The following is a 113,398-nucleotide window of genomic DNA, read 5'->3' as shown; positions in this document are numbered from 1 at the left end:
GGTGAAGCGTCTGGCCATGGCGCGCCCCGATGTGGGCTTCGTGCTGGAACATGACGGACGCCGCGTGCTGGCGGTGCAGCCGGGCGAAACCGCGCCTCAGCGCGTGGCGCGCATTGTGGCGCGCGAACTGGCCGACGATGGCGTGGTGATCGATCTGGAACGCGGCGATGTTCGGTTAACGGGCGTCGCTGGCCTACCCACCTTTAACCGGGGGGTGGCGGATCATCAGTATCTCTTTGTCAATGGCCGCCCGGTGCGCGACAAGCTGCTGGTGGGCGCGGTGCGCGGCGCCTATGCCGATATGCTGGCGCGCGATCGCCATGCGGTGCTGGCGCTGTTCCTCGATGTGCCGCCGCCCGATGTCGATGTGAACGTCCATCCCGCGAAGACCGAGGTGCGCTTCCGCGATCCGGCCTTTGTGCGCGGCTTTATCGTCTCGGGCCTTCGCCATGCGCTGGAGGGCGCCGGGCAAAAATCGGCCCAGACCCCCGCCGCGCCCGCGATGGCCAGTTGGCAAGTGGAGCCGATTGCTCCGGTGCAGCCCCGCTTGGAAAGCCTGTTTGCCCGGCAGTATGCGCCGACGCCCGGTTTCACCCCGCCCGCCAACCGGGTGAGCGAGGCCGGGGCGGCATGGCGCGGCTATGAGGCGCAGGTGATGGCGCCGCCCGCTCAGCCTGCGCTGATGGGCCGTGCCGAAGTCGCCGAGGCGCCGGTTCCCCAAGCTGTGGAGCATCCGCTGGGGGTGGCGCGTGGTCAGGTGGCCGAAACCTATATCATCGCCGAGGCCAGTGACGGCCTGGTGATCGTCGACCAGCATGCCGCGCATGAGCGTATCGTGCTGGAGCGTCTGCGCGCGGGCGGGGCGGGAGACAAGGTCTCGGCGGCGCAGGCCCTGCTGATCCCCGAGGTCGTCGAGTTGGAAGAGGTCGATTGCGACCGTCTTGAGGAAGCCGCCGATGTGCTGGCGGGTTTCGGTCTGGCGCTGGAGCGTTTCGGTCCGACCGCGATGCTGGTGCGTTCCGTGCCTGCGGCTCTGGGCAAGGGCAATGTGCAGGCGCTGGTGCGCGATGTGGCCGACGATCTGGCCGCCAATGGCGCGGCGCTGCTGTTGGAAGAGCGGCTCGATCTGGTGCTCGCGACGATGGCCTGCCATGGCAGCGTGCGCGCGGGCCGCGTGCTCAATGTGGCCGAGATGAACGCCCTGCTGCGCGAGATGGAGGTGACCCCAAGGTCAGGCCAGTGCAACCATGGCCGCCCCACATGGGTGAAGCTGGCCCATGGCGATATCGAGAAGCTGTTCGGGCGGAAATAGAAGCTTCATGGCGGGGTTTGTGGATGGCTGCTTCAAACAACCCTTATGCGCAGTTCGATGAGGCAATCGAGGCCTGCGTTCGTTCCCAAGGCTCTGTCTTGTTTCGGGAATGGGCAAACAAGCCTGCGCGCTTTTTCTACCTGCCCGGAGATCCGCCCTTCGAATGCTTTCAGATCAATATCACTCTGATCCGCGATGGCGGCATTGCCGTGCTGGCGCGGGCAATTGATACGAATGACGATACAGAAGATAAGATGGAGTGGTGTGGGCAGGGGGAATCCGAGGACTTGCCCAGAATGCTGACAGCTGCTGTTGATGTGATTGGACTTTGGAAAAGGCGATTGCGCAAGCAGCCTGATCCGCCATCGCCTTGGTGATGGTCAGGGTTCCCGCACCGCCACCATCCCCGTTGCGATATAGGTCATCACCACCTCGCCATGCTGGTTGCGCACGGCGAAATGCTGGTCGAGCAAGCCCATTTCGGGGCGCGACTTGCTGCGGCGCTTGGCCTTGACCTCGATTTCCATGGTCAGCGTGTCGCCGGGATAGACGGGCTTCACCCAGCGCAACTGGTCAAGCCCCGCGCCACCCATGCTGGCATAGCCGACATCGGCGAAAAACTTCGCCATCATCGCCATCGACATGGCGCCCGTATGCCAGCCACTGGCGGCGAGGCGGCCAAAATGGCTCTTGGCCGCCGCCTCGTCGTCCAGATGGAAAGGCTGGGGGTCGTATTTCGAGGCGAAGTCGATGACCTCCTCGCGGCGCACCTCATAGTGGCCGAAGCGGTCGATCCGGCCGACCTCGATGTCCTCGTAAAAGACCCCCTGTGTCATCAGACGTTGAACTTGAAGTGCAGGACGTCGCCGTCCTTCACCACATAGTCCTTGCCTTCCTGGCGCAGCTTGCCCGCTTCGCGCGCGGCGCTTTCGCCGCCCAGCGCGACGTAATCGTCATAGGCGATGGTTTCGGCACGGATATAGCCGCGCTCGAAATCGGTGTGGATGGCGCCGGCGGCTTGCGGGCCCTTGGCGCCCTTGTGGACAGTCCAGGCGCGGGCTTCCTTGGGGCCGACGGTGAAGAAGGTCAGCAGGCCCAGCAGGTCGTAACCGGCGCGGATGATGCGGGCGAGGCCCGTTTCCTTCAGGCCCAGTTCGCCCAGGAATTCGGTGCGCTCTTCAGCATCCATGCCGACCAGATCGGCCTCGATGGCGGCCGAGACGATGACGGCGGTGGCGCCTTCGGCCTTGGCCTTGGCGAAGACCTTCTCGGAGAAGGCGTTGCCGGTGGCGGCGCTTTCTTCCTCGACGTTGCAGACATAGAGCACCGGCTTGGCGGTGAGCAGCTGGGCCTGGGCGAAGACGCGGGCCTCATCCTCATCCTTGGGCTCGGTGAGGCGGGCGGGCTTGCCCTCGCGCAGCAGTTCCAGCGCCTGACCCAGCACAGAGGCGACGATCTTGGCCTCCTTGTCGCCGCCGGTGGTGGCGCGCTTCTGGGCGGCGGGAACGCGCTTCTCCAGCGATTCCAGATCGGAGAGCATCAGTTCGACCTCGACCGTCTCGGCGTCCGAGATCGGGTCGACGCGGTTGTCGACATGCTGGATGTCGTCATTCTCGAAGCAGCGCAGCACATGGACGATGGCGTCCACCTCGCGGATGTTGCCCAGGAACTGGTTGCCCAGGCCTTCGCCCTTCGACGCGCCGCGCACCAGACCGGCAATGTCCACGAAGGACAGCTGGGTGGGGATGATCTTCTGGCTGCTGGCGATCTCGGCCAGCTTGTCCAGACGCGGATCGGGCACGCCGACCTGGCCGACATTCGGCTCGATGGTGCAGAAGGGATAGTTCGCCGCCTGCGCCGCCTGCGTCTCGGTCAGCGCGTTGAACAGGGTGGATTTGCCGACATTGGGCAGACCCACGATACCGCATTTGAAACCCATTATACGTCCTTCCTGAGCCACCGGGCGTAGACCGCCACAGGCTGCTTTTCCCAGCCGAGATGTTCATACAGCCCGGCGGCTTCATTTCCTTCGCGCACCATCAGCTCCACTTTGGGGCAGCCGAGTTGCGCGAGCCAATCCTGTGCCGTTTCCAGCAATTTTGCCGCGATGCCTTCCCCGCGCCGATCAGGCAAGGTGGCAAGATAATAAATCCAGCCGCGATGCCCTTCAAACCCTGCCATCACCGTGCCGACCAGCGTCTCGCCATCATGGGCGAGCCAAATCGTACTGGTGGCATTGCCCAAAGCCAGCGCGATATCGGCGTGAGGATCGTTCCATGGCCGCGTCAGCTCGCAGGTCTGCCACAGGGCGGCAATCGCCGGGCTGTCCTGCAAAAGGGCTTCGCGCAGATCCATCAGGCCAGCCGCAGCGAAACGTCGTTCATAAAACGAACGTCATCACCCTTGGCCAGCCATTCGGCCTCCGAGGCGATGGCGCCCAGCATATCGGCCAGATCGTCGATCTCCGCCTTGGCGTAATTTCCCAGCACATAGCCATGGACGCGGTCCTTGTGGCCGGGATGGCCGATGCCCAGCCTGATCCGGCGGAACTCGGGCCCCATATGCTGGTCGATCGAGCGCAGGCCATTGTGCCCGGCATGGCCGCCGCCGCGCTTTACCTTCACCTTCATGGGCGGCAGGTCCAGCTCGTCATGGAAGACGGTGAGGGCGGAGGCGTCCAGCTTGAAGAAGCGCATCGCCTCGGCCACGGCGCGGCCGCTCTCATTCATGAAGGTGGCGGGTTTGAGCAGGATCACGCGTTCGGAGCCGATGCGGCCATCCTGCACCCAGCCCTGAAACTTCTTCTGCACCGGGCCGAAACGATGGGTGTCGGCGATCACGTCGCAGGCCATGAAGCCGACATTGTGCCGGTTCATCTTGTATTGGTCGCCGGGGTTACCCAGCCCAACCCACAGTTGCATGGCTAAAATCCGTTGGTCAAAACGCCGGGAGCGAAGCGCCCCAGACAAACGCCGGAAGCGAAGCGTCCCAAACAAACGAAAGGCGGGAAAGACAAGGCGCTATGGCCGTCTTTCCCGCCTTTGTCATGCATCCCTTCGCAGGGATGCCCACGCAGCTTAAGCGCGCAGGAAGTCCGCGTGCAGCGGGCGGTCGCTCACCGGGTGGAAAGCGACGTCCTTCGGGGTCGTCTTGATGGTCTGGCCATCGACAACGATCTCGATCGCCGAATCAAAGAACTTGCCGGTGTTCAGCTGGCGCACCAGTTCCTTGGCTTCGACGTGGACGGCCAGGGGCTCGGCCCCGCCACCATAAACAACCACGGGCACACGACCTTCACGACGCAGGCTGCGGCTGGCTCCCTTGCCAGTCTTCGCACGCGTCTCGGCCGGCAGGGTCAGCGTATCGCTCATAACACTTGCCTTTCGAAAGAATGATAGACTTTAACACTCCCGCCACGCCTCCAGGGATGACCATGACGGGAAGCGGGCGCCCCTAGCGGCAAATGCGGGAAAAGGCAAGCGCCAGAGGGCTTCGACGCGCGCTATTCCACCCGCGTGACGCGATAGCCTTTGGCCGCCAGCAGGGCGGGCAGCCCATCGGGCCCGGCCATATGGGCGGCGCCGACGGCCACGAAGGGCTTTTGCCCACGCGCCATGGCAGAGGTGATGGCGGTTTGCCAGGCATGGTTGCGGCCCAGATACAGCTGGTTGCGCAGCACCGGATCGGCCAGCATGCCGGATGACGTCTGCGCCCCGATCCAGCCCATATCGCCGCGCCGCCATGCTTCTTCCAGCGCCTTGGTGTCTTCCGGTGCTTTGGGCGCGCTCTCGATCACGCTGGCCAGCATGGTGCGTTGGGCGTTCTCGGGCAGGCTGTCGAACAGGCTGAGTTGCTTTTGCGCGCCTTCGAACTCGCTGACAGGCAGGTGGTTGGACGAAAGCAGGGCGCGGTCCACGCCATTGGCGGCATCCTCGGCATCGCCCTGAGCGGCATGGCCCAGCAGCAAAGCGGCGGCCCATGTCTCGGTATCGCTGAAACTGTCAGGTTTCAAACCGGCCTTGCCTAGCAACTGGTTCAGGGCAGGGCGGAGATTGTCAGGCACCCTGCCGTCGATCGGCGGCTGGCCGGGGGAATGGGCGAGGCGGTTGTAGATGGCCCGCGTTGCCCCGTCATTGTTGAGGTCGGCGATCTCCACCATCAGCAGGTTGGCCTGCCCCAGCGCCGCCTCCACGCGCGTTGTGCGCCATGCGACAGGGCGGGGCAGGGCGTGGATCGTACCGAACAGCCATGCCTGCTGTCCGTTGGGGCCCTCCACATGCCACAACGCCGGATTGGCCGGATCGGTGCGCGAGCAAGCCCCCGCCAGCAGCGCCAGCGCCAGACCAACAGCATTCCGCCAGAACGGCTTACTGGACACGCGTCACCTTGATGCCCATCGCGGCGAGCTGATCCTGCACACTGCCCTTGCCCGCCAGATGGCCCGCGCCCACCGCCAGCAGCACCGTGCCCGGCTTGGCCAGCCGCGCCCTGATCCAGCGCGCCCAGGCCTTGTTGCGGTCGATCAGCAGCAGCTTGAGCAGCACCGGATCGCTCTCATCCTCATTCATCAGCCGGGCCAGCTCGTCGGCGTGACCGGCCTTCCACTCGTTGATCATCTTGGCGAGTTCATCGGGGATCTTGTCGGCATCTTTCAGGACTTCATCCAGATAGCGGATCTGGGCATCCTCCGGCAGCTTGTTGAACAGGCCAAGCTGATATTCGGGCGTTTCGAGTGCCTCATGCGGCTTGCCCGCATCCTTGAAACGGCCCGAGAGTGTCACATCCACGCCATTGGTGGGATCATAGCCCGCCTTCATCAGCGGCAGGGTGGAGAGCGCCACCGCCGCATACCAGGGGCGAAAGGCATCGAAGGCGGCGGGCCGCAGGCCATCGGCGGCCAGCACCTTTTCCAGCTTGTCCTTGCTTTTGGGCGAAAGCTTGCCGCGCAGTGTCTGGCCCTGAGGCATCATGGCCGTCTGCATCACCACGCTGCGCATGGCCGCCGGGTCCTTGTCGAGGATCTCGGTCACCAGCGTGTCGGCATGCTCGGTGATGTCGGCCACCTTGCCGTCCATCCAGGGCACATCCTTGGGCAGGGCATGGACCGTGCCGAAGAGATAGATCACGCTCTTGCCGCGCTGCACGCGCCACAGGGCCGGACGCACCAGCGCAGGCACCGCCACCTGCCGCTTGGGCTGAGGCGTGGGCAGGCGCTGGGTCTCGGCCTGAGCGAACGGTGCCACCAGGGCGGTCAGCAGGGCCAGCAGGGCGAAGATCGGGCGCAGGAGCAAGTTCATGACTGCAAGCGTATAATGGCGATTTCGCTTCTGTCGATTGCCCGGCATGGTTGATCTTTGGATAATATCCGCAAGCTTGCGCGTGTCTTGACCGGCGCGGGCGCTTGCGTCAAAGGCCTAGCCCCATGAGCGCGCAACATTCCGGCACACAACCACTCAGTTTTCAGGACATGATCCTGACCCTCCACAATTTCTGGAGCGCACAGGGCTGCCTGATCCTGCAGCCCTATGACATGCGCGTGGGCGCGGGTACGTTTCACCCCGCCACCACCTTGCGCGCTCTGGGCCCGGAGCCGTGGAAGGCTGCCTATGTGCAGCCCAGTCGTCGCCCGACGGATGGCCGCTATGGCGAAAACCCCAACCGGTTGCAGCACTATTACCAGTATCAGGTGATCCTGAAGCCCTCGCCGGAAAACCTGCAGGAGCTGTATCTGCAGTCGCTGGCCGCCATCGGGGTCGATCCGCTGGCGCATGACATCCGCTTTGTGGAAGACGACTGGGAAAGCCCCACGCTGGGCGCCTGGGGTCTGGGCTGGGAAGTGTGGTGCGACGGCATGGAGGTGACGCAGTTTACCTATTTCCAGCAGATGGGCGGCTTCGATTGCAAGCCCGTCGCGGGCGAGCTGACCTATGGTCTGGAGCGTCTGGCGATGTACATTCAGGGCGTGGACCGCGTGTACGACCTGCGCTTCAACAATGATGGCGTCAGCTATGGCGACGTCTTCCTGAAGAATGAGCAGGAGATGTCGAAGTACAACTTCGAGATCGCCGACACGGATTCGCTCTTCAAGGGCTTCGCCGCCGCCGAGGCTGAAGCGAAGCGCTGCATCGAGGCCGATATTCCGCTGGCCGCCTATGATCAGGCGATCGAGGCCTCGCATCTCTTCAATCTGTTGCAGGCGCGCGGCGTGATCTCCGTGCAGGAGCGCGCCAGCTATATGGGCCGGGTGCGCGATCTGGCCAAGGGCGCCTGCCAGGCATGGATCGAGAAGAATGAGGCCGCATGGGCCGAGAAATTTCCGGGGTGGAGCAAGTGAGCACGTTTCTTCTCGAACTGCGCAGCGAGGAAATCCCGGCGCGCATGCAGGCCGGCGCCCGTGCCGAACTGGAAAAGCTGTTCCGTGGCGCCTTGAGCGCTGCCGGTGTGTCGGTGGGTTCGCTGACGGTGTGGTCGACGCCGCGCCGTCTGGCGCTGATCGCGCGCGACCTGCCCGTGGCCACCGAAGCCGTCAGCGAAGAGGTAAAGGGGCCGAAAACCTCCGCGCCTGAACAGGCGTTGGCAGGCTTTCTGCGCAAGACGGGTTTGACCAAGGAGCAACTGACCGAGCGTGACGGCGTGTACTTCGCCATCACCGAAAAGCCGGGCCGCGCCACCGCCGATGTGCTGGCCGAGGCCATTCCCGCCATCGTGCGCGGGTTCTCTTGGCCCAAGTCGCAGCGCTGGGGCGCCGCCTCGCTGTCGCCCGAGAGCCTGCGCTGGGTACGCCCATTGCAGGCGATCATCGCGCTGCTCGATGGCGCCGTGGTGGAGTGCGAAGTCGGCGGCATCGTCGCCGGGTGCGAGACCATGGGGCATCGCTTCCATTCGCATGGCGCCATCGCCATCGAGAGTGCCGAGACCTATGCCGATCAGCTGCGCGCCGCGCATGTGCTGGTCGATCATGAGGAGCGCCAAGGCATCGTGCGCAGCGGCGCGGCCAAGGTTGCCGCCGATGCTGGCCTGACGCTGGTCGAGGACGAAGGGCTGGTCGTGGAGAACGCGGGCCTCACCGAATGGCCGGTGCCGCTGCTGGGCCGCTTCGACGAGGCCTTCCTCGAAGTGCCGCCCGAGACGATCCAGCTCACCGCCCGCGTCAACCAGAAGTACTTCATCTGCCGCGACGCCGATGGCAAGCTGGCTGACGCTTTCGTCTGCACCGCCAACATCGCGGCGAGCGACGGCGGCGAGGGCATCGTGGCGGGCAACCGCAAGGTGCTGGCTGCGCGCCTGTCGGATGCGCGCTTCTTCTGGCAGCAGGACCGCAAGGTGCCGCTGGCGGAGCAGGCTAAAAAGCTGGAGCGCATCACCTTCCACGAAAAGCTGGGCACCGTGGCCGACAAGGTCGCGCGCGTCGCCAAGCTGGCCGAATGGCTGGCGGCGGAAGGGATTGTGCCGGGCGCCGATCCGGTGCTGGCGCGTCAGGCGGCGGCACTGTGCAAGGCGGATCTGGTCACCGAAATGGTGGGCGAGTTCCCCGAGCTTCAGGGCCTGATGGGCGGCTATTACGCCCGCGCCGAAGGTTTGGGCGATGTGGTGGCCGATGCCATCCGCGATCATTACAAGCCTGTCGGGCAGGGCGACGATGTGCCCACCGCACGAGAGGCCGTGTGTATAGCGCTAGCGGACAAGTTCGATACACTGTTTGGCTTTTTCATCATCAATGAAAAGCCTACAGGATCGAAAGATCCTTTTGCGTTGAGGCGTGCTGCGTTGGCCATCGTCCGCCTCATTGCCTCCGCCGACGCGAAGTTTCGTTTGGAAGAAGCATTTTGGTTTTGGCTTCAGGCGGCCATTTCCCGAGCGAAGGCTGTGAAGCAAGGTTCTGGGTGGCAGCCGTGGCTTGAAGAATTGCTTCATAAGCCGTCGCCGATGCCAGTGCAGGACGAAAGCCATATCGTCGATAGTGATGATTACACTCGATTGAAAATCCGAGTGGGTTATGCGTCGCCCCGAGTTTTGGAGCGGCTGCTTGCAACTTTTGAAGACCTCCTCACCTTCTTCGCCGACCGCCTCAAGGTCCAGCAGAAGGAAGCGGGCGTCCGCCACGATCTGATCGACGCCGTCTTCGCCCTTGGCGGAGAGGACGATCTGGTCCGCCTGCTCGCCCGCGTCCATGCGCTGCAGGCCTTTGTCGCCAGCGAGGATGGCATCAACCTGCTCGCCGGTTACAAGCGCGCCGCCAACATCCTCAAGGCCGAGGAGAAGAAGGGCTGGGACAAGGACGCCACCAACCCCGCCCCCGATGCCGATGAAAAGGCGCTGATCGAAGCCCTCTCCGCCGCCGGCCCCAAAGCCGCCAGCGCTGTTGAGGCCGAGGACTTCACCGGCGCCATGGCGGCACTGGCCACCCTGCGCGCGCCCATCGACGCCTTCTTCGACACGGTGACGGTCAACGATGCCGATCCGGCCAAACGGTCGGCACGCCTCGCCTTGCTTGACGCCTTCCGGGGCGCGGTCCACAAGGTCGCCGATTTCTCGCGGATCGAAGGCTGACCCTCGGCGCGAGCCTCTTTCCCATGCCTCCCTTCACCGGGCAAGGCATGGGGCAGGGGATGGCCGGGCAGGGAGGTATGGCCTGAGTGGGTGAGTTCGTCTTCCATTTCGGCGGCGATGCGCAGTCGGTCGATCCGCGCGCGCAAGAGAAGGCCGTGGTCGGCGGCAAGGGCGCCAATCTGGCGCAAATGGCCGCCATCGGCCTGCCGGTGCCGCCGGGCTTCACCATCTCCACCGAAATCTGCGCCCATTACGCCGGGGGCGACCGCCTGATCGATGACGATCTGCGCGCTCAGGTTGCGCAGGGCATTGCCCATCTGGAGGCTGCCACCGGGCGCCGCTTCGGCGATCCCGTCACCCCCTTGCTGGTCTCGGTGCGCTCGGGCGCCTCGGTCTCGATGCCGGGGATGATGGATACGGTTCTCGATCTGGGCCTCAACGATGTGACGGTCGAGGCGCTGGCCAAAGCCTCGGGCGATGCGCGTTTCGCCTGGGATTCCTACCGCCGCTTTATCCAGATTTATGGCGATGTGGCGCTGGGCGTCGACCATTACCTCTTCGAGGACGCGTTGGAAATCGCCAAGGAAGACAATGGCTTCTTCACCGATGTTGAGATGGAAGCGCAACATTGGAAGGCGCTGGTCTCCGAATACAAGAGCATCGTGGAAACCGAAACCGGCGCGCCTTTCCCGCAGGATGTCGATGCACAACTCTGGGGCGCCATCGCCGCCGTCTTCGACAGCTGGGACAGCGAGCGCGCCCGCACCTACCGCCGCTTGAACGGCATCTCCGCCAGCCTCGGCACGGCGGTGACGGTGCAGGCCATGGTCTTCGGCAACCGCGACCAGCAAAGCGCCACCGGCGTCGCCTTCACCCGCGACCCCACAACCGGCGCGCGCCAATGCTTCGGCGAATGGCTGATCAACGCGCAGGGCGAAGATGTGGTCGCAGGCCTGCGCACCCCGCAATATCTCACCCGCGCCGCGCGGGAGGCGGCGGGCGCCAAACCGCTCAGCATGGAAGAGGCCATGCCCGAGGCCTTCGCCCAGCTTACCGGCCTGTTTACCAAGCTGGAAGAGCATTTCCGCGACATGCTCGACATCGAATTCACCGTCGAGCAGGGGCGCCTCTGGGTGCTTCAGGCCCGCAGCGGCAAGCGCACCGCCGCCGCCGCCCTGCGCATGGCCAGCGATATGGTCGGCGAGGGGCTGATCACCCAGCAGGAAGCCCTGCTGCGCATCGAGCCCATGGCGCTGGCGCAATTGCTTCACCCCACGCTCGACCCCGATGCCCCGCGCGATCTGCTCGCGAAGGGCCTGCCTGCCTCTCCGGGCGCGGCCTCAGGCGCCATCGTGCTGGACGCGGAAACGGCGGAAAGGCGCGCCGAACGCGGCGAGGCGGTCATTCTCGTCCGCGTCGAAACCAGCCCCGAGGACATTCATGGCATGCATGCCGCTGTCGGTATCCTGACGGCACGCGGCGGCATGACCAGCCACGCCGCCGTGGTGGCCCGCAGCATGGGCCGCCCCTGCGTGACGGGGACGGCGGCGATCTCGATCGATGCCGCCAAGCGCAGCCTCTCCATCGGCGGGCGGCAGATGCGCGAGGGTGACACCATCACCATCGACGGCACCACCGGCGAGGTGATGGCGGGCAGCGTGCCCCTGACCCGCTCCGAACTGGTGGGTGATTTCGCCGTGCTGATGGGCTGGGCCGATCAGGTGATGGCCGAAACCGGGCGCCATCTTGGCGTGCGGGCCAATGCCGATACGCCTGCCGAATGCCTTGTCGCCCGGCAGTTCGGCGCGCAGGGCGTGGGCCTGTGCCGCACCGAGCCGATGTTCTTCCAGGCCGAACGGATCGACGCGATGCGACGCTTTATCCTCTCTCCGGAGGCCAGGGCGCGGCAAAAGGCACTGGACCATCTGCTCCACCTCCAGCGCGATGATTTCCGGCAGATCTTTCAGGATATGGCGGGGCTGCCTGTCGCGATCCGCCTGCTGGATTTGCCGCTGCACGGCTTTTTGCCCGAAAGTCAGGCAGATATGGCTACTTTGGCCGAGAGCCTTGATATTGGCCTCGACAAGCTGCGCCGTCTGGCTGGCGAAATGCATGAGTTCAACCCTCTGCTGGGCCTGCGCGGCTGCCGTCTCGGCATCGCCTACCCCGAGCTTTACGCCATGCAACTGCGCGCCCTGTTCGAAGCGGCTTGCGAGGCTGCCCAGACCCATGCCCCGGCGCAGTTGGAGGTGATGGTGCCGCTGGTCAGCTCTGCCGCAGAGTTGGCAGCCATCCGTGTGCAGGTGGAGACCATCGCGCAGGATGTCTTCAACGCGCAAGGACTGACCCTGTCATGGCGCCTTGGCGCGATGATCGAGGTGCCCCGCGCTGCGCTGATGGCGGGCACGCTGGCGGGCGAAGCGGAGTTTTTCTCCTTTGGCAGCAATGATCTCACCCAGACCACGCTGGGCATGGGGCGCGATGATGCGGCGCGCTTTATGGGCCGCTATGTCGATCGCGGCATTTATGGCGCCGATCCTTTTATCACGCTGGATGAGGCCGGCGTGGGCGCGCTGATCGCTCTGGCGCGCGAGCAGGGCCGGGCGGCCCGCCCCGACCTCGAACTGGGCCTCTGCGGCGAGCATGGCGCTGACCCGGCCTCGGTCGCCTTCTGTCTGGCGCAGGGGCTCGATTACGTTTCGGCCTCGCCCTATCGCGTGCCGGTGGCGCGTCTGGCGGCGGCTCAGGCGGCGTTACGAGCCGGTTAGGCCCGCGAGCCCGCCCCAAGCGCTAGGCGCGCCAGCCGGCCCCGCGCGCTAAGCGCGCCAACCGGAAAGCGTCAGGATTTCGAAATGCTCGGTCACGCGGCCCTGCGCGTCGGCGGCCTGCGCAAAGGCTGCTTGAGCACGTGCCAGTGCCGCCTTGTTCAAGGCTGGCGCGGCATCGGCCAGCACGGCGCCCAGTCCCTGGGCCCGCAGATCGCTTACCAAAGCGCCCAGCGAGCCAAAGCGCACATCCAGCCCGCGCGCATCGGCCACCGGATTGGCCAGCCCGACGCGCTGGAGCAATTGCGCGCCGCTGCGCACATCGACCGCCGGGTGAAGGCGCGCGGCGGGGCGCTCGCCATCGGCCTCCAGCATGATCGAGCGCAGCACCGGCAGGCTGCCCGCCGCCATCATGCTGATCAGCGCCAGTCCGCCCGGTGCCAGCGCATGACGCAGATGGATCAGCGCTCCCGGCAGATCGTTCACGGTGTCCAGAGTGCCCAGGCTGACGATCAGATCGAAGCCCTTCACGGGATAGGGCGCCTCTTCATCCAGCGCCAGCACACCATCGCGCGCGGACACATCAGCCAGCGTTACCTCAACGCCCTGCGCCGCCAGAGCAGGCGCCAGCAGACCGCCTTCATCGCCGATCACCAGCGCCTTCCCAGGGCTATGGCGCAGGAAGGACAGGCGGTCGAGCACATCTTCCACCCGGTCTTCAGCCAGCCAGCGGGCCGCACCCTCGCTTGTCTGCAGGGCCTGCATGCGGCGGCGCACGGCGGCACGGCGGGCAGGCGAGAAGATACGCGGCGGAGCAGGGGGCGTGGTGGGCGAGGTCATGGGCGCCTCCCTGCCGCGTGGCGGGCCTCAGCGCAAGGCTTGCGCGGCGTGGTGTGTCGGTTAGCATGCGATCGCAGGCCATCGTGGGGAGGTCTTATGCTGACACAGGCGTTGGCGCCGATGATCGACGCGGTCTTTCCGCTGCGTTGTCCGTTATGCGGCGCGGTGCTGGCCGGGCATGACGGGCTGTGCGGCGCCTGTTGGGGGAAGTTGAGCTTTCCCGGCCAACCGGCTTGCGATCTTTGCGCCATGCCTTTGTTTCAACCCGGACAAATGCGTTGTGCCACCTGCGAGGCCGAGCCGCCGCGCCATGGCGGGATTACGGCGGCGACCTGTTATGATGCAGGCTCGCGGCAATTGGTGTTGCGCTTCAAACATGGGCGGCAGATTGCATTGGCTGCGATGATGGCGCGGATGATCTCCACGCGGCTGCCTCGGCCGCGTTCCGGCAATGAGGTGATCGTGCCGGTGCCCCTGCATCGCTGGCGGCTGTGGCGGCGTGGGTACAACCAATCGGCCTTGTTGGCGCGCGAACTGGCCCTTCTGACCGGGGGCAGGCTTATGGTCGATGCGCTGGTCAGGCACCGGCGCACGCCTTCGCTCGGAGGGCTGAGTCGGGCCGAGCGGGCGCAGGCGCTTCAAGGAGCGATCCGCTCTCATCCGGGGCGCGATCTTCGCGGGCTTTCGGTGCTGCTGGTGGACGATGTGCTGACCAGCGGGGCAACCAGCGATGCCTGCATCGAGGCCCTGTTGGCGGCAAGCGCGCGTTCGGTGGAGATCGCCTGCTTTGCGCGGGTGATGGCGATGCCTTCGCATCGCCCCGCCGAAGAAACTCAAGCGACTGGCGAGGATAAAACGAAAGCGCCCGAGGTTGGTCCTCGGGCGCTCACGTGACGAAACATGGAGGCGGCGATCCAGCGTCCCTGCGGCGCTTTCGCAGCTAACGGATGGCCCCTGTTCCATCCGTTACGCCTGTTGTGTCATTCATCGTTTGGCAGCGGATCTGATCGGCTGCCTTGCAGTCTCGATCAGACGCCGCCTCACGACGCTTGGTCATGCGATCGCTTTGCGATCATTTTCCCTGAACCGTGGCGCTTGGCTTCATCCGGGGACCGTTCCCTTGGTGGGTGGTTCCTGCCAGTTGAGGCACCTGTCGGTGTGCGGCCTCCCTCAAGGCCGTGGAGACGTGATCGGCTCAAATCGGGCAAAGATAAAGAGGCGCGTCCTCTTCGTGTGGATTTTGGCCCGCATCTGTGGTTATCGTGCAACAAAGCTCGGCATGCGCTGCCGAAGAGACAAGGAAGAACAATCATGACCGGCGCCGATGCCGAATTGCGCGAGAAGGGCCGCGCTTTCCTGCCCCGTTTTGATGACAAGGGCCTGCTCACCGCGATCGCGGTCGATTCGCTCAGCCGCGAGATCCTGATGGTGGCCTTCATGAATCAGGAGGCGCTCGACCAGACGCGCGAAACGGGACTTGCCCATTTCTACTCCCGTTCGCGCGGGCGTCAGTGGATGAAGGGTGAAACCTCGGGCCATGTGCTGCGGGTGCAGGAAATTCGCGTCGATTGCGACCAGGACGCGCTGGTGATGATCGTCACCCCGGCCGGCCCTGCCTGCCACACCGGTGCCGTGAGCTGCTTCTACCGCAAGCTGGAGGGCGACGAGCTGGTGCCCGTCGCCGAGTAAGTCATTTCGTAAAGATCGAGTCGAACAGATCGGTGGTGGCCGCCCAACTGGCGCGGTCCGCCGCCGCATCGTAGCCCAGCACCGCCGGATTGCCGCGATTGTCGCTTTCGGGGTCGGTGAAGCCGTGCTTGACCTTGCCGTAAGCGTGGAAGTGCCAGTCGGCGCCGGCCTGATCCATTTCTTCCCAGAAGGCGGAGACCTGCTCGCGGGTGGCCAGCGGATCGGCGTCGCCGTGGCAGACCAGGATCTTGGCCTTGATGGCGCCGGCCTCAGCCTTGCGGTTGGTGGTGAGCAGGCCGTGATAACTGACGGCAGCAGCGATCTCGCCGCCCTCGCGTGCCAGTTCCAGCGCGGCCTGTCCGCCCATGCAATAGCCGATGACGGCAGCAGTCAGCCCCTCGGCACCCTCCAGAGCGCGACCGGCGGCCAGAGCGGCACGGATGCGGGCGCGATAGACATCGACATCGGCGCGCAGCGCGTTGCCCATCGGATGCGAGGAGGCGAAGTCCTTGACCGGCTCGCCATAGAAATCGGCGACCAGCACCAGATAGCCGTCACCGGCAAGCTGGCTGGCGCGCGCGGCGACAGCGGCATTCATGTTGGCGATGTTGGGGTAGATGATGATCAGGCCGCGCGGCGTGCCCTCGGGCTTGCCAAGGTGGCCGGTCAAGACGGTGTCGCCATCGTGATAGGTGTGGGGGATGAGGGAGATGCTCATGGAGGTCAACCTTGTTCAAGGTGGGGGGAAAAGGTCCGCGCGCGGCGGATTTGCGGGAAAAACACCGCCCAGAGCACGGTGATTGCCATGGCGCCGATGCCCCCCATCACCACCGCGCCCGTTGCCCCCAACAGCGCGGCGGCGAGGCCCGATTCCATCTCGCCAAGTTCATTCGATGCGGAAATGGCGAGGCCGGAAATGGCGCTCAGCCGTCCGCGCATTTCATCGGGTGTGTGAAGCTGCACCAGCGTGCTGCGCACAAAGACCGAGATCATGTCCGCCGCGCCCAGCATCGAGAGCAGACCGAGCGAAAGCCAGTAATTGGTCGAAAGCCCGAAGGCGACAGTGATCGCCCCGAACACGCCGACCGCCACCAGCATCTTCACGCCCACATTCTGCGAGATCGGGCGCGCCGTCAGCACGATGCCCATCAGCGAGGCCCCCACGGCGGTTGCCGCGCGCATCTGGCCCAGCCCCTCGGGGCCGGCATGAAGGATATCGCGCGCAAAGACCGGCAGCAGCGCGGTTGCTCCGCCGAACAGCACGGCGAAAAGGTCCAGCGTGATGCAGCCCAGCAGAAAGCGGTTGTTCCACACGAAGGTGAAGCCCTCGGCGATCTGGCGGACGGGATGCTGGTCGCGGTTGCCGGGATGCGGCGGCAGGCGGCGCAGGCCCGCCATGCTGAGAAAGCCGATCGCCAGCAGGATGACAGCGCCTATATAGGGTGCTGTGGGATGCACGGCGAAGAGCAGGCCCGCGCCAGCCGGGCCGATGATGGTCGCCAGTTGCATCGCCATGGAGTTCATCGCAACGGCGCGCGGCAGCAAGGCAGGCGGCACCAGCAAAGGCGCCATCGATCCCACCGAAGGCCCGATAAACACGCGGGCCAGCCCATGCAGCGCGCCCAATCCGAACAGCAGCGGCAGGCTGAGGGCATGGAGGCCGGTTGCGGCCCAGAGCGAACCGGCCACCACCAGATCGACCGCGATCGCCATCAGCCCGACATTGCGCTTGTCAAACCGGTCGGCGATCACGCCCGCCACCGGCGAGAGCAGGAACATCGGCACGAACTGGCAAAAGCCCATGATGCCAAGCTGGAACGAGGCCTTGGCGATGGACATGTGATAGTCCTGCCGGGCCACATCATAGAGCTGATAGCCGATGATCACCGCCATGCCGCCACCGGCCAGCCAACTGCAGAAGCGCGTCAGCCAGAAGCGGCGATAATCAGGGATATGGGCGGGCGAGCGGGGCTGATCAGTCACAAGCCAACCGCATGGCAGGCCAAAGCCGCTTTGCCAAGGGCCTCATCCGGCACCTTGGGCTTTGGTCCTGCCTTGAGGGTATGGTCTTTAAGTTCAGCGCAGCGGCGGAGGCGGCAAAGGTGTGCCGCGACGGCTGCGCGGGCTGGGCGAGATGGCGTCGATCATCGCGGTGAAATCGTCGAGGCGGATGATCCGCTCGAACTGGAAGCCTGCGCGATCCTCTGTGGCCCAGATCAGATGGGCCTCGATGCGGCCGACCTTGGGCAGGCGGATGATCACACGTTCACCGCGCGAAAGCGGGACTTCGCCCGACGCCATAAAGCCATGCGCCGAGATGTTGGAAATTTGCAGCGACAGATCCCCAAGGCTGCGATGTTCGCCCATCACCCGATGGCTGACCGGGTGGCGGGCCGAACGCCGCAATTCTGTGACCGATAGCTGCGCTCCGCCAACCATATTCCGTTTTTCCTTATCCTGGAGAGATGTGGGGGCATTATCCCCCACAAGCCCCAAGATTTGGTAAAACCGGCACCGGTTTGCCGCATAAGCGGCACGTTTACGCCGGTTTCAGAATCCCGTGCTTCTTTTTACCCGCGGAAATCCGCACTTCCCCAGAAGACAGGTTAACAAGCTGTGTATCGTCTGAAACCGATTCACCATCGAGTCGCGCGCCGCCACCGGCAATGAGTCGCTTGGCTTCACCACGGCTCGCGGCAAAACCGATGCCGACCAGCGCGTCGGTGATGGTGATGCCCCCGGGAGGCACGGCGAAGGTCGGCAGATCGGCGCCAAGGCCGCCACCGGCAAAGGTGGCTGCGGCAGTGGCCTGCGCGGCTTGCGCGGCTTCGCGGCCACGGGCCATGGCGGTGACCTCATTGGCCAGCACCACCTTGGCATCGTTGATCTGGTTGCCGGGCAGGGCTTCCAGACGGGCGATTTCATCAAGTGGCAGATCGGTGAAGAGGCGCAGGAAGCGGCCCACATCCCGATCGTCGACATTGCGCCAGTACTGCCAGAAATCATAGGCGGGCAGGGCGTCCTCGTTCAGCCACACCGCGCCATTGAGGCTCTTGCCCATCTTCTGGCCGTCGGCGGTGGTCAGCAGCGGGGTGGTGACGCCGAAGACTTCCTTGCCGTCCATGCGGCGGGCCAGTTCGATGCCGTTGACGATGTTGCCCCACTGGTCCGAACCGCCCATCTGCAGGCGGCAGTCGAAACGCTTGGCCAGCTCGCGGAAGTCATAGCCCTGCAGGATCATATAGTTGAATTCGAGGAAGCTGAGCGACTGCTCACGGTCCAGGCGCAGCTTCACCGAGTCGAAGCTGAGCATGCGGTTGACGCTGAAATGCTGGCCCACCTCGCGCAGGAAGGAGATGTAGCCCAGCTTGTCGAGCCATTCCGAATTGTCGACCATGATGGCGTCGGTCGGGCCGTCACCAAAGGTCAGGAAACGCTCGAAGATGCGGCGGATCGAGGCGACATTGCTGGCGATGATCTCGTCGGTCATCAGCTTGCGCGCTTCATCCTTGAAGCTGGGGTCGCCGATCTTGCCGGTGCCGCCACCCATCAGCACGATGGGCTTGTGGCCGGCCTGCTGCATGCGGCGCAGCAGCATGATCTGCACCAGCGACCCCACATGCAGCGATGCCGCCGTGGGATCGAAGCCGATATAGCCCGTCACGATCTGCTTCTCGGCCAGCGCGTCGAGCGCGTGCGCGTCGGTCATCTGGTGGACATAACCCCGCTCGGAGAGCAGGCGCAGCAGGTCGGACTTGTATTCGGTCATGATACCCTCTTGAGTAAGGGGCGTCGCCTAGCATGGAGAAACGCGCTTGGGAACGTATAGCCTGATCTGCCATCCCGATACGCCTGCTCTGGCGGTGAGGGCGGTGCATGTGACGTGGGAAGAGGGCGAAGGGGCCTTGATCCTGCGCTGGCACGTGGAGGGCGCGGCGCGTCTGGTGATCCCGGCGCGCGTGGATCGGCCCGCGCCGACCGATGGCCTCTGGAAGACCAGCTGTTTCGAGCTGTTTCTGGATGACGCCCATGGTTACCGCGAGTTCAATTTTTCGCCCTCGGGTCATTGGGCTGCCTATGGTTTCGACGGTTATCGCAGCGGGATGCGTAACCTGCCTCTGGCCGTGCCGCAGATGGCGGTGACGGTGGCGGAGGATTTCGCGCTGACCGTCACTTTGCCCGGCAATCTTTTGCCGGGGGCCTCGCACGCCAGCCTGACCGCCGTGATCGAGGAAGAGGGCGGCCATAAAAGCTATTGGGCGCTGGCGCATGCCTCGGGTCAGCCTGATTTCCATGCACCCTCTTGCTTCATTCTGCCGCTTGGGGCAGCGCAGCATCCATGACGGATGTTCTCTTCGGTATCGACCGGCTGCTGGCCGACCCTGCCCTGCGCGCGCCCCTGAAGGGCAAGCGTGTGTCTCTGGTGGCCCATCCCGCCTCGGTGACGGCGGATTTGCGCCATTCGCTCGATGCGCTGGCGGCTTGCGAGGACATCACGCTGACCTCCGCCTTCGGCCCGCAGCACGGGCTGAAGGGCGACAAGCAGGACAATATGGTCGAGACGCTGGATGAGGTCGATCCCGCGCTCGGTATCCCGGTGTTCAGCCTCTATGGCGAGGTGCGTCGTCCGACCCCGGCAATGATGGACACAGCCGATGTGTTCCTGTTCGATCTTCAGGATCTGGGCTGCCGCATCTACACCTTTGTGACCACGCTGCTCTATCTGCTGGAGGCCGCATCGCAGACCGGCAAGAGCGTGTGGGTGCTCGATCGCCCCAACCCCGCCGGACGTCCGGTGGAGGGTACCACGCTGATACCGGGGCAGGAGAGCTTTGTCGGCGCCGGGCCGATGCCGATGCGCCACGGGCTGACGCTGGGCGAGATGGGCCACTGGTTTATCCGCCACTATAAGCTGGATGTCGATTACCGCGTGATCGGGATGCAGGGCTGGCAGCCCGAAGGCCCCGGCTTTGGCTGGCCCGAGAGCCGGATCTGGATCAACCCCAGCCCGAATGCCGCCAGCGTCAATATGGGCCGCGCCTATGCCGGCACGGTGATGATCGAGGGCGCGACGCTGTCGGAAGCACGCGGCACGACGCGGCCTCTGGAAGTGCTGTTCGGCGCGCCGGATGTCGATGCCAAGGCCGTGCTGGTCGAGATGCAGGCCTTCGCGCCGGAGTGGCTGGCGGGCTGCGCGATCCGCGAGTGCTGGTTTACGCCCACCTTCCACAAGCATGCGGGGGAGCTGTGCAGTGCGCTGATGGTGCATGCCGAGGGAAGCTTCTACGACCATCGCGCTTTCCGCCCCTGGCGCCTGCAGGCGCTGGCTTTCAAGGCAATCCGCCGACTTTACCCGGATTACCCGATCTGGCGCGACTTCCCCTATGAGTATGAGTTCACCCGCCTCGCCATCGATGTGATCAATGGCGGCCCGGCTCTGCGCGAATGGGTGGACAATCCGCATAGCACGCCTGCCGATCTGGACGCCTTGGCGGCCCACGACGAAACGGCATGGCGTGAAGAGATCGCCGATCTGCTGCTCTATTGATCCTCTCGCTGGTGGAATCCTTCCACCAGCACGGAGGAGATATACATCGGCAGCAGCCGCGGATCGGGCAGCCAGTGATGGGTGAGAAATTGGCGTGGATCGCCACCGCCTGCCAGCGGCTCGCCTTGCATGAGGGGGATGTGGTGAAGCGGAAATCGAAGATCCGCCACACCCGTGCCATATCGCTGCCAACCGCCGCATACATAAAGCCGAAGAGCAGAAATTCGCCAATCCGGCGGTGGGGTATAGGCTCCACCGCCAGCCGGATCTGCGCGATCTGTATAGGGGCGTTTAGTCTTGCGGCGGCATAGCCGGTGCCGGAGGTTGAGCGGCCCATTGCTCCAGAGTGGGATCGATATAGGCCCAATCCGGCGCGCTGTCGGTCCAGATCGCCGCCGAGGGCCTCAAACCATGGCCATCTGCCAGAAAACCCAGACGGAAGGTCTGCAAATGCATGCGCGCCGAGCTGGTGGCATAGACCGGCGTACCGCAGCTCAGGCAGTAATGCTTGGTGAGCGTGTTGCCGCTGGCTGCGGTATGGCCATGGCTGCCCAACTCGCCTTTCAGCACCACGGCCTCGACCGGGAAAATGGCATTATGCGTCGGGCCGCCGCCTGAAATCCGCTGGCAATCGCGGCACCAGCACTGGCGCACGGTAACAGGCTCCGCGGGGATGGTTGCCGTTACCGCCCCGCATGCGCATTGCCCTTGATATGCCATGATAAAACCTGCTGCTCTGAATGATCCGGCAGGCAGTCTGATGGTCTTGGCCCCTCAGGTCAACGCTTCATCGTACTCTGCCGCGCCTCAGCAGGTTGACGCCGCCCAGCAAGATTACCGCGCCGATCAGCGAGACGCTGAAGCTGGAAACCGTCAGCCCGGAATTGTTGATGTTCCCGCGCGAGAAGATCAGCCCGCCGATAAAGGCCCCCGCAATGCCGACGACGAAATTGACCAACAGCCCGCCGTCATCACCCATGATGAGCCCCGCCAGCCAGCCGACGACGATGCCGATCAAAATCCACATCAGAATGCTCATGGAACTCGCAGCCTCCGTCTTGCTTGCACCTGATGGTGAATGCTTGGGTAAGGGGCTTGTTCCTTGGAAGGTTTGAAGGGATGAAAGCAGGGGGCCATCGCCCCCTGCACCCCCGTTAATGTCTTGAGCAGCGCATCATCTTTAAGCGGCGCAGCCGGAATCATTCTGCCTGCGGCGCCGCGACGTTGCGCGAGGCTGAACCCTTAGCGCCAAGGCCGACAAAACATGGGAGCGCGAGGGTGTAACACCCTCGCATTTTCCTCTTTTCTTAAACCCCAAAAATCAGGCGTCGATCAAATCCGGGTCCAGCTCACCCGCCCGGTTCTGAATGAACATAAACCGGTGCTCCGGGTTACGCCCCATCAGCCGGTCCACCAGATCCTTGACCTGAGCCCGCGCCTCATACTCGGGCGGCAGGGTGATGCGCACCAGGCTGCGCTTGGCCGGGTCCATCGTGGTTTCGCGCAACTGCTGGGGGTTCATCTCGCCCAGACCCTTGAAGCGTCCGACCTCGACCTTTTTGCCCTTGAACTTGGTCTTCTCCAGTTCGGCGCGATGGGCGTCATCGCGGGCATAGGCGCTCTCCTTGCCGGCCGTCAGGCGGTAGAGCGGCGGCTGGGCGAGGTAGAGATGGCCCTGGCGCACGACCTCGGGCATTTCCTGGAAGAAGAAGGTCATCAGCAGCGTGGCGATATGCGCGCCGTCGACATCGGCGTCGGTCATGATGACGATGCGGTCATAGCGCAGATTGTCGGGGTTGCAGTCCTTGCGCAGCCCACAGCCCAGCGCCAGCGACAGATCGGCGATTTCCTGATTGGCGCGGATCTTGTCGAGCGTGGCGCTGGCGACGTTCAGGATCTTGCCCCGGATCGGCAGGATCGCCTGCGTCTTGCGGTCGCGGGCCTGCTTGGCGCTGCCGCCTGCCGAGTCGCCCTCGACGATAAAGAGTTCGGTCTCGCCGCTGCCTTCGCCGCTGCAATCGGTCAGCTTGCCGGGCAGGCGCAGCTTGCGGGCGTTGGTGGCGGTCTTGCGCTTGACCTCGCGCTCGGCCTTGCGGCGCAGGCGCTCGTCCATCTTCTCCATCACATAACCGAGCAGCGCCTTGCCGCGCTCCATATTGTCGGTGAGGTAATGGTCGAAGTGATCGCGGATGGCGTTTTCCACCATGCGCGCGGCTTCGGGGCTGGTGAGGCGGTCCTTGGTCTGGCTCTGGAACTGCGGATCGCGGATAAAGACCGAGAGCATCGCCTCGCAGCCCGTGACGATGTCCTCGGGCGCGATATCCTTGGCCTTCTTCACACCCGTCAGTTCACCGAAGGCGCGGATGCCCTTGGTCAGCGCGGCGCGCAGGCCTTGCTCATGGGTGCCGCCATCGGGGGTGGGAATGGTGTTGCAGTAATAGGAATAGGCGCCTTCCGACCACACCGGCCAGGCGATCGCCCATTCCACGCGACCGTTCATTTCGCCAGGAAAGTCTTGCGAACCGGCAAAAGGCTGGGTGGTGACGCATTCGCGCCCCGCCGTCTGTTCGGCCAGATGGTCGGCCAGACCGCCGGGGAACTGGAAGGTAGCCTCGGCGGGCACATCCTCGCTGGCAAGCGCGGGTGCGCATTTCCAACGGATTTCCACACCGGCAAACAGATACGCCTTGGAGCGCACCAGCTTGAACAGCCGCGCGGGCTTGAATTTGGCATCCGCCCCGAAAATTTCCGGGTCCGGCGTGAAAGAGACGCTGGTTCCGCGCCGGTTGGGCGCCGCGCCGATCTTCTGCAACGGCCCCTGCGTGATACCGCGCGAAAATTCCTGAGCGAACAGTTCCTTGTTGCGCGCCACCTCCACGCGGGTCAGTGTGGAAAGCGCGTTCACCACGCTGATGCCCACGCCATGCAGACCGCCGCTGGTGGCATAGGCCTTGCCCGAGAATTTTCCGCCCGAATGCAGCGTGGAGAGGATCACCTCCAGCGCCGATTTGCCGGGAAATTTGGGATGCTCATCTACCGGGATGCCGCGCCCATTATCGATGATGGTCAGGCGGCCGGGCGTGCCCGGCGCCTCCTCAAGCACGAATTCGATGCGGTTGGCATAGCCTGCCACCGCCTCGTCCATGGCGTTGTCCAGCACTTCGGCGGCGAGGTGATGCAGCGCGCGCTCATCCGTGCCGCCGATATACATGCCGGGGCGGCGGCGGACGGGTTCAAGCCCCTCCAGCACCTCGATGGCGCTGCCGTCATAGGTCTCGCCGCTGGGGCCGATGGGAGCTTCGAAGAGATCGTCGGGCGTGCTGTCTGACATGGATGCGAACATAACGCGCACGAAGCCGCGCGCGCAAGTCGCAAACTGCCTTTTTCCTCAGTCGTCGAAACGGGCCGGAGCCGGGCTGACGACCGGCACGGTGTTGCTGGTCGTGCTGCCCGGAACCGCCTTCACCTCGCGTATCTCCAGCGAGCGTTCGATGACATTGGTGCTGTTGAAGCGGAAGATGCCGTCGGTGCCCGCAAAGCCGCCCTTGTCATAGAGACGCTGGGTGGGGAAGGGGCGGCCCGGCTGCCATTCGCGCGCGATGCGCAGCGTCAGCAACACGCTGTCATAGCCCATGGTGGCGATGCGGTAGGGCGCCTCGCCATAGCGGGTGTGATAGCGGTCGGAAAACTGGCGGAAATGCGTGTCCGACAGCGCGGCATAGAGCGAACCGCGCAGCGCGGGCGTGCGGGCCAGCAGGGCCTCGCCGCTCCACAATTCGGTGCCGAGGATGCGCATCGTCGGCTTGCCTGCCTTCAGCAAAGGCGCGGCCTGAGCCGCCGCGCGGGCCGTATCACCCACCAGCACGGCGTCAAAGGCGCCATGGGCCTTCAGCTTGCGCACGGCTGCGGCGATGGAAGCTGGATCGCGGCCATAGGTCTCGATGCCCACCAACTGCCCGCCGCTGTTGCGCACGGCATTGACCATGGCGGTCGAGGCCCGCTCACCATAGAGGCCCAGCGGCACCAGAGCAGCAAAGCGGGTGACGCCCAGCCCCTTGGCATGGCGAACCACGCGGGTGATCGACTGTGCCGGGATGGTGCCCATGATAAAGGTGTCGCCGCCCGCCACGGTGTAGTCGTTCGAGAAGGACACCACCGGCACATGCGAGGCGCGGGTCACCTGCGCCACCGCGCTGGCATCCTCGCCCAGCAGCGGCCCGAGGATCAGGCGGTTGCCATCGGCCAAGGCCTTCGAAGCCGCAGCGGCGGCGCCCGTCGAGGTGTCATAGGTGGTGATGCGCAGGTTGCTGGCATTCATATCCAGCAGCGCCATGGTCGAGGCATTGGCCAGCGCCTGACCCGCCGCAGCATTGGGTCCGCCCTGTGGCACCAGCAGGGCCACGCGATGCCGGTCGGTGTCGTTGGGCAGGTTGGCGGGTGGCGGAGCCTGGGTCGGCGGAGGCGGAGGCGGCGGAGCCTTGGGCCCCTTGGGAATGACGGTACAGGCCGCCAGCGTGGCGGAAAGGCCGATGGCCATCGCGCGGCGGGTCCAGCTTGCGGCGGTGATACGGTTGGAATTCTGCGTCATCTGCGCCCCAATGTTGAACATCGCTTGTCCTTCCCCATGCCCATGGTCCATGGGGGGCGCCATGGATCAGCGCCTTACCCCCGGCCTCTACATTGTGGCCACGCCCATTGGCAATCTCGGCGATATCACCATGCGCGGTGTGGAGATACTGCGTGGCGTGTCAGCGGTGGCCTGTGAGGATACTCGGATAACCGGGCGGTTGATGCAACATCTTGGTTTGAAACAGCGTTTGATCCGTTACGACGATCATGCCGATGAAAATGCCCGCGAAAAACTGCTGGCGCTGATGAGTGCCGAGCCGGTGGCGCTGGTGTCCGACGCGGGTACGCCGCTGGTGTCCGATCCGGGCTATCGCCTAGTGCGTGAGGCGCGCGAGCGGGGGATCGCGGTGACCAGTCTGCCGGGGCCTTGCGCGGCGATCATGGGGGTGACGCTGTCGGGGTTGCCGTCTGACCGGTTTCTGTTTGCCGGGTTCCTGCCATCGAAAGATAAGGCGCGGGGCGATGCTCTGGCCGAGCTGGGCGCCGTGCCCGCCACGCTGATTTTTTACGAAACCTCTCCGCGCCTGATCGATTCGTTGACGGCCATTGCCCAGGTGCTGCCGGGGCGCGAGGTGGCAGTCGCCCGCGAACTGACCAAGATGTTCGAGGAATGCCGCAGCGGCCAACCCGAAGAGCTGATTGCCCATTACAGCGCCCATCCGCCCAAGGGCGAGATCGTGCTGCTGATTGGCCCCCCGGTGGCGAAGCAGGCGACCATGGAGGATGCCGAAACCATGCTGCGCGCCGAGTTGCAGCATGCCAAGGCCAGTCAGGCCGCCGCCGCCGTGGCCAAGGCAACCGGGCTGGACCGCAAGGAACTCTACGCCTTGGCGATGCGTCTGAAATGACCGACTGGCGCGGTCAGGCCAACCGCATCGCCGCCGAGGCGCGTGGGCGCCGGGGCGAGGATGAGGCCGCGCTGTTTCTGGAAGGGCTGGGTTTCGAGATTATCGCCCGCCGGGTGAAGACACCGCGCGGCGAGGTCGATCTGATTGCCCACCGCGAAGGGCTGACCGTCTTTGCCGAAGTCAAATGGCGCGCCAAGGCCGAAGCCCATGTCGACGCTATCGATCAGAAGCGGCTCACCCGCGTTGCCATGGCCGCCGAGCTGCTGGCTCCGCGCTTCGTGCCCGATGGCGCGGATATGCGGATCGACGTCATCCTTCTTGCGCCCGGCCATGATCCATACCACATCCCCAATGCGTGGATGCCGTAAGCGCATCTGTCTGATTTTCAGGAGTACCTCATGAGTTTGCGCGTCGCTGTCCAGATGGACCCGCTCTCCGGCATCAACATCGCGGGCGATTCCACCTTTGCCCTGATGCTTTCGGCGCAGGCGCGCGGGATCGCGATGTGGTACTATGATGTGGGCACGCTGGCTTGGGACTCGCTGGGCGATGGGCCCGCGAAGGTCACGGCATGGGCCGCGCCCGTGACGGTGCAGCGCCCCGCCGAAAAGGGCGAGAGCCACTATACGCTGGGCGCGTTCCAGACTCTGGATCTGGCCGAAGACGTCGATGTGGTGCTGATGCGCCAGGACCCGCCCTTCGATCTGGGCTATATCACCGGCGCGCATATCCTCGAAAAGCTGAAAGGCCGCACGCTGGTCGTCAACGACCCCGAGCAGGTGCGCAACGCGCCCGAAAAGGTCTTCGTTCTCGATTTCGCGCAGTTTATGCCGCCCACGCTGGTCGCCCGCCGCATCGAGGATGTGCGCAGCTTCCAACAGCGCCTCGTCGCCAAGGGCTACTCCGGCGATCTGGTCATCAAGCCCCTCCACGGCAATGGCGGCAAGGCGGTGTTCCGCGTGCCCGCCAGTGGCGACAACCTCGGCGCGCTGGTGGAGGTCTTCAGCCAGATGTGGCCCGAGCCCTATATGGTCCAGCCCTTCCTCCCCGACGTGTCCAAGGGCGACAAGCGCATCGTGCTGGTCGATGGCGTGGTGGCCGGCGCCATCAACCGCCGCCCCGGCGCGGGCGAGTTCCGCAGCAATCTGGCCGTGGGTGGCAGTGCCGAGGCAACCGAACTGACCGAGCGCGAACAGGAAATCTGCCGCGTCCTTGGCCCGGAACTGAAAAAGCGCGGCCTGACTTTCGTGGGCATCGACGTGATCGGCGGTGAGTGGCTCACGGAGATCAACGTGACCTCGCCCACGGGCATCGTGGCGATCGAGCGTTTCGATGGTGTGGATGTCGCCGGGCTGATCTGGGATGCGATCGAGGTTCGCGTGGCAGAGATGAAGAAGTAAGGATGAAAGCAGGGGGCCATCGCCCCCTGCACCCCCGTTAATGCATTGACCTGCGCTTCGTATCGACGCTGCGCTAAAGCGGCGAAGCCGCAATCATTTTATGCCTGCGGCGCTGCAACCTTGCTTTATGGTTGAACCCGAGGCGCAACGTAGACATTCATGGGAGCGCGAGGGTGTAACACCCTCGCATTGTCCTTTGCTTCTTAACCCTGTTCCCTTGGATGCGCCGCCCGATAGGCATCCAGCAAAACCGCCGCATCCACTTTGGTGTAGATCTGGGTGGACGAAAGGCTGGTATGCCCCAGCAATTCCTGCAGAGACCGCAGATCCGCCCCGGCCCCCAGCAGATGCGTCGCAAAGGAATGGCGCAAGGCGTGAGGCGTGGCGGTATCCGGCAACCCCAACGCCCCCCGCGCCCGGCGGACGGCCTTTTGCACCAGCGCCTGGTTCAGCACCCCACCGCGAGCGCCGAAGAACAGCGGGCCATCGCGCGTGATCGGCCAGGGGCAGGCCATGGCGTAATCGGCCACGGCCTGCGCAACGACAGGCAGGATCGGCACAAGGCGTTGCTTGTTGCCTTTGCCCGTGACCAGCAGCGCTTCGCCGATGGGGAGCACACCGCCGGTCAGCGACAACGCTTCAGCAATGCGCAGCCCGCCGCCATAAAGCAGCATCAGCACAGCGCGGTCGCGAGCGCCGATCCATGGAGCGGTGGCGTCTTCCTCGACGGTGTCGGCAAGGTTGATGGCCTCGTCGGGGGTGACGGGGCGGGGCAGGCCTTTCTTCAGGCGTGGCCCGCGCAGGCGGGGCGGGGCGGGGGTCGGGTCACCGGCCTGCTGCCGGGCGAACGTGAGAAAGGCGCGCAGGGCGGAGAGTTCGCGCGCGGCCGAAGCGTTGCCCAGCCCATCGGCGCGACGGTCGGCCAGATGGGCGCGCAGGTTGGAGGCCTCGATTTCGGCCAGCGTGGCCCAGTCCTCGGCGCCGGTGGCGTGGACGAGGCGGGCGGCGGTGGCGGTGTAGGCGCGGACGGTGTGCGGGCTGCGGCGGCGGTTCTGGGCGAGGTGAGCGGTCCATGCGGCCAGCAGGTCGGCGCGGCGGGCGAGAGACTGCTCCGGTTCGTCGCTCACACCACCAGTTCCGTGGGGACGAGTTCGCCGATCAGCGCATTCAGCACTAGCATGCCGGGCTCGGTAACGCCGATGCGGGGGCCTTCGTTCCAGACCAGACCTTGGCGTTCGTACAGTTCAAGGCGGGCCGGGGTGGCCAGTTCTTCGGGTGACAAACCAAAACGCGTGGAAAGCGCTGCCAGATCGACGCCCTCGGCAAGACGCAGGCCCATCAACATGGCCTCGGCAGCCTGTTCGCGGATGGAGAGCTGGCGGGCTTCCTGAATGCCATCGCCTTGGGCCTCGATGGCCGAGAGCCAGTTTTCGGGCTTCTTGTGGCGCGTGGTGGCGGTCGCATGGCGACGACCATGCGCGCCGGGGCCGATCCCGGCGTAATCCTGATAGCGCCAGTAGGCGAGGTTGTGGCGGCTCTGCTGGCCGGGGCGGGCGTGGTTGCTCACCTCATAGGCGGGCAGGCCGTGAGCTGCCGTGATCTGGCGGGTGAGGGTGAAGAGGTCCGCCGCGGGATCGTCTTCCAGCGGGGCGAAGGCGCCATCGCGCACGAGGCGCTCGAAGCGGGTGCCCGGCTCGATGGTCAACTGATACAGCGAGAGGTGATCGGTGCCGAAGGAAAGGGCGCGGGTCAGTTCCGCTTCCCAGTCTGCCATGCTCTGGTTCGGGCGGGCGTAGATCAGATCGAAGCTGGTGCGGGCGAAATGGCGCTGGGCCACATCCAGCGCGGCTAGCGCCTCATCCACACCATGCAGGCGGCCAAGGAATTTCAGCACCTTGTCATCCAGCGCCTGCACGCCCAGCGACACGCGGTTGACCCCGGCGCTGGCCAGTGCCGCAAACTTGGCCGCCTCCACGCTGGAGGGGTTGGCTTCCAGCGTGATCTCTATGCCCGGATCGAAGCCCCAAAGCTGCTCCGCGCGTTCCAGCAGGGCGGCCACCAGGGCGGGCGGCATCAAGGAAGGGGTGCCGCCGCCGAAAAAGATGCTGGTCAGCGTCTCGCCGCCGGCAATCCCGGCCTCGCGTTCCATATCGGCCAGTAGGGAGCGCTGCCACAGCTCATGATCCACCCCATCGCGGACATGGCTGTTGAAGTCGCAATAGGGGCATTTCTTCAGGCAGAAGGGCCAATGGATGTAGAGTGCGCGCGCCATAGGCCTTTAAATATCACCCGAACTGGTCGGCCACCAGCTTGGCGAAAGCGTTGGAGCGGTGGCTGATGCGGTTCTTCTCGGCGGGGTCGAGTTCGGAGAAGGTCTGCTCATAGCCCAGCGGCACGAACACGGGGTCGAAGCCGAAGCCCAGCTTGCCACGCGGCGGCCAGGTCAGCTTGCCATCGGCGCGGCCTTCATAGACGGCATGGACGCCATCGGGCCAGGTGATGGCCAGCACGCAGGCGAAATGGGCGGCGCGGCCGACATCGGGGCCTTGCTCGCACAGCAGGCCCTCGACCTTGCCCATGGCCATAAACCAGTCGCGGCCTTCGGGGCCTTCGTACCAGTGGCGCTCGGCCCAGTCGGCGGTGTAGACGCCGGGGCGACCGCCCAAGGCTTCCACGCAAAGACCCGAATCGTCGGCCAGCGCGGGCAGGCCGGACTTTTCGGTCGCGTAGCGGGCCTTGAGCAGCGCGTTGTCGATAAAGTTGTCGTGGATCTCCTCGGGCTCATCCAGCCCGAGGTCTCCTGCAGAGACGCATTCCACGCCGTAAGGGGCCAGCAGCGCGGCAATCTCGCGCAGCTTGCCCGGATTATGCGTGGCGATCACCAACTGACCGTGCAATCTCGACATGCATCTCTCCCGGAGGTTTTATTCTGTAAGAACGGCGGGATCACGCCCGCCGTTCAGGGCCAATCCGTCAGGCGACCGCTTCGGCCTGAGCGGCGAAGATGCGATCGCAGCCGATGCGGGCCAGACGCAGCAGGCGCAGCAGGCCTTCCTCGTCATAGGTCGCGCCCTCGGCAGTGGCCTGCACCTCGGCGATATGGCCGCCCTCGATCAGCACGAAATTGGCATCGGCGTCCGCGCTGCTGTCCTCGATATAGTCGAGGTCCAGCACCGGCGTGCCCTTGGTGATGCCGCAGGAGACAGCGGCAACCTTGCGGGTCAGCGGGTCTTCGGTGATCAGGCCCTTGGCGATCAGGCCATTGACGGCCAGACGCAGCGCCACCCAGGCGCCGCTGATGGCCGCCGTGCGCGTGCCGCCATCGGCCTGGATCACGTCGCAATCGAGGGTGATCTGGCGCTCGCCCAGCTTCTTCAGATCGGTGACGGCGCGCAGGCTGCGGCCGATCAGGCGCTGGATTTCCTGCGTGCGGCCGCTCTGCTTGCCCTTGGCGGCTTCGCGCTGGCCGCGCGTGTGGGTGGCGCGGGGCAGCATCGAATATTCCGCCGTCACCCAGCCTTCGCCCTTGCCGCGCAGGAAGGGGGGCACGCGCTCTTCCACGCTGGCGGTGACCAGCACCTTGGTGTCGCCGAAGCTGACCAGCACGCTGCCTTCGGCATGCTTGGTGAAGTTGGTCACGATCTCGATGCTGCGCATTTCGTCTGCGGCGCGGCCGGATGGGCGCATAGGGTTTGGATCCTTATGAAGCGATTTGGCGCGGCTCTAATACCCGCGCCCGGAAATGGCCAGCCCCGGCGTTATAAATGACCGTGCATCGCAGATGCCCGGCGTTGCAAATGGGGCCCTGCTGCCCCATGAAAGATGCGATATGCACAGCCTGCCCGTCACCGAACTGACCACCCGCGCCCGCGAGATCTTTCGCCGGGTGGTCGAAGGCTATCTGACGACCGGCCAACCCGTGGGTTCGCGCACGCTGGCGGGCGGGGGCGAGCTGAACCTTTCCCCGGCCTCGATCCGCAGCGTGCTGGCCGATTTGGAAGGGCAGGGGCTGCTCAGCCAGCCACACACCAGCGCGGGACGCATGCCGACCGAAGTGGGTTTGCGTCTGTTTGTCGATGGCATGATGCAGATGTCCCAGCCCACGCGCGAGGAACGCGAGGCCATCGAGCGCAGCCTGACCGAACCGGGCCCGATCGAGGCGGCTCTGGCAGCCACCAGCGCTGCGCTTTCAGATCTTTCCGCCTGTGCGGGCGTGGTGATGGTGCCCGCGCATGAGCCTCTGCTGGCGCAGGTGACGCTGGTGCCGCTTTCTCCGGGCCGCGCCTTGGCGGTGCTGGTGGGGCAGGATGGCGGGATCGAAAACCGGATCGTCGATCTGCCCCCCGGCCTGCCGCCCGGCGCGCTGGAGGAAGCCTCCAACTATATCACCGCCCATCTGGCCGGGCGCACGCTGGGCGAGGCGGCGCGGTTGATGCAGGCACAGATCGCCTCGGGCCAGAGCGCGCTGGATGCCGCCAGCGCCGATCTGGTCAAGCGGGGCCTTGCCGTCTGGAGCCAGGACGCACAGCGCCGCCCGGTGCTGATCGTGCGCGGGCAGGCCAATCTGCTGGACGACACTGCGCTGGGCGATCTGGAGCGTGTGCGATCCCTGATCGACGATCTGGAAAGCAAGCAATCCGTCGCCCAGATGCTGGACCTGGCCCGTGAAGCCGAATCGACCCGCATTTTCATCGGTGCCGAGAACCGGCTTTTCGCGCTGTCCGGCTCATCGGTGATCGCTTCGCCCTATCGTGATCGCGAAGGACGGGTGGTCGGCGTGGTCGGCGTGATCGGCCCGACACGGTTGAATTATGCGCGAGTCGTCCCCATGGTGGATTTCACCGCCCAGAGTCTGGGCCGACTGATCCGATAAATGAAGGCAATGATATGAATGAGGACATCTTCCAGGCCGCCAGCGAATCCTCGAAGGACGCAGGCGTGGAGGGCGCTGCCCCCGGCGTGACCGCCGAGCAGGACAGCCGAATCGCGACGCTGGAAAACGATCTGGAAGCGGCCAAGCAGGAAGTGCTCTACGCCCGCGCCGAAACGCAGAATGTGCGCCGCCGTCTGGAAAAGGACATCGCCGACGCCCGCGCCTATGCCAGCACAAGCTTTGCCCGCGACATTTTGAGCGTGGCCGACAATCTGTCGCGCGCGCTCGATTCGATCTCGCAGGAGCTGCGTGAGGACGAGAAGCTCAAGCCGCTGGTCGCCGGGATCGAGGCCACCACGCGCGAGCTGGACAAGGTGTTCAACCAGAATTCCATCCAGAAGGTGGCGGCTCAGGGCCTGCCGCTCGACCCCAACCAGCATCAGGCGATGATCGAGATCCCTCATGCCGAGGCCGAGCCCGGCACGATCATTCAGGTCCTGCAGCACGGCTACACGATCAAGGACCGCCTGCTGCGCCCGGCCATGGTCGCCGTGGCCAAGAAGCCCGAGTAAGCCCGAAGTTAAGAACCCGGCGCGGGCGGAACATCCCGCGCCGCTGGTCATATCTCCATCATGGAATGGAGGTTGTTATGACCAGGACTTTGATGCTGTCGATGATCGCCGCTGGTGCTCTTGCCGTTGGCGGTTGTGCTCATAACTATGGCGGTGAGGGCGCTCTGGGCGGCGCCGGCGCGGGCGCGGTGATCGCGGGCGTGGCTGGCGGCAATGTCGTCACGGGCGCTGCGATCGGTGCGGCGGCGGGCGCTCTGGTCGGGTCGACCGTGCGCAAGGATGACGGCTACTGCTATCGTCATGACCGCGATGGTTACGAGCATCGGGTGAATTGCTGATTTTTTCAGGCAAAAGGTAGAAGCAGGGGGCGTTACGCCCCCTGCACCCCCGTTACGTCTCCCGACGAGAGGGCGGGTTTAGGGCTACTTCGCGTTTGGAAGGCCCCGCCGCGCAGCGGCCTTAAATGCCTCCGGCGGTGAGGTGGACCACAACGCTGCAAGCCAGCGCTCCATTCGCGTCGGAAGACGTCATGGGAGCGCGAGGGGGTAACCCCTCGCATTTCTTTTTTCCTGATCCTTACATCTTCATCCCGGCCATATCGCCATGATCCATGGCGTGCCCGCCATCGCCGGCAGTCCCTGGGGCCTCCACCTTCAGCGAGCCGACCAGCCTGCGGCCATCTTCCAGCACCAGCTTGAAGCCAATGGAATCGCCTGCCTTCACCGTCTTGCGCAGGTCGAAGACCATCACATGCCGTCCGCCGGGAGCGAAATTGGTGCTGTCGCCGGGAGCCAGCTTCAGGCGAGGCAAGGGCGCCATTTCCGTGCCCTTGGTCTCATGCATTTCGGCGGATTTGGCGGAGGAGATCACCACACCGGTGATCGTCACAGGCGCCGGGCCGGTGTTGCGCCAGTTCACATAGGCCGCTGCGGGGCGCCCAGGGATGATCGGCAGCACCAGACGGCCTGAAGGCGCGGCATTCTCCGCCGGGGCGGCGCTGATGCTGACTTCGGCGCTGTCCGCTGCGGCCGTGGTGGCAGAGGCACTAGCGGCGTCTTCATTCGACTTGCCGCAGGCGGTGAGCGCAACCAGCGCGAAAAGGGGAAGGGTAAGGCGCGCAATAGGCATCTGTGTTCATCTCCTGATGGGCCCTAGCTAGACTGTGACAGGCCCCGCGCCAAGCGCCAGTGGGCAAATAGCTGCCGGCCATCATGCAATTCATCATGCAATAGCTGCCCAAAAAGGCCTTGTCGCCTCGCAAACCGCTCCTATATGCCCCTTCGTCAAGGAGCCGCCAAACCGGTTTGCCGCATCTGCGGGGGCCTTTGGACAGGCGGTGTCACACAGCGACATGAGGACGGAAGAACTATGGGTAAAGTGATCGGTATCGACCTGGGCACCACCAACAGCTGCGTTGCTGTGATGGATGGTGGCAAGCCCAAGGTCATCGAAAATTCGGAAGGGGCACGCACCACCCCCTCGATCGTGGCCTTCACCAAGGATGGTGAGCGCCTGATCGGCCAGCCGGCCAAGCGCCAGGCGGTGACCAATCCCGACAACACCATCTTCGCTGTGAAGCGTCTGATCGGTCGTCGTTACGACGATCCGATGACGCAGAAGGACATGGCGCTGGTTCCCTACAAGATCGCCAAGGGGAAGAATGGCGATGCGTGGGTCGAAGCCGGCGGCACCGACTATTCGCCTTCGCAGGTCAGCGCCTTCACGCTGCAGAAGATGAAGGAAACCGCCGAGAGCTATCTGGGCGAGACCGTCACACAGGCCGTCATCACCGTGCCCGCCTACTTCAACGACGCCCAGCGTCAGGCCACCAAGGACGCCGGCCAGATCGCCGGTCTTGAGGTGCTGCGCATCATCAACGAGCCGACGGCGGCCGCGCTGGCCTATGGTCTGGACAAGAACGATGGCAAGACCATCGCCGTCTATGACCTTGGTGGCGGCACCTTCGACGTGTCGATCCTGGAAATCGGCGATGGCGTCTTCGAGGTGAAGTCGACCAACGGCGACACCTTCCTGGGCGGTGAAGATTTCGACAGCAAGCTGGTCGAATATCTGGCCGACAAGTTCAAGGCCAAGGAAGGTCTGGACCTCAAGACCGACCGTCTGGCCTTGCAGCGCCTGAAGGAAGCCGCTGAAAAGGCCAAGATCGAGCTGTCGTCCGCGCAGACCACCGAGATCAACCTGCCCTTCATCACCGCCCGTATGGAAGGTGGCGCGACCACCCCGCTCCATCTGGTGGAGACGCTGAGCCGCAGCGATCTGGAGCGTCTGGTCGGTGACCTGATCCAGCGCACGCTGGAGCCTTGCCGCAAGGCGATGAAGGATGCCGGCCTCTCGATCAGCCAGATCGACGACGTCGTGCTCGTGGGCGGCATGACCCGCATGCCCAAGGTGCGCGATGCCGTGAAGGAGTTCTTCGGCAAGGAACCCCACACCGGCGTGAACCCCGACGAAGTCGTGGCCATGGGCGCCGCCATTCAGGCGGGCGTGCTTCAGGGCGACGTCAAGGACGTGCTGCTGCTCGACGTGACCCCGCTGTCGCTGGGCATCGAGACGCTGGGCGGCGTGTTCACCCGCATGATCGACCGCAACACCACGATCCCCACCAAGAAGAGCCAGGTGTACTCGACCGCTGACGACAATCAGCAGGCCGTGACCATCCGCGTCTTCCAGGGCGAGCGTGAAATGGCGGCGGACAACAAGATGCTGGGCCAGTTCGACCTGCTCGGCATTCCGCCCGCCCGTCGCGGTGTGCCCCAGATCGAGGTGACCTTCGACATCGACGCCAACGGTCTGGTGAACGTGTCCGCCAAGGACAAGGGCACCGGCAAGGAGCAGCAGATCCGCATCCAGGCGTCGGGCGGTCTGTCGGACTCCGACATCGACCAGATGGTCAAGGATGCCGAGAAGTTCGCCGAAGAGGACAAGAAGCGTCGTGAGGCCGCCGAGGCCAAGAACAACGCGGAAAGCCTCGTCCATGCCACCGAGCAGCAGATCGCTGAAAACGGTGACAAGGTCGATCCGGCTCTGAAGGCCGAGATCGAGGCGGCCATCGCCGAAGCCAAGACGGCCATCGAAGTGGCGAGCCCGCCGAGATGACCGCCAAGACCCAGGCCCTGACCGAAAAGGCCATGAAGCTGGGCCAGGCGATCTATGAGAAGGAGCAGGCCTCTGCTGCTGCCCCGGGCGGCGCTGGTGGTCAGGCCCATGACGATGGCGTGGTCGACGCCGAGTTCTCGGAAGTTGACGAGAACAAGGGCTGATTTGATCGCCTGAATGAATGCGGGCCCGCCACGCCTTTCAAGTGGCGTGGCGGGCCTGTTTTTTACATGGACTTCGCGCTCGGCAACCATGTTGCCGGAGCTCGCGCTGAACTGATCCCGAAGGAACGCCCATGTCGACCCAGGTCGATTATTACGAATTGCTGGAAGTCACCCGCGAAGCCGATGATGCGACGCTCAAGAGTTCGTATCGCAAGCTGGCGATGAAGTTCCACCCGGACCGCAATCCGGGCTGCAAGGACTCCGAGGCGAAGTTCAAGGAGATCAGCGAGGCTTATGACTGCCTGAAAGATCCCCAGAAGCGTGCCGCCTATGACCGCTTCGGCCATGCCGCTTTCCAGAATGGCGGCCCCGGTGGCGGTGGTTTTGGCGGTCAGGGCGCCGAATTCGGCGACATCGGCGATATTTTCGAGACGATCTTCGGCAGCGCCTTTGGCGGCGGCGGCGGGCGTCAGCAGGCGCGTCGCGGCGCCGATCTGCGCTATGATCTGGAAATCGGCCTCGACGAAGCTTTCCATGGCAAGGATGTCGAGATCGAGATCGAGGTCTCGGCCACCTGCGAACCCTGCCACGGCAAGGGCGCTGAGCCCGGCACCGGTGCGCGTCGCTGCAATCTGTGCGGCGGCCACGGCAAGGTGCGCGCCAATCAGGGCTTCTTCATGGTGGAGCGTATCTGCCCCACCTGCAACGGTCGCGGCGAAGTCATCGAAAAGCCTTGCCGCTCCTGCCGCGGCGAGGGCCGGGTGGATCAGAAGCAGAAGCTGGAAGTCTCGATCCCCAAGGGCGTCGACACCGGCACGCGCATCCGCCTGACCGGCAAGGGCGAGGCCGGGCCTTTCGGTTCGCCTCCGGGTGACCTCTACATCTTCCTCCATGTGAAGCGCCACAAGGTGTTCGAGCGTGATGCGACGACCCTGCTGACCCGCGCGCCGATCAGCTTCACCACGGCCGCGCTGGGCGGATCGATCGAGATCCCCGGCCTTGACGGCAAGATGCATGAGATCGAGATTCCGGCGGGCATCCAGTCGGGCAAGCAATTGCGCAAGCGCGGAGCTGGCATGCCGGTGCTGAACGGTCGCGGGATTGGCGATCTGGTGGTGGAAGTGGCGGTGGAAACGCCGACCAGGCTTTCGGCCCGCCAGAAGGAGTTGCTGCGCGAGTTTCAGGCCAGCGAGACCGGTGACGAATGCCCTGAAGTGAAGGGCTTCTTCAACCGCATCAAGGATGTCTGGAACGATATACGCGAGTAAATCGTTACTTGCGTTCCTCATTCGTTCCAACTACGCAGGCCTTATGGCCAAACCCAAACGTCGCTTCGTCTGTTCCTCCTGTGGCAGTGTCACCAACCGTTGGCAGGGGCAATGCGTCGATTGCGGCGAATGGAACACGCTGACCGAGGAGGCACCGGCAACGGTCTTCTCGGCCAAGCATGACCTGTCCAGCGGCGGGCGGGCGATCAGCTTCGAGCCGCTGGATATGCCGGGCAAGGCGCTGGTCAGGCGGTCGACCGGCATCGATGAGTTCGATCGCGCGCTGGGCGGCGGTCTGGTGCCGGGCAGCGCGATCCTGATGGGCGGCGATCCGGGTATCGGCAAATCGACCCTGCTGCTTCAGGCCAGCGCCAAGGTGGCGCAGGCAGGCGGCCTTGCCGTTTATATCAGCGGTGAGGAAGCCACCGGCCAGATCCGCCTGCGCGCTGAAAGGCTGGGTGTGGCCAGCGCGCCGATCAAGCTGGCCGCCAGCACCTCGGTGCGCGATATTCTCACCACGCTGGGCGATATGGATGCGCCCGCGCTGCTGGTGATCGATTCGATCCAGTGCATGCATTCCGACCAGATCGAGGGCGCGCCGGGTACTGTCTCCCAGGTGCGTGGCTGCGCCTTCGAACTGATCCGCTATGCCAAGGAAAACGGGGCGGCGCTGGTGCTGGTCGGCCATGTCACCAAGGATGGCAGCATCGCGGGCCCGCGCGTGCTGGAGCATATGGTCGATGTGGTGATGGCCTTCGAGGGCGAGCGCAGTCATCAATACCGCATCCTGCGCAATCTGAAGAACCGCTTTGGCCCGGTCGATGAGATCGGCGTGTTTGCCATGGAAGGCCATGGCCTGGCCGAAGTGGGCAATCCCTCGCTGCTGTTCCTGTCGGGCCGGGAGAACACCATTGCAGGCAGCGCGGTCTTCCCGGCGATGGAGGGCACGCGCCCGGTTCTGGTGGAAATTCAGGCACTGATCGTGCGGCTGCAATCAGGCGCCACGCCCCGCCGTGCGGTGGTGGGCTGGGACAATGGGCGCCTCGCCATGCTGCTGGCGGTGCTGGAGGCACGCTGCGGGCTCAATTTCTCCAGCGCTGAAGTCTATCTCAATGTGGCGGGCGGCTATCGACTGGCCGATCCTGCCGCCGATCTGGCGGTGGCCGCCGCGCTGGTCTCGGCACTGGCGGAAAAGCCTTTGCCGCGCGAGGCCGTGTGGTTTGGCGAAGTCTCTCTGGCGGGAGAAATACGCCCGGTGGCCCATGCTGGCCTGAGGCTGCGCGAATCGGCCAAGCTGGGCTTTGCCCATGCCTTCGGGCCGGAGGATAAATCGCTCTCCGGCAAGAGTGGTGCGGTCAAGGAAGCGGGGGGGGCGTCATACAAGCGTGCAACTCCTGCCAAATCTCGTTGACCGCATCCTTGGGGGCGAATAGTCCGGTCGGATCATGACCGGCTTTGATGTGACTGTATTCGTGGTGGTGGGCGCCGCTGCCTCGCTCGGCTTTTTGCGCGGTTTCGTGCAGGAGGCGATTTCGCTGTCCGCCTTTATCGTGGCGATGGCAGCCGTGCATCTGCTGCAGGCCCCACTGGCCAAGGCGCTGTTGCCGCATATCGGATCGGAATCCGGGGCCGATGTGGCTGCCTTCCTGTTCCTGCTGCTGGTGCCCTATTTTCTGGTGCGCTTTCTGGCGCGCTATCTTGGGGGCGCCGCGCGCAACTCGATCCTGGGGCCGGTCGACCGGGTGCTGGGTTTCGGCTTTGGCGCGGTGAAGGGCACGCTGATCGTGGTGGCTGGTTTCTCGCTGATCGTGCTGTTCTACGACACGGTCTGGGGCGTCGGCGGGCGTCCCGAATGGATCACCAAGAGCCGCACCTATCCTTTCGTCAACGCCAGCAGCAGCGCTCTGCTCAAGATGGTGTCGGAGCGGCGCAAGGCCGCCGCTGAGGCCGCCGACGCCGACAGCTCGGCCAGCAGCGACGATGAGGCGCCCAAACGCCACGTCGCGCCCCATCGTCGCACGCATCACAAGGCCGATTGAGCCTTGGCCTCCGGCACGGTTCTTTATTCGCCCGAGGTGCTGGCCATGGCGCTGGATTTGGCGCGCTGGCCGATGGCAGGCGATCTGCCGCTGATTGGTGAGGCGCGCTCGGCCTCTTGCGGCAGCAGGATGCGGGTGGGGATCGCACTGGATGAAACCGGTGCGATCGAACGCATCGGTGTTGCCGCTCAGGCTTGCGCGATTGGTCAGGCCGCGGCCAGCGTGATGGCGCGCGCGGCAGCGGGCCGTTCGCACCAGGATATCGCCAGGGCGGAAGCGCAAATCGTGGCATGGCTTGGCGGAGATAATGCCTTGCCGGACTGGCCGGGGTTGGAAGCGCTGACGGCTGTGCGGGATTATCCCGGCCGGCATGGCGCTTTCCTGCTGGGCTGGCGTGCCGTGCTGAAGGCCATGGCGGCGCCAGGGCAGAGGGCATGAGCCCCGACGCTCCCCGCGTGGATTTCGAGGTTTGAGATGACACGATCGTCCCCCGTTGCCCCCTTGCGCCTGACGATTGATGGCGATGTCTTGGCGCATAACTGGCAGGCGCTGAATGCCCTGTCCGGCACGGCGAGCGCTGGGGCGGCGGTCAAGGCGGATGCCTATGGGCTGGGCGCAAGGCGCGTGGTGCCGCTGTTGGCGCGGGCGGGCTGCGCGGATTTCTTCGTCGCCCATTGGGCCGAGGCTGCCGATCTGGTCGATCTGGTCGACCCGCGCCGCATGGCCGTGCTGCATGGACCTCTGACGGATGCCGATGTTGCTTTCGCCAAGGCCAGCGGCGTCAGGCCGGTGCTCAACTCGCTCGATCAGGCGCGGCGCTGGCGTGAGGCGGGCGGCGGCCTTTGCGATGTGATGGTCGATACGGGCATGAACCGGCTTGGCCTTGCGACCTCTGAACTGGTGCAACTGGCGGGGCTGGAGGTGGATGTGCTGCATTCGCATCTGGCCAGTGCGGATGAGGACAGCAGCCTCAATGCGCTGCAACTGGAGCGCTGGCAGGCATCGCTGGGGGCTTTGCCGCATCGGCGCGCGGCTCTGGCAAACAGCGCGGGGATCATGCTGGGCGATGCCTATCACGGCGATCTGACGCGGCCTGGTCTGGCGCTCTATGGTGGTATCGCGCGGCCCGAATTGGCCGATGTGATCCGCCCTGTGGCGCGTCCGCAGGTGGCGCTGCTGCAGGTGAGGCAGGTCGCGGTGGGCGATACGGTGGGTTACAATGCGACCTTCACCGCTTCCGCGCCGATGCGTCTGGGCACGGTGGCGCTGGGCTATGCCGATGGCTATCTGCGCTGCTGGTCGGGGCGCGGCATGCTGCGCACGAGCGAGGGCACCGATCTGCCTGTGGTGGGCCGCGTTTCGATGGATCTGACCATTGTTGACCTGTCTCACGCCCCCCATCTGGTCGAGGGTGACTGGCTCGATGTCGCCTATGATCTGCCGCAGTCCGCCGCGCAGACGGGGCTGTCGCAATATGAGCTGCTGACCGGTCTGGGGCGCCGTTTCGCACGTGCGGGCTAAACTTGCGTTTTGCTGTGCTGCTGCGCAGCAATCTGTTGCGCCCATGGAGTTTTGAGTGCACACTGCCGTTCAGAAATGGGAGTAGGACAGACTGATGGCTGACAATGCGGGCTCCAAAGACAACACCGTCATCATCAAGAAATATGCCAACCGCCGGCTGTATAACACCCAGTCGTCGAGCTACATCACGCTCGACCATCTGGCCAAGATGACGCGTGAGGGGATCGAGTTCCGCGTGCTCGACGCCAAGTCGGGCTCTGACATCACCCATCAGATCCTGACGCAGATCATCATGGAGGAAGAGGCCAGCGGCGAGCAGATGCTGCCGGTCAATTTCCTGCGTCAGCTTATCGGCATGTATGGCAATTCGATGCAGGCGCTGATCCCGCATTACCTCGAAGCCAGCATGGACCAGTTCCGCGCCAATCAGCTCAAGCTGCGCAAGGCGTTTGAGGACAGCATGGAGACCAATCCGCTGGCCCGGCTGACCCAGCAGAACATCGCCATGTTCCAGGCCGCCGCTGCTGCTTTCATGCCCGGCGCCGACGGCGTGGTGCCCAAGGATGAGGCGCCGACGGCCACCCCTGCCGCCGAACCCGAGAAGACCGAGGGCACGCGCGGCGAGCTCGATGCCCTGCGTGAGCAGATGCTGGCCATGCAGAAGAAGCTGGATTCGCTGGGCAAGTAAGCCTGATCAGGCGGGCGGGGGCATAACCTCGCCCGTGTGATGCTTGCCATGGCTTGATATTGGCGATTTTTGCGTTTGATGCGCGTCGAGAGGGTTTGAACTCCCGCTCTTGCCAAGCTAAGGCCGCGCGCATGACACAGAACGCTCCCAACCCCAAGATCCGCCACGCGCTGACCGTCAAGCGCGCCGATGATTTCGCGCAATGGTATCAGCAGGTCGTCTCCGAAGGCGAAATGGCCGAGGAATCGGGCGTGCGCGGCTGCATGGTCATCAAGCCATGGGGCTATGGCATCTGGGAGCGTATCCAGAAGCTGATGGACGCGCGCATCAAGGAAGCGGGCGTCGACAATTGCTATTTCCCGCTGTTCATTCCGCTCAGCTACTTCTCCAAGGAGGCCGACCATGTGGAGGGCTTCGCCAAGGAGATGGCGGTCGTCACCCATCACCGCCTGATCGGCGACGGCAAGGGCGGGCTGATCCCCGACCCCGAGGCCAAGCTGGAGGAGCCGCTGATCGTGCGCCCCACCAGCGAGACCGTGATCGGCGCCGCGATGAGCCGCTGGGTGCAGAGCTGGCGCGATCTGCCGCTGATGGTCAATCAGTGGGCCAATGTGGTGCGCTGGGAAATGCGCACCCGCATGTTCCTGCGCACCAGCGAGTTCCTCTGGCAGGAGGGCCACACCGCCCATGCCGATCGCGATGACGCGATGAGCGAAACCCTGCGCGCTCTGGAAATGTACCGCGAGTTTGCCGAAAACGTGCTGGCCATGCCGGTCGTTGCTGGCGAGAAGCCCGAGAATGAGCGCTTCCCCGGCGCCGTTGCCACCTATTCCATCGAGGCGATGATGCAGGATGGCAAGGCGCTTCAGGCGGGCACCAGCCATTATCTGGGCACCGGTTTCGCCGAGGCTGCGGGCATCCGTTACCAGTCGAAGGAGGGCGCTCAGGAGCTGGCGCATACCACCAGTTGGGGCGTGTCGACCCGCATGATCGGCGGCGTCATCATGACCCATGGCGACGATGATGGCCTGCGCGTGCCGCCCGCCATTGCGCCGCATCAGATCATCATCCTGCCCATGCTGCGCGAGGATGATGGCGATGAGGCCCTGCTGGCCTATTGCGAAGAGATCCGCCGCGAACTGGCCAAGCTTTCCGCGCTGGGCGAGCCTATTCGCGTGCTGCTCGACAAGCGCGCGGGCAAGGCCACGCAGAAGCGCTGGGCCTGGGTCAAGAAGGGCGCGCCGATCATTCTGGAAATCGGCGGTCGCGATGCGGCCGGCGGCATGGTTTCGGCGGTGCGTCGCGATCGGCTGTGGAAGGATGATGGCAAGGTCAATTTCGTCGGCCAGACGCGCGATGATTTCATCGCCGCCGCTGTCGCCGAACTGGAAAGCATCCAGTCCAGCCTGCACGCCGAGGCGACGCAGCGCCGCGACGCCAACATCACGACCGGGATCACCTCGCTTGATGCGCTGGCAAGCTTCTTTGCCGAAGATCAGCGCTATCCGGGCTGGGTCGAGCTGAACTGGTCGCGCCCGACCGGCGCCGCGCTGGAGAAGGTGGTCGAGCAGTTGAAGGCTCTCAAGCTGACGATCCGCAACACCGCGCTGGATGCTGCGCCCGCTGAGGGCGTTTGCCCCTTCACCGGCGAGCAGGCTGTCGAGCGTATTTACGTGGCGCGCGCATACTAAAACAGAAAACCCGGCATGGCGTGAAAGATCGCCGTGCCGGGTTTTTCAGGCCACTGCTTGTTTGCGTGGCTCAGCCTGCCGTAAAGGCGGCAAAGCTTTCCGCCATCCGTGCGCGATCCGGCGCCTGACCGGTGAACAGGGCAAAGGCATCCGCTGCCTGTCCCACGGCCATGCCCTGACCCGTCAGCGTGCGGCAACCCAGAGCACGGGCGGCGGCCAGCAACGGTGTTTCCAGCGGGAAGTAGATGATCTCGGCAACCCAATGGTGAGGCTGCAGGGCGGCCACGTCGATTGGCGTGCCGGGAAACTTGGCCATGCCGATGGGCGTGGCATTGAGAATACCATCCACTTTGCCTGCCGCCTGCGCGGCATCCTCCACGATGGAGATGCGCCCGGCACCATAGCTTTCGGCGAGTTGATCGCGCAGCGCCGTCACCCGTGCCGTATCGGTATCAAACAGGCTCAGATGCTGCACGCCGATGGTCGAGAGCAAGGCATGGGCGGTGGCCGATCCGGCGCCACCGCAGCCCAGTTGCAGCACATGGCCCAGAGCCACGCCCGGCAGGCCATCCAGAAAGCCCTGGGCAAAGCCCGAAACATCGGTGTTATGGCCGATACGCTTGCCGTCGCGGAAGGCGATGGTGTTGACTGCGCCAATAGCCTGCGCGCCCTCGGACAGCTCGTCGAGCAGCGGCATCACCGCCTGCTTGAAAGGAAAGGTGATGTTCAGCCCGGCAAAGCCCGCCATCTGCACCGCATCGAGGAGCTTGGGCAGATCTTCGTCAGCCCAGCCGCGATGGGTGAAATCGAACAGCGAATAGAGCAGGCGCAGCCCCTGCGCATCGCCTTCCTGCTCATGCATCCAGGGCGTGCGGCTTTCCAGAATGCCACGCCCGACCAGACCGACCATAATACGGGGCTTGTGTTGCGGGGCGGGGGAGGACAGGACCATCATGGTACTCGGCTTTCATCAAGGGGGCGTTGGGGGATGGGAAAAGACTGTCGGCCTAGTCGATGGTCACACGCTCCACCGGCCCCAGGATCAGCAGATAGGACAGCGTTCCCAGCACACCCAGGGCGCCGATATAGGCCAGCGCGAAATAGAAGCTGCCCGTTGCTCCCACCACGAAGCCGACCACCAGCGGCGTGACGATGCCCGCCAGATTGGTGAAGAAGTTGAACATGCCTCCGGTCAGGCCCATCATCTGGCGCGGCGCGACATCGGAGAGCAGGGTCCAGCCCAGCCCGGCCAGCCCCTGACCAAAAAAGGCCACCGACATCACCGCGATCACCGCATTGTTGCTGCGCAGGAAATTGGCCGCGACCATGGTCGAGCACAGCAGCAGGCCGGTGATGATCGGCAGCTTGCGCCCGATGGTGGGCGATCCCGTCAGACGGATCAGCCAGTCGGACCACCAGCCGCCCAGCAGCACGCCCAGCGAGGCGCCGATATAGGGCAGGGACACCAGCCAGCCCGATTTGATGAAGGTCATGCCTCGCTCGTCCGCCAGATAGGACGGGAACCAGGTGAGGAAGAACACCAGGGTCGAATTGGAGCAGAACTGCCCGATCGAGGCCCCCGCGATCTGCCGCTTGGTGATGAGCTGCCACACGCGGCCCCAACTGAAATCGAGGCTCTGCGTTTTGCCCGCGAAGCCGCCGCCCGCCTCGATCAGTGCGAGTTCGGCTGCATTGGCGCCGCTGTCGGCGGGCTCGCGATAGATGCGGTGGAAGATCACGGCGAAAGCGATGCCCAGCGCGCCCACAGCAAAGAACAGCGAGCGCCAGCCATAGGTGCTCAGCATCCAGCCCAGCACCGGGATCAGCAGGCCCAGCCCGATATATTCGCCCACCGTATAGACGCCGGTGGCCTTGGCGCGCTCCTGCTGGGGGAACCAGGTGGAGAGCACACGGCTGTTGGCCGGGAAGCAGGGCGCCTCAGCCAGACCCAGCGCGAGGCGGGCCGAGACCAGCCCTGCCACGCCGGTCGTCAGCCCGTGCAGCGCGGTCATCATCGACCATGCGCCCAGCGACAGTGCATAGGTCAGCCGCGTGCCGAGCCGGTCGATCACATAGCCGCCAGGGATCTGCGCGATGGCATAGGTCCAGGAAAAAGCGGAGAAGATCAGCCCCATCACCTCGGGCGAAATGTGGAGTTCGGCCACCAGAGAGGGCTTGGCAACGCCCATCACCGAGCGGTCGAGGTAATTGATCAGCGTGGCCAGCGAGATCAGCGTCAGGATCGTCAGGCGCTTGCGGGAGGGTTTCATGCGACAGTCTCCGCCAGCTTTGTGGCCTGGCTTGCGCTGCGGCGGTAACCACGATTCGGCCCGTGCAAGGCCGCATGTTTGCCGATCATTCGGCCTCTCCCTTAAGCATTCTTGCCGCTTGCGGGGTACATGTGCCCCGGCTGACGGATTTTGTGAACTAACTGGTGTATAAAACAACGAGCCGTTCGAATGCAAGGGCCATTGCGGCCATGAGGGGGGAGGGGCAGCGGGCTGCTCAGGAGGTGGGGGCGTAGGTCCGGGCCAGATAGGCGACGATCACATCATAGTCCTCGTCGCTGACCTGCGCGCCCTTGTTGATCATCTGATCGACCACATCGCTCCACTGTTGCCGGGTCCGGCGCTTGCTGGTGATCATGGCAGGGGGATGGCAGACGGTGCAGGTGTGTTGCACCGCCTCGACCCCCGCACCAGGCGCAAGGGTGCCGGAGGTGGCGACCGGCGGCGCGGTCTGGGCCTTGATCGCGCCGACGCAGAGGACGGCAAAGGACATCAGCAGAGGAGAGGCTTTTGTCATGCGCATATCGTTGCCCGGCCCGCCTGAATGGAGAGGTTCAGGTGGGGCGATGCCCGACCCAGGACAGAACACATTCGATGATCTGTGCGCGGCGCCGCGCCCGAACCTCGGGCTGCGACAGGTCGATCTCGAAATTGTGCTTGAAGGTGAAGCGGTTGGACACGTTGTAGAAGCTCAGGGCGCTGATCGTCATATGCAGGTCGATCGGGTCGATCCCGGCGCGGAACAGGCCCTGCGCCACGCCCTTGTCCAGAATGCTGCGCAGCGCCTCGATCACGGTGCGGTTGCGAGCCTTGATGCCGGCCATATTGGCGATATGCTCACCATTGAGCACGTTCTCATTCATCACCAGCCGGACAAATTCGGGGTGATCGAAGTGATAGTCGAAATTGTGGCCGATGATTGCGCTCAGCGCCTGATCGGGGGGCAGCGCCTCGAAATTCGCGGCCTGTTCCTGCGCGCGGATGCGTTCATAGGCCCGCTCCAGAACGGCTTCATAGAGCCCTTCCTTACCGCCAAAATGGTAATAGATCATGCGCTTTGACGTTGCGGTCTTCTCCGCGATCTCATCGATGCGTGCGCCGGCCAGTCCCTTTTCGGCAAATTCGGCATAGGCGATTTCAAGAATGTTCTCACGCGTTTCCTGCGCGTTGATCTGCCGCTTGGAAAGTTGTTGCGTGTTGTCTGTCACCGCTCGCCATGCTCCTGCCCCTTGATGCACATCCCTGTGGTGCAAAGGCTTTGGGGTCTGCCTATCCTTCGGTTCGGGGCTTGTCAGCAAATATTCTTGCGCGATTGCGGTCGGCGCGACAAGGGCGCGGCCACTCTGTCTTTCGATGGCAGAAGCCGCCAGAGAATCGCATGGCACCGCAAGCCCGGTGCCGTTCGTCCCATGCGCCCGAACGGGCCTGTCGTGAGACGAGCCATAACCCCGACGCAGCAAGATTCGGATAGGCAAGGATTTTTTACCTTCCCGTCAAACCCGGACGATGGTCGGCATGAAGGCGGCAATCGAGTGCACTTGCCTTATAAACGTCACAACTCGTCGGAACATGGGTTCCCCCTCCACGTTTGCAACCCCAGGTTAGCGATACCCCCACCCACGAGGAGATGATTGTGAAACTGTTCAAGGCAACCCTGAGCTCCATCGCGGCCCTGGCTTTCGTGCCTGCCGCTTTCGCGCAGACCGCCCCGGCGACAGCGACTCCCGAAGCGTCTACGCCTCCGGCCGCTGCCGCCCCCGCAGCCCCTGCCGCCGCCGGCGCTTTCAGCGATGACGACGTGCAGAAGTACGCCACGGCCCTGGTGGCCGTGAACAAGGTGCAGACCGATACGACCGTGCCGGATGCCGACAAGCAGGCCAAGATGGCCGCCGCTGTCCAGCAGTCGGGCGTGGACATCCAGAAGTTCAACGCCATCACGCAGAGCATGCAGACTGACAAGGCGCTCCAGCAGCGCATTCAGGTCGCTGCGGCCGGCGTGCCCAAGTAAGGTATCGACAGGCCTTTTCCTGACGACACTCTTCAGGAACGGGGTGACAGCACTCACACCACGCCGACCTGTCTGCTGATGTGAGGTGATGCACCGTCCCGTCGGATGATGCCAAGATGACAGGGCGATGGGCCCGGAAAGCTTTGATGTTTTCCGGGCCCATTTGCTGTCTGCCGCTGGCGGCGTCTCCATAACACGATGGTATGGGTAAGCGATTCAGCATGGCTTACGCCGCCCGCTGACCAGGCGCATAATCGGGGCTCCTTTTACATGGGGGCCAGTTTCATGTCGTCCAATGCCATCGCCACGGTTTCGCTCAAGGGCACCTTGCAGGAAAAGCTGATCGCGGCGGCGGGCGCGGGCTTTGCCGGGGTGGAAATCTTCGAGGCCGATCTGATCGGTTCGGATCTGTCGCCCACGCAGGTGCGCCATATGCTGGCCGATCTGGGCATGAGCTGCGATCTCTATCAGCCCTTCCGCGATTTCGAGGGCATGCCCGGCGCGCTGCGCGCCCGCGCCTTCGACCGCGCCGAACGCAAATTCGAGCTGATGGGAGAGCTGGGCACCAACCGTATTCTGGTCTGCTCGAACTGCCAGCCCCATTCGCTGGGCGAGCGCCAGCGCATCATCGACGATTTTGCGGAACTGGGCGAAAGGGCCGCCAAACACGGCATCCTCGTCGGCTATGAGGCGCTGGCCTGGGGCCGCCATGTCTATGACCATCGCGATGTGTGGGAGATCGTGAAGGCGGTCGATCACCCGAACATCGGCATCATTCTCGACAGTTTCCATTCGCTCTCGCGCCGCATTCCCAGCGCCAGCATCGCCGACATTCCCGGCGACAAGATCACCTATGTCCAGCTTGCCGACGCGCCGCTGCTCGACATGGACCTGCTTTACTGGAGCCGCCATTTCCGCAATCTGCCGGGGCAGGGCGGGCTGGATGTGGCGGGCTTCGTCGCGGAGATTCTGCGCAGTGGTTACACGGGGCCGCTCTCGCTGGAGATCTTCAACGACCGTTTCCGCTCCAGCTCGCCTGCGCTGGTGGCGGCTGACGGTTATCGCTCGCTCGATTATGTGCGCGATGCCGCGCTCACCCGTCTGGGCCGCCCCACCACCATGCCCGCCCCCCAGGCCGTGCTGGGCACCGAATTTGTCGAGTTTACCGCCACGGGCGATGAGGCCGAAAGTCTGAAAACCACCTTCTCCAGCCTCGGCTTCGATTGCGCGGGCACGCATCGCACCAAGAAAGTCACGCGCTGGACGCAGGGGGCCGTCAATCTGGTCATCAACGCCGAGCCCAAGGGCTTTGCCAAGACCTATCGCACCGTCTTCGGCACCTCGATCTGCGCGGTGGGTCTGCGCGTGGCCGATGTCGATGCCGTGCTGGAGCGTGCCACGGCGCTGGGCATCCGCCATTACACGCCGGAGGGACGCCCCGGACGTCTTGCCATGCCCGCGTTGCGCGGGGTGGGCGGCAGTCTGGTCTATCTGATCGCCGACGATGCCACGGAAAGCCTATGGGCCCGCGAATTCGCGCCTGTCGCCTCTGAGGGCGATCTGCCCGACAGCCCTGCCGTGCGGCGCTTCGACCATCTGGCGAGCGTGGTCCATCATGACGAATTCCTGTCGTGGCAGCTTTACTGGCGCGCGCTCTTCGGGTTGGAAGCCCTGACCGAGCAGGATGTCATCGATCCTTCCGGGCTGGTGCACAGTCAGGCGCTGCAATCTGCGGATGGCGCGTTCCGGGTGACGATCAATGCTTCGGATGCACGCGAAACCCTGTCTTCGCGTTTTCTGGCGCGGGGGATGGCGGGCGGCTATCAGCATGTCGCCATGGCCTGCGACGATCTGGCTGCCAGCAGCGCGGCGCTGCGCGAGCGAGGGGCCAAGCTGCTCGATATCCCGGCCAATTACTATGAGGATCTGGGCGCCCGCTTCGGCTTCGATGACGAGGCGCTGGCCGGGCTGGAGCAGAGCCATCTGCTCTATGATGAGGATGCGTCCGGCAACCGCTTCCATCAGCTTTACAGCCGGGCGGTCGACCGGCGGTTCTTCTTCGAATTTGTACAGCGTGATGCGGGCTATACCGGTTATGGTGCGCCCAATGCCGGGGTCAGGCTGGCGGCTCAGGCGCGTTTCCGGCCGGCTGAGCCGGTGGATTGAGCGCGCGTGGCAAGGTCCCAGGCAAAATCGCTTTTTAAATTAGGACTCCTAATATAAAGGGAGGCGGCAACAGCGATTGGAGCCGCCCCCATGTCCACGACGTCCAAGACCGCCACCGTGATCCGCCACATCCATTTCGAGGATCTCGGCATCTTCGCGCAGCCCTTGATCGATCAGGGCTATGCCGTGGCCTATCACGATGTCGGCCTTTCCGATGATGATAGGCTCGATCTGCTGTCGCCTGACCTGCTGGTGGTGCTGGGTGGCCCGATCGGCGTCTATGAGGTTGAGGCCTATCCTTTCATGAGCGGAACCATCGCGCAATTGCGTCAGCGCCTGGCCGAGAACCGCCCGACGCTGGGTATTTGCCTCGGTGCGCAACTGATGGCCGCCGCGCTGGATGCCGAAGTGGGACCGATGGGCCATAAGGAAATCGGCTTTGGCGAACTGACCCTGACCGAGGATGGCGCCAAAGGTCCGCTGCGGCATATCGTTGGTCAGCCGGTGCTCCACTGGCATGGCGATGCTTTCCAGATTCCCGAGGGCGCTGCCAATCTGGCCACGACAGCCTTGTGCGGCACGCAGGCATTCTCGCGCGGGCACAATCTTCTGGCCCTCCAGTTCCACCCCGAAGTCGATATCGCCGCCGGGATCGAGCGCTGGCTGATCGGTCATGCTTCCGAACTGGCTGGCGCAAAGATCGATCCGCGCGCCCTGCGTGCCGAGGCTCAAAAGATTGGCAGCACGACACGTGCCGCAGGGCAGGCGATGCTGACCCAATGGCTGGAAGGCTTGCAGGCATGAGCGATGTGGCCACCGCCCTGAACACCGTCCGGGGGAAGGTCAGGGATGCTGCGCAACGCTCCGGGCGTTCTCAGGATGCCGTGCGCCTTGTTCTGGTCACCAAGACCGTCGCGCCCGAGCGTGTGCGCGAAGCCATCGCCGCCGGGCAACGCGATCTTGGCGAGAACAAGGTGCAGGAAGGGCAGGGCAAAGCCCAGGCGCTGGCGAACCTCGATCCGCCCCCGCGCTGGAGCATGATCGGTCACCTCCAGACCAACAAGGTCAAGGATGTGTTGGGTTTCGCCGATGAGGTCCAGTCGCTCGATCGCCTTTCGCTGGCCACTGCGCTGGATCGGCGGCTGCAGCAACTAGGCCGCTCTCTGGACGTGCTGGTGCAGGTCAACAGCTCGGGCGAGGCCAGCAAATATGGCCTGACCGCTCAGGAGGTGCCCGCTTTCCTCAAGGAGTTGACGGCTTTTTCCGCGCTGCGCCCCAGAGGTTTCATGACGCTGGCCACCTTCACCGCCGATGAGGCCGAGGTGCGCCGCTGTTTCCGCCTGATGCGCGATGTCCGCGAAAAGGCCTGTCAGGAAGCGCCGCAAGGCGAGGCTCTTGCCGATCTGTCGATGGGCATGTCAGGCGATTACGAATGGGCGATTGAGGAAGGCGCGACCATCGTTCGTGTCGGGCAGGCCGTGTTCGGCCCGCGCGCCGTGCCCGACGCCCATTACTGGCCCGGCGAAACAACGTCCCGATGACCTCGGTCTTCGACGCCATCAGTGAACCGGTTGCCCGCAGGGTGACATCGGGTCTGGTCAGGATCGGGCAAGTTCTGCGCAGCCGCGCATGGAAAGGCGCGGCTGCGCAGGGTGTCACCCCGACGCAGGGCCATGCGCTGGACCTGCTGCGAGAGGCACCCGATGGCCTCTCACTGGGCGAGATTGCGCAGCATCTGGGCGTTTCCCCACCGACCGCCAGCGATACGATGAAGGCGCTGGTAACCAAAGGTCTGGTTTCGAAACAGCCCGGCGCGGCCAAACGCTCGATCCGCCTGACGCTGACCCCGCAAGGCGCCGCACTCGCCGAGCGCACCCGTAACTGGCCCGATTTCCTGTCCGATGCCGTCGAGACGCTCGATCCGGCGGAGCAGGCTGCTCTGCTGGGCAGCTTGATCAAGCTGATCCGCGCCATGCAGATGAAGGGCGATATTCCGGTGCAGGCGATGTGCGTGACCTGCAGCTACTTTCGCGCCAACATGCATGATGATCCGCAGGCGCCGCACCATTGCGCTCTGGTGAATGCGCCTTTCACGGATCACCATCTGCGGTTGGCCTGCCCGGAGCACCTACAGGCTGATCCCGTGTTGATGGAGGCCAATTGGCAGAGATTTACAGAATAAGGAGTAGTTGCGAGGGCCATCGCCCTCGCGCTCCCTTTATTGTCTGCGTTGCGTGCAATCTCGGCCATGCGCTTCTTACGCCATGCGATTGCGCCCACGTTCCACAGTGGCGCGATGACCGATCGTCGCGCGGGGCGAGCGGTTCAGGATGCTGTCGCTCATGATCCAGCTGTTGGTCACCCGATCCGCCTGCACAGTGATATCCATATAGCCGCGCCGCGACGTATCGCACCACGCCAGTTCCGGATTGGTCTTCACCAAAGCCGCAGCCACCTTCTCCGGCGCCGCCTTCAGAGCGGACTCAAACCCCGGCGAGGTCACCGAATGTCCGGCGAATTCCACCGCTGCGGCATGGCCATCATGCGCCAGATTATAGGCCCATGCATTGTGGCTGTCGCCCGAGAGGACAACCGTGCTGCCGCCCGAACCCAGCGCGCTTTTCAGGAAGCGCGCCCGAGCGGCAGGATACCCGCCCCAATTGTCATAATTGAACGGCAGCCCCACCGAAGCGGCGGTGATCCCCACCTTGAAGGCTTGAGCCGTGCCCTGGCTCTCGGCGCCAAGCCAGTTCGCAATCTCGCCGGGCATCACCGTGTTGCCCATGATCGTCCCGAAGCCCACGATTTGCCAAGGCCGCCCGCTGTGCGCCGAGCGTCGCATGCCGTCAGCCAGCCATGCTTCCTGCGCCGAGCCCATCATGGTCGCCGCCGGATCCATCCATGCGCCATCGCGGAAGGTCTTGAGCGCAGCCACCGGATCGGCCTCCTTGAACAGCGGGGCGATGTCGGGCTGACGGGTGCGCTCCAGCAGGCGGGTTTCAGTGCGGAAGAAAGTCGCCAGCCCGCCGATGTCATAGGCCGCCCAGGGCTCGTCGGACACCGGCATCCATTCGCGATAGACCTGCATCGCGGCGGCACGGCGAGCATTCCAGTCGCCCTGATCGGCGTGATGGTTTTCGGCGCCGCCTTCCCAACTGTCATTGGCGCTTTCATGGTCGTCCCACTGGGCCAGCATCGGGAAGCGGGCATGCAGCGCGCGTAGGTCCGGGTCCGCGCGATAGCTGGCATAGCGCAGGCGATAGTCGGCGATATGCACTGTATCACCGGCGGGCATCATCGACCGCCCGGCCACGGCTTCGCCCGCCTCGGGATAATGGCCGACCGAATATTCGTAGAAATAGTCGCCCAGATGGATCACGCAGTCCAGATCGTCCCGCGCGGCGGCATGGGCATAGGCGTTGAACCAGCCGAAAGGCAGGTTCGAGCAGGAGAAGATTGCCGCCCGCCATGGGCGCATGCCGTCCTCGGGCAGGGTGCGGGTGCGGCCCACCGGAGAAAAGCTGCCATCGGGCGCCACGAAGCGATAGTAATAGTCGCGATAGGGCTCCAGCCCGGAAAGGGTGATCTTGACCGTATGGTCGCGCCAGGGGCCGGTCTGCATCGCGCCAGCCGTGACGATCCGCGCGAAATCGGCGGTCTCGGAGATCTCGGCGCGGATATCGGCCACATCCCGGCTCGATGGGACATAGCGCGTCCAGAGCAGCATCGAACGCGCCGAGGGTTCGCCGCTCGCCACGCCATGGGTGAAGCCGGTCAGCGTCAGCAGATCAGCGGCACGCACCCAGTCGGGCAGCAGCAGGGCGCCCGCGCCGAACATGGCGGTCTTCATGATCGAACGGCGGTCGAGCAGGGCGGCTGGGGTCATGCAGGGCTGTCCTTGAACGCGATATGCGGTTTGCGAGCAGCTAACGACCCAAGATGACAAATGGACGACGATGGTGGGTCTGCGCGTTTTATTTCAAAGGCTAAGCCTGCCTGTTCCGTGCCTCGATCAGGCGGCGGACCTGCTCCACACCTTCGGGCGTGGCCGGGTTATAGACCAGCATGTTGAGGTCGGGCCGCCCCTCCACGGCGAAGGTCGAAAACTCCAGCTCGATCAGGCCGACGTCGGGATGGCGGATGCGCTTCACCCCGTCGCCATGGCCCGCAATGTCGTTGCTGCGCCACAGGGCGGCGAAGTCGGCGCTGGATTGAGAGAGTTCCTCGACCAACTGGCGAATTTCCTCGCCGGCTCCGGCGCGCGCGGCATCGGCGCGAAAGGAGCCGACCACATAGCGCGCCACATGCAGCCAATCCTCTTGAGCATCACGGATGCGCTCGCTGGAAAACATCAGCCGCAGGATGTTGCGCTGCTTGCGCGGCAACAGGGCATAGTCGGTCAGCAAGGCAGCGGCGGCATTGTTCCACGCCACCACATCCCAGGTCGCGGTGCGGATCAGCGCCGGGCTGAGCGCCATCGTATCGAGCACACGCTGCAGGCGCGGGGTAATTCCGTCGATCTCGCGATAGCGTGGCTCGGGCGGGTGGCCCAGAGCCAGCATGAACATATGCTCGCGCTCGGGCTCGGTCAGCATCATCCCCGCCGCGATGCGGTTGAGCACATCGGCCGAGGGCGCTCCGCCGCGTCCCTGCTCCAGCCAGGTGTACCAGGTGGGGCTGATGTTGGCGCGCTGGGCGACCTCCTCGCGGCGCAGGCCGGGGGGTGCGGCGGCGCCCGATTTGAAAGCCGAAACTGGCCGGATCGAGCCGGGCGCGGCGATCGCGCAGAAAACTGCCCAGCGCGTTGCCCGCTTCCAGCACATCGTCAGCCGTTGATGGTTGCTCATCATGAGGGGGCATGGGGAATCCTGTTGAGGTTTATACCACGATAAACTCACTACTTTAACAGGAAGCATTCTAGGCCGATCTGGGGCGCCGGACAATATGGAGCCAAGCCAATGCGTATCTTTCTGACCGGAGCGACCGGCTTTATCGGATCGCGGATCGTCCCTGAACTTCTGGAAGCCGGGCATGAGGTGCTGGGCCTCACCCGTTCCGACAGCGGTGCTAGAGCGCTGGAGGAGGCCGGGGCGCGTGTGCATCGCGGCACGCTGGAAGACCTTGCCAGCCTGCGGACCGGTGCCGAGCAGGCCGATGCCGTGATCCACACCGCCTTCGATCACGATTTCTCCAATTTTGCGGCCAATTGCGAGAAGGATCGCGCGGCGATCACCGCCATGGGTGAGGTGCTGAAGGGCTCGAAGCGGCCGATGCTGATCACATCGGGCACCGGGCTGGGCAGCCATGCCGATGGTTCGCCCGCCACCGAGGATGTGTTCGACCACGCCCATCCCAACCCGCGCGCGGCCTCGGAGCAGGCCGGGCAGGCCCTGCTGGAGGCGGGTGTCCATGTCGATGCGATGCGCCTGCCTCAGGTGCATGATCCGGTGCGGCAGGGGCTGATCTCGCCGCTGGTCGCCATCTCGCGCGCGAAGGGCCGCGTGGCCTATGTGGGCGAGGGGCTGAACCGCTGGCCCGCAGGGCATGTGCTCGATGTGGCGCATCTCTATCGGCTGGCGATCGACAAGGCGCTGGCTGACGGCACGCCCGGCGCTCGCTGGCACGCTGTGGCCGAGGAAGGCATCACCGCGCGCGCCATTGCCGAGGTGCTGGGCGCCGGGCTTGGCCTGCCGGTGACCTCGCTGACGCCGGAGCAGGCACCCGAGCATTTCGGCTGGATGGCGATGTTCGCCGCGCTCGATATGCCCGCCTCCAGCGCCTGGACCCGCGCTCAATTGGGCTGGAACCCCAAGGGGCCGGGAATGCTGATCGACCTGCAGGCCATGGACTACAGCGCTGAAGCGCTGGCCGGATAAGACCCGGTGTCGGGGCGGCGGTATCTCGCCGCCCCACATTGACTACCGTCTCAACGAGGTCCAAAGGGGCCGCGGCACAGCAAGTGCCAAGTCAGGAAGCGAGAACATGTCCAGCGACAGTTCCAGTATGATCGCACGTCGGGGAGGCGTCCGCTAGTTCGCGCTGGCTGTCGTCCGCCCGGTCGTGCGGACGAAGGTGTAACATGATGAACGACCTCTTTGCCGGTGTGGTCACCGGTTCCCACGCGAATGGTGCGCGCAAGAGCCGCAATGGGCTCTATATCGCCGATATCGTCGAGATGCTGAACGCGTGTCCGCGTCAGGAAGCGGCGGAAAAGCTGGCGCGCATGCCCGATGTGCGCGCCGTGGCCGTGCTCGACCGGCCCGAATTTCGCCGCGCGCCCGATGTGTTGGCGCTGATGCCGGTTGCCCGCGCGATCGCGCTGGTGTCGCAGATGTCGGAAGACCGCGCCGCCGATGTGCTCGCCGCGATGGGGGAGGCGGGCGAGCCGATCATCGCCGCGCTGACCCCTGATTTGCGCAAGTCGCTGACCGCGCTGCTGGCCTGGCCGCATGACAGCGCCGGCGGCATGATGACGACCGAATATGTCGCCATTCCCGAAAGCGCCACGGTGGAACAGGCGCTGGCCCATATCCGCAGTGTGGAGCGCACCCGCGAGACCATCTATTCGATCTTTCTGACCGATGCGGCCGGGCGGCTGGTGGCGGCGATTTCGCTGCGCCGCCTGATCATGGCCGAGCCGGGCTCTGCCGCCATCGATCTGGCGCGCGGGCGCGATCCGGTCTGTGTTGGCCCCGGCACCGACCGTGAGGTTGTGGCCGATCTCATCCGTCGCCATGACCTGCTGGCCCTGCCGGTGGTGAGTGAGGATGGTCGCCCGCTGGGCATCGTGACCGTCGATGACGTGCTCGATGCGCTGGTTGCCGAACACACTGAGGATGCGCAGAAGTTCGGCGGTGTCGAGGCTTTGGACCGGCCTTATCTGGAAACCGGTTTTCTGGCGATGATCCGCAAGCGGGCGGGGTGGCTCTCGGTGCTGTTCCTGTCCGAGATGCTGACCGCCAGCGCCATGCAGCATTTCGAGACCGAGCTGGAAAAGGCTGTGGTGCTCACCCTGTTCATCCCGCTGATCATGAGTTCGGGCGGCAACAGCGGCAGTCAGGCGACGTCGCTGATCATTCGGGCTCTGGCGCTGGGGCAGCTTCGCCTGCGCGACTGGTGGCGTGTGGCCTTGCGCGAACTGCCTGCCGGATTGGTGCTGGGCGGCATTCTGGGGCTGGTGGGGATCATCCGCATCGCCGTGTGGCAGGGCTTTGGTTTCTATGACTATGGCCCGCATTGGGTGCTGGTGGCGGCCACGGTGGGGGCAGGGCTGGTGGGTATCGTCACCTTTGGCTCGCTGGCCGGGTCGATGCTGCCGTTCCTGTTGCAACGCCTGAAGTTCGATCCTGCCAGTGCTTCGGCGCCCTTTGTGGCCACGCTAGTCGATGTGACCGGGCTGGTGATCTATTTCACCATCGCTCTGGCCATCCTCTCGGGCACTCTGCTGTGAGGAAGCGCCCGCCTGTGGGGCGGGCGCTTTCCAATTGTCAGTCAGCCTTGCGCACGAAGGGATAGCGCATCTGGGCCAGGTAGCCGGTGGGCACCGCCTCGGGCACGCCATAGCCCTTGGGCCATTCGCCCTTGGGGAAGTAATGCGTGCCGAACAGGCGGTCGAGCCAGGGAAAGTGGATCGCGAAATTCTTGTCGATCCCTTCCGCCTCCAGCGCATGGTGCCAGTGATGGAAGCGCGGCACCACGATCCAGCGGCCCAGCCGGTCGAAATCGCCGCGGATGTTGGCATGCACCAGTGAGGAATAGACATAGACCATGCCGATATAGGCCTGCATCACCGAGGGCAGGAAGCCGAAGGTGAGCAGCGGCAGCGAGGTGACGCCGCGCAGCAGGATGATCTCGACGAAATGCATGCGGCCGCCAGCCAGCCAGTCCATCGAGCGCGCCGAGTGATGCACCGCATGAAAGCCCCAGAGGAAGGGAATGCGGTGGAAGGTCCGGTGGAACCAGTATTGCGTCAGATCGGTGAGGAACATGGCCAGCAGGAACTGCACTGCCCAGGGCAGGCCGCTGATCGTCGCGCGGATGCTGCCAAGCGCGGTGCCATGTGCATTGAGGTAGCTTGAGGGCGCCAGCGCGAGGAAGGTGATGAGCTGCACCAGCATCGAGCTGACGAGGAAATAGAACAGATCCTCGCTCCATTCCGGGCGGAACAGGCGTTGTTTGGCGCGATGGGGCAGGATGCGTTCCAGCGGGGCGAACATCACGCCAGTGGCGATCAAATTCAGCGCGAAGAAATCGACGCCGAAGAAGATGCCCCAATCATGCGCCTCACGCGGCTGGACAGAGGCTCCGCCAAGGATCGTGGCACCCAGCGCGACGATCAGCGCGGTAAGGCCCAGCGCCTTGCTGGGGCGCAGCATCAGGCTGAGCAGCGCCAGCCCATAGGCGCCCAGCAGCGTGACATGGACCAGAATGCGAAAGCCGGGCGAGGTCAGCACGCGGCCCAGATCGGGCGTGGCGAACCACATCGGCCAGCGCAGCGCGGTCACGAAGCACAGGCCCGCCGCCGCCAACAGCAGCGCGAAAAAGCCTGCAAACCAGCCGGTCCCGAAGCCGCGCGCCTCGATCGGCGCCTCCAGATCGTGAACCAGCTTTTTGAGAAAACCTGCCATTCCTGTTCCCCTGTTTCGTTGAGGGAGGAGGTAATGGATAAATTGAACAATGTCTATTTAATTTTCACAGGAGGGCACGCCTGGTTCGGCGCGCTGGTGGAAGGGGGAGTGGCAGATGGCTGGAGCAGCGATCCATCATGTGATCTGTCGAATTTTTTCAAGAGTTGTCCAGAGTGATCATCTATCGAATTGACGGATCTGATCATCAGAAAATCCATTGCTCAGGTCATAAATTCATCCCGCATTCCATGCTTTACTGAGAGGGTGAAGCCTGTGTGATGCACGATATCCGCAAGGTAAATTGTTGAAGTTGAGGGAGGCGATGCTTCATGTCACGGATTTACGGTGCTCTGCTTCTGGCAGTTATGGCTTGTGTCGTGGTTCCAGCGCCTGCTTCTGCCCAATATGTCGGTACGACCGCTCCACTTTTTCCGACATTGATCGTCCCGCTGTTCTCCAATGCGACGACCATCCCCTTCACCGGCAGCAGCGCGATCCATCAATCTGCCCCGAAAGCAGCGCCCCCCAGCACCCGCATTCCTGCCAGTGTGGCCTCGCAGGTGGATCTCAATGCCGCCGATCTGGCCACGCATTTTCCGTCAGATCTTCGCGGAACAATGAAGGCGAACTATGTGCAGTCTTTCGGTGCCTTCAAACAGTTCGAGCGCAAGCTTTCGCTGCCCGACAATGATGTCGCCACCGCGATCTCGTCCTATATCGCGGGCAATTACATGTTCCTGCACGGCGTCGAACTGCCGGATGCCGCTTTTCTGAAGGTGGTGGCGCAGGTCCGCCACGGGCTGGAGGAGAGCAAGGGCTTCCCGCGCATCGCGCTGCAGACACGGCGCAAGATGTATGAGCAGACCGCGATGGTCGGCATGTTCATGGCGGTCGCGCAGCTTTCGCGCAAAACGGCGACGGAAAATCCTGCGACTGTCAGCAATCTTCAGGATTCCGCGCGCGCCAATCTCGCCATGGTGCTTGGCAAATCCGCCGCCAATCTGCGGATCGATGGCGAGGGCATGCATTTCTGACCGACCTTCTGCCGGTCAAAGGGCGCCAGCGGGTTTCTCCGCTGGCGCCCTTTGCTGATCACACGTTGGCGACCACCACCGCGCGGGTGTTGAGGTAATTGTCGAGCGCCTCGGGCCCACCTTCCGTACCGTACCCGGAATCCTTGAGCCCACCGAAAGGCAGTTCAGCCGAGGGCGTCGCGGGCGTGTTCACCCACAGCATGCCGACTTCGACCCGGCGGGTCAGCAGATCGGCATGGGCCAGCGAGCGGGTGAAGGCATAGCCGGCCAGGCCGAAGGGCAGGCGGTTTGCCTCGGTGATCGCCTCCTCCAGCGGGTCGAAGCCGCGGACCGCCGCGATCGGGCCGAAGGGCTCGTCGTTGAACAGGTCGTGCCTCCAGCGGCACGTCGGTCAGCACGGTGGGCGCGAAGAAGTTGCCCGTCTCGCCGATGCGGCTGCCGCCGGTGAGCAGGGTGGCGCCTTTCTCGACCGCATCCTGCTGGAACTCGGCCATGGCGGCCAGACGGCGCGGATTGGCCAGCGGGCCCATCTGCGCGCCCTGCGCGGGGCCGTCGCCGACCTTGAGGCTGCTTCGGCGTGGCTTGACCAGCGCCTGCGCGAACTCCTCCTTCACGCTGTTGTGAACCAGGAAGCGCGTGGGCGAGATGCAGACCTGGCCGGCATTGCGGAACTTGGCGGCGCCAGCGGCCTTCACCGCCAGGTCGATGTCGGCGTCCTCGGCGACGATCACCGGGGCATGGCCGCCCAGTTCCATCGTGACGCGCTTCATGTGCTGGCCGGCCAGCGCGGCCAGCTGCTTGCCCACCGGGGTCGAGCCCGTGAAGGTGACCTTGCGGATGATCGGATGCTGGCGATCAGGTAGTTCGAGATCTCGGCGGGATCGCCGAAGACCAGGCCCACCACGCCCGCGGGCACGCCCGCGTCGACGAAGGCCTGGAGCAGGGCGGCCGGGCAGGCCGGGGGTTTCCTCCGGCGCCTTCACGAGGAGCGAGCAGCCTGCGGCCAGCCCCGCCGAGATCTTGCGCACCACCTGGTTGACCGGGAAGTTCCAGGGCGTGAAGGCGGCCACCGGGCCGACCGGCTCCTTGATCACCATCTGGCGGATCGCCAGGTTGCGCGAGCGGCACGATGCGGCCGTAGACGCGGCGGCCTTCGTCGGCGAACCATTCGATGATGTCGGCGGCGGCCAGCACCTCGACCTTCGCCTCGACCAGCGGCTTGCCCTGTTCCTGGGTCAGCAGCTGGGCGATGTCCTCGGCGCGCTCGCGCATCAGCGGCGCGGCCTTGCGCATGATCTTGCTGCGCGCGGCGGGGGTGTGGTCGCGCCAGGTCTCGAAACCGCGCTGGGCGGCCTCCAGCGCGCGGTCCAGGTCGGCCTTCCCGGCATGGGCCACCCGGCCGATCTCCTGCCCTGTCGCGGGGTTTTCCACCCCGAGCGTGCGTCCGTCTGCGGCATCCTGCCAGGTGCCGTTGATGAAAAGCTGAGTGTCGGGATAGGTCATGGCGGGGGGACTCCGGTAAGATGGGGCGAGACGCATGGGGAGGGAGAGGCTCTTGCGTTTCGCGGATGCACATATCGGATGCGACTGGCTTTTCGGCAAGGATAGGCGCCGGATCGCCCATTATCCCTGCGGTCACCCGTTGCGCATGTGGGGCCAATGCCCTGCCTTTGCGATGCCCTTGAAGGCTCCCATCGCAGATGCCACATAAGTCTGATGCAAGCTCATCGTCGCGCGCTGGTCGCCGCTTCCGCCTATAGTGTCATCACCGGACAGAAAGTCGCGGGGCTCTATGATTTCGCCGCTGGCGAGCATCTGCGCGTCGCCGCCGAATGCCGGGGCAAGCGGCTGCAGGGGGCGGATGGCGATCGGTCTTCCACTTTCGGGGGCGACCTTCCCGATATTTTCGATGTCGGCGACCAGGCGTTCGTCTCGCTGGAGGTCGATGGAGACAAGGCGAGGGGCTATGACCATGGCTCCGCCGGGCATTATGAGGCGCGTGTCTCCGAACGCCTGATCCAGCTTTACGATCACGCGCAGCAGGCGTGGTTTTCCTTTGAGCCGCAGATCGCCTGACATCCCGACCCCATAAAGGCCGCCGTGTCATGCGGCCCATGGGATTGCTCCTTGCGATAAGATGATATAATGTATCATTGATTCTGTGAGGAGTACCCCATGACCCATCCATCCGCCGCCGACGACGGCCGCCTGCCCGTTACCGTTCTCTCGGGTTTTCTGGGGGCGGGGAAGACCACTCTGCTCAATGCCTTGCTTGCCAACCGGCAGGGTTTGCGCATCGCGGTGATCGTCAACGACATGTCGGAGGTGAACATCGACGCCGATCTGGTGCGCGGCGGCGATGCCTCGCTGGCGCGCAGCGAGGAGACGCTGGTCGAGATGACCAATGGCTGCATCTGCTGCACCCTGCGCGACGATCTGCTGCTGGAGGTGCGCAAGCTGGCCGAGGCTGGGCGTTTCGACTACCTCGTGATCGAAAGCACAGGCATTTCAGAGCCTCTCCCGGTCGCCACCACCTTTTCCTTCCGCGATGAGGCGGGTGTGTCGCTGGGCGATGTGGCGCGGCTCGACACGATGGTGACGGTCGTTGATGCGATCAACTTGCTGAAGGACTATTCCAGCCAGGATTTCCTTGCCGATCGCGGGGAATCGCTAGGCGATGACGATACGCGCAGCCTTGTCGGCCTGCTGGTCGAGCAGATCGAATTTGCCGATGTGGTGGTGGTGAACAAGGCCTCCTCGGTCAGCCCTGAGCAACTGGCGGTCGTGAAGAAGCTGGTCGCCAGCCTGAATGCCGATGCCCGCATCATCGCCGCCGATCACGGGCAGGTCGATCTGCAGGCCATCCTTGGCACCGGCCTGTTCGATGAGGACAAGGCCTCGCAGCACCCGCTCTGGGCCAAGGAGCTATACGGTTATGCCAGCCATCAACCCGAAAGCGAGGAATATGGCATCGAGAGCTTCGTCTATCGCGCGCGCCGCCCCTTCGATCCCGCGCTGTTCCACGCCTTTCTGACCGGCGAGGGGCTCGACCGGGTGGTGCGCGCCAAGGGCCATTTCTGGCTGGCCTCGCGCCCCGATCTGGTGGGCGAGCTGGCGCTGGCGGGCGCCCAGACAACGACCTCGCGCATGGGCCGCTGGTGGGGCAGCATCCCCAAGCATCTGTGGCCCGAAGATGGCCGCTTCGAGCGTTTCGTGGCGCAGCATTGGGATCATATCTGGGGCGACCGGCGGCAGGAACTGGTCTTTATCGGCATCGATATGGATGAGAGCGCAATTCGCGCCGCGCTGGATGCCTGCCTGTTGCCGGTGGATGCCTTCACGCCTCGGGTCTGGGCCGGGCTGCATGATCCTTTCCCCTCATGGGATGCTCCGGTGGTCGAGGCTGCCGAATGAACCTCGTTCAAGTGAAAAGCCCCGTCTCGATCTCCGGCGGGATCGAGGGGCTGGACGACATTCTCTGGCCCGGCGTGGACCTGACCCTGTGGCGAAGGGAAAGGCCCGAAACGCTGAACTGGCTCGACCGGCAGAACTGGGAGCCGGTGTCGGACGTGGATTCCATCGTGATGACGCAGGACGTGCACAGCCAAGTCGCGCGCCTGTTGCAGGCCGCGCACTATCCGCCCGGCGCGCGGACTGCGGCGCTGGCCCATGAGGTTGCCGAGCTTGCGACCTACTTCGCGACACTGATGGGCTGTTCCTCGCTGCGGCTGCGATTGGAGATCGTCGAGACCGACGGCTGCAAGAAGTTTCACGCCGATTATGTCCGCGCCCGCCTGCTCAGCACCTTGTCAGGCCGGGGTACCGAGTGGATCTATGCCGCCTTGGCCGGCGAGGATGCACATATCGAACAGATGGCAGCGGGCGACGTCGGCATCTTCAAGGGCCGTTTGTGGGAGGAGGAACCGGCGATCCTGCACCGCTCCCCGCCCATGGGCGCTTCGGGGGAGCAACGGCTGCTGCTGGCCATCGATCCTGTGGGAGAGGCAGCTTGAGCCTGCTTCTCACCGGCGCCCAATCGCTGATCCCCGTCTCGGTCCTGACCGGCTTTCTGGGCAGCGGCAAGACCAGCCTGCTCAACCGGCTGGTGCAGATGCCGGGCATGAACCGCGTGCTGGTCATCATCAATGAATTCGGGGAGATTGGTCTCGACCATGATCTGATCGCGCGGACCAGTGAGGATCTGGTGGTGGAGATGATGGGCGGTTGCCTGTGCTGCACCATCAGGGGCGATCTGCTGGCCACCCTGCGCGATGCACCATGGCGTTTCGCACGCGATGGCCTGTGCTGGTTCGACCGCGTGCTGATCGAGACCACCGGTCTGGCCGATCCGGCGCCGATCCTTCACACGCTGATGACCGACAGCCATCTCACAAGCCTCTACCGGCTGGATGGGGTGATCACCACGGTCGATGCCGCCACGGGCATGGCGACGCTGGACCGTCAGGATGAGGCGGTGAAGCAGGCCGCGATGGCGGATCGCCTGCTGTTGACCAAAACCGATCTGGTGATGGCGGCGGAGGAAAACGCCCTGCGCGCCCGGCTGGCGGATATCAATCCTGCCGCGCCGGTCATCTCGGTGCTGCATGGCGAGGTCGATCCTACCCATCTCTTCGATGCCGGTGTCTACGATCCCCGAAGCAAAAGCGAGGATGTGCAGAACTGGCTTCAGGCCGAGGCCTATGAGCATGGCCATCACCACCATCACGGCCATGCTCACGATGTGAACCGCCATGGTGACCGCATCCATGCGACCTGCCTGACCTTCGACACGCCGCTCGATGCCGAAAGTTTCGAGCGCTGGCTCGATCTGCTGATGCGGATCAGGGGCGCCGATCTGTTGCGGGTCAAAGGCATCATTCATCTGGCGGGTGAGGAGCGCCCGGCGGTCATCCATGGCGTGCAGCATGTCTTCCATCCGCCGGTGCTGCTCGATGCATGGCCATCGCAGGATCGGCGCAGCAGGATCGTCTTTATCACCCGCGATATCAGTGGCGACGACCTGCGCGCCATGCTGCCGCTGATGGCTGGCCCCACGCCGTCGCAGGATCGGAACGGTCTGCTCGGCAGTTCTCCCCGCGCCGGGCTTTTCACTGCCAGCATGTAAGTTAGACCTTGACCGGGTAGCGGGAAAGCGTGTCTCGGCGGTGCGTGATGTTTGAGGATATATCGATGCTGTTCAATGGGCTGAAATCCTGTGGCCATGCCCTGGCCGCGCTGTCGGTTATCGTCACCCCGGCGACAGCTTTCGCCGGGCAGCAGCTTCCCGGTTTCGAACTGGTGCATAATGCCCCGGTAGAAACCAGCCTCGCCACACCGGATTTGCGCGATGCGGGGTCGGTCTGGGTCGATCTGATCTCCCATGCGCGGCAGAGCGTGGATTTCGAGCAGTTCTATGTCGCGGGTGGTGGTGGCACGGCGCTTGACCGGGTGATCACGGCCATGGAGTCCGCCGGACGACGCGGAGTGCGCATCCGCTTCCTGATGGAACAGAAGGGCGTCTCGATGTCCGACGAGGCGACGCTCAACCGCCTCAAGGCCATTCCCAATCTGACCTTCCGCCTGCTGCCCTTCGCTCAGGTGAGCGGCGATGGCATCATTCACGCCAAATTCTTCACCGTTGATGGGCGCCAGAGCTATATCGGCAGCCAGAATTTCGACTGGCGCTCGCTCGAGCAGATCGATGAAACCGGCGTTCTGGTCAGCGACGCGCATATCGTCGGACAGGTGCAGGCGATCTTCGCGCATGACTGGAATGCTCAACAGGCGCTGGCGCAGGGCCATCGGCTCGAACCGCTGCGGCATGAGGATGACAAGGCGGATGAAGGCCGCCGCGCTTTCCTCGTGGCCAGCCCCAATGCCTTCGATCCCAAGGGCGTCGGTGACTCTCAGGCGGCGCTGATCCGGCTGATCGACGGGGCGAAGCGGTCCGTTCATGTCGAGGTGATGGAATACAGCCCGCTCAGCTTTTCGGGCGCGCCCTATCCGCTGATCGATCAGGCACTGCGCCGTGCCGCCGCGCGCGGGGTGGAGGTCCGTCTGCTGATCGCGGACTGGAGCCTCAGCCCGAAGCGGCAGCCCGGTCTTCTGGCTCTGGGCTCGGTCCCCGGCGTCGAAATCCGTGTGGCGACCATCCCGCAGGCCCCGACCGGCCCCATTCCCTTTGCCCGTGTCGTGCACACCAAGGTGATGGTGGTGGACGACGAGACAGCTTGGGTCGGGACGAGCAACTGGGAAGGGGGCTATCTCGACAATTCCCGCAATCTTGAACTGGTTTTCCGCGACAAGACCATGGCGGCGAGGGTGGATGCGCTGGAAAACAGCCTTTGGACATCAGCCTATGTCCAGCCGCTCAAGCAAGCCATCGAGGAGCGCGCACGCAAGGCCAATCCATCGTAAAGGGCCTGCATTCCAATATATGCAATCATCGATTACATATTGAGAATGGTGTGAGGCCGCGATAAGCCCATAGATGGAGAGAACAGGGGCATAAAGTCCCCGTCTGATGGGATTTTGCATGTTATCCATGCCGCGCCTGACCACCACGCTCGCCCTGTGCCTGGCCGCCCTGACACGCTGCGCAACGCCCGCTGCCGCTGACACGGCTGCGGACAGGTTGTGGGCCACGTTCCAAAATCCCCCGGCGCAGACCCGGCCCATGGTCCGCTGGTGGTGGTTCGGCCCTGCGGTGCAGGATGGCGAGATCGACCGGGAAATCTCGGCGATGCAGGAAGGCGGCTTTGGTGGTTTCGAGGTGCAGCCCACCTATCCGCTGTCGCCAGACGATCCGTCGCGCGGTATCGCCAACATTCCCTATCTGTCCGATCCCTTTATCGCCCGGCTGGCCCATGCGGGTGAGACAGCGCGCCAAAAAGGCATGCGGATCGATGTGACAATCGGCTCGGGCTGGCCTTTTGGTGGACCTTATGTTCCGGTCACGCAGGCGGCCTCCATGGTGCGGATGGCACAGCTCACCCTATCTGCGCGCCAGACTTCCGCCTGCGCTCCAGCACCCGGTGCGGGCGAGCAGCTTCTGGCCGCCTATCTCGATGGGCAAAGGATCGCGCTGACCGACGGTTGCGTCCACCTGCCGTCTGCCACCACACCGCGTCGGATCGATATCGCGATTGCCAGCCGTACCGGCCAGCAGGTCAAGCGCGCCGCCGTGGGCGCGGAAGGTTTTGTGATCGATCATGTCGATGCGGCGGCGGTGCGGCATCATCTTCAGGTCGTGGGCGACCGGCTGCTTCAGGCCTTCCCCAAGGATCAGCCGCCCTATGCCATGTTCTCCGACAGTCTGGAGGCCTATGGCTCAAGCTGGACAGGCGATCTGCCTCAGGAGTTCCGGCGCCGTCGCGGATACGATCTGCTCGACCATCTTTCCGCGCTGTTCCAGACCGGGGCCGACAGCGAGGCTGTGCGTTACGATTGGGCGCGCACCCTCTCCGAACTGGTGGATGAGCGTTACCTTGCGCCGATCACCGGCTGGGCTCAGGCGCACCAGACGCGGTTCCGGGCGCAGGTCTATGGCTTTCCGCCGCCCACACTGTCGTCGAATGCTCTCGTGACGCTGCCGGAGGGCGAGGGGGCTGATTGGCGCTCCTTCACCTCGACGCGCTGGGCGAGTTCGGCGGCGCATCTCTATGGTCGGCCCGTGGTGTCATCGGAGGTCTGGACCTGGCTGCATTCGCCGACATGGGCCGCAACCCCGCTCGATATGAAGATCGAGGCCGACCGGCATTTCCTGCAGGGGATCAATCAGTTGGTGGGCCATGGCTGGCCCTACACCCCGCCGGGCGTCGCTGAACCGGGCTGGGGTTTTTATGCTGCCTCGGCGCTCAATGACCATAATCCGTGGTATCCGGCGATGCCTGCGGTGACGCGCTATCTGGCCCGGATCAGTGCCCTGCTGCGCGAAGGCACCCCTGACAATACGGTGGCAATCTATCTGCCGACCGAGGATGTCTTCGCCAACATGGCGCCCGACTATGCTTCGGCGGACAAGGCGATGAAAAGCCGGGTGTCCTCCGCGATGATCGGTTCGGTGCTGGATGCCGGTTACGGCTTCGACTTCATCGATGCCACCGCCATCCGCAAGGGACGGCTGAGCGCCGGAATGTTGATCCTGCCGCCGATGAAGCGGATCGACCCGGATGCATTTCAGGCCATCCTGAATTGGGTAAAAGGCGGCGGCAAGGTGATCGCGCTGGATCATCTGCCCGATGCGGCGGGCGGGCTGCTGGATCAGGCCAGCGCCACGCAGCGGGTGCATGCCATCGGGCAAGATCTTATGCGGGTTGGCGGGAAGGCTGCGCAGATCGTGCCGACGGCTCAGGTCGATGCTGCCCTGCGTGCGGTGGCCCCGCCTTCCGTTACTCTTGCAAGCCCGCAGCCTGCGCTGGGCGTCCTGTCGCGCCGGATTGAGGGTGGGCATCTTTATTTCATCGCCAACACCGGGCCGCGTTCCATCGACACCACGGCGCGTTTTGCCGGGGATGCGGCAGGCGGATCATGGTGGGACCCGATGAGCGGATCGCGCAAGGGCGTGCCTGCCGGGCCGTTCGCGCTGCATCTGGAGCCTTATGAAACGCGTGTGTTGATGCTGGGCGAGGCCTATGCCGCACCGGTCGGGCCCGAAAAAGCCCTGCATGTGCTGGTCGATCTCTCCACCGACTGGAGCCTAAATCTGTCCGGTCATGAAGAACGCCTCCCGAAGATAGGTCCATGGACTGATCGCACCGACAACAAGGGTTTTTCCGGCGCGGCGCATTATCGGCGCAGCTTTACCCTGCCTGATGCGGCGGCGGGCCATGCCATTGTGCTCGATCTGGGGCCATCCCTGCCTCTGGCGAAGGAAGAGGGAACGCCCGCGCGCCCTCAGGCCAACATCGCCGCCCCGGTGCGTGAAGCCGCGATCGTCAGCATCAATGGCAAGGCGGTTGGCACGCTTTGGGCACCGCCTTACCGGCTCGATATCACGCAGGCGCTGCGCAGTGGCCATAATGACATCGATATTATGGTCATGAATGGCGCGCTCAACGCTCTTGCCACGCGACCTCCAGCCGACCGGCGCGTGCTGACGCTGCGTTATGGCGAGCGCTTTCAGGATCAGGACCAGGATCGTATCATCGCCCAGCCATCGGGCCTCACCGGCCCCATCACGCTGCTGACCGACTGATCACACCACCAGCTTGAGCGTCATGCCCCCGACCACCGCATCGGCATAGAGGTCCGTGCCGCCGACATGGTTGATATATTGCAGATTGGGCCGCACCGTCAGCGGCCCGAACTGCGCGCTGTAATAGATCTCGCCACTGGCCTCATAGGTCTGGACGGTGGTCGCTTTTCCGGCGGCCAGCAGGCCCAATTGCCGGTCGGTGGTGCGCGGGTTGATGCGGGCATAGACCAGACCGATGCCCGCCATATCCTTGGGTCGCGCTGCCCAGAAGCCCTTGGCCACCACGCCCCCGCTCACGAAATAGGGCACGCGCGCGGTGTGCAGATCCGATGCGGTGAAGGTGCCGAACAGACTCAGCACACCGCCGCCGCCCTTGCCGATATGGGCGATACCCTTTTCGCCCATCACCCAGGCGCTCCACCGCTCCTGCCGTGTGACGGGGGCAAGGCCCGAGAGTGAGTAATTGTTGCCATTGGCATCGGCGTAGACATCGGGCTTGTTGGTGGTGTCGATCAGCCCGCCGATGCGGAAGAGCGCGGGCAATTGCCCCGGCTTGATGCCGCCCTTCCATTGCAGCTCGACCGGGATGACGGCGGAATCGAATTTAGGCGCCAGATCCCAGCCATGGAAGCTTTGCGCGCGGGCCGGATTGACCTCGAAGATCGCGGCGGAAAGCGACCAGCCTTTGGCGATGTTCTGCCTCACCCGCAGCCCCCAGCGCGGCACGGGAAAGCCCGAAAAGCCGCTGTTGTAGAACAGCGTGGTCGGGCGCGGGCAGAAGGCGAAGTTCTGGAAATTGCAGCCCGAGGGCAGCGTCGCGAAATCGGCGCCGCTGTTGTACATGCCGATCTTCACGGCGGTCTTGCCGTCGTTGAACTCCTGCTCATAGGTGATGTTGGCGGGGCGCACATCCTGCCCGCCGCCATAGAGTTCCTGCACCTCGAACAGATTGCCCAGTCGGGTGGCGGTGAGGTCGACGCCCTTGCGCTCGACCACGGTGAAGATGAACTTGCCGCCCTTGAAGCCGAAGGCCTTGCCGGTGTCCACCGCGACAGAGGCCAGCAATTGCTGGGTATAGGCGCTGCCGTCGCGCGCGCCGCCGGTAAAGGCGCTGGCGCTTTCGGACTGATAGGCGAAGGTCAGGTCCACGCCCTTGTTGCGCAGACGCTGACGCCAGTGAGGCGTTGCCGAACCTGATGAGGCGGCGGGAATGGTGGCCGAGCCGGTCGTGTCAGGTGGCGTGCGCGCTACGCTGAGGGCGGTGGCGATGGCTGCGGCGTCAGGCGCGGGGGGCGAGGAGGCCGCTGTGCTCGCCACGGGCGGCGCGACCTGGACCGTGGCAGGCGGAGCCGCGTCGATCATGAGCCTGCCTTGGCAAAGGCCCGCAGCATGCGCGCGGCATCGGGCTGGGTGCCGGTGAACAGCGCGAAGGCATGCGCGGCCTGAAGCACCGCCATGCCGCCGCCCGCCAAAGTGGCGCAGCCACGCGCGGCGGCGGCCTCCAGCAGGGGCGTACGTGCCGGGAAATAGATGATGTCCGAGACCCATTGGCGCGGATCGAGCAGGGCAGGATCGAAAGGCAGGCCGGGATGGCTCTGCATGCCCACGGGTGAAGTCTGCACCACGCCGTCAGCCCCGGCCAGGGCGTGGGCGACATCGGGGCTGGCGGTGACGCGCGCTTGCGGGAAAACCGCGCCCAGCCGCGTGGCCAGAGCCTGCGCCCGCTCGGGGGCGGTGTCGACGATCCGCAGATCGCGCGCGCCAAGGTCGAGATGGGCAAAGCCTACAGCCGCTGCCGCGCCGCCTGCGCCGATCATCGCGACAGTCTCACGCGGCTTGTCGCCAAGGCCGGTCAGAAAATGTGCGCGATAGCCCGACCAGTCGGTGTTGTCGCCAAACAGGCCTTCGGGTCGCCAGACCACGGTGTTGACCGCCCCCAGCACCCGCGCCGCATCGGACAGATGATCGAGCAGCGGCACCACCGCCTGCTTGAAGGGATGGGTGACATTCACCCCGGCAAAGCCCATCTGGCCCAGCATGGTCAGGATGCGCGGCAGGCCCGCCTCGCCATAGCCCATCACCGCCCCGTCCAGAATGCGGTAGACCAGCGGCAGGTCGAGCGCGCGGGCCTCGGTTTCGTGCAGTTCGGGGCTGCGCGAACCGGCGATGCCGGCGCCCAGCAGACCGCACAGGAAGCTGTTACCGGGCAGCGCGCCGCCCGATTGCAGGACTTCAGTCATCTCGATGAACCTTTATGGAAAGGGAATGTCTATCAGTCGGCCTTGCCGAAGCGGATCAGGGTGATCAGCAAGCCGCCGACCACGATGGGGGCGGAAAACACCCCGAAGATCACCGGCAGCGAGACCTTGGCGCCCAGCAGCACACCGCCCAGCATCGGGCCGATCACCGCGCCGATGCGGCCCATGCCCATGGCCCAGCCGATCCCCGCGCTGCGCACATGGGGCGGATAGAACTGGGTCGCCAGTGGATAGCAGCCGTTGAAGCCGCCCTGCACGAAGACGCCGATCAGGAAGGCGGTGAGCAGGGTCAGGGCCAGCGGCATCTGCACGGTTCCGAACACCATCAGCGCGGCGGCGGCCAGCATCATATAGACGCAGATCACCCGGCGCAGATCGAAGCGCATCGCCACCAGCCCCACCGTGGAGGTGCCGAAAAAGGCGCCGATGTTGTAGATCGCCCCGGCATAAATGCCGTCCTTGGGTGACAGTCCGGCCTCGATTGACAGCTTGGGGATCCAGCTGATGACGAAATAGAGTGTCATGAAGCACAGGATAATCGCCAGCCACAGCAGGAAGGTGCCGGGAGCACGATCATCGGCCAGCAGCGTGCGCAGACCGGGGCGTTCCTGCGCATCGGCGGGGCGCGGGGGCAGGGCGTCAAGCAGGGGTTCACCCAGCGAGGCGAGCTGGCGGTTGATCTGTTTCAGCGCCCCCTTGGGTTGGCGGGCGAGCAGGAAGGTGATCGATTCAGGCAACAGCAGCCAGGTCAGCGGCAGCACGATGGCGCAGAGGATCGCCGCGCCCAGCAGCATCACCTGCCAGCCATGGCTGGTGAGATGCTGCGCCACCACAAAGCCGGTGATCGTTGCTCCGACCGGATAGCCGGCCTGAAGGAAGCCCACCGCAAAGCTGCGGTATTTGGCCGGGGCATATTCGGCGGTCAGCGCGGCCATGCTGGCCAGCACGCTGCCGATGCCCATGCCGACCACGAAACGCGCCGCCAGCATCTGGTACAGATTGGTGCAGAGCACCGATGCGAACATGGCCGAAGCCATCAACACCAGAGCCGTCAGGATCAGGCGGCGTCGCCCGAAACGGTCGGCCATCGGGGCCAGCCACAGGCCGCCGCAGGCCATGCCCGCCAACCCGGCGCTGAACAGCACGCCCAGCCGGTCAGGGGTGACATGCCAGTCCGTCGAAAGCGCCGGAGCGATATAGGAGAGGATCAGCACATCCATGCCGTCAAGCATGTTGAGCAGGAAGCACAGGGCCACCACCAGAACCTGAAGGCGGCGCCATTGATCCTGACTGCGCACAGGCGTCTGTTGCCCTTCTGCGGTAACGCCCTCTACGGTCACAAAGGGCCGCACGGAAACCGTGCCGCGTGCCGAATAGCTTGCCATGGCGTGATGCTGCCTTTCTCCGCGACGCACCCCGATCCAGCGGGGCACTTTCTTCTGCCTGTCAGCATGCAGGCGGGCAGATCTGAAAACCAGCGCATGAAAACGTTTGATCCATACCGTGATGTTATGGCCTGGACATTTTATTGCTCGATTTGTTTCGCGGCTTGTCTGGGCTTGGGACGGGGCAGGCTTTGCAGCACCAATCGCGCAATCTCTTCAAAGGTTTCTCCCGCGATGGCGCGCGCGATGCTCAGGTTGCGGCTGAGATAGACGGGCAAGGTGCCGGGCTCCTCGAATTCAAGAAAGCGCACGCTGTCGGCATGGGGTTGCATGGCGGTGAAGCTGTCGACCACCGCCACACCCATGCCATGGGCCACGAAGGCGACGGCGGTTTCGGCAAAGCGTACATAGGTGGCGACTTGCAGGTCCTGCCCGGCGTGCTCGAACATCTCGGCGATGGCGGTGCCATGAGGTGTGTCGGGCGGGAAGGAGAGGATGTTCTCCCCGGCGATATCCTCGACGCGGATGTGATCGCGCTCGGCCAACGGGTGACTGGCGGGCACGGCGCAGACCAGCCTTGCCGCCGCGATCCGGTTGGAGAGCACATTGGGGTGATCGAGGGGGAACAGGGTCAGCGCATATTCGCCCTTTTGCTGGGCCAGATAGTTGTGCGCCTGTTCGAGCGAAAGGATATCGAACTGCAGGGTGATGCCGGGAAAATTGGCAGAAAGCCGCGCCAGCATGATCGGCAGTACCGAATGGCCCAGCGAGGGCGAGGCGCCGATGCGGAACAGCCGGTCCTCGCCCTTGGCCAGACGGCGCACGGTGTTATCCAGCCCTGACACGCCCTCATAGATCTGCTGGATCTCGTCGAAGAGCACCTGCGCTTCCTGTGTCGGCAGCAGGCGGCCCCTTGTGCGGTCGAAGAGGCGGAATTGCAGCCGGTCTTCCATATGGGTGAGCATGCGGCTGATGCCCGGCTGAGAGATGTTGAGCATTTTGGCTGCGCCGCTAACCGTTTTGGCGATCATGACGGCGCGAAACATCTCGATCTGGCGCATGGTAAGCATGGGTAAGCCTTTATCACAGTGGGCCTATCGCGCCTATAGCTGCGGGCAGGGGGCTTAGATCGCCTCCTCCTCCTGCCACGCCGAGCCGTTCATCAAAGCCGCGTCGCGCGCCGGCGATCGTCCGAACTGGCGCGCATATTCGCGGCTGAACTGCGATGCGCTTTCATAGCCCACCGCAAAGGCCGTCCTTGCCGCATCGGCGCGCGTCGAGAGCAATTGGCGCGCGGTCTGCAGGCGCAGGCTCTTCTGATATTGCAGCGGGCTCATGCCGGTTGCCGCCTTGAAATGGCGGTGGAACGAGGGCACGCTCATCCCTGCGATCAGCGCCAGCGCTTCGGTGCGCAGGGGCTGGTCGAAGTGCTGTCGGATATGCTCGATGGCGCGGCGGATGCGTGACAGGCGGCTGTCGTCCCGCGCCAATTGCCTCAGCATAGGGCCATGGCCGCTTTGCAGCAGGCGGTAGAGCACTTCGCGCTCGCGGGCAGGGGCCAGAACGGGAATATCCTGGGGCTTGTCGAGCAGCGCCAGAAGCTGATCCCAGGCTTCCAGCAGATCACGCGTCACCGGCGCCAGTCCGAAGCCCGTTGTGGGCATCCGGACCTCATCGAGCGCAGTCTGATCGGGCAGGGCGGCTGGCAGCTCCCCCAGCAATCCGGCCAGCGCCTGATGGTCGAGAGAGAGGCTGGTGACGACATAGGGGCGTTCGGCTGTGGCTTCGCTCACACGCCCGGTGGCAGCCACATCGACCGAAGCGATAAAGCAACTGGCCGCGTCATAACGCAACTGGCTGTTGCCGATCATCACCTCCTTGGCGCCTTGCAGCACCAGGCAGGCCATGGGGCGATAGACGCTGGCCATCGGCCCGCCCGTTTCGTTCAACACGCACAGGCCCACGCGCGGCACGGGGGTTTCCCAAAGCAATCCGCTGGCGTGGCGTTGCACGCGGCGGCACATGGAATCGAGCAAATCCTGCATGGCGTTCAGGATCGTGGCTCGCAGCGGGTTTTGCAAGGCGGTTGATAGGATCAGGCAAGAGGTTGAGACGATCGGGCACCGTGTCCGGCCCCGGCATCGCCATATGGCGGGAACGGGCCGCCTGCCGATCCCCCTTTCATGGCGGCGCGCTCAGGAACAGATGGAGACGATCATGACCAATGCATTCGGAGCGACTTCGACCACCGATGATGTGCTTGCGGGCCTGGATCTGCGTGGCAAGCGGGTTCTGGTGACGGGCGCATCGGCCGGGCTGGGCATCGAGACCTGCCGCGCTCTGGCCGCGCGTGGCGCCGATGTGGTGGGCGCCGCCCGCGATCTGGCCAAGGCCGAAGTGACGACGGCTGCGGTGCGCGCGGCAGCTTCGGCCAGTGGCGGGAGCTTCGCACTTGTCGAGCTGGATCTCGCGTCGCTCGCCAGTGTGCGGGCCTGCGCCGCTGCGTTGAACGCTCAGGGGCAGGGTTTTGATGCCATTATCACCAATGCGGGCGTGATGGCGCCGCCTTTCGGCCATACTGCCGATGGCTTCGAGACCCAGTTCGGCACCAATCATCTTGGTCATTTCCTGCTGGTTAACCATATTACCGGGCTGATCCGGGAGGGAGGGCGACTGGTCAGCCTGTCGTCCTCGGGGCATCGTCTGGCCGATGTCGATCTGGAGGATCCCAATTTCGAGCGTTCCGCTTATGATCCGTGGGTCGGCTATGGTCGCTCCAAGACCGCGAACATCCTTTTCGCCGTGGAATTCGATGCCCGCCATCGCGAGCGCGGCATTCGCGCCACCGCCGTTCATCCCGGCGTGATCTGGGAAACCGAGTTGAGCCGCCATATGAGCGAGGATGAGAAGCAGGCGCTGGTCGGTTCGATCGAGGCTGGGTTGGCGGCGGCGGGGCAGCCTCCGTTGGCCTATAAGTCGATTGCTCAGGGCGCGGCGACGTCAGTGTGGAGCGCGGTGGTGGCATCGGCAGATGCGGTCGGCGGGCTCTATTGCGAAGACTGCCATGTGGCGCATGTTGAGGAGCTGGAAGGCATTCGCGCTGGCGTGCGTCCTTATGCGCTGGATCGGGAGCGTGCCAAGGCGCTGTGGGCACTGAGCGAGCGACTGGTTGGCGAGCAGTTCTGAGCGATGTGGAGGGCGTGGGGTTGGCCCATGTCCTCTATCGCGTTGGGTGGGATTTTAACATAATATAGATTATCGGTATTATCTGTTTCAAATCCAGCCATCAGATAAGGCGGTCCCGCAAAAGCCGACGGGACCGCCCTGCAACCTATCTCTCTGACATGCCGAGCGCCATCAAACCTCCAGCAACCCGGCCGGCAGCACCAGCGTGTTCAGTGAGTCCGCTGGAAGATCGAGCGTCAGCACTCTTTTGCCGATGCCGTAACGCACGCGCTGGATCTGCCCCAGACCATTGTTGGCCACCAGCACCAGCGAGCCGTCAGGATTGCGGAAAGCCAGTTGGTCATTGAAGCCCAGGAAGCTGTCGACCGGAACGGCGCGCGCTCCGGCCTGCACTTGGCCCCCCAGATGGCGCATCAGCCAGTAATCGGGCGTCAGGGTGAAGTCGCGCTTCACCGGATCGACCACGATCATGCTGTTCTGCGGCCAGCCCCAGCCGCTCATGCCGCCTGTGGGCATCACCATGTTCCAATAGGTCCATGCGCTGGCGCCCGCGTCGAAATACTGGCGGATCGTCGCCCAGCCATAGCGCGCATAATGCCAGTCATTGGTGCCGATGCCGCATTCCTGCTCGCTGCCCCAGATGGCGATATCGGGGAAGCGATCGCGGATCACCGGCAGGGCCCCCTTCCCGGCCCATTGCACGCCCAAACCTTTCACCACCTCTGCCGCCTGCGGGTCGGCCATGACCTTTGAGACGAGATCGGCATTGCCGCGCTCCAGCGTGCCGAGGAAGATGGTGACGCCCAGCGGCCCCATCGCCCGCCCCAGATGCGGCAGGAAACGCGCCAGCCCCTCGGGCGTCCAGCAGCAGGAGGGGAAAGGCTGGGCCGAGTTGAACTCATTCTGCGGCATCACCGTGCTGATGGCGATGCCCTCCTGCGCATAGGCCTGAACATAGCGTGCGAAATAGTTGGCATAGGCCGCGAAATAGCGGTCTTCCTGAATGAAGCTGTCGCTGCCTTCGTGGCCCAGTTGCTCGGGTTTGATGCCATTGGCAGGCTGGCCGGGCCATGCGGGGGCCTGGGCATAATGGCCGCCCTTCTTCATCCATGTCGGCGGCGACCAGGGCGAGGCCCAGACCTTCAGATCGGGCCGCAGGGCCTGCGCGGCCTTGATAAAGGGGATCAGCGTTTCGCGATCGCGCGCGACAGAGAAGTGATCGAGCGCGAAATCGCCCGGCGTCTCATCATAGGAATACCAGTCGCGCGAGAAATCATCAGCGCCCAGTGGCGTGCGGCACTGGCTGAAGTTGCATCCTTGAGCCGTGAACAGCAAGGAGAGCGCCGCATGGCGTTTGGCGGGGGACAGCAGGGTCAGCGCATCCCAGCCCCTTTCGCTGAAGGCGCCGCCAAAACCGGCCATGGTCTGGCGCGGCTTGTCGAGCTGGATGGTGGCGTCCTGTGCGAACATCGCGGGTGCAGCGGGAGCCAGCGCGGGCACGGCGTGGCTCTGCCACGGCAAGGTGGCGGTGGTGCTGAACCAGCTTGCCCCCGATGCGCCCGCCTTGCCTTCAACGGCGGTGGCGGCCGCAGGCAACAGGCCCGCACCAGCCACACCGCCGATCATCCCGAGAGCCCCCCGGCGCGAAAGAGCAAAAGCATCCGTCATGGTAAAATTCTCTCCCGAAAAGCCATCTTATGGACCCCGCAAAAAGGGCAGCGCTTTATCCGGGGATGCCACGCCGCCCTTTCTCCCTCAACGGTAAAGCCGCTCCCCTGGAACTTCGCACCGGCGAGCAGGCTGTAGGTCCGCGTCAGATCCGACATGGCGTAGGAGGATGAGATGCGGCCCAGCGCCACTCATAAAAAGTGCCTCATCCTTCATATCTCCCTCCAGATTGCGGCGGCCCGTCCGGATTGTTTTTTCTTCCGGATCGCGTCTCAGCAGGACTGTTTGCAGTCGAGTTCAATCATGGCGGGGAGGTCTTAAAAGTACGACTATAAAATCATCCGAATGGATGGTTTTATCTAAACCGTTGCAGGAATGCCACGCGATACGGTGCGGACGGTTTGATTTAAGTTCATGTTTTAGAGTTTATTTTTCAAATGACACCGAATGTCAATGCGCAGGTTTCCAGACATTGCCATGATGTCGGGCGATCATTACTCCATTCAATATATCAGGAAGCGAGGGGTGAAGGTCTGCCATGGCATTGTCTTTTCGGAAAAAAACCTTTTTCGCCGTTGCCTTGTTAACTGCGACGGCCCTTCTCACCCCGACGGCCATCGCTGCGTCAACGCCCCCGGCACATGCATTTCCCTGGCCCGACAGCATCCTGTTCGGCGCGGCCTATTACGACGAATATGCCCCCACCGACCGGCTCGATGACGATGTCCGGATGATGAAAGCGGCCCATATCACTGTGGTCCGCATCGCCGAATCGACATGGGGCACGATGGAGCCCCAGCCCGGCACCTTCGATTTCCATCATATCGATCGTGTGCTGGCCGCGATGAACAAGGCCGGGATCAAGGTCATCATCGGCACCCCCACCTATGCCGTGCCGACATGGCTGGCGAAAGAGCATCCTGATGTGCTGGCGATCACGCCTCAGGGCCCCGGTCAGTATGGCCGCCGCCAGAATATGGACATCACCAACCCGGAGTTCCGCGCCGCCGCTCAGCGGGCGATCATCGCGCTGGTCGATCATGTGAAGGACAATCCTGCGGTCATCGGCTATCAGCTCGACAATGAGACCAAGGCCTATGGCACCAGCGGCCCCAATGTGCAGGCCGCCTTTGTCGAGCATATGAAGGCGAAATTCCACGGCGATCTCGACGCGCTCAACAAGGCCTATGGCCTGAATTACTGGAGCAACCGCATCAACCGCTGGGAGGATTTTCCCTCCACCAACGGCTCGATCAACGCCAGCCTGTCGGCTGCTTTTTCGGAATTTCAGCGCGGTCTGGTGACCGATTATCTGGCTTGGCAGGCCGATCTGGTGCGCGCCCATGCCCGCAAGGGCCAGTTCATGACCCAGAATTTCGACCTCGACTGGCGCGGTTCCTCCTATGGTATCCAGACCGAGGTCAACCATTGGGATGCCGCCAAAGCGCTCGATGTGGCGGGGATCGACATCTATCACCCCGGCCAGAGCCTGCTGACCGGCACCGAAATCGCGCTGGGCGGCGATCTGGCCCGCTCGATCAAGCATGGGCAAAACTATCTGGTGCTGGAGACCACCGCTCAGGGCTTTCCGGAATGGACGCCCTACCCCGGACAGTTGCGGCTTCAGGCCTTCAGCCATCTGGCTTCGGGGGCCAATATGGTGGAATATTGGCATTGGGGCACGACGGCCAACGCCATAGAGACCTATTGGCGCGGGCTGCTCTCGCAGGATTTCAAGCCCAATGCCACCTATCGCGAAGCCGCCACCATCGGTGCGGATCTGGCGCGTCTGGGGCCGAAACTGGCCAATCTGACCAAGCATAACAAGGTGGCGATCTATGTCAGCAACACCGCGCTGACGGCGTTCGACAGCTTCAAACCCAAGGCCGATGGCCAGTCGATTGCCTATAATGACGTGATGCGCGGCTATTACGATGCGCTTTACCGCATGAATGTGGAGGTCGATTTTATCACCCCCTCCACACCGACGCCCTTGGCCCATTACAATCTGGTGATCGTGCCCGCGCTTTATGCGGCCAGCGACGCCGAGATCGGGCGACTCAACGATTATGCCAAGGCTGGCGGGCATCTGCTCTACAGCTTCAAGAGCGGGTTTTCGGACGAGAATGTGAAGGTACGCTATGCCGATCAGCCCGGCGCCATCGCTCAGGCTGCCGGGGTGCATTATTCGCAATTCGCCGCGCCCCAGGGGGTGAGCCTCGAGGGCGATCCCTTCAAGGTGGGCGAGAAGGCCAACACTGTACGCTGGTGGATGGAGTTTCTGGAGCCGACGACCGCGCGCGTGCTGGCGCGCTATCACCATCCCTCCTGGCCCGCCTATGCGGCTGTCACGCGCAACAATTGGGGCAAGGGCGATGTCACCTATGTCGGCTTCATGCCCGGCGAGGACATGATGACGGCCCTACTGAAGGATACGCTGACGGATGCGGGCGTGGCGCAGGATGAGACCGTGCGCTTCCCGTTGATCGTGCGCAGCGGCATGCTGAAGAACGGACACCATGTGCGCTATGTGTTGAACTATTCGGCCAGCCCGGCCAGCTATCATGCTCCTGCCGCGGCGCAGGACCTGCTGGGGAACCATGCCGTGGCCAAGGGCGCCCCGGTTGCGCTGGAAGCCTGGGGCGCGGCGATCCTTGAGGAGCAATAAGCGGGAACCGGCGCGGGCTGCCCCCGCGCCTGCCATGTCAGTGCTGCGCCAGATGCGCCAGCTTCGCGAACATATCCGCGAAGGTCAGCCGCGTGTCGATGGTCTTGTAGACACGCATCGGCCTGGCCTGCGGACGCGGCGTGTATCGCCCCTTCTCATCCATCGACGGCGTGGGCTTGAGCACGTAATCGCTCGATGAACTGTCCGCCTCGAAGGAGGATTGCAGCGCGGTCAGCGTCACCAGCGGGCTGTCGCCCAGAATATAGGTTTCCCCGATGTTGAAGCCCCCGCGGCCCGCCATCGTCACGATCGCGTCGATCCTTTCGAGCAGATAGGCGCCCAGTTTGCCTGCCGGGGCCAGCCCCTGCTCTAGCTCGGCGTGCGAGATCAGCATCTGGCGATAGGCATCGCGCGGCACCTGCCAGATCTCGATATCGGAGTCGTTGAAGATATAGCGCGCCGCCGCCGCATCGATGGTCATGTTGTATTCGGGATCGTGGCGCACCGGGCGGCCGGGCCACAGATCGTCATGCTCCATGCCGCCGATCCACACCAGCTTGAGCCTTTTGCCGATGCCCGGCTCAAGCTTATGCGCGGCGGCCAGCTCGGTCAGGCTGGCCCCGGCGACGTAGAACAAGGGCTGTCTGGTATCCTCGCGCATCGCTTCGGCCACGATGTGGGCGCTGGCGGGCGTGGGCTTCATGGCCGCATCCAGCGCGACATTGCCGCCGGCGATGATCTTGGGGCTATGCCCGATACCGGCCAGTGTCACGATCTGCCGCGCGCGTTCCGCAGCGCGGTCGGCCTGCCCCGGTGCCGGATCGAACGGATCCTTGTCATGCAGATGAGAGCCGACGATCAGCGCGATCTCGACCGAGGGCGAGGCCAGATGATGCGCGAGCTGGAACAGCCCATCAGGGTCGCCACCGAAATCATTGTCGATGACGATCCGCTGGCGCGGCGTGATCGCGGCCAGACCGGGCGTCGCCAGTGCTGCGGCGGCAAGGCTCAGCCCGACCAGAAGCTGTCGCCGGGCCACGCTGCCCGGACGGGATGCCGATAGCGTTGTCGTCATTGTGGTGTGTCCTCCCCCGATGGCTCCTGCTCGCCTGTCCTTGTCGCTGTGAAAAGCTGGCCTGCGCAACCGCCAAAATGCGTGATCTCACGTCGTCTTGTAGGACTAAAATCGGCGTTGATTGGCGTCAATCCCCTGCCCGTCTCTCCTTCATCATCGAAGTCTGCAAACCCTCTTGCGCCTCAATTAATGTTATGCAACATAACTAACCATAGGGCGCCCCAGAGAGCGCACAATCACGGAGAGAGGTCATGAAGGTCACGTCGTCGCGTCCCCTGTTCACCACGCTGATGCTCGGTTGCGCGCTGGTGGCTGTTCCCGCTTACGCGCAGGATACAGCGCCCCACCCCGCCCCGGATTCCGGCACTGACAAGGTGGATGGCACCGGGATGAAGGACATCGTCGTCACCGCCCAGCGCCGCGCCGAGAATGTCCAGAACGTCAACATCGCGGTCACCGCCCTGTCTGGCGATGCGCTCGCCGAAAAGAAGATCATGCGCGCTCTGGATCTGCAGACGGCCGCGCCGGGGCTGACGATCTCGCGCTCGGGCATCACCGACAGCTTTAACATCCGTGGCATCGGCCTTGCTTCGGGCTCGCCGCAGGTGACCAATGGTGTGGCGACCTACATCGATGGCGTGTTCCAGCCGCCGATCGTCTCGAACGGCCAGTTCTACGATATGGCGGGCGCCGAAGTGCTGCGCGGACCGCAGGGCACGCTCTCGGGCGCGAACTCGACCGGCGGCGCGGTCTATCTCACCACGCAGCGGCCCGAGCTTGGCAAGATCGGGGGCTATGTCAGCGCCAATTACGGCAATTACAACAATGGTGGCGTCAATGGCGCGCTCAACCTGCCGATCGGCGAGAAGATCGCCATCCGCGCCTCGGGCCTGTTCAACCAGCATGACGCCTGGTTCAAGGATGTGGGCCCCGCTCACAGCCAGCCCGAGCGTTTAAACGAAATCGACGGTCGCGTGCAGGCGCTCTACAAGGATGGCGGTTTTCAGGCCAATCTGAAGGTCGAGACGGTGCAGCGCCAGACCGGCGGCTATGCCTTCCAGCCTATCGCCACCACCACCGCCAACAACCCTTACGTGGTGGGCCGCACCAACACGCCCTGGACGGTGAGCTATGACTCGCCCGTTGCCAATTACGAACGCGCCTTCGCCACCGTGCTGGAGGCCAAATATCAGTTCTCGGGCGGGCTGACGTTGCGCTCGGTCACGGCCTATCAGAACAAGCGGCTTTCCTCGGTCAGCGAGACCGATGCCACCTCGCTCAACCTCAGCAACTCCACGCTGAACCAGACCGCCAGTGCCAACAATGTGCGTGAGCGGGAATACAGCCAGGAAATCAACATCATCTCGCCCGACAGCGGGCGGTTCAAATATGTGGTGGGCGCCTATGCCCAGCGCAACAAGATCGACCTGCACAATTGGAGCAGCACCAACAACAATTTCACCACCCTGCCCCAGCCCGTGACCAACAAGCTGCTGCTGGGCGCTTTTGCTCAGGCCAGCTATCAGCTTTCGGACAAGTTCACGGTTGATGCCGGACTGCGCTATTCGCATTTCCATGTCGATGGCTCGGGCGCGGTCTATCGCGCGGCGGCGGGCTCGACCATCGCTCAGGTGCTGGTTTCGCCGCCGGTGGGTGCCACTGTGCTGGTGCCCCAGACAGGAACCGAGGGCGATGGCCGTGTGACGGGCAAGCTGGCGCTCAACTTCAAGCCGGACAGCGACAATCTGTTCTTCGCCTTCGTGGCGCGCGGCTACAAGAATGGCGGCATCAACCCGCCGGGCGGCAGCTTTGCCCCCGAAACAGTGATGGATTATGAGGCGGGCTGGAAATCGACCCTGCTCGACCGCCATTTGAAGACGCAGATCGGCGCCTTCTACATGACCTACAACAACTTCCAGATGGACGTCATCAACCCGCTGTCGGGGCAGAGCGGCGTGGTCAATCTGGCCAATTCCACCATCAAGGGCTTCGAAGCCAGCTTTCAGGCGAAGTTCAACGCGCTGTCGCTCGATGGCGGCCTGTCCTTCGTCGACAGCAGCATGAGCGCGCTTTCGCTGATCAACAAATGGGCGATCCCTGCCGGTGTCACCCTGCCGCAATGCGCTGTCGGCGTGGCCAACAGCAGCACATGCTACAATTACACCTATGCCTCATCGAATGGCGGGCCCAACCTCTACAGCCCGAAATGGACGTGGAATGTCTCGGCCTCCTATCGCTACGATCTGGGCCATGGCTATGTGCTGACGCCGCGCGTGGGCTATGCCTATATCGGTTCGCAATGGGCCTATCCGACCTATCAGGCCTCGACCGACCTGATCGCGGCGCGTGGGTTGCTTCAGGCCAGCGTGGCGCTCGACAAGAACAACTGGAAGCTGGAGGCCTATGGCACCAATCTGGCCAACAAGTTCTATGTCGCGGGCCAGAACGGCAAGAACGAGCTGTATGGCGCGCCGCGCGAATATGGTATCCGCGCCACGGCGAAGTTCTGATGCGCCAAGGCGCCTGCCGGGCCGCCGGTGGGCGCCTAGTCCTTCACCCGCAGGGCGCGCAGGATGGCGACCAGATCGGCTCGGTACTTTTCAGGCACCGAGGCGAAGATCCGCGCCTCCTGCGCCTCGAACTCGGCAAGGATGCCGGGGATCAGCGCCTTGCCCTCTTCGGTCAGCCGCAGCTTGAGCGCCCGCCCCTCCCCCTTGGTGCTGGAGACCAGCCCGCGATGGATCAGGCGCAGCATCAGCGGATTGAGGTTGGGCCGCTTGATCGACAGCATGCGGCCACATTCGGCCTGCGACATATCCGGGTTCTGGTCGATGACGGTCAGGATCGAGGCTTCGGTCACGCCGAGGGTGAAGCCTTCCAGATGGCGCGCCAGCTCGGCAAGGCGGCTGCTCGCCGCGCGACGCAAATGATAGCCAGGGTAGTCGTTGAGCGGATTTTTCATGCAGCAAGCGGGTCCGGCGCGAGAAGTGCGCCGCTATGGCACAGTCTTCCCGCTTGACCTAATGCTATGCAAAGAAGCAATTCACGGACAAGAATGATATGGGAGAGAAGGGCATGAAGGCGACAATCATGTATCGGGCGCTTGGTTCCATACTGGGCCTTGCCATGGCTCAGGCCAGTGGCGTGGGCATCGCTGCAGCACAGGCCCCGGATACTCACGATCGCTGCACGGCGCTGACTGGCACGACCATGCCCGATCCCTCGACCCATATCACCACCGCCGCGCTTCACGGCCCCACCCCTGCCGAAGTGCGCGCGGCGGGTGACACCCGCCCCTTCCCGCCGACCCCGGCGATGCCCGCCCATTGCGAGATCATCGGCAAGATGCAGGAGCGCAGCGGTGCGGGCGGCCAGACCTATGCCATCAAGTTCCACCTGCGTATGCCCACCGCCTGGAACGGGCGCTTCTTCTTTCAGGGCGGTGGCGGCACCGATGGCAATCTGGGCGATGCGACCGGCATCATTCTGGGGCAGGACGATCAGCGCGCGCTGACACAGGGTTATGCCGTGATCTCCTCGGATTCCGGCCATGATAATGGCGTCAACAACGATCCCGCGCTGCAGGGGCTGGCCACCTTTGGCCATGATGCTTTGGCGCGCCACAATTACGGCTTCGGCTATATCGGTCCGGTGGCTCAGGCGGGCAAGGCGCTGATCCGCGCCTATTACGGTCGCCCTGCGCAGCTCACCTATTTTGTGGGCGGGTCGAAGGGCGGGCAGGAAGGCATGATGGCCGTCCAGCGCTTCCCTCAGGAGTTCGACGCCGCGCTGATCGGCTATCCCGGCTTCCATCTGGCCCATGCTTCCATCGCGCAACTGGCCGATGGGCAGGCGATGGCGGGCGCGGCCCGCGCGCTCGGTCAGATCGGCGCCGATGGCCTGCCGCTGATCAACAAGGCGATGAGCGATGAGGACATCCTGCTGGCCCAGCGCGCCATTCTGGCCGCCTGCGATGCGCTGGACGGCACGCAGGACGGCATGGTCGAGAACTTCACCGCTTGCACCACGCCCCGCGTGCTGCCGCATCTCAATGCCATCGCCTGCAAGGGCGACACCTCTGCCGACAAGACCGCGCAATGCCTTCTGCCCGCGCAGATCCTCGCGTTGCGCAAGGTGTTCGAAGGGCCGAAACTGCGCGACGGCAAGGCCATCTATTCCGACTGGCCATGGGATGCCGGGATTGGCGCGCAGACTGGCCGGGGTGTGACCCAGGGCTGGCGCATCTGGAAAATGGGCGGCTATGCTTCGGCGACCAACAATGGCGCGCTGATCCGGCTTGGCGCGCCGAGCAATTCGGCGGTGTTCCGATCCCCGCCGCTCGATATCGCCGATAGCGTCACCGATCTGTCCCGCTATGCCTTGAACGTCGATCTCGATGAGGCCTATGCCGCAGCTCACGTCAAATGGGGCGCTTTGAACGAAGCGTCGGTCGATTTCATGCATGCCGATGCCACCGACCTGAGCCCCTTCACCAAACGCGGCGGCAAGATCATCATCTTCCATGGCGTCAGCGATCCGGTTTTCTCGATCAATGACACGCTGCGCTGGCTGGCGCAGGTCGATGCGCGGGAACGGGGCCAGTCGGGGCGTTTCGTCCAATTCTACGCCGTGCCGGGCATGAACCATGGGCGCGGTGGCCCGGCGACGGATCACTTCGACATCTTCTCGCAACTGGTGGCCTGGCGGGAAAAGGGTGTCGCCCCCGGCAAGGTCGTCGCCACCGCCGGGAATGACACACCCTGGCCCGGCCGCACGCGGTTGCTGTGCCCCTATCCCCAGCAGCCGCGCCGAACCGGCGAGAACATCGAAACCGCAACCTCCTTCCACTGCGAAAAGCTCTGAGATCGATCAGGCGGCACCCATCTTCGCGCTGCGGCGGGCATCGCTGATGGTCAGCCACAGCGCGGAGACAAGAAAGTAGAAGGCGCCGAAAGCGGCATAGGGCGCAATGTCGGCAATCCCGGCGGGCAGCACGCTGGCGGCCTTGCTCAGCATATGCCCGCCCGCCAGACCGGATTGGGCGCCGCTCAGGATCATGGCCCATTGCGCGCCATAGGCCTTGCGGCGGCGCACAGCCGTCACAAGCTGGAACAGGCCGGACAGCACCGCCCAGACACCGAACACGCCAAGCACCGCATGCATCCCCTGACGCAAGGCCTGAGCGACCGCCACCGCAGTGATCACGCTGACGATGAAGTTCAGCATCTGGCTCTTGTTGCGCGCCAGCCCGCCGCTGCGGCTGGCATCGACATAGTTGGCAATGGCATCCCACGCGGGATAGGCAATGAGCATGATCGCGGCGAGCGTCGGCGCGGTTCTGGCGATGGTGAAGGCAGCGACAACCCATGCCGTGGAAACGCCAAAGCGCAGGAAGTAATAGCTTTTGAGCCAGCTCTGATCGGCGCGGGGCGTGTCGCGGGTGGTGTCCATATCGAAGTCCTTTCAGGAGTCGTGAGGGCGCAGACATCCGTTCCCGGACATCCGGGCTCGGATCAGCACAGCGTTTGATGCGGTTAGAGGCGGAAGCGTCGAGGCAGCAGCCAGCGGGCGGTGATCGTCACGGCGGCGCAGGCCACGGAATACCAGACGGCGATGTAGAGCGGATCATTGACCCGGCAGCAGAAGGCAAAGATGAAGGCGCCCAGCGTGCTGGCGGCAAGGCCTGAAGCGATAGCGCTGCCCTGCGGATGGGTCGGCGCGCCGCGATGCATCAGCACCGAGAGCATCGCCATGATCGGCAGCGACAGCACAGTGATGGAGGTCGCACAGAGAACACCCTGCAAAGGCGCCAGACGCATGAACAATGTCTGCCCGCCATGGTGCTCCGGCATCACGAAAGCCCCGGCAATCATGATCGCAATCGCCAGACCAAAGGTGATCGTCAGAGCGCGGCGCGGCCTGACCGTGGGAGAAAACGAGCGGATCGCGCCCATGCAGGCCACAGCGGCCAGCACGGCCAGACCGCACAGCTTCCACAACATAAAGGGCGTCGCGATCATGTGGCCCATATCCGGCCGCATCAGCCCCAGTCCCAGCAGCAGGGTCAGTTCGCCTCCGCCCAGGGCCAGCAGCATCGCACCCTCACGCCCCGGACGGCGGCGGCGCACCGGCGCCAGATTGGCGGAGAGATCGCGGATCAGGGCATCACTCGACATCGGCGGTCTTCTCGATAAAGGCCGTCAGGCTGGCGAGCCCGCGGTGAATGTTCATCTTGACGGCAGGAACGGACAGGCCCGTCGCGCGGGAGGCTTCCTCGATGCTGTAGCCCTGCACCTTGACCAGCCTGATGACCTGCGCCTGCGCCGGTTTGAGCTGATCGAGCAGGCTGGCCAGCACCGAGGCACTCGTCACCGCCGCCTCATGGTCGCCGACGGCCAGGTTCTCCGGCAGCTCCTCGGTCGCGCGGCGGCCAAGGAGGCGAAGCTGGTCGATCCATTTGCGCTTGGCGATCGCCGCCAGCCATGGCCCCAGCGGATAGGCTGGATCATAGGTGTGTCGCCGCCGATGGAGGGCCAGCAGGGTTTCCTGCACCGCATCATCGACCTCGCCGGGGGGGCAGGCGCCGCTGGAAATAGCGCTGCAGCCAGAGAGATATCTCGCTGAGCAACCGCCGATAGGCTCCGCCATGGCCGGCCTGCGCGGCAACCATCAACCCGCCCCATTCATCCGGCGCGCCGGGAAACGGCGGTGCCGGGCTGGATGACCGCCTGGGGACCAAGGTCGAGAGGAAGCTTGAACGCATGTTATCTTGTTCGCTGCGGGCACGGAATTGGTCACGCGGCGACGGATTTATTTTTCACCTCGGCTGGGGAGCGAGCGATGATAAGCATGTGATGGTGTGAAACCGGCATGCCAATGCCGTTGGCCTAAGGAGCCTTTGATGACCCGCAGCCCCCGGATGATCGCTGCCCTTGCTGCTGGTCTCCTTCCTTCTGCGGCTTTCGCTGCTGCTTGTCCGGGCCGGAGCTTCGAGGCGTTCCTCACTGCTTTTGGTCGAAGCGCGCAGGTTCAGCGCGCGCATGTCGCGGACCCTCTGCTGTCCGGCAGCATCGATGCCGATGCCGAACCGGAGCCCAGGATGGTGAAGCGCAAGGTGTCTGCCGCCTCGCTCGCTTTCCCGGTCATGCCGCTCGAAGCGCGGCGCCGCCACGATGGGCTGGCCATGAGCAAGGCCGCCCGGAGCGGCGGTGCGGTGGAGGTCCTGCTCGCCAAGCCTGATACCGGTTATCAGCTTCGCTATCTGTTTCGCCCGACCGCTTCATGCTGGACGCTGACCGAAATGGCTGATGAGTCGATGTAAGCGACTTACAGTTCGACGGTCAGGCCGTCATAGCCGACCTGGACATGGGCCGGGATTTCCTCTGACACGGCACGGTAATCCATGCTCTTGTCCAGATGCGTCAGCACGGCACGGTTGGCGCGCGTCGCCTCGATCAGTTCAAGCGACATGGCAAGATGGGCATGCGTGGGATGCGGCTCGCGCCTGAGACAGTCCGCGACCAGCAGGTCGACGCCGTGAAACAGACTGACCATATCACCAGTTATCGCACTAAAATCAGTTGCATATCCGATGGACTTGCCATCGCAGTCGAAGCGGAAGGCGGTGCTTTGCGCTGGGCCATGCGGCATCTGGCACCAGCCAATGCCAAAGCCCGCGAACATGCGGAGCCGGTCGAGCGAGTCCAGCTCGACCAGCGTATGATAGCCATGCTGCCCGGCAAAGACATAGCCGAAGCGGTTGCGCAGGCGACGCACCGTCTCGTCATTGGCAAAGCCCGGCAAGGGCCCGGCGCGGCCATAGCGGAAGGGGCGTAGATCATCGATGCCGTGGCAGTGATCGGCATGGTCATGCGTCCAGAACACGGCGTCAAGACGATGGATGTCATTGGCCAGCAATTGCTGCCGCAGATCGGTCGAGGTGTCGACCAGCAGACGCGATCCTGCCGTGCTCTCGACCATGATCGAGGCGCGGGTGCGGCGGTTCTTGGGGTCGGCGGGGTCACACTGGCCCCAGTCCTCGCCATGCTCGCCGGCCACGCGGGGCACGCCGGTCGAGGTTCCCGAGCCGAGCATCACCAGCTTCATGCGGCAAGCCCTGCCTTGGCGAAGAGCTTGCGGAAATTGGCGCTGGTGGTGGCGGCCAGATCTTCAACGCTGACCTCGCGCAAGCCAGCCACGAAACGCGCCGTGTCAGCGGTATAGGCCGGTTCGCAGACCTTGCCGCGATGCGGGACCGGCGCAAGAAAGGGCGAGTCCGTTTCCACCAGCAGGCGATCCTGCGGGATGGTGGCGACAAAGGCCTGAAGATCGCGGGCGTTCTTGAAGGTCACAATGCCGGAAATCGAGATCGTCAGCCCCAGGTCCAGCACCTTCTCGCCAAAATCAGCCGAAGCGGTGAAGCAATGGATCAGCGCGGGGAAAGCTCTCTGTGCCATTTCCTCGGTCAGGATGCGGGCCGTATCCTCTTCGGCATCGCGGGTGTGGATGATCAGCGGCAGGCCGGTTTCACGCGCCACGCGGATATGGGTGCGGAACAGATCCTGCTGCACCGCGCGGTCCGAATGGTCGTAATAGTAGTCAAGGCCCGTCTCGCCGATGCCGATCACGCGCGGGTGCCGCGTCGCCTCCAGTAGGATGCTTTCACCCAGATCGGCATGCTGGTCGGCCTCATGCGGATGGATGCCGACGGTTGCCCAGACGTCGCTTTCACGCTCCGCCGTGGCGACGACATCGGCCCATTCGCTCTGTCGGGTCGAGATGTTGAGAAATGCGCCGATCCCCGCCGCCCGCGCGCGCGCCAGCACCTCGCCCTGCTGCTCGATCAGGCCTTTGTAATTGAGGTGGCAGTGGGAATCGATCAGCATCAGGCGTTCTCGTCAGCAGGCAGTTCGAGGCGCGGGAAGACGCCGCTGGGCTGCTGCAGCGTGAAGCCAGCAGAGGCCAGATCGGCCAGCCAGCCCCTGTTTTCCAGAGCAGCGAAGTCGCGAGCATCCTCGGCAATGCCCATCTGATCGAAGAGCTTGTCGATGGCGGTCGGCACCACCGGGCGCAGGGCGATGGCCAGATCGCGCACCACGCGCAGCAGCACCATCAGCACGGCTTCCATGCGCTCGGGATCGCTCTTGCGCAGCGCCCATGGCGCCTGCTCGTCGACATAGGCGTTGCAGGCGAAGACGCCGCGCATCCAGGCATCGAGCCCTTCGGAGAAGTCCAGCGTACCGAAGGCTTCACGCATGGCGGCGATGCTTTCGGCCACTGTGGCCAGCAGCGCATCGTCGGCGTCGGAAAGCGGCAACTCAGCCTTAAGAATGCCACCCATGTTTTTGAAAATCATCGAAAGGCTGCGTTGAGCCAGATTGCCGAAGCTGTTGGCCAGCTCGGCATTGCAGCGCGTCACGATGGCTTCCGCCGAATAGCTGCCGTCATGGCCGAAGCTGACTTCGCGCATCAGGAAGTAGCGCAGGCTGTCGACGCCGAAACGCTCGGCCAGTTCCAGCGGATCGACCACATTGCCCAGCGACTTCGACATTTTTTCCCCACGATGCAGCAGGAAGCCATGGCCGAACACCTGCTTGGGCAGAGGCAGCTTGGCGCTCATCAGAAAGGCGGGCCAATAGACGGTGTGGAAGCGGACGATGTCCTTGCCGATCAGATGGATATCGGCGGGCCACCAGCGCTCCATCTCCGGGGTCTTCTCGGGATAGCCCAGACCCGTCAGATAGTTGGTCAGCGCATCGACCCAGACATACATCACATGCCCCGGCGAACCGGGCACCGGAACACCCCAGTCGAAGCTGGTGCGCGAAACCGACAGATCGCGCAGTCCGCCTTCGACGAATTTCACCACCTCATTGCGGCGACTGTCGGGGCTGATGAAGTCCGGCTGGCTGTTGTAAAGCGCCAGCAGCGGCTCCTGATAGGCCGAAAGGCGGAAGAACCAGCTTTCCTCAACGGTCCATTCGACCGGCGTGCCCTGAGGCGAGAGCTTCTCACCGCCCTCACCCTCAACCAACTCGCTTTCATCGTAGAAAGCCTCGTCGCGCACCGAATACCAGCCCTCGTAGCGATCGAGATAGAGATCGCCATTGGCTTCCATCGCCTGCCAGATGGCCTGGCTGGCCTTGTAATGGGCCTCATCGGTGGTGCGCTGGAACACATCATAAGAAATGTTCAGAGTGTCGCACATCGCACGGAAATGTCCGGACATTTCGTCGCACAACGCGCGCGGCGTGATGCCCAGATCGCGTGCCTTCTGCGCCATCTTCAGGCCATGCTCGTCAGTGCCGGTCTGGAAACGCACGTCGCGGCCCTCGGCGCGCTGATGGCGGGCGATGACGTCGGCGGCGATCGCCTCATAGGCATGGCCGATGTGGGGCTTGCCATTGGGATAGGCGATGGCGGTGGTGATGTAGAAAGGATCGGCCATGGGCCCGTGCTTACCTGACTTGCGAGAGGGTTATCGGTTGCCAGCCTCTGTAGGCACGGCGGACGATGCCAGCAAGGCCCCGATTTCCATCGCCAGCAGACCGGGGTCGTAATTGTAGATCGGCGCCTCGCGCGCCAGCTTGACCATGGCGCCATGCGCCTCGATCAGCCGGGCCTGACGACGGGGCGTGGCAGAGCGCAGATCGGCGGCCAGCACGGCGCGGGCCAGATCGAGGACGGCGCTCAAGCGTTCGCGCTTGGGGCGCGCGCCCAGTTCCTCGGCCAGCAAGCCGCGCAGCATCATGCCCGCGTCGCCCTCGGCCAGAATGCGGCCCATCAGTTGGTGCGCTGCGGCCAGTTCCTCATGCACGAAATCCAATGCCACGCCGGGCGAACCCTGCGCCGCGGCCACGGCGGCGGCGCGCGTCGGTCCATCGGCCTGCGGGGCCTGCGCCTTCAGAATGCCATCCACCGCCCCATCGCTCAGCGGCGCAAACCGCAGGATGCGGCAGCGCGAACGGATCGTGGGCAGCAGCCGCCCCAGACGATGCGTCACCAGCAGGAAATAGGTGCCCGCCGGGGGCTCCTCCAGACTTTTGAGCAGCGCATTGACGGCGCTGGTTTCCAGATCATCGGCCGGATCGATGATGATCGCACGGCGGCTGCCCAGCGTCGGCCGCGTGGTCAGGCGGCGTTGCAGGGCGCGGATCTCGTCCACCGGGATCGAGCGCTTGACGTTATGCGGCAGGCCCTCGTCGCGCTTTTTCTCATCCTCCTTGGTGGCGGGGGGATGGCGCGGGATCAGAATGTCAGGATGGGCCTCAATCTCGGGCTGAGGCACGCCCGGTTCGGCCACCAGCTGCGCGGCAGCGGCAAAGGCGAAGCTGGCCTTGCCCACGCCTTTGGGGCCAGCCAAAATCCACGCATGATGCATACGTGGCGAGGCCTGCGCCGCGCGCCACTCCCGCCAGGCGGAGCTGTGGCCTTCAAGAATGGTCAAAACCCCGATCCTGTGATGGCATCCATGATCCGGCCATGGATCGCCTCTGGCTCGCCAAGCCCGTCGATGCGGGCAAAGCGTTCAGGTTCAGCTTCCGCATAGCGGGCGAAAGCCGCGCCGACGCGGGCGTGATAGGCCTCACCGCGCCCGCCGATGCGGTCCGGGCCATCCAGATCGCGCGCGGCCAGACGGCGCGCGGTTTCCTGAGGCGGCACCTCGATCAGCAGGGTGAGGTCCGGCAGTAGACCTTCGCTGCCGATCCGGTGCAGCGTCAGCAAGTCCTCTTCGGAGAGACCGCCGCCGCCGCCCTGATAGGCGCGGGTGGAATCGATAAAACGGTCGCAGACCACCCAGGCGCCGCGCGCCAGCGCCGGGCGGATCAGGCGCTCGACGTGATCGGCGCGGGCGGCGGCAAACAGCAGCGCTTCGGCGCGGGCTCCCCAGCCCTCGCCTTCCACGCCCAGCAGCAGGGCGCGGATCGCTTCGGCGCCTGCGGTGCCGCCCGGTTCACGGGTCTGCACCACCTCATGGCCCGATGCACGCAGGGCCTCGGCCAGCAGGCGGGACTGGGTGGACTTGCCGGTCCCTTCCCCACCCTCAAGCGCGATAAAGCGGCCCCCAGTCACGATCCGACCGGCGCTCACGACAGCATCCGCCGGAAACCCTGACGCAGCCGGTCAGCCAGCCCGCCCTTGGGCACATCGGAACCCGCGACCAGCGGCATGGTGGTGGGCGCATCGTGGCCGATCGTCACCTCCAGCTTGCCGATCTCTTCGCCCTTGGCGATCGGCGCTTTGAGCGGGCCATCATAGGTCACACGCATCTTGACCGTGTCGCGCTCACCATGCGGCACGGTGGCGAAGAGCTGGCGCGGGGTCAGCAGGTCGACGCTGTCGGTCGAGCCGCCCTGCACCTTGGCCGTCGCCAGCTTCTGACCCTGCTGGAACAGGGCGCTGGCATCCCAATGGTCAAAGCCCCATTCCATCAGGGCGCGCGCGGCTTTTACGCGCTCATTGGGGCGCTCCACCCCGGCCAGCACCATCAGCAGGCGGCGGCCATTGCGCTCGGCCGAGCCGAGGTAATTGTAATGCGCCTCGCCGGTAAAGCCGGTCTTGATGCCGTCGGCGCCGGGGAACTTGCCCAGCAGGGGATCGTGGTTGTTCTGGGCCACGCCGTTGAACACCAGCCCCGGCTTGCCGACATAGCGGTGATAGAGGTCCGGGTGGCGCTGGATCATGGCGGTGGCCAGCGTGATCAGATCGCGCGCGCTGACATAGGTCTGGCCATTGTCCATATAGCCGTTGGGCGTGTTGAAATGGCTGTCGACCATGCCGATTTCGCGCGCCTTGGCGTTCATCAGCGCGGTCCAGTTGGGCACGCTGCCCGCATAGCCTTCGCCAAGCACCACCGCGCCATCATTTGCCGAAACGGTCATGATGCCGGTCAGCAACTGGTCCACCGTGACAGGCTGGCCCTCATCGAGGAACATGCGCGAGCCGGTCATATGCCAGTTGCGATAGGCCTCATGGCTTTCGGCATAGACATCCGTCAGCTTCATCTTGCCCTGCGAGATCAGCTCGAAGGCAAGAAAAGTGGTCATCGTCTTGGTGACCGAGGCGGGCAGGAAGGGCCGCGCCACCTCCTTGGCATAGAGCACCCGGCCCGAGCCCATATCGACCAGCATCGCCACCGGCGCGACATCGACCTCGGCGGGCGGCTGCGGATGGCCCAGCGGCACGGGCGGCACCGGCCCCACCACCAGCGGCTCGACCCGCGACAGCGTTTGAGAGTTATCCCCATGTTCTGTCGGGGAGGAGGGCGCCGAGCGCAGTCCGGTGGCGGCCAAAGCGGCCAGAACCAGTGCGCCGGGCACCAACATGGTCTTGAACGAGGGGGTCAACGCGACTCCATTATGCCTGTCATGCGGCGAGAGCCCTGTTGAGTCACTCGCCGCGCTGGATTCGGGCGTCGCTATAGCCTGCCGATTTGACCTTCGCCAAGGCCGCCTCTGCCGAGGCGTGCCCGGAAAACGGCCCGACGCGCACGCGCCACACCTTGCCCGAGGCGCTGATCGCGCCGCCGATCTTGTTGGCGACGGTTTCGGCGTTCTTTTTGTCGGAATAAGCGCCGGCCTGAACCACGAAGGATCCGCCGGAAGGCGCGGCATGGTCCGGCTTGTCCTCTGCCGGTTTGGCGGGTGGTGTTTTAGCGGGTTTGGCCTTGGTTGCTGCGGGAGCGGTCGCAGGCGCATCATGCCCGTGATCGGCATCGCTCTGCGCGAAATCAGCGCCGATCTTGGGCGAAACCTTGTCGGGAGTATGCGCCGCAGCCTGCCGTGCCGGAACCGAGGGGACATAGCCCTTGGGCGGCGTGGCCGGTCCGGTGGTGAGAGCCACCGCTTCGAGTTTGGGCGATTTCGAGGCGGCGCCGCGCGCAGGCTTCGTTTTGGCAGGAGCCAGTGCGGTCGCCGGTTTGACAGGCGGTTCGACGTTTGCGGGTTTCACCACGCTGGCGGGCTTGGCCGGGATCGGATCACGATCCTCGGCATCGAGCGCCTTTTGGGCCAGCGCCGGATCAAGCTTGCGCTGGAGGACATCGAGCAAAGGCTTGGGCGTGGCCATGCGTTCCGGCGCGGGATTGCCCGAGCGCAGCAGGGCGCGATCCTGCTCGGGCGGGTTCACCCGGCGCACGCGCACCCCTTCATTGCTGCCCGCAGCGATGCCCAGTTGCGCCGCCGCGCCCGGCGACAGTTCTATGGCGTGCTGGCTGTCCCCCGGCCCGCGACGCTCGACACGGACCAGAATGGTGCGCCCGGTTTTCAGATCGGTGACCTCGGCATAGGAGGGCAAGGGCAGCGTGTGATGGGCCGCCGAGATGGCACCGCCCCCCCTCCTGACCCACGGCGGCATAACCCACCGAATCGAAGTTCATCGAATCGCTGGGCACGAAGGTGACGCCGTCGATCTGATAGGGCGCGCCCACCACGACAGGGAAATCCGCTTGCGGCCCATTGGCGGGCGCCACAGGCGCTGAAGGCGCCGCGGCCATGACCGGTGTCGCAGCGACCAGGGCGGCCAGAGCGATCCCGCTCAGCAGGGGGTTACTGGGTCCCGGCAATTTCATCGGCAAGCCATCCTACGCTCAGAGCATAATAGTTCGAGCAATTGTAATCGAGGATAACCCGATAATTACCGGTTAAAAGGAAAGCGGTTTTTCCCGGCCCGTCCGGCTCGATCAGCGTGGCGAGCACATCGTCACCGATGCGGCCCTGAGCAATCACTCCCAACTGGCGCCATTCGCCCACGGTGCGCCAGCGCGAATGACGGGCATGGACGCGCGGGCATGCGGGCGAGGTCATCAGCGTCTGATAGGCATCGCGGTTGAGATTGGCCGGCACACTGGCCCTCACCCCCCAGGGCTGGCCCGGACGCCATCCGGCATCGCGGAAATAGCCCGCGATCGAGGCCAGCGTATCGGCACGGTTGGTCCAGATATCGCGGAATCCATCGCCATCGCCATCCTGAGCCACGCGCAGATAGACGCTGGGCAGAAACTGCGGATTGCCGAAAGCCCCTGCCCAACTGCCCGTCAGGCGCGAGCGCGGCACGCCCTGGTCGACCATCTTGAGCAGGGCGATGAACTCGCCTTCGAACAGGGCACGGCGGCGCCCGTCATAGGCCAGCGTGGCGAGCGAGCGAGGCAGGTCGAAATTGCCCATGAAGGTGCCGAAATTGGTTTCATTGCCCCAGATCGCCAGCAGGATGGACGATGGCACGCCATAGCGCGCCTCGATCCGGGCGGCGTCGCTGGCCACGGCGTCATGCATGGCCCTGCCCCGCGCGATCAGCGAGGCATTGATATGCGACAGGCGATAGGGCGTGAAATCCGGCGGGGGCGAGCTGCTCGCGCTGCTGGGCGTGCCGCCTGGCTGGGCACGGTCAAGCGCCACCACGCGCGGGTTGTAGGTGAGCCCCGCCATGACCGAGCGGATGCTGGATTCGCGGATGCCCTGCGCGCGCGCCTTGGCGGCAACTGTCTGAAGATAGGCCTGAAAGGCGGCATCCTGCGGGTCCGGGGCAGCATAGGCGCTGGTGGTGTCGTCCTGTGCCATGGGGGCGGATTGGGCGCCGCTCGCCCCGGTCATCGCCAGCGCGCTCAGGGCCGCTACCAAGATTGATCGTGTCATGCTGGCAGCTTTCGCACATCGAAGCGCCCAAGGGAATGGCGAGGGACAAGCAACTTGGCCCACAGGGAATAGCAATCGCCGAATAGCGATCGCCACACTTGCACCTTTCGCCGCATCGTTTATGGCGCACCCCAGAGGACAGGTGGCCGAGTGGTTTAAGGCAGCGGTCTTGAAAACCGCCGTGGGTGGAAGCTCACCGTGGGTTCGAATCCCACCCTGTCCGCCATCGTTCCGTCTACAGCGGTCTACAGCCGTCCACACGGATTGACGTTTTTCCCCTAAATTCTGATGCTTGTCGGGTTGAGCGATCCATATCGGTCTACTCGCGTCTACGCGTGCGTATGGTCGATTTTATGGTCTCGGCGTTGGAAAAATATGGAAGCGGAGACGCCCCCAATGTTGAACGACGCAAAAATCCGAGCGGCCAAGGCCCGGGAAAAAATGTACAAGCTGACAGACGGACACCAGCTCTTTCTTATGGTGATGCCGAGCGGTTCCAAACTCTGGAAGTGGAACTACCGGTACAATGGTCTGCAGAGGACCATGGGGATCGGCAGCTATCCTATGTTCTCCCTCCTTGACGCCCGTGCCTGTCGCGAAGAGGCGCGGCGCGTTCTGGCTGAAGGGAAAGACCCGGTCGTCGAGAAAAGGCTCAACATCGAAGCCAATCTGAGAAACGGGCGATGCACCTTCGAACGGGTTGCTCGCGAGTGGCATGCGGAACTCAATGGCCAATGGGCCCGCAAGCATGCTCTGGACGTCATGCGCAGCCTTGAACGGGATGTTTTCCCCATGATCGGAAATCTGCCCATCGCGCAATTGACCTCGCCTGCTGTCCTTGAGGTCTTGCGGGCGATTGAGGCGCGCGGGGCGATCGAGACAGCAAAGCGCGTCCGCCAGCGCATTTCCATGGTTTTCATCTACGCCATCGCAAACGGTCAGGCGATGAGGGATCCGGCCGAGAAGCTTGGCGCTGTGCTCAAGCCGCTCAGAAAACGTCGCCAGCCCGCGATCACGGATATCAAACAACTGAGCGCCATGATCGATGATGCGGAGTCCGACTATGCCAGGCCGGTTACGCGGCTGGCTTTGCGCCTCCTGGCCTTGACTGCCGTAAGGCCGAATGAGTTACGAGGGGCTCGCTGGGAGGAGTTCGAGGATCTGAACGGTCCGGAACCGCTGTGGCGTATCCCCGCGGAGCGCATGAAAGGCTCCCTCGATCGAAAAGAGGAGATCGGCGGTGAGCATCTTGTTCCCCTGGCGCCTCAAAGCGTTATGGTGCTGCGCGCGCTCTGGCCGCTTTCGGGTGGCGGAGAACTGGCGTTTCCCAGCTCCCGCAATGGTCACAAGCCCATGAGCGAGAATACCATCGGTTATCTCCTCAACCGGGCGGGATATCATGGACACCATGTGCCTCATGGATTTCGCGCCGCCTTCTCGACGATCATGAATGAATGGGCGCAGGACAATGGTCTGAAGGGAGACCGGGCGATCATCGACCTCATGCTCGCCCATGTTCCGCCCAACAAGGTCGAGGGCGCCTATAACCGCGCGCGCTATATGAAGAGAAGGCGTGAATTAGCAGTGATTTGGGCTGATATGCTGACAAAGAATCTACCATCTCCCGGCACACTGCTTATCGCACCGGCGCGGGAGGAATCCGGTGGATGCACCTGGCGCCGCATCCCTGTTGCCCTCCCCAAGAAGGTGCCCTTTCCCGAGCTTGCAAAACCGCGTGACACCGGGATTGTTCGTCGCCCCCTGAAGAGGGCGCGCCGAGCCTGATCATGCAAATAGAAGAGGGGCACCGGCATATGCTTTGGTGCCCCTCATTCTGAAATATACTATTTAACTACCAGAATTTTCTTCGTTTTCCTTCAAATCCGTCGCGGACATCCGCAATCCATGCCACCACCGCCTGCTCGCTCCATCGCGAAGCACCCGGTGACAGTTTATGTGGTTTTGGGAAGCTCTCCTTCGAAATCAGCCTGTAAATCATTGATTTGCATAAGCCCACTCGACGAGAAACTTCCGAAATCCTCAAAAGCCTGTCGGGGCGCTCCTCGAACGGAGGCTTATCGCCCTCATGTTCAAGCATCACGCGGCCCACCGCGGCCCTTCACGGTTTGAGCCTTGGCAAAGGCCCGATCACCGTCAAGGAATGCCACCAGCATTGCCGGTATCAGATCGAGCAACGGTTCTTGCTGGCCATAGGCGTCCGCGTAGACTGCGGCATAGTCGAGCAAACGGCGATTGAGATCTGGCAGCACGCTGATCGTCAGTTTGACCGGCACGCGTTCGGGCAGTTTACCCAGCTTCAGCTCCACCATCATGGCCTCCCTTGCTGGCCCCATGGCCGCATCACGATGTCCTTGTGAACCACCACGCGAAGCGGCCACCCTGGCCTGACGGTGATGGTCGGCTGCACATTGAGGGCGCGGGTCACGATTTGATCACCAGCCCGCCCGGCACTTTGCTGCGTCGATTCACGGATCGCCCGCAGCAGGTCGCTCTCATTGCTGCCAAAGCTGAGCTGGGTGCTGACGCCCAGCAGGCTGGAGAGCACGACGCCCTTGATCAGCTGCCAGCTATGGAAATCGACCTTGTCAGCCAGTCCTGCATAGCCGGAGGCATCCGAGGCCGGCACATTGTCGATCCGCACCGATGACCCGTCGGGCAGGATGATCCGCTGCCAGACGAGCAAAGCGCGCTTCTGGCCATAGGCAACCACGCTGTCATAGCTGCCGATCAGCCGGGAGCCCTGCGGCAAGAGAAGGTAGCGCCCGGTGGCCGTATCATAAGCGTTCTGCGTCACCTGAGCACTCACCATCCCCGGAAGGTCGGAGTTGATGCCGGTGATCAGGCTGGCAGCGATGACTGTGCCAGCGCTTAGCGTGTAGGGCGACGTCGGTTCGCTCAGGGCATGGGGATTAATGTCCCCTTTTATGTCGACACTGGCCACGAAATCGGCCTTGCGCTGCTGCTGGCCCGGATCATGATCGGGATCGAGAGCCATCCGCGCAGCGAGCGAGGCTGATGCAGGATCCACACTGGCCACCACTCCTGGTGCAGACGCGCCAGCAGCACTTGCTGGCCCCGCCTTATCGCCACCGGCAATCTGCACCATCACCTGCGATTCACGCGCAGCCCTTGCCTCCTCACTTTGTCGCTGGCGCTGGGCAGCCAGCGTCTGGTCAGGCTGCGTTGGAGACGGCGTCATAGCGACCGAGGTGGTTCCCTGCTGGTGGGCAAGGATGGCCGGCCCCAGATCCCCCGGCAGCGGCGGGCCAAGCTTGCGAAAATCACCGTAGGTCTTGGGCGCGTTGGCCAGCACCTCGCCATTTGGCTTTACGGCGGTATCATCGCTGGCCGCGACATTGATATGCGGAAGCGAGGGGCTCAGGGCTAGCCAGGTCACCCCCACCAGCCCTATCACCGCTGCCACCACCAATCCGATGATGACCTCGCGCCGGAAGCGAACCGCCCCGCGTGGGTGTCCACGCAGCACCAGTGTCTCGGGATCGACAGGTGGTTTGGGTGTGGGAGCAGGTTTCGGCGCGGGTTCGGGTTCAGGCGCCGGCGTGACTTCGGCTGGGGCTGCGGGAGCAGGTGCTGGCACGGGCGCAGCTGTGGGTGCGGGTGCACCCGGGGCTGCCCCAGCAGGCGCGGGCGTAGGAGTGGGCGCAGTGGCGGGACCGGGGGCAGCCTCGACGGTAACCGGCAAGGCTGCTTGCACCTCCGGTGCTGCTGCTCCTTCTGGCGGGATGGGACTCGGGGTCTCGCTCATGACGCCCTCCGATCGCCGCGACGTTCCTTCTCAGCAGCCGTCCCGCGGGTGATGCGGACCACCGACTGCTGTTTGCCACCGAGTCGGAGCTCGGCCGCGTTGAAGAGCCGATCCACCACATAATAGCGGCCGGACATGCGATAATTGACCAGCTCAGCGGCCCCCTTGTCGCCAAGCACGAAGAGCGGCGGCGCCTCGCCCACCGCAATACTTGCCGGAAACTCTATAAAGGTCTGCCGCCCATCATCGAAGGCCCGCAGCGGCCGCCATGCCGGCGTGTCGCCGGTGATGGCGTAGGAGAAGGTCAGGCTTTGAACATCGAGACCCGCCGCGACCGGTTTGACGGCCTGGGCCTCGGCCTCCTTACGCTTGACCGCCAGCAGCTCATCCGCCGGGTAGCTCCATGAGATGCCTGCCATCGCCGTGCCGACGGTGCTGGAGAGCTGCAGATGATAGGTCCGCCGATCGGTCGCGATGACCAGATTGGTCGAAAGCCCGGCAGAGAAGGGCTTCACCAGAACATGGACTCGCTTGGCCTCGCCGCTGCCACTGCTGGTATCGCCAATCGTCCAGCGCGCGGTGTCGCCCGCCGCGATCGAGGTGATCACTTCGCCGGGCTGCAGGATGAGATCGCTGACCCGGCCCGGCGCGGCGAGGAGGTGATAGATCACGCCCTCCCCCCAGCTGTAGACCTGCATAGCATTGACGAAACCAAGCGGTTGGGGGTTTTGCGTCGCTTCAAGAGTTGCTGCCCTCACGCTGAGTTCAACCGGCGAAAGGTGCGGCCTCCTATGCCATCGGGGCTTTGCCCGCACGGGCACGACAGCCATCGGCTTGATCGACGGTACGGCGCCGGGCTTCCCGGTGGAAGGCGCTGCGGGTGCCGCGGTCTGGACCGGCGCTGCCTTTTGCGCCGGAAGATTGACGGGCGCAGTCGCTGCGGCAGCTGCGATGAGCAGACTGGCCAAGATTGACAGAGCACTCATGGGTGGTTCTCCGACTGAGGGGAAAGAGCCGCGCCCGCGTCGGGCATCGGATTGGCGGGGGGTAAAGAGGGCTGCGGTGCCGGGACAACGCCGGTGGGAGCGGCGGCCGAAGCGCCGGGATGGTCCGCAGCGCTCTCAAGCTCCCGGCTCCAGTCGATGGCATCGACGTAGAGCCCGAGCGGGTTCCTGCGAAGGACATCGGCGCTTTTCGGGGGCTTGAGGTCGATCGACATCATCGCGGTCCATCGCGTGCTGCCGACAAGGCTGCCGCGATCGTAGACAGTCTCAGACCATTTGATCTGGAATGACCGGTCTGAGGCCCGAACCACGCTGGTCACTTCGACCGAGATCGTCTTCTCTCCGGCCTGCACGAAAGGATCGTTGCCCCGCGCATATTCGCCCAGGAACAGGGCGCCGCGCGGCGACACGAAGTCATAGGCCTGCAGCCAGTCACCCCGCATTAGCACCGGATCGAGGGAGCGCGAGCGCACGTCCTTGATAAAGCGCGACAGAAACCAAGCAATCTGGGGATCGGTCGGCTGATAGGACGCTTCGGCTGGCGTAACGGCCCGCGCCTCGCCCAGGTGATCGACCTCAACGACATAGGGCACCACCCGGCTTTGAAGCGACTGCCAGACCAGAGCCACAGCGAGCCCCGTCGCCAACGCCAGCGTGCCGAAGGCAATCAGGCGCCAGTTGGCCGCCTGGACCCGCGCTGTGCCGATCCGCTCATCCCAGAGCTGACCCGCCCGTTGATAAGGCGTCTCGGGCTGAGGTGTCTGTCCATAACGCTGGACCGCGCGTTTGAAATGCATGGGATCAATCCTCCTTTTCATCGATGTCGGGATTGGCGCCAGCACCGCCCTGGTCTCCCGACTGCACGGTGTGGGTGATCATCTGCTGGCGATGACGGGCATCCTGTTGGGCTTGAATTTTGCGAGCCCAGGGTGGCGGGGCCTCTGCTGAACCCTCGCTCGAGTCCGGGGCGGCAGATTTGCCGGAATTGCCGTTGGGCGCGGCGGTGGTCGGTCCGGCAGGCTTCTCGGCGCCTGCGTGTGCCGCCCCCTCACCGCTTTTCCCGGCACTCTCGGCCATTTTGCTGCGGGCGGCATTGTAAACACCGGCAAGGCCGGCGCTGACGGTGCTGGCGCCGGCATCAGCCTGACCACCGCGATAGGCTTTGAAGGCGGCGGGACCCATCGATGCGCCGGCTCGAATGGCGCCCAGACCTGCCCCGCCGATTGCGCCTGCCGCAGCAGCCCCGCCGCTGGCCACTGCGGCCGCGCCGCCCGCGACCAGCGCGCCGGTGGCTGCAACCGAGCCTGCGCCGAGCTGAGGAGCGCCCGCGACCAGCCCACTGGCGATTGTCGGGCCGAAGATGCCAAGGCCCAGCAGGGCAAGGCTGGCCAGCACAAGGCTCATGGCCTGCCCGATATCGGGCTCCTTGCCCTGCAGGGCAGCGGTGAACTGGCTGAAATAGGTCGATCCGATGCCGACGATAACGGCAAGCACCATCACCTTGATGCCCGAGGTCACCACATTGCCCAGCACGCGCTCGGCCAGGAAATTGGTCCGATTCCACAGCGCAAAGGGCACCAGGATAAAGCCCGCCAGCCCGGTGAGCTTGAACTCCAGGATGGTGATGAAAAGCTGAACCGCGAGGATAAAGAAGGAGATGATGACGATGATCCAGGCGGTCAGGAGCACCGAGATCGTCAGGAAGTTCTGGAAGAAGTTGGTAAAGCCCAGCGACTTGCTGGCCTGCACCAGCAGGGGCCACGCTGCAGAAAAGCCGGTCCCGGCAAGGCGCCCAGGCTTGAGGAGTTGATCGGCGGTGATGCTGCCACCTGCGGCAGTGATCCCGGCCTGCGAGAAGCTTTTGAAAATGATCGTCGAAAGCGCCGCGTAATTGCCGATGATGTAGGCGAAGGCACCGATATAGAGGATCTTGCGGATGAATTTGGCGAGCACATCATCCTCACCGCCCAACGTCCAGAACAGACCGGCGAGCGTCACATCGATGCCGATCAGGATGGTGCTCAGTGCATGGACATCACCGCCCAGCAGGCCAAAGCCGCTGTCGAGATAGGTTGAGAAGGTGCTCAGAAAATCATCGATGACGTTGAGGTTTTCCATGGGCCTTGTCCTGAGCGAGGAAGCGGCGGCGTCCATCCGGACGAGGAACTGTCCGAAAAAGGCCGCGAGGTCTGAAGGAGGCGCGGGAATCCAGACCCCGCGGCAGGTTCGACAGCAGCGCCACCATGAACGCGGCTGCCCGTCGGCTGGGCCTCAGGGATGATAGGCCGTACCGGAACCGAGGAATTTGGTGGTGGAGTCCTGCCCGTCGGACGCAGACTGCGTTTGCCCGGCCTGGTACAGCGCCTCGGCACGGTACTGGGCGGCCATCATCGTTTGGATCTGGAGTTGCTGCTTGGCGATCAGCGCAAGGAGTTGGTTGGTCGCCTGCTGCGCCTGAAGTGAGCCTTGAGCGCTCTGGCTGCGGTTGGAGAGAGACGCGAGATTGGTGGTGTCGGCGGCGATGTTCTCGGTGATCTGCGCCTGGACTGTCATGGTCTGCTGGAAGGCCGACATCTGGCTGCTGAGCCGATTGCGCGCTGCAGCGACCTGCTGGCTCCCGGTCAGGGCCTGATTGAAGCTGGTGGGAAACATCGTCTTGAACTGGCTGTCGAGATTGGCGACCTTGAACTCGATGCTCTGGGCCTGCCCCATCAGCTGATTGACCTGATTGATGGTCTGACTGATCGCCGAAAGCTCGGGAAAGGCGACGGTGGTAAGGTTCTTGGCCTGGTTGATCAGGCTTTGTGCCTGATTTTGCAGCATGGTGATCTGGTTGTTGATCTGTTGCAGCGTGCGGGCGGCTGTCAGGATGTTCTGGCTGTAGTTGGAGGGATCGAAGACCGTGCTCACGAATTGCGCGTTTGCGGGGGTGGCGATCTGCATCGAGGTGGCAGCAAGAGCCAGCGCGGCGCCCAGGCGATGGCGAAGGCGCGGGCGAGACGAAGCAGAAAACATGAGACTTCTCCTTCAGCATGGGGGGATGAGGATAAGGGTTCAGGGGGCCGGGTGCTTCTCCAGCAGGGCTGCCGCCCAGGGCAGGCCGCGTTCGGCCAGGAATGCTGCGGCGAAATCGCGGCATTCAGGGTCGGCGAGCAGGCGGTCGATCAGCCGCTGGATCTCCGGATCGGCCGAGCCGACCAGCGCCAGCGTCACAGGCCCCAGCCCCAGCTCGAACAGACGGTTGCCCCGCGAGGATTGCAGATAATAATGCCGCTTCGGGCTGGCCCGGCTGATCAGCTCGATCTGGCGGCTGTTGAGCCCGAAGCGCTCATAGCTCGCCCGGCTCTGGGGCTCGATGGCGCGGTCATTGGGGAGCAGGATGCGCTGCGGGCAGCTCTCGATAATCGCCGGGGCAATCGTGCTCTGGGCGATATCGGCCAGGCTCTGCGTGGCGAAGACCACCGAGACATTCTTCTTGCGCAGCACCTTGAGCCATTCGCGGATGCGCGCGGCAAAGAGCGGATGATCGAGGAAGACCCAGGCCTCATCAAGAATAAGCAGAGTCGGTCGACCGGTGAAGCGGGCTTCCAGCCGGTGGAAGAGATAGGTCAGGACAGGCGCGATCACCCCCGCCTGCCCCATCAACGCCTCGGTCTCGAAACATTGGAAAGCCGAGAGGGCAAGATCATCGCGCGCCGCATCGAGCAAGGCGCCGAAAGGCCCATCGAGCGTATAGGGCGAGAGGGCTGACCGCAGCACGGTCGACTGCAACAGCATGGTCAGCCCGGTCATGGTCCGCTCGGTTGCCGGTGCGCTGGCAAGACTGGTCAGCGCCGACCACACCATCTCCTTGATCTCGGGCGTCACCAGCACCTTCTCATGGGCCAGCAACGCACCGATCCACTCGGCGGCCCATGCCCGCTCATCCGCCCGGGTGATATGGCGCAGGGGCTGGAACGCTATGGTCCCCTCCTCTCCCCCGCCAAGCCCAAGAGCATGATGCGAGCCGCCACAGGCCAGCACGGCAGCACGCGCCGACAGGCCCTTGTCGAAAATATAGATCTGGCTGTCAGGGTAGCGGCGGAACTGCAGGGCAATGAGGCCGAGTAGCACGGATTTGCCCGCCCCCGTCGGCCCGGCAATCATCATATGGCCGACATCGCCGACGTGGGTGGAGAGGCGGAAAGGCGTCGATCCGCTGGTCCGCGCCTGTAGCAGCGCAGGGCCATTGAGATGATCATTGCGCGCCGGCCCCGCCCAGACCGAGGACAGCGGCATGAGATGAGCGAGGTTCAGCGTATGGACCAGCGGCTGCCGGACATTGGCATAAACCTGCCCCGGCAGGCTGGAGAGCCAGGCCTCCACCGCATTGAGGGTTTCGCGGATGCAGGTGAAGCCCAGGCCATTGACCACACGCTCGACAGCGCGGACCTTGTCCTCCACCCGCTTGCGGTCGGCATCCATCACGGTGATGGTGGTGGTGAGATGGCCAAAGGCGACATGGTCACCGCCCAGGGCCTGAAGCGCCAGATCGGCGTCGACCATCTTGTTGTCAGCATCGCTGTCCATCAGCTGGACAGGCTGGTTGTACATCACCTCGCGGAGCATGGCGGTGACCGACTTGCGCTTGTTAAACCATTGGCGTCGCAGCTTCGTCAGCGCCTTGGTCGCTTCGGTCTTGTCCAGCGCGATAAAGCGGGTGACCCAGCGATAGGTGAAGTCCTGATGGTTGAGCGCGTCGAGCATGCCGGGTTGGCTGGTGCCCGGAAATCCCAGGATCGTGACGCTGCGCAGATGCTGCGCGCCCAGCATGGGTTCGAGCCCGCCGGTGAGCGGGGTGTCGACGAGCAGCCCGTCGAGATACATCGGCACTTCGGGTACGGTGATGCGGTGTGGCCGGGTCGAGATTGTTCCATGCAGGTAGGTCAGGGTCTCCTCGTCACCGAGCGGGGCGATCTCGGGCATAAAGCCGCCCAACAGATCGAGGACGCGGCTGCACTCGACTTCGAAAAGCGCCAGAGCCTGGCGCCAGTCGCGCCCGACCACCTCATCGGGCCGCTCAAGCAGCGCCTGCCCTGCCCGCTCGGTCTGGTCCGGCGCCGGCAGAAAGGTCAGTGTCAGATAGGTCCGGCTCTCGAAGTGATTGCCCTCGGCCTCGAACTCGCCGCGCCGCTCCTCATCGACCAGCCAGGAGGCTGCATCGGGGAAGCTGCTGGCTGGATAGGACAACGCCTCGCGGCGCTGGGCCTCGATATGGAGGGCCCAGCCCGAGCCGAAGCGGCGCAGCACATTGTTGGCCCGCGCGGTGATCGAGAGCAGTTCGGCCTGCGTTGCCGATTCCAGATCCGGCCCACGAAACCGCAGGGTCTTCTGGAAACTGCCATCCTTGTTGAGCACGATGCCCGGCGCGACCAGCGCGGCCCAGGGCAGATGATCGGCCAGCCGGTCAGCCCGGCTGCGATATTCACGCAAATTCAGCATGTGAAATACCCTCTCTGACGCAGGTGGCGCATCAGCACCGGCGCGAAATCAGGATCGCGGCGGGCGGCAAAGACAGCCAGCGTGTGACCGATCGCCCAGGCGGCCAGCCCTGCGATCCATTGCTGGAGGCCCAGCCCCAACGCGGCGGCCAACGTCCCGTTGACGATGGCCAGACCGCGAGGGGCTCCTCCCATCAGAATGGGCTCGGTGAGCGACCGATGGACCGGTGCCTCGAACCCTTCGAGCGAGGAGCCATTGTCGTTCACGCGACGAGGGCTCCGCCGCCGAAGCTGAAGAAGGAGAGGAAGAAGCTCGACGCGGCAAAGGCGATCGAGAGGCCGAAGACGATCTGGATCAGGCGCCGGAAGCCGCCCGCCGTCTCACCGAAGGCCAGGCTCAAGCCGGTGGTGATGATGACGATCACCGCGATGATCTTGGCTACCGGCCCCTGCACGGATTCCAGAATGCTGTTGAGCGGCGTCTCCCACGGCATGCCGGTCCCCGAGGCGGACGCCGCGCCGGCCAGGGCGAGCGACAGGGCAACGGCGGCACCCATAAGGGTGACAGGGTTACGGCGCCGCGCGGCGAAAACAGGCTTCACATTCATCATGATAGATCTCCATCGATGTCTGGTGAGGGTTCGGGCGGGGTGTCTCGCGCAAGAGCGGCGAGGTCGTAGGCGCCATCGGGACGCAGCCCATTGACACGCAGGACGGTTTCGACACGGCGGGCATGGCCGCGACCGGCGATGAAGATGATGAGGTCGATCGCCTCGGCGATCAGCGCGCGTGGGACGGTGGTCACGCTCTCCTGCACCAGTTGCTCGATGCGATGCAGGGCAGACGCGGCGCTGTTGGCGTGGACCGTGGCAATTCCGCCGGGATGGCCGGTGTTCCAGGCCTTGAGCATGTCGAGAGCCTCGGCGCCGCGGATCTCGCCAACCACGATCCGGTCGGGCCGCAGGCGCAGGGTGGAGCGCACAAGATCGGCCATGGTGACACCGCTGCTGCCATCGCGGCTAGCCGGGCGGGTACGGAGCGCCACCGTGTCAGGCGCCGCGCATTGCAGCTCACGGGTGTCCTCAATCAGGATGACCCGCTCTTCCAGATGAGCCATCTCCGCCAGCAGCGCGTTGGCCAGCGTGGTCTTGCCCGAACTCGTGCCGCCCACCACCAGGATGTTGCTGCGCCCCCCAACCGCTTCGGCCAGAGTGCGGGCCATGGCCTCATCCATAATCCCGTCATGGACATAGTCGGCGAGCCGGTGGATGCGGGAGGCTGGCTTGCGGATGGCAAAGCACGGCGCGCGGGTGACCGGAGGCAAAAGGCCCTCGAACCGTTCGCCCGCCCCCTCCCCGTGCGGCGGGAGTTCCGCCGAGATAATCGGCGCATCGGCATGCGCCTCGCCTCTCGCATGGCTGGCGACCAGCCGAATGATGCGTTCGGTCTGGGTCGCCTCGCACAGGAGGCCGGTATCAATGCGTCCCTCGCCCAGCCGGTCGAGCCAGAGCCTCCCGTCGGGATTGACCATGATCTCGACCACCAGCGGATCGGCCAGAGCATCGGCGATCGCTGGCCCCATGGCGCTGCGCAGCATGGCGCGGCGGCGCTCGGCAGAAGTGTCGGCCTGCCCTTCCCTCATGGCCGCCCTCCGTCCGTGGATTTGGGCGCCAGGGTTCTGGTGTTGCTGGCCATCTGCCGGCCCACCTGAGCCACGAAAGCCTCAAAGCGGTCGCGACCGACCGCGCGCCCAGCAGCGTCGGCTTCCGGCAAGGGCGCGGTGGCGGTCAACTGGTAGCGGATGAACAGCGCCAGGCTCTCCAGCACCACATCGATATCCCGCCGCGCGCCGGCAATCTCACGAGACATGCGATCGAGCCGGGGCTTGAGAAGGTCGTCGATCTCCCTGGTCGCCCGCCGGTCCAGCCAGTCGCGCAGCGCATCATTGACGATCCGGCTTTTGTTGCCCTTGGCTCCCCTGGCCAATGCGTTGAGCGCATCGCTGACCTGCTGGTCGAGATAGAGGTTGTGGCGGTTGTTCATGGCCGCCTCAGAACCCCAGCACCTGGGTGTCCCGGTTGCTCTCGTCGAAAGCATAGCCACGCGCCACCGGGTTCAACTGCTGGGCCTGCTCCATCGCCTGCTTGTCCGCGACGACATTGTCGTCCTCGGTCTGCGGTTCGATCTCGGCGGGCTCGGGTTCAGGATGTACGCGCACGGCATGTTCAGGCAGGTCGTCCTGGGGCTGTTGCTGCTTGCCGCCCTCATCTTTGTCTTCACCTGCTTCCCAATGGTCCAGGCGGGCGTCGGCGCCCCGGACCGATCCGGCCCATTGGTTCGGCCGCTCGGCAGGGCGATCCGCATAGGGCCCCGGCTGCGGGCGCGGCGCAGGCAAGACACGCTCGGTGAAATTGGGATCGAGATAATAGCGCAGCTTGTCCGCGCGGATCGGCGCGAGGCCCGAGACCAGCACCAGCTCCTCATGAGGGGGAAGCTGCATGACCTCGCCGGGCGTCAGCAGTTGGCGGGCCGTCTCCTGTCGGCTGACCATGACATGGGCGAGCCAGGGTGCGAGGCGATGACCGGCATAGTTGCGCATGGCGCGCTGCTCGGTCGTCGTGCCCAGCGTGTCAGACAGGCGCTTGGCCGTCCGGTCATCGTTCGTCGCAAAAGCGACGCGGACATGGCAGTTGTCGAGGATGGAGTTGTGGTCGCCGTAGGCCTTCTCGATCTGGTTGAGGCTCTGGGAAATCAGGAAGGCGCGGATGCCATAGCCGGCCATAAAGGCGAGGCTGGTCTCGAAGAAATCCAGGCGCCCGAGCGCGGGAAATTCATCGAGCATCATAAGCAGCTTGTGGCGCCGCTCGCCCTCGCCGGGCTGCTCCAGCTTTTCCGTGAGGCGGCGGCCGATCTGGTTGAGGATCAGGCGGATCAGCGGCTTGGTGCGGCTGATGTCCGAGGGCGGTATGACCAGATAGAGCGAGAGCGGGCGTTCGGCCTCGATAAGGTCGGCAATGCGCCAGTCGCAGCGAGAGGTGACCTCGGCTACCGTGGGGTCGCGATAGAGGCCCAGGAACGACATGGCGGTCGAGAGCACACCCGATCGCTCATTGGGGCTTTTGTTGAGCGTTTCGCGCGCTGCCGACGCGACGACCGGGTGGACCTTCGGGTTCTCGGCATCGCCCAGATGATTGGTGGTCATCATCCGCTTGAGCGTCGTGACGAAATCGCGCTGCGGATCGGAGAGGAAGGTCGCGACGCGGGCGAGCGTCTTCTCCTCCTCGGCGTAGAGGATATGGAGAATGGCGCCGACCAGCAGCGAATGGCTGGTCTTTTCCCAATGATTGCGGCGTTCGAGCGCGCCCTCGGGATCCACGAGGATATCGGCGATGTTCTGGACATCGCGCACCTCGTTGAGGCCGCGGCGGACCTCCAGCAGGGGATTATAATGGGCCGAGGCCAGATCGGTCGGGTTGAAGAGCAGGCAGTGCGAAAATATCGAGCGCCATCCGGCGGTCAGGGTCCAGTTCTCACCCTTGATGTCATGAACGACCGTGGAGCCGGTCCAGGTGAGCAAGGTCGGAACGACAAGGCCCACCCCCTTGCCCGACCGGGTCGGCGCAAAGGCCATGACATGCTCAGGTCCATCATGGCGCAGATAGTTCTCGCCCCGCTTGCCCAGCATAAAGCCATGGTCGCCGAAGAGGCCTGCCTGCTGGATATCACGATCTGTCGCCCAGCGCGCCGAGCCGAAGGTTGTGACGCGCTTGGATTGCCTGGCACGCCAGAGCGATCCGAAAACAGCCGCAAGAAAGCCCAGTGCGCCTGTGGCGCCGGCCAGCATGCCGGCTTTTGAGAAGATATGCGGCGCATAGGCGTCGAAGTGATACCACCAGGGGAACAGGGCCCAAGGATGGTAGATGGGCAGATTGTGGAGGTAGAACCAGGGCGGACCCAGCTCGGGCTGATACGCCAGCATCTCGGCGGCCCATTGGGTCGCGATCCAGATGCCTGCGATCACAATAGCAAACACAATGATGATCTGGCCGAGCAGAAGCTTGGTTGGGGTCATGGTGAGCCTCTGCCTCGCCAGCAAGATGCGGCGAGGTCGGGCTCAATATCGGTGAAAGGCTGCTAGCGATGAACGGGGCAGATGTGAGCAAATGGCGCCAAATCAGCCGACGAGGGTTATTTCGTTGCAGCAGTCATGACCACCGATTGCGTGGGTATATCGATTAAAGCCCGGCGTCCTTGCGAAGGATTTCCAGCCGTTCCCGCGACACCTGCTCCACAATGTCCCTTAGGTTGCGGACGGCTTCAGCTAGTGCATTGAGATCGTCCATGCTGATCTCATAGGTCTCCACATACCGAGCTTCGACATAAGCTCTCTTGAGCAGTTCAAATCGACGGCGGTCTATCCGCTCAGTTCTTGGCCATGCCTCAATCAACCGAGGCTCATTGTCTTCTGACAGCGAACGGAGGAATTTGATGTTGTGCGACCGTGGGAAATAGAGCGTGCGGACCAGTAGGAAGCATATAAATGCCCTTTCTGTCCCTTGATGAAGGGAGAACGCTGCCTCTTTACGCCAGCCGAGATCATTCACACCTTTTTGAATCTGCTCTCCGGCAGTCTCCAGCGCACGTTCGACCTTTGGCAACCAGTCGTTTAGATACTTCGAAGCCATCTCGTAAGCATCAGCAGCCGTTAGCGGCTTGGGAGTAGCAAGCGCGTTGCCGGGGAGATCATACAGTTCGATCCCATCCCGCGCGATATCAACCCAAAAATACTCGCCCCGGTTGAGAGCCTGGTTCACTTCCTGCAGGGTATGAACGATGATGTTCACCGGGCGGCCGATCGCCTCATCCCGCTGGATCTTGTCCTCTGCGATATACCAGTAATCCGCGATTTCGGTGAGATTGGGGTGGCTCACGATGACCAGAAGATCGAAATCAGACTGATAGCCATTTTCCGGCTCATCCACCCAATCAGTGCGTGCATAGCTGCCGAACAGAATGATCTTGAGGATGCGTCCGCTTTTCCGCCACGGCTGATTTCCGCCGTCGATTGCCTTTGCGAACTCGGTCATCAGGATTTGCTTGGTTCGCTCCAGCTCGTCCTGTTGAACCGGTGGCAGATGGTCGATATCGCTACGCATGGTAGGATTCTCACCCTAAATCATGCCATTGGCAAGCCCCTTGCTCATTATAAGCGGCTCGTAGCGACGATCCAGTTCGATCAGGGAAAAGCGGGACCGGGTCAGCTAAGACCAGATAAGAATGAGAAGAGACGATGTTGCCAAAACCTGTGACCCTCCGGCCAATCCGGAGGGTCACAAGGCGCTCTGTCTGCCGACCGCCGATGGACTTCAGCGCGCCCCTGTCGTGGACTGCATCGATGGCCAGTCCGAGTAGCCGACTGAGCCACCCCCATACCAGTACTGCTTGGGTGCTTCGGCCAAAGGAGCACCGGTACGCAGCCGCTCGACAAGGTCGGGATTGGCAATGAATGGGCGCCCCATGCTGAACAAATCTGCATCTCCCTTGGCGAGCACCTCTTCAGCTAACTCCAGCGTATACTGATTGTTGGCGATGTAGGCACCAGAGAACCGCTTGCGCAGCGCGGAGAAATCCACTCCGTCGGGCACATCGCGGGTCTGCTGGGTCACACCCTCGATATCGTGAATGTAAAGCAGCCCGCGCGCCGACAGCGCGTCCACGTAGGCGCCGTAGGTTCCCATGACCTCGCTATCGAGAGGCGTTTCTCCCGGCATCGTCGTGGCCGGAGAAAGACGGACGCCGACCTGCTCTGCGCCCCAGACGCCGATTACCGCGTCAATGGCTTCCAGGGGAAAGCGCAGGCGGTTCTCGATCGAACCGCCATAACGGTCGGTGCGCTTGTTGGTGCTGTCGCGCACGAACTGCTCCAGCAGATAATTGTTGGCCGAGTGGACCTCGACGCCGTCGAAACCGGCGGCCTTCGCGTTGACGGCAGCATGTCGATAGTCTTCGACGATCAGCGGGATTTCATCAGTCTCGAGCGCGCGTGGGGTCACATGATCCTTCATACCGTCCTTGGTGAAGGCTTGTCCCGCCGGTTTGATAGCCGACGGCGCGACCGGCAATGCGCCGCCCTGCAGGTCGGGATGAGAGATGCGGCCTGTATGCCAGAGTTGCAGGAACATTCGACCGCCCTTCTGGTGAACGGCATCCACGATGGCGTGCCATGCCTCGACCTGCTCGTCGCTCCAGATGCCCGGCGTCAGGGCGTAGCCGATCGCCTGGCGCGAAATGTTGGTTGCTTCGGAGATGACCAAACCGGCACCGGCGCGCTGAGAATAATAATCGGCGGCAAAAGCAGGCGGTACGCCGTCATCGTTGGAGCGACTGCGTGTGAGGGGCGCCATGACGATACGGTTCTTAAG

102 protein-coding genes, 1 tRNA gene and 7 pseudogenes (2 of these 110 running past the window's edge) are annotated in these 113,398 nt (G+C 64.1%); 45 read left to right on the top strand and 65 right to left on the bottom strand.

What is annotated here, in order from left to right; genetic code table 11:
• Window positions 1–1,312, top strand: partial view of a DNA mismatch repair endonuclease MutL gene (gene mutL / locus ABDW49_RS11875; RefSeq protein WP_343614262.1) — the 3' portion only. 518 nt of this gene lie to the left of the window's left edge; the window shows 1,312 of its 1,830 coding nt (coding positions 519–1,830); its start codon lies off the left edge, out of view; its stop codon occupies window positions 1,310–1,312.
• Window positions 1,313–1,335: 23 nt separating this feature from the next.
• Window positions 1,336–1,689: a hypothetical protein gene (locus tag ABDW49_RS11870; protein WP_343612126.1), complete on the top strand. Its 354-nt coding sequence runs from the start codon at window positions 1,336–1,338 to the stop codon at window positions 1,687–1,689.
• 3 nt (window positions 1,690–1,692) lie between these two features.
• On the opposite strand, the gene ABDW49_RS11865 is transcribed toward ABDW49_RS11870, so the two are convergent.
• The 7 genes and pseudogenes from ABDW49_RS11865 to ABDW49_RS11835 all read right to left on the bottom strand — a co-directional run bounded on the left by ABDW49_RS11865 (window position 1,693) and on the right by ABDW49_RS11835 (window position 6,609).
• On the bottom strand, window positions 1,693–2,148 hold the full coding sequence (locus ABDW49_RS11865) for a MaoC family dehydratase (RefSeq protein WP_343612125.1): 456 nt from the start codon (window positions 2,146–2,148) through the stop codon (window positions 1,693–1,695).
• Window positions 2,148–3,251, bottom strand: coding sequence for a redox-regulated ATPase YchF (gene ychF, locus ABDW49_RS11860; RefSeq protein ID WP_343612123.1), 1,104 nt, complete (start codon window positions 3,249–3,251; stop codon window positions 2,148–2,150). The genes ABDW49_RS11865 and ychF overlap by 1 nt, the downstream gene beginning before the upstream one ends.
• Window positions 3,251–3,667: a GNAT family acetyltransferase gene (locus tag ABDW49_RS11855; protein ID WP_343612122.1), complete on the bottom strand. Its 417-nt coding sequence runs from the start codon at window positions 3,665–3,667 to the stop codon at window positions 3,251–3,253. Before ABDW49_RS11855 ends, ychF begins: the two co-directional genes overlap by 1 nt.
• The gene (gene pth / locus ABDW49_RS11850; RefSeq protein ID WP_343612120.1) at window positions 3,667–4,233 is read right to left on the bottom strand and encodes an aminoacyl-tRNA hydrolase; all 567 of its coding nucleotides are present in this window, start codon (window positions 4,231–4,233) and stop codon (window positions 3,667–3,669) included. The genes ABDW49_RS11855 and pth overlap by 1 nt, the downstream gene beginning before the upstream one ends.
• A gap of 162 nt (window positions 4,234–4,395) precedes the next feature.
• A pseudogene (rplY, locus tag ABDW49_RS11845) lies at window positions 4,396–4,683 on the bottom strand (50S ribosomal protein L25); the annotation flags it as partial.
• A gap of 131 nt (window positions 4,684–4,814) precedes the next feature.
• Entirely contained in the window at window positions 4,815–5,690 is an 876-nt protein-coding gene (locus ABDW49_RS11840) for a TraB/GumN family protein (RefSeq protein ID WP_343612118.1), read from the bottom strand.
• Complete coding sequence (locus ABDW49_RS11835; protein ID WP_343612117.1) at window positions 5,680–6,609, bottom strand: TraB/GumN family protein; 930 nt, start codon at window positions 6,607–6,609, stop codon at window positions 5,680–5,682. The genes ABDW49_RS11840 and ABDW49_RS11835 overlap by 11 nt, the downstream gene beginning before the upstream one ends.
• A gap of 125 nt (window positions 6,610–6,734) precedes the next feature.
• Between ABDW49_RS11835 and ABDW49_RS11830 the strand changes: the two genes are divergently transcribed.
• The 3 genes from ABDW49_RS11830 (at window position 6,735) to ppdK (ending at window position 12,630) form a co-directional block, all read left to right on the top strand.
• A complete protein-coding gene (locus tag ABDW49_RS11830; RefSeq protein ID WP_206240329.1) occupies window positions 6,735–7,646 on the top strand; it encodes a glycine--tRNA ligase subunit alpha in 912 nt (303 codons plus the stop codon).
• Window positions 7,643–9,862 carry a glycine--tRNA ligase subunit beta gene (glyS, locus tag ABDW49_RS11825; RefSeq protein WP_343612115.1) on the top strand — a complete coding sequence of 740 codons (2,220 nt, stop codon included), beginning with the start codon at window positions 7,643–7,645 and terminating at the stop codon, window positions 9,860–9,862. The genes ABDW49_RS11830 and glyS overlap by 4 nt, the downstream gene beginning before the upstream one ends.
• Before the next feature lie 86 nt (window positions 9,863–9,948).
• Window positions 9,949–12,630: a pyruvate, phosphate dikinase gene (gene ppdK / locus ABDW49_RS11820; RefSeq protein WP_343612114.1), complete on the top strand. Its 2,682-nt coding sequence runs from the start codon at window positions 9,949–9,951 to the stop codon at window positions 12,628–12,630.
• A 48-nt stretch (window positions 12,631–12,678) separates the two neighbouring features.
• Here the strand turns inward: ppdK and ABDW49_RS11815 are convergent, their stop codons facing one another.
• Entirely contained in the window at window positions 12,679–13,467 is a 789-nt protein-coding gene (locus tag ABDW49_RS11815; protein WP_343612112.1) for a class I SAM-dependent methyltransferase, read from the bottom strand.
• A 48-nt stretch (window positions 13,468–13,515) separates the two neighbouring features.
• On the opposite strand from ABDW49_RS11815, the gene ABDW49_RS11810 reads away from it, so the two are divergent.
• Both ABDW49_RS11810 and hisI read left to right on the top strand, forming a co-directional pair.
• The gene (locus ABDW49_RS11810; RefSeq protein ID WP_343614261.1) at window positions 13,516–14,361 is read left to right on the top strand and encodes a ComF family protein; all 846 of its coding nucleotides are present in this window, start codon (window positions 13,516–13,518) and stop codon (window positions 14,359–14,361) included.
• Window positions 14,362–14,778: 417 nt separating this feature from the next.
• The gene (gene hisI / locus ABDW49_RS11805; protein WP_343612111.1) at window positions 14,779–15,156 is read left to right on the top strand and encodes a phosphoribosyl-AMP cyclohydrolase; all 378 of its coding nucleotides are present in this window, start codon (window positions 14,779–14,781) and stop codon (window positions 15,154–15,156) included.
• Window position 15,157: 1 nt separating this feature from the next.
• On the opposite strand, the gene ABDW49_RS11800 is transcribed toward hisI, so the two are convergent.
• The 4 genes from ABDW49_RS11800 to tyrS form a co-directional block, all read right to left on the bottom strand.
• On the bottom strand, window positions 15,158–15,874 hold the full coding sequence (locus ABDW49_RS11800) for a dienelactone hydrolase family protein (RefSeq protein WP_343612109.1): 717 nt from the start codon (window positions 15,872–15,874) through the stop codon (window positions 15,158–15,160).
• A gap of 5 nt (window positions 15,875–15,879) precedes the next feature.
• On the bottom strand, window positions 15,880–17,139 hold the full coding sequence (locus ABDW49_RS11795) for an MFS transporter (protein ID WP_343612107.1): 1,260 nt from the start codon (window positions 17,137–17,139) through the stop codon (window positions 15,880–15,882).
• A 93-nt stretch (window positions 17,140–17,232) separates the two neighbouring features.
• Window positions 17,233–17,595, bottom strand: coding sequence for a PilZ domain-containing protein (locus ABDW49_RS11790; protein WP_343612105.1), 363 nt, complete (start codon window positions 17,593–17,595; stop codon window positions 17,233–17,235).
• Between the two features lie 100 nt (window positions 17,596–17,695).
• The gene (tyrS, locus tag ABDW49_RS11785) at window positions 17,696–18,925 is read right to left on the bottom strand and encodes a tyrosine--tRNA ligase (RefSeq protein WP_343612103.1); all 1,230 of its coding nucleotides are present in this window, start codon (window positions 18,923–18,925) and stop codon (window positions 17,696–17,698) included.
• A gap of 46 nt (window positions 18,926–18,971) precedes the next feature.
• Between tyrS and ABDW49_RS11780 the strand changes: the two genes are divergently transcribed.
• Together ABDW49_RS11780 and ABDW49_RS11775 are read left to right on the top strand one after the other, a co-directional pair.
• On the top strand, window positions 18,972–19,499 hold the full coding sequence (locus ABDW49_RS11780) for a DOMON-like domain-containing protein (protein WP_343612101.1): 528 nt from the start codon (window positions 18,972–18,974) through the stop codon (window positions 19,497–19,499).
• Window positions 19,496–20,704, top strand: a complete 1,209-nt coding sequence (locus ABDW49_RS11775) for a DUF1343 domain-containing protein (RefSeq protein WP_343612099.1) — start codon at window positions 19,496–19,498, stop codon at window positions 20,702–20,704. The genes ABDW49_RS11780 and ABDW49_RS11775 overlap by 4 nt, the downstream gene beginning before the upstream one ends.
• A gap of 291 nt (window positions 20,705–20,995) precedes the next feature.
• On the opposite strand, the gene ABDW49_RS11770 is transcribed toward ABDW49_RS11775, so the two are convergent.
• The 4 genes from ABDW49_RS11770 to ABDW49_RS11755 form a co-directional block, all read right to left on the bottom strand.
• Window positions 20,996–21,424, bottom strand: a complete 429-nt coding sequence (locus ABDW49_RS11770) for a GFA family protein (protein ID WP_343612097.1) — start codon at window positions 21,422–21,424, stop codon at window positions 20,996–20,998.
• Window positions 21,425–21,491: 67 nt separating this feature from the next.
• The gene (locus ABDW49_RS11765; protein WP_343612095.1) at window positions 21,492–21,743 is read right to left on the bottom strand and encodes a GlsB/YeaQ/YmgE family stress response membrane protein; all 252 of its coding nucleotides are present in this window, start codon (window positions 21,741–21,743) and stop codon (window positions 21,492–21,494) included.
• A gap of 282 nt (window positions 21,744–22,025) precedes the next feature.
• Entirely contained in the window at window positions 22,026–24,035 is a 2,010-nt protein-coding gene (gene parE / locus ABDW49_RS11760) for a DNA topoisomerase IV subunit B (RefSeq protein WP_343612093.1), read from the bottom strand.
• Between the two features lie 57 nt (window positions 24,036–24,092).
• Complete coding sequence (locus ABDW49_RS11755) at window positions 24,093–25,313, bottom strand: penicillin-binding protein activator (protein ID WP_343612091.1); 1,221 nt, start codon at window positions 25,311–25,313, stop codon at window positions 24,093–24,095.
• Between the two features lie 40 nt (window positions 25,314–25,353).
• Between ABDW49_RS11755 and rsmI the strand changes: the two genes are divergently transcribed.
• Genes rsmI through gshB form a run of 3 tightly spaced genes read left to right on the top strand, consistent with a single transcriptional unit; the run spans window position 25,354 to window position 27,581 of the window.
• On the top strand, window positions 25,354–26,181 hold the full coding sequence (gene rsmI / locus ABDW49_RS11750; protein ID WP_343612089.1) for a 16S rRNA (cytidine(1402)-2'-O)-methyltransferase: 828 nt from the start codon (window positions 25,354–25,356) through the stop codon (window positions 26,179–26,181).
• Window positions 26,178–26,549 (top strand): YraN family protein, encoded by a 372-nt coding sequence (locus ABDW49_RS11745; RefSeq protein ID WP_343612087.1) that lies wholly within the window; start codon window positions 26,178–26,180, stop codon window positions 26,547–26,549. Before rsmI ends, ABDW49_RS11745 begins: the two co-directional genes overlap by 4 nt.
• Window positions 26,550–26,579: 30 nt before the next feature.
• On the top strand, window positions 26,580–27,581 hold the full coding sequence (gshB, locus tag ABDW49_RS11740; protein WP_343612085.1) for a glutathione synthase: 1,002 nt from the start codon (window positions 26,580–26,582) through the stop codon (window positions 27,579–27,581).
• Window positions 27,582–27,784: 203 nt separating this feature from the next.
• Here gshB and ABDW49_RS11735 read toward each other — a convergent pair whose 3' ends face one another.
• From ABDW49_RS11735 to rph, 4 genes are all read right to left on the bottom strand, one after another.
• On the bottom strand, window positions 27,785–28,708 hold the full coding sequence (locus tag ABDW49_RS11735) for a tyrosine recombinase XerC (protein WP_343612084.1): 924 nt from the start codon (window positions 28,706–28,708) through the stop codon (window positions 27,785–27,787).
• Window positions 28,705–29,853, bottom strand: coding sequence for a radical SAM family heme chaperone HemW (gene hemW / locus ABDW49_RS11730; RefSeq protein ID WP_343612083.1), 1,149 nt, complete (start codon window positions 29,851–29,853; stop codon window positions 28,705–28,707). Before hemW ends, ABDW49_RS11735 begins: the two co-directional genes overlap by 4 nt.
• A 13-nt stretch (window positions 29,854–29,866) precedes the next feature.
• Window positions 29,867–30,487, bottom strand: a complete 621-nt coding sequence (rdgB, locus tag ABDW49_RS11725; RefSeq protein WP_343612081.1) for an RdgB/HAM1 family non-canonical purine NTP pyrophosphatase — start codon at window positions 30,485–30,487, stop codon at window positions 29,867–29,869.
• Window positions 30,488–30,554: 67 nt separating this feature from the next.
• Window positions 30,555–31,268 (bottom strand): ribonuclease PH, encoded by a 714-nt coding sequence (gene rph / locus ABDW49_RS11720; protein ID WP_206240312.1) that lies wholly within the window; start codon window positions 31,266–31,268, stop codon window positions 30,555–30,557.
• A gap of 142 nt (window positions 31,269–31,410) precedes the next feature.
• On the opposite strand from rph, the gene hrcA reads away from it, so the two are divergent.
• The 3 genes from hrcA (at window position 31,411) to ABDW49_RS11705 (ending at window position 33,364) form a co-directional block, all read left to right on the top strand.
• Window positions 31,411–32,454, top strand: coding sequence for a heat-inducible transcriptional repressor HrcA (hrcA, locus tag ABDW49_RS11715; protein WP_343612080.1), 1,044 nt, complete (start codon window positions 31,411–31,413; stop codon window positions 32,452–32,454).
• 14 nt (window positions 32,455–32,468) lie between these two features.
• A complete protein-coding gene (grpE, locus tag ABDW49_RS11710) occupies window positions 32,469–33,026 on the top strand; it encodes a nucleotide exchange factor GrpE (protein WP_343612079.1) in 558 nt (185 codons plus the stop codon).
• Between the two features lie 77 nt (window positions 33,027–33,103).
• Window positions 33,104–33,364, top strand: coding sequence for a hypothetical protein (locus tag ABDW49_RS11705; RefSeq protein ID WP_343612078.1), 261 nt, complete (start codon window positions 33,104–33,106; stop codon window positions 33,362–33,364).
• A gap of 238 nt (window positions 33,365–33,602) precedes the next feature.
• On the opposite strand, the gene ABDW49_RS11700 is transcribed toward ABDW49_RS11705, so the two are convergent.
• A complete protein-coding gene (locus ABDW49_RS11700; protein ID WP_343612077.1) occupies window positions 33,603–34,154 on the bottom strand; it encodes a copper chaperone PCu(A)C in 552 nt (183 codons plus the stop codon).
• Window positions 34,155–34,394: 240 nt separating this feature from the next.
• On the opposite strand from ABDW49_RS11700, the pseudogene dnaK reads away from it, so the two are divergent.
• From dnaK to ABDW49_RS11660, 8 genes and pseudogenes are all read left to right on the top strand, one after another.
• Window positions 34,395–36,307, top strand: a pseudogene (gene dnaK, locus ABDW49_RS11695) (molecular chaperone DnaK).
• A gap of 131 nt (window positions 36,308–36,438) precedes the next feature.
• A complete protein-coding gene (gene dnaJ / locus ABDW49_RS11690; protein WP_343612075.1) occupies window positions 36,439–37,575 on the top strand; it encodes a molecular chaperone DnaJ in 1,137 nt (378 codons plus the stop codon).
• Window positions 37,576–37,618: 43 nt separating this feature from the next.
• Window positions 37,619–39,008 (top strand): annotated as a pseudogene (gene radA / locus ABDW49_RS11685) (DNA repair protein RadA).
• Window positions 39,009–39,020: 12 nt separating this feature from the next.
• On the top strand, window positions 39,021–39,614 hold the full coding sequence (locus ABDW49_RS11680) for a CvpA family protein (protein WP_343612073.1): 594 nt from the start codon (window positions 39,021–39,023) through the stop codon (window positions 39,612–39,614).
• 3 nt (window positions 39,615–39,617) lie between these two features.
• Window positions 39,618–40,052, top strand: coding sequence for an iron-sulfur cluster assembly scaffold protein (locus ABDW49_RS11675; RefSeq protein WP_343612071.1), 435 nt, complete (start codon window positions 39,618–39,620; stop codon window positions 40,050–40,052).
• Between the two features lie 36 nt (window positions 40,053–40,088).
• Window positions 40,089–41,135: an alanine racemase gene (locus ABDW49_RS11670; RefSeq protein ID WP_343612069.1), complete on the top strand. Its 1,047-nt coding sequence runs from the start codon at window positions 40,089–40,091 to the stop codon at window positions 41,133–41,135.
• Between the two features lie 94 nt (window positions 41,136–41,229).
• The gene (gene phaR, locus ABDW49_RS11665; RefSeq protein WP_343612067.1) at window positions 41,230–41,823 is read left to right on the top strand and encodes a polyhydroxyalkanoate synthesis repressor PhaR; all 594 of its coding nucleotides are present in this window, start codon (window positions 41,230–41,232) and stop codon (window positions 41,821–41,823) included.
• A gap of 131 nt (window positions 41,824–41,954) precedes the next feature.
• On the top strand, window positions 41,955–43,514 hold the full coding sequence (locus ABDW49_RS11660) for an aminoacyl--tRNA ligase-related protein (RefSeq protein WP_343612066.1): 1,560 nt from the start codon (window positions 41,955–41,957) through the stop codon (window positions 43,512–43,514).
• A gap of 70 nt (window positions 43,515–43,584) precedes the next feature.
• On the opposite strand, the gene ABDW49_RS11655 is transcribed toward ABDW49_RS11660, so the two are convergent.
• From ABDW49_RS11655 to ABDW49_RS11640, 4 genes are all read right to left on the bottom strand, one after another.
• A complete protein-coding gene (locus ABDW49_RS11655; protein ID WP_343612065.1) occupies window positions 43,585–44,469 on the bottom strand; it encodes a shikimate dehydrogenase in 885 nt (294 codons plus the stop codon).
• A 52-nt stretch (window positions 44,470–44,521) separates the two neighbouring features.
• Complete coding sequence (locus ABDW49_RS11650; protein ID WP_343612063.1) at window positions 44,522–45,784, bottom strand: MFS transporter; 1,263 nt, start codon at window positions 45,782–45,784, stop codon at window positions 44,522–44,524.
• A gap of 235 nt (window positions 45,785–46,019) precedes the next feature.
• Complete coding sequence (locus ABDW49_RS11645) at window positions 46,020–46,319, bottom strand: cytochrome c (RefSeq protein WP_343612061.1); 300 nt, start codon at window positions 46,317–46,319, stop codon at window positions 46,020–46,022.
• Window positions 46,320–46,356: 37 nt separating this feature from the next.
• Complete coding sequence (locus tag ABDW49_RS11640; protein ID WP_343612059.1) at window positions 46,357–47,010, bottom strand: TetR/AcrR family transcriptional regulator; 654 nt, start codon at window positions 47,008–47,010, stop codon at window positions 46,357–46,359.
• 425 nt (window positions 47,011–47,435) lie between these two features.
• On the opposite strand from ABDW49_RS11640, the gene ABDW49_RS11635 reads away from it, so the two are divergent.
• From ABDW49_RS11635 to ABDW49_RS11615, 5 genes are all read left to right on the top strand, one after another.
• Window positions 47,436–47,810 carry a DUF4168 domain-containing protein gene (locus ABDW49_RS11635; protein ID WP_343612057.1) on the top strand — a complete coding sequence of 125 codons (375 nt, stop codon included), beginning with the start codon at window positions 47,436–47,438 and terminating at the stop codon, window positions 47,808–47,810.
• Window positions 47,811–48,095: 285 nt separating this feature from the next.
• Window positions 48,096–49,976, top strand: coding sequence for a TIM barrel protein (locus ABDW49_RS11630; RefSeq protein ID WP_343612056.1), 1,881 nt, complete (start codon window positions 48,096–48,098; stop codon window positions 49,974–49,976).
• A gap of 90 nt (window positions 49,977–50,066) precedes the next feature.
• On the top strand, window positions 50,067–50,780 hold the full coding sequence (locus ABDW49_RS11625) for a glutamine amidotransferase (protein WP_343612055.1): 714 nt from the start codon (window positions 50,067–50,069) through the stop codon (window positions 50,778–50,780).
• The gene (locus ABDW49_RS11620) at window positions 50,777–51,517 is read left to right on the top strand and encodes a YggS family pyridoxal phosphate-dependent enzyme (RefSeq protein WP_343612053.1); all 741 of its coding nucleotides are present in this window, start codon (window positions 50,777–50,779) and stop codon (window positions 51,515–51,517) included. Before ABDW49_RS11625 ends, ABDW49_RS11620 begins: the two co-directional genes overlap by 4 nt.
• Complete coding sequence (locus ABDW49_RS11615) at window positions 51,514–52,158, top strand: MarR family transcriptional regulator (protein WP_343612051.1); 645 nt, start codon at window positions 51,514–51,516, stop codon at window positions 52,156–52,158. Before ABDW49_RS11620 ends, ABDW49_RS11615 begins: the two co-directional genes overlap by 4 nt.
• A 75-nt stretch (window positions 52,159–52,233) precedes the next feature.
• Here ABDW49_RS11615 and ABDW49_RS11610 read toward each other — a convergent pair whose 3' ends face one another.
• On the bottom strand, window positions 52,234–53,862 hold the full coding sequence (locus ABDW49_RS11610; RefSeq protein WP_343612049.1) for an alkaline phosphatase D family protein: 1,629 nt from the start codon (window positions 53,860–53,862) through the stop codon (window positions 52,234–52,236).
• Between the two features lie 100 nt (window positions 53,863–53,962).
• Window positions 53,963–54,836: pseudogene (locus tag ABDW49_RS11605) on the bottom strand (helix-turn-helix transcriptional regulator).
• A 98-nt stretch (window positions 54,837–54,934) separates the two neighbouring features.
• Between ABDW49_RS11605 and ABDW49_RS11600 the strand changes: the two are divergent.
• Entirely contained in the window at window positions 54,935–55,852 is a 918-nt protein-coding gene (locus ABDW49_RS11600; RefSeq protein ID WP_343612048.1) for an SDR family oxidoreductase, read from the top strand.
• Between the two features lie 203 nt (window positions 55,853–56,055).
• On the top strand, window positions 56,056–57,426 hold the full coding sequence (mgtE, locus tag ABDW49_RS11595) for a magnesium transporter (protein WP_343612047.1): 1,371 nt from the start codon (window positions 56,056–56,058) through the stop codon (window positions 57,424–57,426).
• A 37-nt stretch (window positions 57,427–57,463) separates the two neighbouring features.
• Here mgtE and ABDW49_RS11590 read toward each other — a convergent pair whose 3' ends face one another.
• The gene (locus tag ABDW49_RS11590) at window positions 57,464–58,603 is read right to left on the bottom strand and encodes a sterol desaturase family protein (RefSeq protein ID WP_343612045.1); all 1,140 of its coding nucleotides are present in this window, start codon (window positions 58,601–58,603) and stop codon (window positions 57,464–57,466) included.
• 33 nt (window positions 58,604–58,636) lie between these two features.
• On the opposite strand from ABDW49_RS11590, the gene ABDW49_RS11585 reads away from it, so the two are divergent.
• Window positions 58,637–58,780, top strand: coding sequence for a hypothetical protein (locus ABDW49_RS11585; RefSeq protein WP_343612043.1), 144 nt, complete (start codon window positions 58,637–58,639; stop codon window positions 58,778–58,780).
• A 200-nt stretch (window positions 58,781–58,980) separates the two neighbouring features.
• Window positions 58,981–59,637 carry a DUF6683 family protein gene (locus ABDW49_RS11580; RefSeq protein WP_343612041.1) on the top strand — a complete coding sequence of 219 codons (657 nt, stop codon included), beginning with the start codon at window positions 58,981–58,983 and terminating at the stop codon, window positions 59,635–59,637.
• A 58-nt stretch (window positions 59,638–59,695) separates the two neighbouring features.
• Here ABDW49_RS11580 and ABDW49_RS11575 read toward each other — a convergent pair whose 3' ends face one another.
• The 3 genes and pseudogenes from ABDW49_RS11575 to ABDW49_RS11565 all read right to left on the bottom strand — a co-directional run.
• A complete protein-coding gene (locus ABDW49_RS11575; protein ID WP_343614258.1) occupies window positions 59,696–59,950 on the bottom strand; it encodes an aldehyde dehydrogenase family protein in 255 nt (84 codons plus the stop codon).
• A gap of 121 nt (window positions 59,951–60,071) precedes the next feature.
• Window positions 60,072–60,734 (bottom strand): annotated as a pseudogene (locus ABDW49_RS11570) (aldehyde dehydrogenase family protein); the annotation flags it as partial.
• A gap of 76 nt (window positions 60,735–60,810) precedes the next feature.
• A pseudogene (locus ABDW49_RS11565) lies at window positions 60,811–61,140 on the bottom strand (aldehyde dehydrogenase family protein); the annotation flags it as partial.
• A 213-nt stretch (window positions 61,141–61,353) separates the two neighbouring features.
• Between ABDW49_RS11565 and ABDW49_RS11560 the strand changes: the two are divergent.
• From ABDW49_RS11560 to ABDW49_RS11535, 6 genes are all read left to right on the top strand, one after another.
• On the top strand, window positions 61,354–61,713 hold the full coding sequence (locus tag ABDW49_RS11560) for a hypothetical protein (RefSeq protein WP_343612040.1): 360 nt from the start codon (window positions 61,354–61,356) through the stop codon (window positions 61,711–61,713).
• A 99-nt stretch (window positions 61,714–61,812) separates the two neighbouring features.
• Window positions 61,813–63,051 carry a GTP-binding protein gene (locus tag ABDW49_RS11555; RefSeq protein ID WP_343612039.1) on the top strand — a complete coding sequence of 413 codons (1,239 nt, stop codon included), beginning with the start codon at window positions 61,813–61,815 and terminating at the stop codon, window positions 63,049–63,051.
• Window positions 63,048–63,650 (top strand): DUF1826 domain-containing protein, encoded by a 603-nt coding sequence (locus ABDW49_RS11550; RefSeq protein ID WP_343612036.1) that lies wholly within the window; start codon window positions 63,048–63,050, stop codon window positions 63,648–63,650. The genes ABDW49_RS11555 and ABDW49_RS11550 overlap by 4 nt, the downstream gene beginning before the upstream one ends.
• Window positions 63,647–64,762, top strand: coding sequence for a GTP-binding protein (locus ABDW49_RS11545; protein WP_343612034.1), 1,116 nt, complete (start codon window positions 63,647–63,649; stop codon window positions 64,760–64,762). Before ABDW49_RS11550 ends, ABDW49_RS11545 begins: the two co-directional genes overlap by 4 nt.
• A gap of 65 nt (window positions 64,763–64,827) precedes the next feature.
• The gene (locus tag ABDW49_RS11540; RefSeq protein WP_343612033.1) at window positions 64,828–66,054 is read left to right on the top strand and encodes a phospholipase D-like domain-containing protein; all 1,227 of its coding nucleotides are present in this window, start codon (window positions 64,828–64,830) and stop codon (window positions 66,052–66,054) included.
• Between the two features lie 118 nt (window positions 66,055–66,172).
• On the top strand, window positions 66,173–68,833 hold the full coding sequence (locus tag ABDW49_RS11535; RefSeq protein ID WP_343612032.1) for a glycosyl hydrolase: 2,661 nt from the start codon (window positions 66,173–66,175) through the stop codon (window positions 68,831–68,833).
• On the opposite strand, the gene ABDW49_RS11530 is transcribed toward ABDW49_RS11535, so the two are convergent.
• From ABDW49_RS11530 to ABDW49_RS11510, 5 genes are all read right to left on the bottom strand, one after another.
• Window positions 68,834–70,195, bottom strand: a complete 1,362-nt coding sequence (locus ABDW49_RS11530) for a carbohydrate porin (RefSeq protein WP_343612030.1) — start codon at window positions 70,193–70,195, stop codon at window positions 68,834–68,836. It lies immediately after the preceding gene.
• On the bottom strand, window positions 70,192–71,073 hold the full coding sequence (locus tag ABDW49_RS11525) for a shikimate dehydrogenase (RefSeq protein WP_343612028.1): 882 nt from the start codon (window positions 71,071–71,073) through the stop codon (window positions 70,192–70,194). Before ABDW49_RS11525 ends, ABDW49_RS11530 begins: the two co-directional genes overlap by 4 nt.
• A 32-nt stretch (window positions 71,074–71,105) precedes the next feature.
• Window positions 71,106–72,476, bottom strand: a complete 1,371-nt coding sequence (locus ABDW49_RS11520) for an MFS transporter (RefSeq protein ID WP_343612026.1) — start codon at window positions 72,474–72,476, stop codon at window positions 71,106–71,108.
• Window positions 72,477–72,616: 140 nt separating this feature from the next.
• A complete protein-coding gene (locus ABDW49_RS11515; protein WP_343612025.1) occupies window positions 72,617–73,546 on the bottom strand; it encodes a LysR family transcriptional regulator in 930 nt (309 codons plus the stop codon).
• A 54-nt stretch (window positions 73,547–73,600) separates the two neighbouring features.
• Window positions 73,601–74,521: an AraC family transcriptional regulator gene (locus ABDW49_RS11510; RefSeq protein ID WP_343612024.1), complete on the bottom strand. Its 921-nt coding sequence runs from the start codon at window positions 74,519–74,521 to the stop codon at window positions 73,601–73,603.
• 172 nt (window positions 74,522–74,693) lie between these two features.
• On the opposite strand from ABDW49_RS11510, the gene ABDW49_RS11505 reads away from it, so the two are divergent.
• Window positions 74,694–75,662, top strand: a complete 969-nt coding sequence (locus tag ABDW49_RS11505; protein ID WP_343612022.1) for an SDR family NAD(P)-dependent oxidoreductase — start codon at window positions 74,694–74,696, stop codon at window positions 75,660–75,662.
• Between the two features lie 171 nt (window positions 75,663–75,833).
• On the opposite strand, the gene ABDW49_RS11500 is transcribed toward ABDW49_RS11505, so the two are convergent.
• A complete protein-coding gene (locus tag ABDW49_RS11500; protein ID WP_343612021.1) occupies window positions 75,834–77,330 on the bottom strand; it encodes a hypothetical protein in 1,497 nt (498 codons plus the stop codon).
• 580 nt (window positions 77,331–77,910) lie between these two features.
• Between ABDW49_RS11500 and ABDW49_RS11495 the strand changes: the two genes are divergently transcribed.
• Entirely contained in the window at window positions 77,911–79,998 is a 2,088-nt protein-coding gene (locus ABDW49_RS11495) for a beta-galactosidase (protein WP_343612018.1), read from the top strand.
• A gap of 37 nt (window positions 79,999–80,035) precedes the next feature.
• On the opposite strand, the gene ABDW49_RS11490 is transcribed toward ABDW49_RS11495, so the two are convergent.
• The gene (locus ABDW49_RS11490) at window positions 80,036–81,073 is read right to left on the bottom strand and encodes a nucleoside hydrolase (protein WP_343612016.1); all 1,038 of its coding nucleotides are present in this window, start codon (window positions 81,071–81,073) and stop codon (window positions 80,036–80,038) included.
• 251 nt (window positions 81,074–81,324) lie between these two features.
• Between ABDW49_RS11490 and ABDW49_RS11485 the strand changes: the two genes are divergently transcribed.
• Window positions 81,325–83,583 carry a TonB-dependent receptor gene (locus ABDW49_RS11485; protein ID WP_343612014.1) on the top strand — a complete coding sequence of 753 codons (2,259 nt, stop codon included), beginning with the start codon at window positions 81,325–81,327 and terminating at the stop codon, window positions 83,581–83,583.
• 35 nt (window positions 83,584–83,618) lie between these two features.
• Here the strand turns inward: ABDW49_RS11485 and ABDW49_RS11480 are convergent, their stop codons facing one another.
• The gene (locus tag ABDW49_RS11480) at window positions 83,619–84,035 is read right to left on the bottom strand and encodes a MarR family transcriptional regulator (RefSeq protein ID WP_343612012.1); all 417 of its coding nucleotides are present in this window, start codon (window positions 84,033–84,035) and stop codon (window positions 83,619–83,621) included.
• A gap of 128 nt (window positions 84,036–84,163) precedes the next feature.
• Here ABDW49_RS11480 and ABDW49_RS11475 point away from each other — a divergent pair, with 128 nt between their 5' ends.
• Window positions 84,164–85,936 carry a tannase/feruloyl esterase family alpha/beta hydrolase gene (locus ABDW49_RS11475; RefSeq protein ID WP_343612011.1) on the top strand — a complete coding sequence of 591 codons (1,773 nt, stop codon included), beginning with the start codon at window positions 84,164–84,166 and terminating at the stop codon, window positions 85,934–85,936.
• 6 nt (window positions 85,937–85,942) lie between these two features.
• On the opposite strand, the gene ABDW49_RS11470 is transcribed toward ABDW49_RS11475, so the two are convergent.
• The 3 genes and pseudogenes from ABDW49_RS11470 to ABDW49_RS11460 form a co-directional block, all read right to left on the bottom strand.
• Window positions 85,943–86,524 (bottom strand): DUF308 domain-containing protein, encoded by a 582-nt coding sequence (locus ABDW49_RS11470; RefSeq protein WP_343612010.1) that lies wholly within the window; start codon window positions 86,522–86,524, stop codon window positions 85,943–85,945.
• A gap of 83 nt (window positions 86,525–86,607) precedes the next feature.
• A complete protein-coding gene (locus ABDW49_RS11465) occupies window positions 86,608–87,249 on the bottom strand; it encodes a DUF1109 domain-containing protein (protein WP_343612009.1) in 642 nt (213 codons plus the stop codon).
• Window positions 87,239–87,743: pseudogene (locus ABDW49_RS11460) on the bottom strand (sigma-70 family RNA polymerase sigma factor). The gene ABDW49_RS11465 and the pseudogene ABDW49_RS11460 overlap by 11 nt, the downstream one beginning before the upstream one ends.
• Window positions 87,744–87,974: 231 nt before the next feature.
• Between ABDW49_RS11460 and ABDW49_RS11455 the strand changes: the two are divergent.
• Window positions 87,975–88,394, top strand: a complete 420-nt coding sequence (locus tag ABDW49_RS11455; protein WP_343612008.1) for a hypothetical protein — start codon at window positions 87,975–87,977, stop codon at window positions 88,392–88,394.
• 5 nt (window positions 88,395–88,399) lie between these two features.
• On the opposite strand, the gene ABDW49_RS11450 is transcribed toward ABDW49_RS11455, so the two are convergent.
• The 8 genes from ABDW49_RS11450 to ABDW49_RS11415 all read right to left on the bottom strand — a co-directional run bounded on the left by ABDW49_RS11450 (window position 88,400) and on the right by ABDW49_RS11415 (window position 96,630).
• Window positions 88,400–89,179: an MBL fold metallo-hydrolase gene (locus ABDW49_RS11450; protein ID WP_343612006.1), complete on the bottom strand. Its 780-nt coding sequence runs from the start codon at window positions 89,177–89,179 to the stop codon at window positions 88,400–88,402.
• Window positions 89,176–89,958 (bottom strand): TatD family hydrolase, encoded by a 783-nt coding sequence (locus ABDW49_RS11445; RefSeq protein WP_343612004.1) that lies wholly within the window; start codon window positions 89,956–89,958, stop codon window positions 89,176–89,178. The genes ABDW49_RS11450 and ABDW49_RS11445 overlap by 4 nt, the downstream gene beginning before the upstream one ends.
• Window positions 89,958–91,520: a methionine--tRNA ligase gene (metG, locus tag ABDW49_RS11440; RefSeq protein ID WP_343612002.1), complete on the bottom strand. Its 1,563-nt coding sequence runs from the start codon at window positions 91,518–91,520 to the stop codon at window positions 89,958–89,960. The genes ABDW49_RS11445 and metG overlap by 1 nt, the downstream gene beginning before the upstream one ends.
• Before the next feature lie 30 nt (window positions 91,521–91,550).
• Complete coding sequence (locus tag ABDW49_RS11435; protein ID WP_343614257.1) at window positions 91,551–92,513, bottom strand: DNA polymerase III subunit delta'; 963 nt, start codon at window positions 92,511–92,513, stop codon at window positions 91,551–91,553.
• A gap of 2 nt (window positions 92,514–92,515) precedes the next feature.
• Window positions 92,516–93,145 carry a dTMP kinase gene (gene tmk / locus ABDW49_RS11430; RefSeq protein WP_343614255.1) on the bottom strand — a complete coding sequence of 210 codons (630 nt, stop codon included), beginning with the start codon at window positions 93,143–93,145 and terminating at the stop codon, window positions 92,516–92,518.
• Between the two features lie 14 nt (window positions 93,146–93,159).
• On the bottom strand, window positions 93,160–94,419 hold the full coding sequence (locus ABDW49_RS11425) for a D-alanyl-D-alanine carboxypeptidase family protein (protein ID WP_343612000.1): 1,260 nt from the start codon (window positions 94,417–94,419) through the stop codon (window positions 93,160–93,162).
• A gap of 43 nt (window positions 94,420–94,462) precedes the next feature.
• A complete protein-coding gene (locus ABDW49_RS11420) occupies window positions 94,463–95,428 on the bottom strand; it encodes an SPOR domain-containing protein (RefSeq protein WP_343611998.1) in 966 nt (321 codons plus the stop codon).
• Window positions 95,429–95,619: 191 nt separating this feature from the next.
• On the bottom strand, window positions 95,620–96,630 hold the full coding sequence (locus tag ABDW49_RS11415) for a lytic murein transglycosylase (protein WP_343614253.1): 1,011 nt from the start codon (window positions 96,628–96,630) through the stop codon (window positions 95,620–95,622).
• A gap of 211 nt (window positions 96,631–96,841) precedes the next feature.
• Between ABDW49_RS11415 and ABDW49_RS11410 the strand changes: the two genes are divergently transcribed.
• Window positions 96,842–96,931: transfer RNA gene (locus ABDW49_RS11410), tRNA-Ser, on the top strand.
• A 170-nt stretch (window positions 96,932–97,101) separates the two neighbouring features.
• Window positions 97,102–98,490: an integrase arm-type DNA-binding domain-containing protein gene (locus ABDW49_RS11405; protein WP_343611996.1), complete on the top strand. Its 1,389-nt coding sequence runs from the start codon at window positions 97,102–97,104 to the stop codon at window positions 98,488–98,490.
• Between the two features lie 67 nt (window positions 98,491–98,557).
• On the opposite strand, the gene ABDW49_RS11400 is transcribed toward ABDW49_RS11405, so the two are convergent.
• From ABDW49_RS11400 to ABDW49_RS11330, 15 genes are all read right to left on the bottom strand, one after another.
• The gene (locus ABDW49_RS11400) at window positions 98,558–98,803 is read right to left on the bottom strand and encodes an AlpA family phage regulatory protein (RefSeq protein ID WP_343614251.1); all 246 of its coding nucleotides are present in this window, start codon (window positions 98,801–98,803) and stop codon (window positions 98,558–98,560) included.
• Complete coding sequence (locus tag ABDW49_RS11395) at window positions 98,796–99,035, bottom strand: DUF2274 domain-containing protein (RefSeq protein ID WP_343614249.1); 240 nt, start codon at window positions 99,033–99,035, stop codon at window positions 98,796–98,798. The genes ABDW49_RS11400 and ABDW49_RS11395 overlap by 8 nt, the downstream gene beginning before the upstream one ends.
• Window positions 99,035–100,213 (bottom strand): TrbI/VirB10 family protein, encoded by a 1,179-nt coding sequence (locus tag ABDW49_RS11390; protein ID WP_343611994.1) that lies wholly within the window; start codon window positions 100,211–100,213, stop codon window positions 99,035–99,037. Before ABDW49_RS11390 ends, ABDW49_RS11395 begins: the two co-directional genes overlap by 1 nt.
• A 275-nt stretch (window positions 100,214–100,488) precedes the next feature.
• Window positions 100,489–101,460 (bottom strand): P-type conjugative transfer protein TrbG, encoded by a 972-nt coding sequence (gene trbG, locus ABDW49_RS11385; protein ID WP_343611992.1) that lies wholly within the window; start codon window positions 101,458–101,460, stop codon window positions 100,489–100,491.
• Window positions 101,461–101,474: 14 nt separating this feature from the next.
• Window positions 101,475–102,293, bottom strand: a complete 819-nt coding sequence (trbF, locus tag ABDW49_RS11380; protein ID WP_343611990.1) for a conjugal transfer protein TrbF — start codon at window positions 102,291–102,293, stop codon at window positions 101,475–101,477.
• Window positions 102,294–102,297: 4 nt separating this feature from the next.
• Window positions 102,298–103,614: a P-type conjugative transfer protein TrbL gene (gene trbL / locus ABDW49_RS11375; protein ID WP_343611988.1), complete on the bottom strand. Its 1,317-nt coding sequence runs from the start codon at window positions 103,612–103,614 to the stop codon at window positions 102,298–102,300.
• 153 nt (window positions 103,615–103,767) lie between these two features.
• Window positions 103,768–104,511: a P-type conjugative transfer protein TrbJ gene (gene trbJ / locus ABDW49_RS11370; protein ID WP_343611987.1), complete on the bottom strand. Its 744-nt coding sequence runs from the start codon at window positions 104,509–104,511 to the stop codon at window positions 103,768–103,770.
• Window positions 104,512–104,550: 39 nt separating this feature from the next.
• The gene (gene trbE / locus ABDW49_RS11365; RefSeq protein WP_343611985.1) at window positions 104,551–106,977 is read right to left on the bottom strand and encodes a conjugal transfer protein TrbE; all 2,427 of its coding nucleotides are present in this window, start codon (window positions 106,975–106,977) and stop codon (window positions 104,551–104,553) included.
• Complete coding sequence (locus tag ABDW49_RS11360) at window positions 106,971–107,243, bottom strand: VirB3 family type IV secretion system protein (protein WP_343611983.1); 273 nt, start codon at window positions 107,241–107,243, stop codon at window positions 106,971–106,973. Before ABDW49_RS11360 ends, trbE begins: the two co-directional genes overlap by 7 nt.
• On the bottom strand, window positions 107,240–107,587 hold the full coding sequence (locus ABDW49_RS11355) for a TrbC/VirB2 family protein (protein ID WP_343611982.1): 348 nt from the start codon (window positions 107,585–107,587) through the stop codon (window positions 107,240–107,242). Before ABDW49_RS11355 ends, ABDW49_RS11360 begins: the two co-directional genes overlap by 4 nt.
• Entirely contained in the window at window positions 107,584–108,618 is a 1,035-nt protein-coding gene (trbB, locus tag ABDW49_RS11350; protein ID WP_343611980.1) for a P-type conjugative transfer ATPase TrbB, read from the bottom strand. Before trbB ends, ABDW49_RS11355 begins: the two co-directional genes overlap by 4 nt.
• Entirely contained in the window at window positions 108,615–109,019 is a 405-nt protein-coding gene (locus tag ABDW49_RS11345; protein WP_343611979.1) for a CopG family transcriptional regulator, read from the bottom strand. Before ABDW49_RS11345 ends, trbB begins: the two co-directional genes overlap by 4 nt.
• Before the next feature lie 7 nt (window positions 109,020–109,026).
• Window positions 109,027–111,048 carry a conjugal transfer protein TraG gene (locus ABDW49_RS11340; protein WP_343611978.1) on the bottom strand — a complete coding sequence of 674 codons (2,022 nt, stop codon included), beginning with the start codon at window positions 111,046–111,048 and terminating at the stop codon, window positions 109,027–109,029.
• 163 nt (window positions 111,049–111,211) lie between these two features.
• Window positions 111,212–112,132: a HEPN domain-containing protein gene (locus ABDW49_RS11335; protein WP_343611977.1), complete on the bottom strand. Its 921-nt coding sequence runs from the start codon at window positions 112,130–112,132 to the stop codon at window positions 111,212–111,214.
• Between the two features lie 210 nt (window positions 112,133–112,342).
• On the bottom strand, window positions 112,343–113,398 hold the 3' portion of the coding sequence (locus tag ABDW49_RS11330; protein WP_343611976.1) for an alkene reductase. Its footprint extends 111 nt past the window's final position; 1,056 of the gene's 1,167 nt are visible here — the last part of the coding sequence; its start codon lies beyond the right edge, outside the window — the gene reads right to left on this strand; the stop codon is at window positions 112,343–112,345.

This window comes from Novosphingobium sp., from assembly GCF_039595395.1.
Taxonomy (GTDB): Bacteria; Pseudomonadota; Alphaproteobacteria; order Sphingomonadales; family Sphingomonadaceae; genus Novosphingobium.
Note: the sequence above shows the minus strand (reverse complement) of the source record. Positions and strands in the feature narration are given on the sequence as shown.

Excerpts from the sequence above, each read along its gene's own strand:
- ABDW49_RS11870 (WP_343612126.1), top strand. The coding sequence starts at position 1,336 with ATGGCTGCTTCAAACAACCCTTATGCGCAGTTCGATGAGGCAATCGAG.
- ABDW49_RS11865 (WP_343612125.1), bottom strand. The coding sequence starts at position 2,148 with ATGACACAGGGGGTCTTTTACGAGGACATCGAGGTCGGCCGGATCGAC.
- ychF (WP_343612123.1), bottom strand. The coding sequence starts at position 3,251 with ATGGGTTTCAAATGCGGTATCGTGGGTCTGCCCAATGTCGGCAAATCC.
- ABDW49_RS11855 (WP_343612122.1), bottom strand. The coding sequence starts at position 3,667 with ATGGATCTGCGCGAAGCCCTTTTGCAGGACAGCCCGGCGATTGCCGCC.
- pth (WP_343612120.1), bottom strand. The coding sequence starts at position 4,233 with ATGCAACTGTGGGTTGGGCTGGGTAACCCCGGCGACCAATACAAGATG.
- ABDW49_RS11835 (WP_343612117.1), bottom strand. The coding sequence starts at position 6,609 with ATGAACTTGCTCCTGCGCCCGATCTTCGCCCTGCTGGCCCTGCTGACC.
- ABDW49_RS11830 (WP_206240329.1), top strand. The coding sequence starts at position 6,735 with ATGAGCGCGCAACATTCCGGCACACAACCACTCAGTTTTCAGGACATG.
- ABDW49_RS11815 (WP_343612112.1), bottom strand. The coding sequence starts at position 13,467 with ATGACCTCGCCCACCACGCCCCCTGCTCCGCCGCGTATCTTCTCGCCT.
- hisI (WP_343612111.1), top strand. The coding sequence starts at position 14,779 with ATGACCGGCGCCGATGCCGAATTGCGCGAGAAGGGCCGCGCTTTCCTG.
- ABDW49_RS11800 (WP_343612109.1), bottom strand. The coding sequence starts at position 15,874 with ATGAGCATCTCCCTCATCCCCCACACCTATCACGATGGCGACACCGTC.
- ABDW49_RS11790 (WP_343612105.1), bottom strand. The coding sequence starts at position 17,595 with ATGGTTGGCGGAGCGCAGCTATCGGTCACAGAATTGCGGCGTTCGGCC.
- tyrS (WP_343612103.1), bottom strand. The coding sequence starts at position 18,925 with ATGACCGAATACAAGTCCGACCTGCTGCGCCTGCTCTCCGAGCGGGGT.
- ABDW49_RS11775 (WP_343612099.1), top strand. The coding sequence starts at position 19,496 with ATGACGGATGTTCTCTTCGGTATCGACCGGCTGCTGGCCGACCCTGCC.
- ABDW49_RS11770 (WP_343612097.1), bottom strand. The coding sequence starts at position 21,424 with ATGGCATATCAAGGGCAATGCGCATGCGGGGCGGTAACGGCAACCATC.
- ABDW49_RS11765 (WP_343612095.1), bottom strand. The coding sequence starts at position 21,743 with ATGAGCATTCTGATGTGGATTTTGATCGGCATCGTCGTCGGCTGGCTG.
- parE (WP_343612093.1), bottom strand. The coding sequence starts at position 24,035 with ATGTCAGACAGCACGCCCGACGATCTCTTCGAAGCTCCCATCGGCCCC.
- ABDW49_RS11755 (WP_343612091.1), bottom strand. The coding sequence starts at position 25,313 with ATGTTCAACATTGGGGCGCAGATGACGCAGAATTCCAACCGTATCACC.
- rsmI (WP_343612089.1), top strand. The coding sequence starts at position 25,354 with ATGGATCAGCGCCTTACCCCCGGCCTCTACATTGTGGCCACGCCCATT.
- ABDW49_RS11745 (WP_343612087.1), top strand. The coding sequence starts at position 26,178 with ATGACCGACTGGCGCGGTCAGGCCAACCGCATCGCCGCCGAGGCGCGT.
- gshB (WP_343612085.1), top strand. The coding sequence starts at position 26,580 with ATGAGTTTGCGCGTCGCTGTCCAGATGGACCCGCTCTCCGGCATCAAC.
- hemW (WP_343612083.1), bottom strand. The coding sequence starts at position 29,853 with ATGGCGCGCGCACTCTACATCCATTGGCCCTTCTGCCTGAAGAAATGC.
- rdgB (WP_343612081.1), bottom strand. The coding sequence starts at position 30,487 with ATGTCGAGATTGCACGGTCAGTTGGTGATCGCCACGCATAATCCGGGC.
- rph (WP_206240312.1), bottom strand. The coding sequence starts at position 31,268 with ATGCGCCCATCCGGCCGCGCCGCAGACGAAATGCGCAGCATCGAGATC.
- hrcA (WP_343612080.1), top strand. The coding sequence starts at position 31,411 with ATGCACAGCCTGCCCGTCACCGAACTGACCACCCGCGCCCGCGAGATC.
- grpE (WP_343612079.1), top strand. The coding sequence starts at position 32,469 with ATGAATGAGGACATCTTCCAGGCCGCCAGCGAATCCTCGAAGGACGCA.
- ABDW49_RS11705 (WP_343612078.1), top strand. The coding sequence starts at position 33,104 with ATGACCAGGACTTTGATGCTGTCGATGATCGCCGCTGGTGCTCTTGCC.
- ABDW49_RS11700 (WP_343612077.1), bottom strand. The coding sequence starts at position 34,154 with ATGCCTATTGCGCGCCTTACCCTTCCCCTTTTCGCGCTGGTTGCGCTC.
- dnaJ (WP_343612075.1), top strand. The coding sequence starts at position 36,439 with ATGTCGACCCAGGTCGATTATTACGAATTGCTGGAAGTCACCCGCGAA.
- ABDW49_RS11680 (WP_343612073.1), top strand. The coding sequence starts at position 39,021 with ATGACCGGCTTTGATGTGACTGTATTCGTGGTGGTGGGCGCCGCTGCC.
- ABDW49_RS11670 (WP_343612069.1), top strand. The coding sequence starts at position 40,089 with ATGACACGATCGTCCCCCGTTGCCCCCTTGCGCCTGACGATTGATGGC.
- phaR (WP_343612067.1), top strand. The coding sequence starts at position 41,230 with ATGGCTGACAATGCGGGCTCCAAAGACAACACCGTCATCATCAAGAAA.
- ABDW49_RS11660 (WP_343612066.1), top strand. The coding sequence starts at position 41,955 with ATGACACAGAACGCTCCCAACCCCAAGATCCGCCACGCGCTGACCGTC.
- ABDW49_RS11655 (WP_343612065.1), bottom strand. The coding sequence starts at position 44,469 with ATGATGGTCCTGTCCTCCCCCGCCCCGCAACACAAGCCCCGTATTATG.
- ABDW49_RS11650 (WP_343612063.1), bottom strand. The coding sequence starts at position 45,784 with ATGAAACCCTCCCGCAAGCGCCTGACGATCCTGACGCTGATCTCGCTG.
- ABDW49_RS11645 (WP_343612061.1), bottom strand. The coding sequence starts at position 46,319 with ATGACAAAAGCCTCTCCTCTGCTGATGTCCTTTGCCGTCCTCTGCGTC.
- ABDW49_RS11630 (WP_343612056.1), top strand. The coding sequence starts at position 48,096 with ATGTCGTCCAATGCCATCGCCACGGTTTCGCTCAAGGGCACCTTGCAG.
- ABDW49_RS11625 (WP_343612055.1), top strand. The coding sequence starts at position 50,067 with ATGTCCACGACGTCCAAGACCGCCACCGTGATCCGCCACATCCATTTC.
- ABDW49_RS11620 (WP_343612053.1), top strand. The coding sequence starts at position 50,777 with ATGAGCGATGTGGCCACCGCCCTGAACACCGTCCGGGGGAAGGTCAGG.
- ABDW49_RS11615 (WP_343612051.1), top strand. The coding sequence starts at position 51,514 with ATGACCTCGGTCTTCGACGCCATCAGTGAACCGGTTGCCCGCAGGGTG.
- ABDW49_RS11610 (WP_343612049.1), bottom strand. The coding sequence starts at position 53,862 with ATGACCCCAGCCGCCCTGCTCGACCGCCGTTCGATCATGAAGACCGCC.
- ABDW49_RS11600 (WP_343612048.1), top strand. The coding sequence starts at position 54,935 with ATGCGTATCTTTCTGACCGGAGCGACCGGCTTTATCGGATCGCGGATC.
- mgtE (WP_343612047.1), top strand. The coding sequence starts at position 56,056 with ATGATGAACGACCTCTTTGCCGGTGTGGTCACCGGTTCCCACGCGAAT.
- ABDW49_RS11590 (WP_343612045.1), bottom strand. The coding sequence starts at position 58,603 with ATGGCAGGTTTTCTCAAAAAGCTGGTTCACGATCTGGAGGCGCCGATC.
- ABDW49_RS11585 (WP_343612043.1), top strand. The coding sequence starts at position 58,637 with ATGGATAAATTGAACAATGTCTATTTAATTTTCACAGGAGGGCACGCC.
- ABDW49_RS11560 (WP_343612040.1), top strand. The coding sequence starts at position 61,354 with ATGCAAGCTCATCGTCGCGCGCTGGTCGCCGCTTCCGCCTATAGTGTC.
- ABDW49_RS11555 (WP_343612039.1), top strand. The coding sequence starts at position 61,813 with ATGACCCATCCATCCGCCGCCGACGACGGCCGCCTGCCCGTTACCGTT.
- ABDW49_RS11550 (WP_343612036.1), top strand. The coding sequence starts at position 63,048 with ATGAACCTCGTTCAAGTGAAAAGCCCCGTCTCGATCTCCGGCGGGATC.
- ABDW49_RS11540 (WP_343612033.1), top strand. The coding sequence starts at position 64,828 with ATGCTGTTCAATGGGCTGAAATCCTGTGGCCATGCCCTGGCCGCGCTG.
- ABDW49_RS11535 (WP_343612032.1), top strand. The coding sequence starts at position 66,173 with ATGTTATCCATGCCGCGCCTGACCACCACGCTCGCCCTGTGCCTGGCC.
- ABDW49_RS11530 (WP_343612030.1), bottom strand. The coding sequence starts at position 70,195 with ATGATCGACGCGGCTCCGCCTGCCACGGTCCAGGTCGCGCCGCCCGTG.
- ABDW49_RS11525 (WP_343612028.1), bottom strand. The coding sequence starts at position 71,073 with ATGACTGAAGTCCTGCAATCGGGCGGCGCGCTGCCCGGTAACAGCTTC.
- ABDW49_RS11520 (WP_343612026.1), bottom strand. The coding sequence starts at position 72,476 with ATGGCAAGCTATTCGGCACGCGGCACGGTTTCCGTGCGGCCCTTTGTG.
- ABDW49_RS11515 (WP_343612025.1), bottom strand. The coding sequence starts at position 73,546 with ATGCTTACCATGCGCCAGATCGAGATGTTTCGCGCCGTCATGATCGCC.
- ABDW49_RS11510 (WP_343612024.1), bottom strand. The coding sequence starts at position 74,521 with ATGCAGGATTTGCTCGATTCCATGTGCCGCCGCGTGCAACGCCACGCC.
- ABDW49_RS11505 (WP_343612022.1), top strand. The coding sequence starts at position 74,694 with ATGACCAATGCATTCGGAGCGACTTCGACCACCGATGATGTGCTTGCG.
- ABDW49_RS11500 (WP_343612021.1), bottom strand. The coding sequence starts at position 77,330 with ATGACGGATGCTTTTGCTCTTTCGCGCCGGGGGGCTCTCGGGATGATC.
- ABDW49_RS11490 (WP_343612016.1), bottom strand. The coding sequence starts at position 81,073 with ATGACGACAACGCTATCGGCATCCCGTCCGGGCAGCGTGGCCCGGCGA.
- ABDW49_RS11485 (WP_343612014.1), top strand. The coding sequence starts at position 81,325 with ATGAAGGTCACGTCGTCGCGTCCCCTGTTCACCACGCTGATGCTCGGT.
- ABDW49_RS11480 (WP_343612012.1), bottom strand. The coding sequence starts at position 84,035 with ATGAAAAATCCGCTCAACGACTACCCTGGCTATCATTTGCGTCGCGCG.
- ABDW49_RS11475 (WP_343612011.1), top strand. The coding sequence starts at position 84,164 with ATGTATCGGGCGCTTGGTTCCATACTGGGCCTTGCCATGGCTCAGGCC.
- ABDW49_RS11470 (WP_343612010.1), bottom strand. The coding sequence starts at position 86,524 with ATGGACACCACCCGCGACACGCCCCGCGCCGATCAGAGCTGGCTCAAA.
- ABDW49_RS11465 (WP_343612009.1), bottom strand. The coding sequence starts at position 87,249 with ATGTCGAGTGATGCCCTGATCCGCGATCTCTCCGCCAATCTGGCGCCG.
- ABDW49_RS11455 (WP_343612008.1), top strand. The coding sequence starts at position 87,975 with ATGACCCGCAGCCCCCGGATGATCGCTGCCCTTGCTGCTGGTCTCCTT.
- ABDW49_RS11450 (WP_343612006.1), bottom strand. The coding sequence starts at position 89,179 with ATGAAGCTGGTGATGCTCGGCTCGGGAACCTCGACCGGCGTGCCCCGC.
- ABDW49_RS11445 (WP_343612004.1), bottom strand. The coding sequence starts at position 89,958 with ATGCTGATCGATTCCCACTGCCACCTCAATTACAAAGGCCTGATCGAG.
- metG (WP_343612002.1), bottom strand. The coding sequence starts at position 91,520 with ATGGCCGATCCTTTCTACATCACCACCGCCATCGCCTATCCCAATGGC.
- ABDW49_RS11420 (WP_343611998.1), bottom strand. The coding sequence starts at position 95,428 with ATGCCGCCGTGGGTCAGGAGGGGGGGCGGTGCCATCTCGGCGGCCCAT.
- ABDW49_RS11415 (WP_343614253.1), bottom strand. The coding sequence starts at position 96,630 with ATGGCACAGGACGACACCACCAGCGCCTATGCTGCCCCGGACCCGCAG.
- ABDW49_RS11405 (WP_343611996.1), top strand. The coding sequence starts at position 97,102 with ATGTTGAACGACGCAAAAATCCGAGCGGCCAAGGCCCGGGAAAAAATG.
- ABDW49_RS11400 (WP_343614251.1), bottom strand. The coding sequence starts at position 98,803 with ATGCTTGAACATGAGGGCGATAAGCCTCCGTTCGAGGAGCGCCCCGAC.
- ABDW49_RS11395 (WP_343614249.1), bottom strand. The coding sequence starts at position 99,035 with ATGGTGGAGCTGAAGCTGGGTAAACTGCCCGAACGCGTGCCGGTCAAA.
- trbF (WP_343611990.1), bottom strand. The coding sequence starts at position 102,293 with ATGCATTTCAAACGCGCGGTCCAGCGTTATGGACAGACACCTCAGCCC.
- trbL (WP_343611988.1), bottom strand. The coding sequence starts at position 103,614 with ATGGAAAACCTCAACGTCATCGATGATTTTCTGAGCACCTTCTCAACC.
- trbJ (WP_343611987.1), bottom strand. The coding sequence starts at position 104,511 with ATGTTTTCTGCTTCGTCTCGCCCGCGCCTTCGCCATCGCCTGGGCGCC.
- trbE (WP_343611985.1), bottom strand. The coding sequence starts at position 106,977 with ATGCTGAATTTGCGTGAATATCGCAGCCGGGCTGACCGGCTGGCCGAT.
- ABDW49_RS11355 (WP_343611982.1), bottom strand. The coding sequence starts at position 107,587 with ATGATGAATGTGAAGCCTGTTTTCGCCGCGCGGCGCCGTAACCCTGTC.
- trbB (WP_343611980.1), bottom strand. The coding sequence starts at position 108,618 with ATGAGGGAAGGGCAGGCCGACACTTCTGCCGAGCGCCGCCGCGCCATG.
- ABDW49_RS11345 (WP_343611979.1), bottom strand. The coding sequence starts at position 109,019 with ATGAACAACCGCCACAACCTCTATCTCGACCAGCAGGTCAGCGATGCG.
- ABDW49_RS11340 (WP_343611978.1), bottom strand. The coding sequence starts at position 111,048 with ATGACCCCAACCAAGCTTCTGCTCGGCCAGATCATCATTGTGTTTGCT.
- ABDW49_RS11335 (WP_343611977.1), bottom strand. The coding sequence starts at position 112,132 with ATGCGTAGCGATATCGACCATCTGCCACCGGTTCAACAGGACGAGCTG.